General features: G+C 70.2%; 100 protein-coding genes and 1 tRNA gene (1 of these 101 cut by a window edge). 67 read left to right on the plus strand and 34 right to left on the minus strand.

What is annotated here, in order from left to right; translation table 11 throughout:
* Positions 1-184: 184 nt before the first annotated feature.
* A complete protein-coding gene (locus P1K89_RS30190; protein WP_284620263.1) occupies positions 185-895 on the minus strand; it encodes a response regulator transcription factor in 711 nt (236 codons plus the stop codon).
* Between the two features lie 64 nt (positions 896-959).
* On the minus strand, positions 960-3,311 hold the full coding sequence (locus P1K89_RS30195; RefSeq protein WP_284620264.1) for a WD40/YVTN/BNR-like repeat-containing protein: 2,352 nt from the start codon (positions 3,309-3,311) through the stop codon (positions 960-962).
* Positions 3,312-3,436: 125 nt separating this feature from the next.
* Here P1K89_RS30195 and P1K89_RS30200 point away from each other — a divergent pair, with 125 nt between their 5' ends.
* From P1K89_RS30200 to P1K89_RS30230, 7 genes are all read left to right on the plus strand, one after another.
* Positions 3,437-4,378 carry an ATP-binding protein gene (locus P1K89_RS30200; RefSeq protein ID WP_284620265.1) on the plus strand — a complete coding sequence of 314 codons (942 nt, stop codon included), beginning with the start codon at positions 3,437-3,439 and terminating at the stop codon, positions 4,376-4,378.
* Between the two features lie 73 nt (positions 4,379-4,451).
* The gene (locus P1K89_RS30205) at positions 4,452-4,886 is read left to right on the plus strand and encodes an NUDIX domain-containing protein (RefSeq protein ID WP_284620389.1); all 435 of its coding nucleotides are present in this window, start codon (positions 4,452-4,454) and stop codon (positions 4,884-4,886) included.
* Between the two features lie 105 nt (positions 4,887-4,991).
* Positions 4,992-5,888, plus strand: a complete 897-nt coding sequence (locus tag P1K89_RS30210) for an SPFH domain-containing protein (protein ID WP_284620266.1) — start codon at positions 4,992-4,994, stop codon at positions 5,886-5,888.
* 36 nt (positions 5,889-5,924) lie between these two features.
* Positions 5,925-6,134 carry a hypothetical protein gene (locus P1K89_RS30215; protein WP_284620267.1) on the plus strand — a complete coding sequence of 70 codons (210 nt, stop codon included), beginning with the start codon at positions 5,925-5,927 and terminating at the stop codon, positions 6,132-6,134.
* Between the two features lie 16 nt (positions 6,135-6,150).
* Positions 6,151-6,363 carry a type II toxin-antitoxin system antitoxin gene (locus P1K89_RS30220; protein ID WP_284620268.1) on the plus strand — a complete coding sequence of 71 codons (213 nt, stop codon included), beginning with the start codon at positions 6,151-6,153 and terminating at the stop codon, positions 6,361-6,363.
* Positions 6,364-6,371: 8 nt separating this feature from the next.
* The gene (locus tag P1K89_RS30225) at positions 6,372-7,175 is read left to right on the plus strand and encodes an isocitrate lyase/PEP mutase family protein (protein ID WP_284620269.1); all 804 of its coding nucleotides are present in this window, start codon (positions 6,372-6,374) and stop codon (positions 7,173-7,175) included.
* Positions 7,176-7,235: 60 nt separating this feature from the next.
* Positions 7,236-8,804: a glycosyltransferase gene (locus P1K89_RS30230; RefSeq protein WP_284620270.1), complete on the plus strand. Its 1,569-nt coding sequence runs from the start codon at positions 7,236-7,238 to the stop codon at positions 8,802-8,804.
* Here the strand turns inward: P1K89_RS30230 and P1K89_RS30235 are convergent.
* Together P1K89_RS30235 and P1K89_RS30240 are read right to left on the minus strand one after the other, a co-directional pair.
* A complete protein-coding gene (locus P1K89_RS30235) occupies positions 8,698-10,131 on the minus strand; it encodes an SH3 domain-containing protein (protein ID WP_439898058.1) in 1,434 nt (477 codons plus the stop codon). The genes P1K89_RS30230 and P1K89_RS30235 overlap by 107 nt on opposite strands.
* 2 nt (positions 10,132-10,133) lie before the next feature.
* Positions 10,134-11,351 carry an SPFH domain-containing protein gene (locus P1K89_RS30240; protein ID WP_284620272.1) on the minus strand — a complete coding sequence of 406 codons (1,218 nt, stop codon included), beginning with the start codon at positions 11,349-11,351 and terminating at the stop codon, positions 10,134-10,136.
* A gap of 169 nt (positions 11,352-11,520) precedes the next feature.
* Here P1K89_RS30240 and P1K89_RS30245 point away from each other — a divergent pair, with 169 nt between their 5' ends.
* From P1K89_RS30245 to tatC, 9 genes are all read left to right on the plus strand, one after another.
* Positions 11,521-12,234: a response regulator transcription factor gene (locus P1K89_RS30245; RefSeq protein ID WP_284620273.1), complete on the plus strand. Its 714-nt coding sequence runs from the start codon at positions 11,521-11,523 to the stop codon at positions 12,232-12,234.
* Positions 12,231-14,483: a sensor histidine kinase gene (locus P1K89_RS30250; RefSeq protein ID WP_284620274.1), complete on the plus strand. Its 2,253-nt coding sequence runs from the start codon at positions 12,231-12,233 to the stop codon at positions 14,481-14,483. The genes P1K89_RS30245 and P1K89_RS30250 overlap by 4 nt, the downstream gene beginning before the upstream one ends.
* Positions 14,484-14,521: 38 nt before the next feature.
* Positions 14,522-14,917: a phosphoribosyl-AMP cyclohydrolase gene (gene hisI, locus P1K89_RS30255; RefSeq protein ID WP_284620275.1), complete on the plus strand. Its 396-nt coding sequence runs from the start codon at positions 14,522-14,524 to the stop codon at positions 14,915-14,917.
* Positions 14,914-15,285, plus strand: a complete 372-nt coding sequence (locus tag P1K89_RS30260; RefSeq protein ID WP_284620276.1) for a phosphoribosyl-ATP diphosphatase — start codon at positions 14,914-14,916, stop codon at positions 15,283-15,285. Before hisI ends, P1K89_RS30260 begins: the two co-directional genes overlap by 4 nt.
* The gene (locus P1K89_RS30265) at positions 15,282-15,677 is read left to right on the plus strand and encodes a DUF4870 family protein (RefSeq protein ID WP_284620277.1); all 396 of its coding nucleotides are present in this window, start codon (positions 15,282-15,284) and stop codon (positions 15,675-15,677) included. Before P1K89_RS30260 ends, P1K89_RS30265 begins: the two co-directional genes overlap by 4 nt.
* Before the next feature lie 16 nt (positions 15,678-15,693).
* Positions 15,694-16,041, plus strand: coding sequence for a histidine triad nucleotide-binding protein (locus tag P1K89_RS30270; RefSeq protein WP_284620278.1), 348 nt, complete (start codon positions 15,694-15,696; stop codon positions 16,039-16,041).
* A gap of 94 nt (positions 16,042-16,135) precedes the next feature.
* Positions 16,136-16,378 (plus strand): Sec-independent protein translocase subunit TatA, encoded by a 243-nt coding sequence (tatA, locus tag P1K89_RS30275; RefSeq protein ID WP_284620279.1) that lies wholly within the window; start codon positions 16,136-16,138, stop codon positions 16,376-16,378.
* Between the two features lie 25 nt (positions 16,379-16,403).
* Positions 16,404-16,922 carry a Sec-independent protein translocase protein TatB gene (tatB, locus tag P1K89_RS30280; RefSeq protein ID WP_284620280.1) on the plus strand — a complete coding sequence of 173 codons (519 nt, stop codon included), beginning with the start codon at positions 16,404-16,406 and terminating at the stop codon, positions 16,920-16,922.
* Positions 16,923-17,705: a twin-arginine translocase subunit TatC gene (gene tatC, locus P1K89_RS30285; protein ID WP_284620281.1), complete on the plus strand. Its 783-nt coding sequence runs from the start codon at positions 16,923-16,925 to the stop codon at positions 17,703-17,705.
* Between the two features lie 273 nt (positions 17,706-17,978).
* Here tatC and P1K89_RS30290 read toward each other — a convergent pair whose 3' ends face one another.
* Complete coding sequence (locus tag P1K89_RS30290; protein WP_284620282.1) at positions 17,979-19,139, minus strand: S1C family serine protease; 1,161 nt, start codon at positions 19,137-19,139, stop codon at positions 17,979-17,981.
* 42 nt (positions 19,140-19,181) lie between these two features.
* Here P1K89_RS30290 and P1K89_RS30295 point away from each other — a divergent pair, with 42 nt between their 5' ends.
* Entirely contained in the window at positions 19,182-19,931 is a 750-nt protein-coding gene (locus tag P1K89_RS30295; RefSeq protein WP_284620283.1) for a Nif3-like dinuclear metal center hexameric protein, read from the plus strand.
* Positions 19,928-20,947, plus strand: coding sequence for a 4-hydroxythreonine-4-phosphate dehydrogenase PdxA (gene pdxA, locus P1K89_RS30300; protein ID WP_284620284.1), 1,020 nt, complete (start codon positions 19,928-19,930; stop codon positions 20,945-20,947). The genes P1K89_RS30295 and pdxA overlap by 4 nt, the downstream gene beginning before the upstream one ends.
* On the opposite strand, the gene P1K89_RS30305 is transcribed toward pdxA, so the two are convergent.
* The gene (locus P1K89_RS30305; protein ID WP_350082453.1) at positions 20,948-23,368 is read right to left on the minus strand and encodes a DUF1631 family protein; all 2,421 of its coding nucleotides are present in this window, start codon (positions 23,366-23,368) and stop codon (positions 20,948-20,950) included.
* A gap of 106 nt (positions 23,369-23,474) precedes the next feature.
* Complete coding sequence (mscL, locus tag P1K89_RS30310; protein ID WP_284620286.1) at positions 23,475-23,897, minus strand: large conductance mechanosensitive channel protein MscL; 423 nt, start codon at positions 23,895-23,897, stop codon at positions 23,475-23,477.
* 147 nt (positions 23,898-24,044) lie between these two features.
* Between mscL and petA the strand changes: the two genes are divergently transcribed.
* From petA to P1K89_RS30340, 6 genes are all read left to right on the plus strand, one after another.
* Entirely contained in the window at positions 24,045-24,671 is a 627-nt protein-coding gene (gene petA / locus P1K89_RS30315; protein ID WP_284620287.1) for a ubiquinol-cytochrome c reductase iron-sulfur subunit, read from the plus strand.
* Positions 24,672-24,721: 50 nt separating this feature from the next.
* Positions 24,722-26,119: a cytochrome b gene (locus P1K89_RS30320; protein ID WP_284620288.1), complete on the plus strand. Its 1,398-nt coding sequence runs from the start codon at positions 24,722-24,724 to the stop codon at positions 26,117-26,119.
* 20 nt (positions 26,120-26,139) lie between these two features.
* Positions 26,140-26,907 (plus strand): cytochrome c1, encoded by a 768-nt coding sequence (locus P1K89_RS30325; protein ID WP_284620289.1) that lies wholly within the window; start codon positions 26,140-26,142, stop codon positions 26,905-26,907.
* Positions 26,908-27,029: 122 nt separating this feature from the next.
* Complete coding sequence (locus tag P1K89_RS30330; RefSeq protein ID WP_284620290.1) at positions 27,030-27,644, plus strand: glutathione S-transferase N-terminal domain-containing protein; 615 nt, start codon at positions 27,030-27,032, stop codon at positions 27,642-27,644.
* A gap of 14 nt (positions 27,645-27,658) precedes the next feature.
* Positions 27,659-28,213, plus strand: coding sequence for a ClpXP protease specificity-enhancing factor (locus P1K89_RS30335; RefSeq protein WP_284620291.1), 555 nt, complete (start codon positions 27,659-27,661; stop codon positions 28,211-28,213).
* A gap of 58 nt (positions 28,214-28,271) precedes the next feature.
* Positions 28,272-28,347: transfer RNA gene (locus P1K89_RS30340), tRNA-Thr, on the plus strand.
* A 16-nt stretch (positions 28,348-28,363) separates the two neighbouring features.
* On the opposite strand, the gene P1K89_RS30345 is transcribed toward P1K89_RS30340, so the two are convergent.
* Both P1K89_RS30345 and P1K89_RS30350 read right to left on the minus strand, forming a co-directional pair.
* Positions 28,364-29,212 (minus strand): DUF4214 domain-containing protein, encoded by an 849-nt coding sequence (locus tag P1K89_RS30345; protein ID WP_284620292.1) that lies wholly within the window; start codon positions 29,210-29,212, stop codon positions 28,364-28,366.
* A gap of 21 nt (positions 29,213-29,233) precedes the next feature.
* Positions 29,234-29,518: a DciA family protein gene (locus P1K89_RS30350; RefSeq protein ID WP_284620293.1), complete on the minus strand. Its 285-nt coding sequence runs from the start codon at positions 29,516-29,518 to the stop codon at positions 29,234-29,236.
* A gap of 275 nt (positions 29,519-29,793) precedes the next feature.
* Between P1K89_RS30350 and P1K89_RS30355 the strand changes: the two genes are divergently transcribed.
* From P1K89_RS30355 to P1K89_RS30370, 4 genes are all read left to right on the plus strand, one after another.
* Complete coding sequence (locus tag P1K89_RS30355) at positions 29,794-30,750, plus strand: M23 family metallopeptidase (RefSeq protein WP_284620294.1); 957 nt, start codon at positions 29,794-29,796, stop codon at positions 30,748-30,750.
* 205 nt (positions 30,751-30,955) lie between these two features.
* On the plus strand, positions 30,956-33,700 hold the full coding sequence (secA, locus tag P1K89_RS30360; RefSeq protein ID WP_284620295.1) for a preprotein translocase subunit SecA: 2,745 nt from the start codon (positions 30,956-30,958) through the stop codon (positions 33,698-33,700).
* Between the two features lie 275 nt (positions 33,701-33,975).
* Entirely contained in the window at positions 33,976-34,665 is a 690-nt protein-coding gene (locus tag P1K89_RS30365; RefSeq protein WP_284620296.1) for an NF038120 family PEP-CTERM protein, read from the plus strand.
* A 21-nt stretch (positions 34,666-34,686) separates the two neighbouring features.
* A complete protein-coding gene (locus P1K89_RS30370) occupies positions 34,687-37,734 on the plus strand; it encodes a S8 family serine peptidase (RefSeq protein ID WP_284620297.1) in 3,048 nt (1,015 codons plus the stop codon).
* An 85-nt stretch (positions 37,735-37,819) separates the two neighbouring features.
* On the opposite strand, the gene P1K89_RS30375 is transcribed toward P1K89_RS30370, so the two are convergent.
* A complete protein-coding gene (locus P1K89_RS30375) occupies positions 37,820-38,206 on the minus strand; it encodes a hypothetical protein (protein WP_284620298.1) in 387 nt (128 codons plus the stop codon).
* Positions 38,207-38,273: 67 nt separating this feature from the next.
* Here P1K89_RS30375 and argJ point away from each other — a divergent pair, with 67 nt between their 5' ends.
* Positions 38,274-39,503, plus strand: a complete 1,230-nt coding sequence (gene argJ, locus P1K89_RS30380) for a bifunctional glutamate N-acetyltransferase/amino-acid acetyltransferase ArgJ (protein WP_284620299.1) — start codon at positions 38,274-38,276, stop codon at positions 39,501-39,503.
* Between the two features lie 104 nt (positions 39,504-39,607).
* On the opposite strand, the gene P1K89_RS30385 is transcribed toward argJ, so the two are convergent.
* A complete protein-coding gene (locus P1K89_RS30385) occupies positions 39,608-42,247 on the minus strand; it encodes a S8 family serine peptidase (protein WP_284620300.1) in 2,640 nt (879 codons plus the stop codon).
* A 368-nt stretch (positions 42,248-42,615) separates the two neighbouring features.
* On the opposite strand from P1K89_RS30385, the gene P1K89_RS30390 reads away from it, so the two are divergent.
* Both P1K89_RS30390 and P1K89_RS30395 read left to right on the plus strand, forming a co-directional pair.
* On the plus strand, positions 42,616-43,200 hold the full coding sequence (locus P1K89_RS30390; RefSeq protein WP_284620301.1) for a PEP-CTERM sorting domain-containing protein: 585 nt from the start codon (positions 42,616-42,618) through the stop codon (positions 43,198-43,200).
* Positions 43,201-43,424: 224 nt separating this feature from the next.
* Positions 43,425-44,726: an MFS transporter gene (locus P1K89_RS30395; RefSeq protein ID WP_284620302.1), complete on the plus strand. Its 1,302-nt coding sequence runs from the start codon at positions 43,425-43,427 to the stop codon at positions 44,724-44,726.
* Between the two features lie 83 nt (positions 44,727-44,809).
* On the opposite strand, the gene ugpQ is transcribed toward P1K89_RS30395, so the two are convergent.
* The 5 genes from ugpQ to ugpB all read right to left on the minus strand — a co-directional run bounded on the left by ugpQ (position 44,810) and on the right by ugpB (position 49,863).
* The gene (gene ugpQ, locus P1K89_RS30400; protein WP_284620303.1) at positions 44,810-45,550 is read right to left on the minus strand and encodes a glycerophosphodiester phosphodiesterase; all 741 of its coding nucleotides are present in this window, start codon (positions 45,548-45,550) and stop codon (positions 44,810-44,812) included.
* The gene (locus P1K89_RS30405) at positions 45,547-46,614 is read right to left on the minus strand and encodes a sn-glycerol-3-phosphate import ATP-binding protein UgpC (RefSeq protein WP_284620304.1); all 1,068 of its coding nucleotides are present in this window, start codon (positions 46,612-46,614) and stop codon (positions 45,547-45,549) included. The genes ugpQ and P1K89_RS30405 overlap by 4 nt, the downstream gene beginning before the upstream one ends.
* Before the next feature lie 12 nt (positions 46,615-46,626).
* Positions 46,627-47,475 carry a sn-glycerol-3-phosphate ABC transporter permease UgpE gene (gene ugpE, locus P1K89_RS30410; protein WP_284620305.1) on the minus strand — a complete coding sequence of 283 codons (849 nt, stop codon included), beginning with the start codon at positions 47,473-47,475 and terminating at the stop codon, positions 46,627-46,629.
* Positions 47,476-47,496: 21 nt separating this feature from the next.
* Positions 47,497-48,384 carry a sn-glycerol-3-phosphate ABC transporter permease UgpA gene (ugpA, locus tag P1K89_RS30415; protein ID WP_284620306.1) on the minus strand — a complete coding sequence of 296 codons (888 nt, stop codon included), beginning with the start codon at positions 48,382-48,384 and terminating at the stop codon, positions 47,497-47,499.
* Between the two features lie 165 nt (positions 48,385-48,549).
* Positions 48,550-49,863, minus strand: a complete 1,314-nt coding sequence (ugpB, locus tag P1K89_RS30420) for a sn-glycerol-3-phosphate ABC transporter substrate-binding protein UgpB (protein WP_284620307.1) — start codon at positions 49,861-49,863, stop codon at positions 48,550-48,552.
* A gap of 256 nt (positions 49,864-50,119) precedes the next feature.
* Here ugpB and P1K89_RS30425 point away from each other — a divergent pair, with 256 nt between their 5' ends.
* From P1K89_RS30425 to P1K89_RS30490, 14 genes are all read left to right on the plus strand, one after another.
* Positions 50,120-54,067: a DUF3683 domain-containing protein gene (locus tag P1K89_RS30425; RefSeq protein ID WP_284620308.1), complete on the plus strand. Its 3,948-nt coding sequence runs from the start codon at positions 50,120-50,122 to the stop codon at positions 54,065-54,067.
* 144 nt (positions 54,068-54,211) lie between these two features.
* Positions 54,212-54,628, plus strand: a complete 417-nt coding sequence (locus P1K89_RS30430) for a gamma-butyrobetaine hydroxylase family protein (RefSeq protein ID WP_284620309.1) — start codon at positions 54,212-54,214, stop codon at positions 54,626-54,628.
* A 43-nt stretch (positions 54,629-54,671) separates the two neighbouring features.
* Positions 54,672-55,403 carry a bifunctional demethylmenaquinone methyltransferase/2-methoxy-6-polyprenyl-1,4-benzoquinol methylase UbiE gene (gene ubiE, locus P1K89_RS30435; protein ID WP_284620310.1) on the plus strand — a complete coding sequence of 244 codons (732 nt, stop codon included), beginning with the start codon at positions 54,672-54,674 and terminating at the stop codon, positions 55,401-55,403.
* Positions 55,404-55,417: 14 nt separating this feature from the next.
* Entirely contained in the window at positions 55,418-56,458 is a 1,041-nt protein-coding gene (locus P1K89_RS30440) for an EpsD family peptidyl-prolyl cis-trans isomerase (RefSeq protein ID WP_284620311.1), read from the plus strand.
* Positions 56,455-57,369: a polysaccharide export protein EpsE gene (gene epsE / locus P1K89_RS30445; protein WP_284620312.1), complete on the plus strand. Its 915-nt coding sequence runs from the start codon at positions 56,455-56,457 to the stop codon at positions 57,367-57,369. Before P1K89_RS30440 ends, epsE begins: the two co-directional genes overlap by 4 nt.
* Before the next feature lie 24 nt (positions 57,370-57,393).
* Positions 57,394-58,821 (plus strand): chain length determinant protein EpsF, encoded by a 1,428-nt coding sequence (epsF, locus tag P1K89_RS30450; protein WP_284620313.1) that lies wholly within the window; start codon positions 57,394-57,396, stop codon positions 58,819-58,821.
* Positions 58,821-59,819: a polysaccharide biosynthesis tyrosine autokinase gene (locus P1K89_RS30455; protein WP_284620314.1), complete on the plus strand. Its 999-nt coding sequence runs from the start codon at positions 58,821-58,823 to the stop codon at positions 59,817-59,819. Before epsF ends, P1K89_RS30455 begins: the two co-directional genes overlap by 1 nt.
* Positions 59,820-59,874: 55 nt before the next feature.
* Entirely contained in the window at positions 59,875-60,780 is a 906-nt protein-coding gene (xrtB, locus tag P1K89_RS30460; protein WP_284620315.1) for an exosortase B, read from the plus strand.
* Positions 60,781-60,884: 104 nt separating this feature from the next.
* A complete protein-coding gene (gene epsI, locus P1K89_RS30465; protein ID WP_284620316.1) occupies positions 60,885-61,583 on the plus strand; it encodes an exosortase-associated protein EpsI, B-type in 699 nt (232 codons plus the stop codon).
* A 26-nt stretch (positions 61,584-61,609) separates the two neighbouring features.
* Positions 61,610-63,112: a hypothetical protein gene (locus P1K89_RS30470; protein WP_284620317.1), complete on the plus strand. Its 1,503-nt coding sequence runs from the start codon at positions 61,610-61,612 to the stop codon at positions 63,110-63,112.
* Positions 63,109-64,599, plus strand: coding sequence for a hypothetical protein (locus P1K89_RS30475; protein WP_284620318.1), 1,491 nt, complete (start codon positions 63,109-63,111; stop codon positions 64,597-64,599). Before P1K89_RS30470 ends, P1K89_RS30475 begins: the two co-directional genes overlap by 4 nt.
* Positions 64,596-65,054: a serine O-acetyltransferase gene (locus P1K89_RS30480; protein ID WP_284620319.1), complete on the plus strand. Its 459-nt coding sequence runs from the start codon at positions 64,596-64,598 to the stop codon at positions 65,052-65,054. The genes P1K89_RS30475 and P1K89_RS30480 overlap by 4 nt, the downstream gene beginning before the upstream one ends.
* Entirely contained in the window at positions 65,054-66,580 is a 1,527-nt protein-coding gene (locus tag P1K89_RS30485) for a glycosyltransferase family 4 protein (protein ID WP_284620320.1), read from the plus strand. Before P1K89_RS30480 ends, P1K89_RS30485 begins: the two co-directional genes overlap by 1 nt.
* Before the next feature lie 70 nt (positions 66,581-66,650).
* Positions 66,651-67,178: a glycosyltransferase gene (locus P1K89_RS30490; protein WP_284620321.1), complete on the plus strand. Its 528-nt coding sequence runs from the start codon at positions 66,651-66,653 to the stop codon at positions 67,176-67,178.
* 10 nt (positions 67,179-67,188) lie between these two features.
* Here P1K89_RS30490 and P1K89_RS30495 read toward each other — a convergent pair whose 3' ends face one another.
* From P1K89_RS30495 to P1K89_RS30525, 7 genes are all read right to left on the minus strand, one after another.
* Entirely contained in the window at positions 67,189-68,604 is a 1,416-nt protein-coding gene (locus P1K89_RS30495; protein ID WP_284620322.1) for a hypothetical protein, read from the minus strand.
* Positions 68,605-68,959: 355 nt separating this feature from the next.
* A complete protein-coding gene (gene rfbA / locus P1K89_RS30500) occupies positions 68,960-69,847 on the minus strand; it encodes a glucose-1-phosphate thymidylyltransferase RfbA (protein ID WP_284620323.1) in 888 nt (295 codons plus the stop codon).
* 38 nt (positions 69,848-69,885) lie between these two features.
* Positions 69,886-70,944 (minus strand): dTDP-glucose 4,6-dehydratase, encoded by a 1,059-nt coding sequence (gene rfbB / locus P1K89_RS30505; RefSeq protein ID WP_284620324.1) that lies wholly within the window; start codon positions 70,942-70,944, stop codon positions 69,886-69,888.
* A 13-nt stretch (positions 70,945-70,957) separates the two neighbouring features.
* Positions 70,958-72,403, minus strand: a complete 1,446-nt coding sequence (locus P1K89_RS30510) for a mannose-1-phosphate guanylyltransferase/mannose-6-phosphate isomerase (RefSeq protein WP_284620325.1) — start codon at positions 72,401-72,403, stop codon at positions 70,958-70,960.
* Between the two features lie 3 nt (positions 72,404-72,406).
* Positions 72,407-73,420 (minus strand): UDP-glucose 4-epimerase GalE, encoded by a 1,014-nt coding sequence (gene galE, locus P1K89_RS30515; protein WP_284620326.1) that lies wholly within the window; start codon positions 73,418-73,420, stop codon positions 72,407-72,409.
* Positions 73,421-73,439: 19 nt separating this feature from the next.
* Positions 73,440-74,660: a porin family protein gene (locus P1K89_RS30520; protein ID WP_284620327.1), complete on the minus strand. Its 1,221-nt coding sequence runs from the start codon at positions 74,658-74,660 to the stop codon at positions 73,440-73,442.
* A gap of 17 nt (positions 74,661-74,677) precedes the next feature.
* Positions 74,678-76,072, minus strand: a complete 1,395-nt coding sequence (locus P1K89_RS30525) for an undecaprenyl-phosphate glucose phosphotransferase (RefSeq protein WP_284620328.1) — start codon at positions 76,070-76,072, stop codon at positions 74,678-74,680.
* Between the two features lie 126 nt (positions 76,073-76,198).
* On the opposite strand from P1K89_RS30525, the gene P1K89_RS30530 reads away from it, so the two are divergent.
* From P1K89_RS30530 to P1K89_RS30610, 17 genes are all read left to right on the plus strand, one after another.
* Positions 76,199-76,732: a hypothetical protein gene (locus P1K89_RS30530; RefSeq protein WP_284620329.1), complete on the plus strand. Its 534-nt coding sequence runs from the start codon at positions 76,199-76,201 to the stop codon at positions 76,730-76,732.
* A gap of 3 nt (positions 76,733-76,735) precedes the next feature.
* Entirely contained in the window at positions 76,736-78,283 is a 1,548-nt protein-coding gene (ubiB, locus tag P1K89_RS30535) for a ubiquinone biosynthesis regulatory protein kinase UbiB (protein WP_284620330.1), read from the plus strand.
* Positions 78,284-78,384: 101 nt separating this feature from the next.
* Complete coding sequence (locus P1K89_RS30540; protein ID WP_284620331.1) at positions 78,385-79,848, plus strand: high affinity choline transporter 1; 1,464 nt, start codon at positions 78,385-78,387, stop codon at positions 79,846-79,848.
* A gap of 95 nt (positions 79,849-79,943) precedes the next feature.
* Entirely contained in the window at positions 79,944-80,273 is a 330-nt protein-coding gene (locus P1K89_RS30545; protein ID WP_284620332.1) for an FmdB family zinc ribbon protein, read from the plus strand.
* A gap of 52 nt (positions 80,274-80,325) precedes the next feature.
* Positions 80,326-80,994, plus strand: a complete 669-nt coding sequence (locus P1K89_RS30550) for a DUF502 domain-containing protein (RefSeq protein WP_284620333.1) — start codon at positions 80,326-80,328, stop codon at positions 80,992-80,994.
* A 149-nt stretch (positions 80,995-81,143) separates the two neighbouring features.
* Complete coding sequence (gene aspS, locus P1K89_RS30555) at positions 81,144-82,934, plus strand: aspartate--tRNA ligase (protein WP_284620334.1); 1,791 nt, start codon at positions 81,144-81,146, stop codon at positions 82,932-82,934.
* An 86-nt stretch (positions 82,935-83,020) separates the two neighbouring features.
* Positions 83,021-83,245 carry an AbrB/MazE/SpoVT family DNA-binding domain-containing protein gene (locus tag P1K89_RS30560; RefSeq protein ID WP_284620335.1) on the plus strand — a complete coding sequence of 75 codons (225 nt, stop codon included), beginning with the start codon at positions 83,021-83,023 and terminating at the stop codon, positions 83,243-83,245.
* Between the two features lie 6 nt (positions 83,246-83,251).
* A complete protein-coding gene (locus P1K89_RS30565; RefSeq protein WP_284620336.1) occupies positions 83,252-83,647 on the plus strand; it encodes a type II toxin-antitoxin system death-on-curing family toxin in 396 nt (131 codons plus the stop codon).
* Positions 83,648-83,670: 23 nt separating this feature from the next.
* The gene (locus tag P1K89_RS30570; protein WP_284620337.1) at positions 83,671-84,801 is read left to right on the plus strand and encodes a 3-deoxy-7-phosphoheptulonate synthase; all 1,131 of its coding nucleotides are present in this window, start codon (positions 83,671-83,673) and stop codon (positions 84,799-84,801) included.
* A complete protein-coding gene (nudB, locus tag P1K89_RS30575) occupies positions 84,801-85,271 on the plus strand; it encodes a dihydroneopterin triphosphate diphosphatase (RefSeq protein ID WP_284620338.1) in 471 nt (156 codons plus the stop codon). The genes P1K89_RS30570 and nudB overlap by 1 nt, the downstream gene beginning before the upstream one ends.
* A gap of 38 nt (positions 85,272-85,309) precedes the next feature.
* Positions 85,310-86,110, plus strand: a complete 801-nt coding sequence (locus tag P1K89_RS30580; RefSeq protein ID WP_284620339.1) for an endonuclease/exonuclease/phosphatase family protein — start codon at positions 85,310-85,312, stop codon at positions 86,108-86,110.
* Between the two features lie 102 nt (positions 86,111-86,212).
* Complete coding sequence (locus P1K89_RS30585; RefSeq protein WP_284620340.1) at positions 86,213-87,193, plus strand: response regulator; 981 nt, start codon at positions 86,213-86,215, stop codon at positions 87,191-87,193.
* An 18-nt stretch (positions 87,194-87,211) separates the two neighbouring features.
* Positions 87,212-88,159, plus strand: coding sequence for a hypothetical protein (locus tag P1K89_RS30590; protein WP_284620341.1), 948 nt, complete (start codon positions 87,212-87,214; stop codon positions 88,157-88,159).
* Between the two features lie 145 nt (positions 88,160-88,304).
* Positions 88,305-89,615, plus strand: a complete 1,311-nt coding sequence (clsB, locus tag P1K89_RS30595) for a cardiolipin synthase ClsB (RefSeq protein ID WP_284620342.1) — start codon at positions 88,305-88,307, stop codon at positions 89,613-89,615.
* Positions 89,615-90,664, plus strand: a complete 1,050-nt coding sequence (locus P1K89_RS30600; protein ID WP_284620343.1) for a ligase-associated DNA damage response exonuclease — start codon at positions 89,615-89,617, stop codon at positions 90,662-90,664. The genes clsB and P1K89_RS30600 overlap by 1 nt, the downstream gene beginning before the upstream one ends.
* Positions 90,661-92,640: a S9 family peptidase gene (locus P1K89_RS30605; protein WP_284620344.1), complete on the plus strand. Its 1,980-nt coding sequence runs from the start codon at positions 90,661-90,663 to the stop codon at positions 92,638-92,640. The genes P1K89_RS30600 and P1K89_RS30605 overlap by 4 nt, the downstream gene beginning before the upstream one ends.
* Positions 92,641-92,670: 30 nt before the next feature.
* Positions 92,671-94,356: an ATP-dependent DNA ligase gene (locus P1K89_RS30610; protein WP_284620345.1), complete on the plus strand. Its 1,686-nt coding sequence runs from the start codon at positions 92,671-92,673 to the stop codon at positions 94,354-94,356.
* A gap of 7 nt (positions 94,357-94,363) precedes the next feature.
* Here the strand turns inward: P1K89_RS30610 and P1K89_RS30615 are convergent, their stop codons facing one another.
* From P1K89_RS30615 to P1K89_RS30660, 10 genes are all read right to left on the minus strand, one after another.
* Entirely contained in the window at positions 94,364-95,329 is a 966-nt protein-coding gene (locus P1K89_RS30615; protein WP_284620346.1) for a succinylglutamate desuccinylase/aspartoacylase family protein, read from the minus strand.
* 10 nt (positions 95,330-95,339) lie between these two features.
* Positions 95,340-96,005 carry an HAD family hydrolase gene (locus tag P1K89_RS30620; RefSeq protein WP_284620347.1) on the minus strand — a complete coding sequence of 222 codons (666 nt, stop codon included), beginning with the start codon at positions 96,003-96,005 and terminating at the stop codon, positions 95,340-95,342.
* Positions 96,005-97,387, minus strand: coding sequence for an aldehyde dehydrogenase family protein (locus tag P1K89_RS30625; RefSeq protein ID WP_284620348.1), 1,383 nt, complete (start codon positions 97,385-97,387; stop codon positions 96,005-96,007). Before P1K89_RS30625 ends, P1K89_RS30620 begins: the two co-directional genes overlap by 1 nt.
* Complete coding sequence (locus P1K89_RS30630) at positions 97,387-98,190, minus strand: gamma-glutamyl-gamma-aminobutyrate hydrolase family protein (RefSeq protein WP_284620349.1); 804 nt, start codon at positions 98,188-98,190, stop codon at positions 97,387-97,389. Before P1K89_RS30630 ends, P1K89_RS30625 begins: the two co-directional genes overlap by 1 nt.
* A 9-nt stretch (positions 98,191-98,199) precedes the next feature.
* Entirely contained in the window at positions 98,200-99,339 is a 1,140-nt protein-coding gene (locus P1K89_RS30635; protein ID WP_284620350.1) for an iron-containing alcohol dehydrogenase, read from the minus strand.
* Between the two features lie 29 nt (positions 99,340-99,368).
* Complete coding sequence (locus tag P1K89_RS30640; RefSeq protein ID WP_284620351.1) at positions 99,369-100,730, minus strand: glutamine synthetase family protein; 1,362 nt, start codon at positions 100,728-100,730, stop codon at positions 99,369-99,371.
* A gap of 28 nt (positions 100,731-100,758) precedes the next feature.
* On the minus strand, positions 100,759-101,868 hold the full coding sequence (locus P1K89_RS30645) for a 2-aminoethylphosphonate--pyruvate transaminase (RefSeq protein ID WP_284620352.1): 1,110 nt from the start codon (positions 101,866-101,868) through the stop codon (positions 100,759-100,761).
* Between the two features lie 427 nt (positions 101,869-102,295).
* A complete protein-coding gene (locus P1K89_RS30650; RefSeq protein ID WP_284620353.1) occupies positions 102,296-104,014 on the minus strand; it encodes a putative 2-aminoethylphosphonate ABC transporter permease subunit in 1,719 nt (572 codons plus the stop codon).
* Positions 104,011-105,084, minus strand: coding sequence for a putative 2-aminoethylphosphonate ABC transporter ATP-binding protein (locus P1K89_RS30655; protein ID WP_284620354.1), 1,074 nt, complete (start codon positions 105,082-105,084; stop codon positions 104,011-104,013). The genes P1K89_RS30650 and P1K89_RS30655 overlap by 4 nt, the downstream gene beginning before the upstream one ends.
* 1 nt (position 105,085) lies before the next feature.
* Positions 105,086-106,123 carry a putative 2-aminoethylphosphonate ABC transporter substrate-binding protein gene (locus P1K89_RS30660; protein ID WP_284620355.1) on the minus strand — a complete coding sequence of 346 codons (1,038 nt, stop codon included), beginning with the start codon at positions 106,121-106,123 and terminating at the stop codon, positions 105,086-105,088.
* Between the two features lie 241 nt (positions 106,124-106,364).
* Between P1K89_RS30660 and P1K89_RS30665 the strand changes: the two genes are divergently transcribed.
* The 5 genes from P1K89_RS30665 (at position 106,365) to P1K89_RS30685 (ending at position 112,512) form a co-directional block, all read left to right on the plus strand.
* Complete coding sequence (locus P1K89_RS30665) at positions 106,365-107,111, plus strand: phosphonate utilization associated transcriptional regulator (RefSeq protein WP_284620356.1); 747 nt, start codon at positions 106,365-106,367, stop codon at positions 107,109-107,111.
* A complete protein-coding gene (gene phnA / locus P1K89_RS30670; RefSeq protein ID WP_284620357.1) occupies positions 107,104-108,318 on the plus strand; it encodes a phosphonoacetate hydrolase in 1,215 nt (404 codons plus the stop codon). The genes P1K89_RS30665 and phnA overlap by 8 nt, the downstream gene beginning before the upstream one ends.
* Positions 108,319-108,417: 99 nt before the next feature.
* A complete protein-coding gene (gene phnY / locus P1K89_RS30675) occupies positions 108,418-109,848 on the plus strand; it encodes a phosphonoacetaldehyde dehydrogenase (RefSeq protein WP_284620358.1) in 1,431 nt (476 codons plus the stop codon).
* A gap of 43 nt (positions 109,849-109,891) precedes the next feature.
* Entirely contained in the window at positions 109,892-111,649 is a 1,758-nt protein-coding gene (locus tag P1K89_RS30680) for a Na/Pi cotransporter family protein (protein ID WP_284620359.1), read from the plus strand.
* A complete protein-coding gene (locus P1K89_RS30685) occupies positions 111,646-112,512 on the plus strand; it encodes an EamA family transporter (protein ID WP_284620360.1) in 867 nt (288 codons plus the stop codon). The genes P1K89_RS30680 and P1K89_RS30685 overlap by 4 nt, the downstream gene beginning before the upstream one ends.
* A 10-nt stretch (positions 112,513-112,522) precedes the next feature.
* Here the strand turns inward: P1K89_RS30685 and P1K89_RS30690 are convergent, their stop codons facing one another.
* Positions 112,523-113,068, minus strand: the end of a protein-coding gene (locus tag P1K89_RS30690; RefSeq protein ID WP_284620361.1) for an SRPBCC family protein. The gene runs 621 nt beyond the window's last position; only the last 546 of its 1,167 coding nucleotides appear in the window; the start codon falls outside the window, past its right edge; its stop codon occupies positions 112,523-112,525.

A 113,068-nucleotide genomic window follows, 5' to 3' on the forward strand; every position in this document is an offset into this window, starting at 1 on the left:
AGCGGAGTCGGCCCCCCCGGGGCCGACCGCCGGACTCGGCCCGCTGTGCCCGCAGCCCGAGCCGCTCGGGCGCTCCGCTTTCGGAACGTCCAGCGGCTCGACATCGAATGACCGCAACGGGCCGAGACGCGTCAGTCGGCCGCAGTCGGGGCGCACGCCCATCTGCGCGCTGCCGCGGGCCACCTCAACGCCCCGCCGCCTCGGGCTCGAGCAGGTAGCCCAGCCCGCGCACGGTGCGGATCACGAGTCCCGATCCTTCGAGCTTGCGGCGCAGACGGTGGATGTAGACCTCGATCATCCCGGGTGCGGCCGTCCCCTCGCCGGCGGCGCCGCCCCCCGTTCGATCAGCGGCGGCCCAGGCCGCGGTGATCTGCTCCTTCTGCACCACCTTGTTGCGCTGGGACAGCAGCAGGTCCAGCAGTTCCCATTCGCGCGGCGACAGCTCCAGCAACTGGCCATCGATGCTGGCGCGGCGCGCGTCGCGGTCGAACGCGAGGCGGCCCATGTCGGCGGGGGGTGTCGGCGCCGGTTGCGCGCGTGTGCGGCGCAGCAGCGCGCGCAGGCGCGCTTCGAGCTCGGGGAAATCGAAGGGCTTGGTCAGGTAGTCGTCGGCGCCGGCGTTCAAGCCGGCGACGCGGTCGTCCAGCCCGTCCAGCGCGGTCAGCACCAGCACCGGCAGCGCGGGCTTGTCCTTGCGCACGTGCTTCAGCACCGTCAGCCCGTCGACCATCGGCAGCCCGATGTCCAGCACCGCGGCGTCGTAGTCGCGCTTCTGCATCAGGTACTCGGCGACCGCGCCGTTCGGCGCGTGCTCCACACAAAAGCCGGCCTGCTGCAGCTGCGCGGTGAGCGCGTCCGCCAGGATGGCGTCGTCTTCGGCGAGCAGCAGGTTCATGGCCACCAGCTTAACGCCTTGACGGTGGCTTAACGATCCTTGAATACCCCGGTCGAAGCGAACCTCATTGGGGCCAGAGCGTGATGCTGGAGCGACCGACCGACCACCATCGCGCGCCGTCGAAGCTGGTCAGCGTGGACGGGCGTCCGATCGGCGTCCAGGTGGCACCGTGGTCGGCAGACACCAGTTCGCCGTGGTCGCGCGCGTCGGCGGGCATCAGGTGCAGCGCGTCCCGCTCGCACCGCAAGCGCTGGATCACGGCCGGGACAACGATATGGCGCCAGGCCGACGCGGACGCCTCCCGGATCCACAGTTCGCTGGCGCTCTCGCCGTACATCGCGGGGTCCTGCCGGCTGGCGTACAGCGCGCCATTGCACGACAGCGCTGCGCCCGTCCGTTTCACCGGTTCCGGCGCGGCCGTCCAGGTCCGTCCCTGATCGGCGCTCTGCCAGAGTTCGACCTTGCCGGTGAAGCAGCAGACAAGCTCCACGGTTTGCAGCGTCCAGTAGCTGGGCGTGCCGGCCACGGCATTCATCGAGCCGCTGATCGGCGGTGCATTGACGCGCACCCATTCGCGCCCGTCGCGGCTCGTGCGCAGGGCGCCGGTGCTGTCGCCGACGCCGAAACGATCGCCCAGCCAGCCAAGCGCCTGCCCGAACGTGTCACCGGCCAGCCGCAGACTCTCGGTCCAGGTCCGGCCGCCGTCGGTGCTGAGCAGCAGGCTGCGGCGCTCGTCGTTCTGCCAGCGCAGGATCGCCCCGCCGGGGGAGTGCACCCAGGCGGCCCGGCTGTCGGCGTCGGGCACGCTCAGCCACTGCGCGCCGGCGTCGACGCTCATCTCCAGCGATCCCGGCCAGGACCCGCGCAGGCGCGTGTCGGCGCCGGCAGGCCGCCAGTCGCTGCCCGGCGTGATCGGCGCCTCGGCCCAGTGCTGCCCGTTGTCGTCCGATGCGAAGGGCGACTGATCGACCTCCGCATGCCGCACGACGAGCCGGGTGGGCGAGACGCGGACCATGCGGTTGAACGGAATGTTCGCGAGAGGGCGCCATTGGGCCCCCTCCGCGCTCAGGGCCAGCGGCGCCTGGACGCCCGGAGAGGTCAGGCCGCGGGCCACCACCTCGCTGCTGCCGTTCAGCGGGAGCAGCATGGAGATCTGCCAATCGAGCGCGGGCGATTCCGTGCATTGCGTGCCGACGCAGGTGCGCACGACATTCCAGTCGACCAGCGTGTAGGTGCGCGACGGCGGCTCGCCCGTCGGCCAGTCGACGGCACCGAACAGCTCCTGCGTCTCGCTCCACCCGATGCCGTCCGAGGTGACGAGCGTCGGCAGCGGCGTCTCGCAGGGGTGGCTGCAGCGACGCTTCAACCACAGCCGGCCGTCTGCGCTCAGGTCGAGGCCGAAGCCGACCGGCTGCGGAAGCCCGAGCGCCGACCCTTCGACCGCCAGTCCCCAGGTGCGGCCGTCGTCGACGCTGGCCCGCAGGCCGTCCGGGCCCAGTCCCCACAGCCTGCCCTTGAAGCGCTGGGTGGCATATAGCAGCCGCGGCATCGGCTCCCAGGTCCGCGCGCCATCGCGGCTGGCGAAGGTGAGGTCGGTGCTCAGCGCGAACAGCGCCGCCGGGGTTCCTTGCAGCCAATAGAAGCGGCCGCGCACGGCCTGCGGTTCGACGGCGCCGACCCCCTGGACCGTGGGCAGGCCCAACGCAGCCCGGGCACTGCCGGCCGCCAGGGCTGCGCGGATGTCGGTGGGGCGGTCGCGGCGCGCCAACGCGTGCGACAACAGCGGTGCGCTGACGCCCTTGTTCGACAGGTCGTCCTGGAGTCGACCGTTGGCCAGCACCAGCGGGTCGGTGGCCACGGCGCCGGACACGGCAGTCGTGATCGGATGCGCCTCCGTGCCCAGCGTGGCGCCGCCGACGCTGGCGAGCAGGTCCGCATGCGCGGCGGCGATGGCCGGGGCCGAGAGGCGCCGCGCGAAGCCGGCATCCGCGTACAGGCTGCCGGTCGGTTGGCGCAGCGTCCGCGCAACGATCGCATCGCTGAGCGGCGTGACGTTGGCCGTGCCGGCGCCGGCGGCCGCCGACCACAACGTCCTGCCGTCCGAGGACTGGGCTTGCACGAGGCAAGGCAGTGCCGCGCCCGGCAACGTGAGCGCATAGCGGCCCTCTGTGGTCGAGATCGTGCTGCGTTCGCTGCCGTCGGCACAGCTCAGCCGGATCGACGTCTGCGCCCACGCACTGCGCTCGCCCACCCAGCCACTGACGCTCACATCGGGCGCTGGCGGCGGCGGTGGGGGCGGGGCGTCGCCGCCGCCGCCGCCCCCGCAACCGGCCAGCGCGATCACGCCGCAGGCCAGCATCAGGGTTCCGCACCGGCGCAGCATCGCACCGGGCGTCGTATCCGGCACATCGTTCATCGTTCGCTCCCTGGGGTCGGTCTTCTGTTCTGAAGAGCGCGCAGTATCGGCTTCGCGCCGGCGACGGCCTGTGACCGGCGTCACCGCCGCCCGGCCCGACCGGTGACGGCTCGTACACTTTCCCGATGAGCCCGTCCTCCCTCGACAGCCTGGTGCAGCGCGCCGAGCACCTGCTGACCCGCCTCGAAGCCGTCCTGCCGCATCCGCTCGCCGCGCCCGACTGGTCGGCGTCGATCGCCTTCCGCTACCGCAAGCGCGGCGCCTCGGGCTGGCTGCAGCCGGTGGCCAACGTCGCGCGCATCGCGTTGGCCGACCTGAAGGAGGTCGACGGGCAGAAGGAGCGGCTGGTGCGCAATACCGCGCAGTTCGTCGCCGGGCAGCCGGCGAACAACGTGCTGCTGACCGGGGCGCGCGGCACGGGCAAGAGCTCGCTGATCAAGGCCTGCCTGAACGAGTACGCGCCCCAGGGGCTGCGGCTGATCGAGGTGGACAAGGCCGACCTGATCGACCTGCCGGACCTGGTGGACCTGGTCGCCGGCCGTGACGAGCGTTTCGTCATCTTCTGCGACGACCTGAGCTTCGACGAGGGCGAGGCGGGCTACAAGGCGCTGAAGTCGATCCTCGACGGCTCGATCTCCGCAGCCGGCGACAACGTGCTGGTCTACGCGACCAGCAACCGCCGTCACCTGCTGCCCGAGTACATGAAGGAGAACCTCACCTACACCCACACCGACGACGGCGAGGTGCATCCGGGCGAGGTGGTCGAGGAGAAGATCTCGCTGTCCGAGCGCTTCGGGCTGTGGATCAGCTTCTACCCGTTCAGCCAGCCCGAATACCTGGTGATCGTCGCGCAATGGCTGCGTCATTTCGGCGTCAGCGAACCGGCGATCGCCTCGGCGAAGCAGCCCTCGCTGGTGTGGGCACTGGAGCGCGGCTCGCGATCGGGGCGCGTGGCCTACCAGTTCGCGCGCGACTGGGCGGGGCGGGACCACAGCGGCGACGACGCCCCGGCGCCGGCAGCGCGTGACGAGGACGACGCGGCACCCGAGGGACTCGACCGTGTCTGATCCGGTGCGGGCGGCCACCGTCGCCGACGGCTCGGACGATGCCGAGACCGCCGCGCGCCGCGCATCGCGCGCGCTGGTCGACGTCGCGGTCGGCGTGCTCGTCGAACGCGACGACACCGGCGGCGAAGGCCGCTTCCTGCTGACCTCGCGCCCCGAGGGCAAGGTCTACGCCGGCTACTGGGAATTCCCCGGCGGCAAGTTCGAGCCGGGCGAGACGGTGGACGAGGCGCTCCGGCGCGAGCTGCACGAGGAGCTCGGCATCGTCGTCGACGACGTGTTCCCGTGGCGCGAGGAGATCGTCGACTACCCGCACGCGCTGGTGCGGCTGCACTTCTGCAAGGTCTTCCACTGGCACGGCGACTTCGAGATGCGCGAGGGCCAGCAGATGGCCTGGTGCACGCTGCCGGTGAACGTGCAGCCGGTGCTGCCGGGCACCTTCCCGGTGCTGCGCTGGTTCGCCGCCGAGCGCGGCCACGACGGCGCGCTGGACGTCGCCGGCAACGCCTGAGCCGGTCACTGGACTGACTTCGACAGGACCTTCCTGCCGCACTTGACGGCGCATCCCGTTGGCTATTAGAGTGATATCACTTTGAAAGCAGCGAGGAAACAGACCATGGCCAGGCAGGCAGCGCAGGAATCCGGGGCCCGATCGCAGAACGGCTTTCTCAACATCGCGCTCGGGCTGCTGGCGGTGGCCGCGGGCATCTGGCTGGTCGCGGCGCGGCCGGCACCGAGCTCGGTGGGCATCGCGGTGCTGCTGTTCCTGGCCGCCGCGTGGTGCTGGGCCGGGCTGTACATGCTGCAGCCGAACCAGGCGGCGCTGCTGATGTTCTTCGGCAGCTACCGCGGCACCGACCGCTCGGAAGGCCTGCGCTGGGCCAACCCGTTCTATTCGAAGACCAAGCTGAGCGTGCGCGCGCGCAACTTCAACAGCGAGAAGCTGAAGGTCAACGACCTGCGCGGCAACCCGATCGAGATTGCCGCGGCCATCGTCTGGCGCATCGACGACACCGCGCGCGCGGTCTTCGATGTCGAGGACTATGAAGGTTATGTGCTGACGCAGGCCGAGGCCGCGGTGCGCCACCTGGCCTCGCGCTATGCCTACGACAACCTGCAGGTCGACGAACATGGCGAGGCGCTGGCCGCCGAGATCACGCTGCGTTCGGCGACCGACGAGGTCAGCGCCGCGCTGCGCAACGAGCTGGGCGAACGCTTCGCGCAGGCCGGCATCGTGGTGGTCGACGCGAAGCTGACGCACCTGGCCTATGCGCCGGAGATCGCCGGCACCATGCTGCGGCGGCAGCAGGCGGAAGCCGTCGTTGCCGCGCGGACCAAGATCGTGCAGGGCGCGGTCGAGATGGTCGAGCACGCGCTGAAGGGGCTGGAGAGCCGGGGCCTCGTCTCGCTCGACGACGAGCGCAAGGCGGCGATGGTCAGCAACCTGCTGGTCGTGCTGTGCTCGGACCACGACGCGACGCCGGTCGTCAACACCGGCACCCTGTACAACTGAGGTCGTCGGTTCGGTGTTTTCGACAGGGAGGTCGACATGGCGCTTCGTCCCCTGCTGCTGATCTTCTGCGTGCTGCTGCTGGTGCTGGCCGGCGTGCTGGCCTGGCGGGGCGAGCGCGCGCTGGCGGGCTGGCTCGGCAGCGGGGCAGGGCTCGCGCTGCTGATCGTCGCCGCCTTCGGCCGCCGCGGCCTCAATGCCGACCTGCCGCCGGAAGCGAAGGCGCGCTGGCGCTCGCTGGACCTGTAGACGCCGCGATCCGCCGATGGCCAGCCCGGGCAAGAAGTCCTTCCTGCTGCGCATCGATCCGGCGCTGTGGGCCGAGATCGAGCGCCTCGCCGCCGGCGAGCTGCGCAGCGCCAACGCGCAGGTCGAATACCTGCTGCGCGAGGCGCTGCGGGCGCGGCTCGGCGACAAGTCCTCGTCTGCGCTGGGTGAAAACACGACGGCGATACTGCGCCGCACGAAGAACCCATGAGGAGAGCCATGAGCAACAGCACCCCGCAGGACACCCCGCAGGACCAGGCCGGCCGCTTCCGCGCGCTGCACCAGGGCCCCGTCTTCGTCGTTCCGAATCCCTGGGACGCCGGCTCGGCGAAGGCGCTCGAGAAGATCGGCTTCCACGCGCTCGCCACGTCCAGCGGCAATGCCGCGATGGTGCTGGGCCGCCGCGACGGCCAGATCACCCGCGACGAATCGCTGGCCCATGCGAAGGCGATCGTCGAGGCGGTGGACATCCCGGTGGCCGCCGACCTGGAGAACGGCTTCGGTGCCGACCCGGCGCATGTCGCCGAGACGATCCGGCTCGCCGCGGGCGTCGGCCTCGCGGGCGGTTCGATCGAAGACGCTAGCGGCGATCCGGAGCGGCCACTGTATTCGTTCGAGCACGCGGTCGAGCGCATCGCCGCCGCCGCGCAGGCCGCACGCGCGCTGCCGGCGCCCTTCGTGCTGACCGCGCGCTGCGAGAACTTCCTGCGCGGCAATCCCGACCTCGACGACACCATCCGCCGCCTGCAGGCCTTTGCAGCGGCCGGCGCCGACGTGCTGTTCGCGCCCGGCCTGCCGACGCTGGACGCGGTGCGCACGGTGTGCACCGCGCTGGAGGGCAAGCCGGTCAACTTCATGGTCGGCATCAAGGGCAAATCCTTCAGCGTCGCGGAGCTCGAAGCCGCCGGCGTGCGCCGCATCAGCCTGGCCACCTCGCTGTACCGCGCGGCGATGTCGGGCTTCCAGCGCGCGGCGCGCGAGGTGTTCGACGCGGGCACGTTCTCTTACCTCGATACCCTCTAGTCACAGCCTGCAAACGGGCACGGCAGTTGCCGGTGGCGGTTCCGATTCCAGGGGCCGCCCATGTCACTGACCGTCGTGATTCCCGCGCTGAACGAAGAACGCCGCATCGCCGAGGTGGTGCAGGCCGTGCGCGCACAGGCGCCGCAGCTGCCGATCATCGTCATCGACGATGGCTCCGTGGACCGCACCGTGGAGCTGGCGCGCGGCGCCGGCGCGCGCGTGGTGACCAGCTCGATGCTCGGCAAAGGTGCGTCGATGCAGGACGCGCTGGAGCTGGTGCAGACGCCGTGGGTGCTGTTCCTCGACGGCGACCTGACGGGCCTGCGGCCCGACCTGGTGCAGCGCATGACGCAGCCGCTGGCCGATGACACGGCCGATCTCGTGAAGGCGCGCTTCGGCCGCAGCGGCGGTCGCGTCACCGAGCTGACCGCCAAGCCGCTGCTGCGCGCGTTCTTTCCCGAACTGGCCATCTACTCGCAGCCGCTCGGCGGCATCGTCGCCGGCAGCCTGAAGCTGCTGCGTTCGCTGACGCTGGAGGACGACTACGGCGTCGATGTCGGCCTGCTGATCGACGCGCACCTGTGCGGCGCGCGCATCGCCGAGGTCGACATCGGCGAGCTCGCGCACGACAGCCAGCCGCTGGAGCGCCTGAGCCTGATGGCGCAGCAGGTCAGCCGCGCGATCATGCAGCGCGCGAAAGTCTCCAGCCGCTTCTCGTTCGAGCAGTTCCTCGAGCTGGAAGAGCTGGAGCGCCAGTCGCGCGGCACCTTCGAGCGGCTGGCCGAGCGCCTGGCCGATGCCGAGCGCATCGCGCTGCTGTCGATCGACGGGCCCTTGAGCGACCACTCGTTCATGCACGAGCTCGCGCGCCAGACCGGACGCGAGGCGGAACTGACCAAGGCCATCGAGCTGAATGCCCCCGACGGCCCGGGCCAGCGGCAGGCGATCGCGCGCGTCTTCAAGTTCGTGCACCAGCGCGACTTCGAACGCGTGGCGCGCGCGCTGCCGCTGCATGGCGACGCGGTCGAGGCGATCAAGCGCCTGCGGCGCGCCGGCTGGCTGGTCGGCGTGGTCAGCGACGGCTTCTTCGTCTCCACCGACATCGTGCGCCGCCGCGTCTTCGCCGATTTCGCGATGGCCCACTTCATCGCCTTCGGCGCGCAGATCTGCACCGGCCTGGAGCGCCTGAACCCGGCCTTCGTGCACGGGGACCATCCGCAGCCCGACGCGATCGACAAGGCCAACGTGATCCGCCACCTGCGCGACCAGGTGCCGCGTGCGGCGCGCATCGTGATGGTCGGCGCCGGCACGCACGACCGCGCGATGCTGGCGCTGGCGGACCAGGGGATGATCGTCGACAGCCGCCATCCGGCCGCCGACGATGGCCGCTTCGAGCGCTTCAGCAGCCTCGCTGCCGTGGCCGACCGCCTGCTCGCGGGCGACACCGGCCCGGCGCCGTCGCTCGACGGACCGGTGGCCGCGGCCATGGCCGTCGCCGCGGCCTGCGAGCGGCGCGGGCCGGTCAGCGCAGGCTCACCGTCTGACGCTTCCATGCCGGGTCCTGCCAGCGGGCGAACGCCGACAGCAGCTCCGGGGTGCTCGCCTGCTTCTCCATTTGCAGGGTCGTGAGCTTCAGCACCTCGAAGCTGCGCTTGAAACGGCCATCGATCCGGCTCTCGCGCGCCACCAGCAGGCGATCGATGCCCGGGCCCCAGCCGGCGAACTCGACATAACCGAGCTCGGGGCCTTGCGCGGCCGGCGGCAGCACGTCGACCGACCACGTGCCCTGCGTGCGGCGGAACACCCAGAGCTCGCGCCAGCCGTCGAGCGGCTGCACGGCCAGCGTCAAGGCGGCCGCCTGGGTGTTCGCGCGTGCCGATGCGGTCCACACCAGACCGAAGGTGCAGTGGCGGGCGAGCGCGCGGGCCGGCGAGCTGCCGGGCGTCTTCGTGTCGACCAGCACGACGCAGGTCTCGCCCGGCTGGCCGGGTTCGGTTCGCACGGCCAGCCCGCTGGCGGTGGCCGCCGGCACCGGCTCGGCCGCCCACCGCGAGGCGCCCACGCGGATCGCCGCGTCGTTGTAGTCGCGCTGGTCTTCGTCGCTCAGCTCGGCCTTGTCGATCGCGGCCAGCTCGGCGATCGCACGCTGGGCCGCCGCGGCGGCGGCCGGCGCGTCCTCGCGGCGCGCCTGCTGGAAGGCCAGGCTCGCCCACACGCCGGCGCGGCGCAGCCGCAGCTTGTTCTTCGTGGTCTCGGGCAGCTGGACGAAGGCCGATGCATTCACCTGGTCGAGCACGTTCGCGCGCCACTGGTCCAGCGGCAGCCGCTGCACCGGTGACAACGCGGAATCGACGCAGTCGTGGCGCGTCAGCCCCAGCGCCGCGCGCGCGCGCTGCTCGGGGGTCGCGGGCAGAGCAAGCACACGGCGGAAGGCGTCGCCGTCGTAGCAGGGCTGCAGCGCGCCGTCGCGTTCGGTGCCGGCGATCTTCACGCCATAGTGGTTCACGACCTCCAGGTGCGCGGCGACCGTCGCCGACGCCGCCTGCCCCGGCTTCAGCGCCGCGCGGCGCGCCAGCCGGTCGGCCAGCGTGCCGATGATGTCGAAGGGCTCGGCATCGAGCTTCTCGGTCGGCACCGCCTGCAGGTAGGCGGCGGCGTAGCCGATGCCCAGCGCTTCCGCGCCGGGCGTGTCGCGCACGAAGCGCATCACCGCGAGCAGGCCGTCGGCCTCGGCGGGCTTCAGCTCGGTGGTGCGCACCTGGCTTGCACGCACGAAGCCGGCGCGCTCGCGGCGGTGGTCCCAGACCTGCAGGTAGTCCAGCCGGCGGCCGCGCACCTCGAGCGCATCGCCCTGCCACAGCACGGCCTGCTGCGCGGCGGAGTCGCGCGGTGCGGCGCGCAGCGCGGTCTGGTCGGTGGTGACGATGGCCATCGTGGCCAGTGCGGTCAGCAGCATGATCATTGTTCCCCTGCGTTGTCGTCGCTGGCCGTGGCCACGCCCTTCGGCAGCTTGCCGATCAGCGCCGAGCCGATGAAGCTGCCGTCGGACGGCGGCGGCGCGATGATCACCGACACCTTGTCCGAGAGCTTGTCGGCCAGCGTCTTCTGGATCAGCAGCGGGTGCTTGCTGATCAGCGCGCCGTCGCGGGCCATCTGCTCGCTGGCGATCCTGCCGACGCGGTCGAGGCGGTAGCCTTCGGCATCGGCCAGCTTCTGGCGGGATTCGGCTTCGCCCGCGGCTTCGATGCGGCGCGCCTGCGCCGCGCCTTCGGCGGCCCGGATGCGCGACTGCTTCTCGGCTTCGGCCTCGAGCTGGCGCTGCTCGATCTGCTTCTGCTTGAAGGGCAGCACGTGCTTCATCGCCTCTTCCTGCGCCTTCGCGGCGATCACCTGCTCGGTGGCGGCGGCCTGCGCGTTCTTCTCGCGGCGCACGCGCTCGGCCTCGCCTTCGAGCGCGGTCTGCTGCACATGCTTGGCCTTCAGCTCCAGCGTGTAGCGCATCTTCTCGGTCTCCAGCTCCTGCGCGAGCAGCCGGTCCATGCCCTGGCGGTATTCGGTGGGCAGGTCGACCTGGCCCATCTGCACGCTGCGCAGCAGGATGCCGTCGGCGGCCAGCCGCGGCTTCAGCTCGGCTTCGATCTGCGCCTGGATGTCGGCGCGCCTGGCCGAGAAGATCTCGCGCACGGTGTAGCGGGTGAAGGTCTTGTAGATCACGCCCTGCACCGCGGGGCGCACGACCTCGCCGCCGATGTCCTCGGGCAGGCTGCGCGACATCGCGAAGAGGCGGGCCGGGTCGAGCGCATAGCGGATCGTCAGGTCGACGCCCAGCGACAGGCCTTCGACCGACTGGAACGGCGCGTCGCCGTCGGCCTTCGCGCTGTCGAGCGGCCGGTAGACCTGGTCGCGCAGCGAGAAGCGGCGCAGCTCGTGCAGGCCGGGCACGCGCAGCAGCGAGCCTTCGTGGTGCAGGCTCGCGCTGCCGGTGAGCTGGTTGCTGCGCACGACCACCTCGCCGCGCTCCACCGTCTGCAGCGGCGGATTCAGCGCTACCGCGTAGCCGCCGACCGCGATCGCCGCGGTGCCGAGCAGCAGGCCCATGCGGCTGCGCAGGGCCAGGGTGGTGGAACGGAAGGCCCGGGCCATCAACTGGGCGAGGGCATTCAGGCGGGGATTCATCGTGGTGCTCCGGGTGGTGGGTGGGTTGTCGCGCTGGTTGTTCGCGTCGACGGAAGCCATTCTTCGAATCGGCCCCGGAAGCCGATAGCGGCGCGCGGGGCGACTGTCTTCCGGCCCCGGAAGAAAGCTTCACACCGGCTCGCGCGGGGCCGGTCGACAATCCGGCGCCATGAACAGCGGGAATGCGCCGATCGTGGCGCTGATCGAGGACGATGAGCCGACCAGCAACCAGCTCAAGGGCTGGATCGAGGCCGCGCGGCCGGGCCTGCGCATCGAGCAGTGGTTCGACCGCGATGCCGCCGAAGCCGCGCTGGCGCGCACCCGCTACGACCTGGTGGTGCTGGACATCGAGCTCGGCCGCGAGCGCCATGCCGGCGTCGCGCTGATCAACACCATCAACCGGCTGCACCACGGCACGCCGGTGCTGGTGGTGTCGGCGATGCCGGCGGCCATCTACCGCGGCATCATGAAGGCGCTCGACGCCTGGGACTACCTGCAGAAGACGAGCTTCTCCGAGGCCGACTTCATCGACACCGTGCTCGAGATGCTGCGCGCCGTGCGCGACAGGGCGCCGGTCGCCGCGCCGGCGGGCCCCGCCAGCGAGCTGGCGATCGACCCGCTGCGCCAGAGCACGCCGCTGTGGCGTGGCCAGCGCCTGAACCTGCCGCTGACGGCGCAGCGCATCCTCGCGACGCTGTACCAGCGCCGCGGCGAGGTCGTCAGCTACGAGGCGCTGTTCGAGGTGGTCAAGAGCGGCCGCAACCGCGACAACGTGCGCAAGCACGTCAGCACGATCCGCGATGCGCTGCGCGAGATCGAGCCCGGCTTCGACGGCATCGAGAACGTGCCGATGCGCGGCTTCCGCTGGAGCGGCCCGAAGTGAGGTCGTGGCGCCTGCCGCGTGCTGGTCTCGGGGGCTGGCGGCTGCCGCGCGCCGTGCCGCTGCGCCTGCGCATCTTCTTCCGCGCGGTGTTCGCGGGGCTGGCGCTGGCCACGCTGGCGATGGCGGTGGGCGTGCTGGTCGAGGAAAAGCAGCTCGCGCACCGCCACTACCAGGCCGGATTGCAGAAGACCCAGGAGCAGATCGTCGCGCGGCTGCGCCACCCGACCGGCCAGCTGGCGCTGCTGAACCCGCGCATGGACCGGGACAAGCCGGGCGATGTTGGCGGGCCGCTGCGGCCGCTGGTGCTGCCCTTCTCGGCGATCGATTTCGACGACAAGACCAAGGTGCAGCAGGCGGTCGAGATGGCCGGCTGCCTGGTGCAGTACCGCGACGGCGCGACGCTGTGCGTGGCGGTCGGCAACAACCCGTTCGCCGGGGGCTTCATCTACCTGGCGGGCAGCTTCGCCAGCGGCGCGCTGGTGCCGCATCTGCCGGGCGAGCTCGACTTCACGACCTCGCACCGCGTGCGCGTCTCGGTCGCGATGCGCGGCCAGACCTGGCGTTGGGTGGCGCCCTTCGAAGCGCTGGCCGATGGGGCGAACGTCGGCCCGTCCGGCGCGCCGGGATTGCGCGGTCGACTGACCGGTTATGTCGACGGCGTGCCGATCGTGCACGGCACGAAGACCGTGCGCGACTTCCGCGGCTGGTTGTGGCAGGACGGCCGCTGCATCGACGAGCCGGCCGACCCGGCGCGGCACGCGAGCGTAGCGAGCCCATCGGGCCATGCGAGCGCAGCGAGCCCATCGGGCCATGCGAGCGCAGCGAGCCCCTCGGGCCACGCGAGCGCAGCGAGCCCATCGGGTGATTGTGCGAAGCGCTCCTTCTTTTCGATCCGCCTGCCGGTCGAGGTCTTCCGCGACGCGCTGTTCCAGGCCGACCGGGGGCGCATCGTCTGGCCGCCGCCGGACCTGGCGCAGATCCTCGTGCGGCTGCAGGTGCTGGCGCCGGGCGACGGCGCGCCGCTCTTCGACAGCGACAGCGAAGGGGCCGAGCCGCCGTTCGCGCTGGCCGACCTGCGCACGCTGCTGCTGCCGGGCGAGCGCCTGGCGCTCCGCCGCGAGGGGGCCACCGAGGATCTGGTCACGCTGGTCGGCGGCAGTGCGGCCGACGAGGCGCCGCGCGCACGCTGGATCGACGGCCTGGTGCGCCGGCTGCCGGTGGACGGCTACGACGCGCCGCTGCAGCTGCGCGGGGCGATCGCGACGCCGCTGGGCCGCTACCAGCTGGTGCTCGACGGCGACGTGCGCAGCGTCAACCGCACGCTGGCCGCGGTCGCCACGCGGGTGTCGGGTTACGTCGGCGCGATGCTGGCCGCGGTGCTGGTCGCCTGGCTGCTGATCGAGCTGCGCATCATCCGCCGCATCACCGTGCTGACCAAGCGCGCGGCCAGCGTCTCGCAGGGCATGAAGTCGGCCGGCGGGCTGCCGCGCATCGACGTCGCCGACCTGCGCGGCAGCGACGAGCTGGGCGTGCTGGCGGGCGGCCTGCAGGATCTGCTGCAGCGCGTCGACGAGGACCTCAAGCGCGAGCAGATCCGCGCGCAGCAGGAGAAGGACCAGTGGCATGCGGTGGGGCACGAGATCGTCTCGCCGCTGCAGTCGCTGCTGGCGCTGCATGGCGACCCCGACGATCCGAGCCACCGCTACCTGCGCCGCATGCAGCAGGCGGTGCAGGTGCTGTATGGCCAGGCCTCGCCGAGCGAGGCCTTCGAATCGACGACCCTGCAGCTGGCGCCGATCGACCTCGAGACCTTCCTCGGCCATGTGGCGGCGAATGCCGACGCGGTGGGCATCCACCGGCTGCGCTACGAGTCGCCCGGCGCGCGTGTGCTGGTGCGCGCCGACGAGTTCTCGCTGGAGGACGTGGTGACGCACGTGCTGCGCAACGCCGACCGCCACCGCACGCCGGGCAGCACGATCACGCTGCGGCTCGGTTTCGATGAGCGCGAGGCCCGCGTCGAGATCTGGAACGAGGGCGCGCCGATACCCGAGGCGATGCTGGAGAAGATCTTCGAGTACGGCGTGTCCGACCTGGGGGACCAGGCCGGTGACGACGACCGCTCCGGCGAGGGCCACCGCGGCCAGGGCCTCTTCGTCGCGCGCACCTACATGGCGAAGATGGGCGGCACGATCGCCGCGCGCAACGGCGACGGCGGCGTGACCTTCACCTTGCGGCTGCCGCGGGTGTGATGCGGTTCGGCGCCGCGGCGCTGGCCTACACTGACCGCATGGATTGGCTGGCAGAGATCAAGTGGGATGCCGACGGGCTGGTGCCCGTCATCGCGCAGGAAGCGTCCTCGGGCGACGTGCTGATGTTCGCGTTCATGAACCGCGAGGCGCTCGAGCGCACCTCGGCGATCGGCCAGGCGGTGTACTGGAGCCGCTCGCGGCAGAAGCTGTGGCACAAGGGCGAGGAGTCCGGCCACTTCCAGCAGGTGCACGAGATGCGGCTGGACTGCGATGCCGACGTCGTGCTGCTGAAGGTGACGCAGCTCGGCCACGAGCCGGGCATCGCCTGCCACACCGGGCGCCACTCCTGCTTCTTCCGCAAGCTCGACGAGCAGCGCACCTGGCAGACCGTCGAGCCGGTGCTCGAGGACCCCGAACGCATCTACCGGAAATGAACGACCTGACGTCCCAGGACCTGCTCGCCCGCCTGGCCGCGGTGATCGAGTCGCGCAAGCCCGAAGCCGGCGGCGACCCGGACAAGAGCTACGTCGCGCGGCTCTTCGCGAGGGGCCTGGACGCGATGCTGAAGAAGGTCGGCGAAGAGGCCACCGAAACGGTGATGGCCGCCAAGGACGGCGAGCCGCAGAAGGTGGTCTACGAGGTCGCCGACCTGTGGTTCCATTCGATGATCGTGCTGGCCGCCTTCGACCTGAAGCCGGCCGACGTGCTGAACGAGCTCGCGCGCCGCGAAGGCCTGTCGGGGCTCGAGGAATTCGCGCTGCGCCGCGTGCAGCAGCGCGAGCAACAGGAGGATCCCCGATGAACGAACAACCGTCTTCCGCGCTGACCGTCACCGACAGCCAGACCGACCAGTCGCTGCGTACCATCGGCCACATCAGCTACGCGCTGCACGCGATCGTCGCGGTCGGCGCGGTGCTGCCGGGCGCGCAGGGCAGCATCCTGCTGCTGATCGCCGCCTTCATCCTCGACCTGGTGAAGAAGGACGACGCCAAGGGCACCTGGCAGGAATCGCACTTCCGCTGGCGCATCCGCAGCGTGATCTTCAGCGCCATCGCCTACGTCGTGACGATCCCGCTGTGGCTGCTGCTGGTGGTGCCGGGCTGGATCGCGTGGATCGTCATCTCGATCTGGTTCCTCTACCGCGTGATCCGCGGCTGGCTGGCGCTGAACGATCGCCGGCCGATGCCCGTCTGAACTTGCTGCAAACGCCATGAACGCCGACCCCAACTGCATCTTCTGCAAGATCGTCGCGGGCCAGATCCCGTCGAAGAAGGCCTACGAGGACGACGACATCCTCGCCTTCCACGACATCCACCCGTGGGCGCCGGTGCACATCCTGATCATCCCGAAGCGCCACATCGCCAGCATGGTCGACGTCGGCCCGGACGACGCGGCGCTGCTGGGCAAGATGATGGCGATCTCGCCGCGGCTGATGAAGGAGCTCGGCGTTACCAACGGATACCGCCACGTGATCAACACCGGGCGCGACGGCCTGCAGGAGGTGCCGCACGTGCACCTGCACGTCATGGGCGGTCCGCGGCCCTGGTTGAAGGGCTGACGGGCTCCGAGCGTCGAAATTCACGGCTGGCCGTGGAACCGAACTGTCAAATCCGCTCCCCTAGAATCCTCAGATTCGTCTTCAGGAGCGTGTGATGGGATCCTTCAGCATCTGGCACTGGCTGATCGTGCTGGTCGTGGTGGTGCTGATCTTCGGCACCAAGAAGCTCAAGAACATCGGCAGCGACCTCGGTTCGGCCGTCAAGGGCTTCAAGGACGGCGTGCGCGACGGCACGTCCTCGGCCGACGCGGCGACGCCGCCGCAGCAGCAGGTCGGCACGACCCCCAAGGCGGCCGACGCGAACACCGTCGACGTCGAAGCCAAGCACAAGTCCTGATCCATCGGATGCCTGACCGCCGCCGATGATCGACTTCGGTTTCGACAAGCTCGCCCTGATCGGCGCCGTGGCGCTGATCGTCATCGGCCCCGAGAAGCTGCCGCGGGTCGCGCGCACCGTCGGCACCCTGCTCGGCAAGGCACGGCGCTACGTGGCCGACGTCAAGGCGGAGGTGAACCGCTCGATCGAGCTCGAGGAACTGCAGAAGATGAAGTCGCAGTTCGAGTCGGCGGCGCGGGATGTCGAGGCCAGCGTGCACCAGGAGATGAACGCGGCCAGCGCGGCCTTCAACGACGCCACGCGCGAGTTGCAGACCGGCATCGACGGCGCCGATGGCCTGCCTTACAACGGTGATCACGCCGGCGATGCCTTCGCCGCGCCGCTGGCCACCCCGGTGCCGCAGTACAAGCGGCCGAACAAGAAGTGGCGCCTCAAGCGCAGCGCGGTACCGGCCTGGTACAAGCAGCGCAGCGGTGTGCGCACGCGGGCGCAGTCGGGCGCCGCGCGCGTCGCGCGCTTCCGCCCGCCGGCCTTGAAGAAATAGATGAACACCGCGCCCAAAGACGAGCTCGAAGGCACCGAGCAGCCCTTCGTCTCGCACCTCGTCGAGCTGCGCGACCGCCTGGTGAAGGCGCTGATCGCGATCGGCGTCTGCTTCGGCGTGCTGATGTTCTTTCCGGGGCCCGGCGCGCTGTACGACGTGCTGGCGGCCCCGCTGGTCGCCCACCTGCCGAAGGGCGCCACGCTGATCGCGACCAACGTGATCTCCCCGATCCTGGTGCCGCTGAAGATCACGCTGATGGCGGCCCTGCTGGTGGCGCTGCCGGTGGTGCTGTACCAGGTCTGGGCCTTCGTGGCGCCGGGCCTGTATTCGCACGAGAAGCGCATGGTGCTGCCGCTGGTGATCAGCAGCACGATCCTGTTCCTGATCGGCGTGGGCTTCTGCTACTTCATCGTCCTGCCCGGGATGTCGGCGTTCATCCAGTCCTTCGCGCCGTCCAGCATCACGGCGGCCCCGGACATCGAGCAGTACTTCGGCTTCGTGCTGACGCTGTTCCTGGTCTTCGGCATCGCGTTCGAAGTGCCCATCGCGGTGATCGTGCTGGTGCGCATCGGCGTCGTGACGATCGATCAGCTGAAGAAGGTGCGCGGCTACTTCATCGTCGGCGCGTTCATCGTGTCGGCGATCGTCACGCCGCCGGACGTCATCTCGCAGCTGGCGCTGGCGGTGCCGATGTGCCTGCTCTACGAGCTGGGCATCTGGTCCGCACGACTCTTCGTGCGCCACACGCAGGCGCCGGTCGAGCCGGACGAGAAGCAGGCCTGAGGCGAAGCCTCAGGCCGTCGCCGAAGGCGACCGTTGCGCGGCAGCGCAACGAAAGGCGGACGCGCGAAGCGCAAAAGCAGGCCTGAGGCGAAGCCTCAGGCCGTCGCCGAAGGCGACCGTTGCGCGGCAGCGCAACGAAAGGCGGACGCGCGAAGCGCAATAGCAGGCCTGAGGCGAAGCCTCAGGCCGTCGCCGAAGGCGACCGTTGCGCGCCAGTGCAACGAAAGGCGGACGCGCGAAGCGCAGAAGCAGGATTGACGGGCGCCGCGCCGGTCAGCGCCGCGGCTGCGACTGCTTCGGCCGTTGGCCCACCGTCAGCGTGACCTGCAGCGACTGGCTGCCGCGCTGCAGCGCGATGGCCGCCTCGCTGCCGGGCTTCAGCGCCGCGACGCGGTGCAGCAGTTGCGCGGTGTTGGCCACCGGCTGGCCGCCGACGGCGATCACCACGTCGCCCGGGCGCACCCCGCCCTTGCTGGCCGGGCCGTCCTGCAGCACGCCGGTGATCAGCGCGCCTTCGCGGATCGGCAGCTTGAAGTTCTCGGCGAATTCCGGCGTCAGGTCGCGCGGTTCGACGCCGATCCAGCCGCGCGTGACCTGGCCGTCGCGCAGCAGTCCTTCCATCACCTGCTGCGCGACGTCCACCGGAATCGCGAAGCCGATGCCCATGCTGCCGCCCGAGCGCGAGAAGATGGCGGTGTTGATGCCGACGAGGTGGCCGCGCACGTCGACCAGCGCGCCGCCCGAGTTGCCCGGGTTGATCGCCGCATCGGTCTGCACGAAGCTCTCGAAGGTCGACAGCCCCAGCCCCTGGCGGCCGAGCGCACTGACGATGCCCGAGGTCACCGTCTGGCCGACGTTGAAGGGGTTGCCGATCGCCAGCACGACGTCGCCGACCTGCAGCGCGTCGAGCCGGCCCAGCGTGATCGCCGGCAGCTTGTCCAGCGCCACCCGCAGCACCGCGAGGTCGGTCTCGGGATCGGTGCCGACGATCTCGGCGCGCGCCTCGCGGCCGTCCGACAGGCGCACCTCGATGTCGGTGGCGCCTTCGATGACGTGGTTGTTGGTCAGCAGGATGCCTTCGGGCGAGACGATGACGCCGGAGCCGAAGCCGACCTGCTCGGGCACGCGGTCGCCGAAGAAGAAGCGGAAGCTCGGGTCCTGCGCATGCGGGTTGCGGCGTCCCGGCTTGCTGGCGACGACGCTGACCACCGCCGGCGCGGCGGCGCGCGCGGCGCCGGCATAGCCGCTGAAGTTCTCCGTTCCCGGCACCACCGGCGCGGCAGCGGGGGAGGCGGTGCGCAGCGACACGACGCCCGGCAGCGGCCGCGTGCCATCGTTGCGCAGCAGCCATTGCGGCTTCAGCGTGACGACGACGAACAGCACCGCCAGCGCCACGGTCACGGCCTGCGTGAAAATCAACCAGAGTCTGCGCATCGGCGGGGGCTCGAACGACGAGAAAGGGTGAAGGCTAAGCCGATGGTTCAACGTGAGGAACTCGAGCGCCACCTCGCTGCGCTGCTGGCGGTCGACCGCTTCCGGGATTATGGGCCGAACGGGCTGCAGGTCGAGGGTCGCGCCGAGGTGCGCACGCTGGTCTCCGGCGTCACCGCGAGCCGTGCCTTGATCGACGCGGCGATCGCGCGCGGCGCCGACGCGATCCTGGTGCACCACGGCCTGTTCTGGCGCGGCCAGGACGGCCGGCTCGTCGGCTGGCTGCGCGAGCGCGTCGCGCTGCTGATGGCGCACGGCATCAACCTCTTCGCCTACCACCTGCCGCTCGATGCCCATGCCGAGCTCGGCAACAACGCGCAGCTCGGTCTGCAGCTGGGCCTGGTCGCCGACGCGCGCTTCGGCGAGCAGGACCTGGGCTTCATCGGCGAGGCCGCCGGCGTGGCCGATGCGCAGGCCCTGGCGCGGCTGGTCGGCCAGCGCCTGGGCCGCACGCCGACGCTGCTGCCCGGCGATGGCCGTGCGCTGCGCCGTATCGCGTGGTGCACCGGCGGCGCGCAGGGCTACTTCGAAGGCGCGATCGCCGCCGGCGCCGACGCCTACCTGACCGGCGAGATCAGCGAGCCGCAGGCGCACATCGCGCGCGAGACGGGTGTCGCCTTCCTGGCCTGCGGCCACCACGCGACCGAACGCTACGGGGCGCCGGCCCTGGCCGCGCATGTCGCGGCGCAGTTCGGGCTCGAGCACCAGTTCATCGAGATCGACAACCCGGCATGACCGCAGGACCCGCAGCTTTGCTGGCGATCAGCATGGGCGATGCCGCCGGCATCGGCCCGGAGATCATCGTGCGCGCGCTCGCCGGCGGCGACGCGGGCCGCTGCGTCGTGATCGGCGACGTCGGCGTGATGCGGCGCGCGGTGCGCCAGTGCGGGCTGCTGCTCCCGGTGGCGCGACTGGACGAGCCGACCGATCCCACCCCACCCGATTGCGTGCCGGTCTGGCAGCCGCCCGGGCTGCCCGACGGCCTGGCCGATGCCCCGATGGGCGTGGTGCATGCCGCGGCGGGGCGCGCCGCGGCGACCTGCATCGAAGCGGCGGCGGCGCTGGCGCTCGACGGCCGCGCCGCGGCGATCGTGACCGCGCCGATCCACAAGGAAGCGCTCGCCGCGGCCGGCGTGCCGTACCCGGGCCACACCGAGATGCTGCAGGCGCTGGCCGGCGGCCCGCCGGTGCGCATGATGCTGGCCAATCCGCAACTGCGCGTCGTGCTGGTGACGATTCACGTGGCGCTGCGCCGTGCGCTCGAGCTGCTCGATTTCGATGCCGTGCTGTCGACCCTGCGCATCACGCACGCCGCGGCGCGCGCGTGGGGCCTCGCGCGGCCGCGCATCGCGGTCGCCGGCCTCAATCCGCATGCGGGCGAGGGCGGTCTCTTCGGCGACGAGGAGCAGCGTTTCATCGCCCCGGCAGTCGCCGCCGCCGCCGCCGAGGGCATCGATGCACGCGGTCCGTTCGCGCCGGACACGGTGTTCATGCGCGCGCGCCATGCGCCGCCGGACCATCCGGGCGAGTTCGACGTGGTGGTCGCGATGACGCACGACCACGGGCTGATCCCGGTGAAGTACCTCGGCGTCGAGGACGGCGTCAACGTGACGCTGGGCCTGCCCTTCGTGCGCACCAGCCCGGACCACGGCACCGCGTTCGACATCGCCGGCCGCGGCGTGGCGGACGCCGGCAGCCTGCGGGCGGCGATCGGCATGGCGCGTGCACTGTGCGGCGCAGCCGCACGCTGATCAGTTCGGCTTCAGCTTGGCCAGCTGGCGGCGCGCGCGGGCGGTGGCGCGTTCGAGCAGGTAGGCACTTTCGAAGGCCCGCATGCGGCCGGTTTCGCACATGCGGCTGAGCATGCGGTAGGTCATCGACACGGTCTTGCGCTGCTTCGCGCCGTGCGAGAAGACGAAGAAGGTGCGCGCCGCGCTGACATGCTGCAGCTTCACCTTCTGCCAGCTGCCTTCGATGTGCATCTGGTACGCAAAGCCGATCTGCACGTTGTCGGCCAGCGACTTGCCCCGGGTGGGCTCGATGCTGTCCGGCGCCGGCAGGCCGTCGATGTCGAGATCGACCGCGGTGATCTCCGGCTCCGCGCCGAGGTCGATGTCGACCGCGCCGTTCCAGTCGACCGCCGTTTCGTCGACGAGGCCCACCGCCTGCGCTTCAGCGGCGGAGAAGTCGGACTTCGACACCACGTCGACGAGCACCGGCAGCGCCGCGATGTTGACCGCCGGCAGGTCGGCTGTCCTCGGCAGCGGCGTGGCCAACGCGCCGTCGACCTGCTTGGCCAGCAGGTTGTGCTCGAGCGTCGACAGCGCAGCGCCCTTCAGGGACTCGGCATGGGCCGGCAGCAGCTGGGCGAAGAAGTCACGCCGCAGCTCCTCGGTGCAGCGCACGCGGTCGAGGCCGGCGTTGAGGTCCTTCATCAGCTGCGGCAGCATGCGCAGGAAGGCCTGGCGCTGCGCCGGCACGCCCTTGGGCTGCACGCTCATCACCAGCTCGCGGCCGACCTCGCGCATGCGCTTGGCCAGCGCGCTGTCGGCGCCGTCGCTCTGCTCGGCCTGCGCGATCACCCGGCTCCAGGTGCGGCCCAGGAACTCGCGCAGGAAATCCGGCACGGGCAGCGGCTGCAGCGCGCCGTCGAGCTGCTGGGCGAAGCGCTGCTGCACGCGCAGCTCGTCTTCCTTCTTCGCCAGCAGCTCGTCGGCCGCGCCCTGCGCGTGGATCTCGGCCCTGGCCTGCTCGGCGATGAAGGCCTCGAGCTGGTTGAGCTTGTGCTCGTACAGCTCGATCTGGTCGAAGTCGCCTTCGACGACCTCCTGCACCAGCTCGCGCACCCGCACCAGCAGCGCGCGGCCGCTGTCGCCGTCGAAATCGTCGACCGCCGTGCCGAGCGACGCGATGCGGTTGATGAAGCGCCGCACCGGGTGCTTGCGCGACGAGAAGAAGCTGGGATCGCCGAGCGCCGCGCGCAGCACCGGCAGCTGCAGGCGGGCGATCTGGCGCGCCATCTGCGGCGGCACCTTCGGGTCCGACAGGATCTGGTCGAACAGGCTGCCGATGACGTCGATCACCATGTGATCGAGCGCGCCGGTGGCGGCCTGCCTCAGTTCCTCGCGGTGCGCGACGATCATGTTCGGCGCGACCAGCATGCCCAGGCCGGACTGGCCGGGCATGCCGCCGGCGCTGTCGTAGTGACCGTAGCTGCCGGCGCTGCCGGTGTCCGCGCCGGCGCTGAACGACAGGCGTCGCAGCAGCGACATCATCTCGCCGTCGACGCGGCCCATCGGCGTGCCGCGGCCGGCGACATAACCGCCGGTGCCGCTGCCGGTGCTCGGCCCGAAGCCGCTGCCCGGGCCGCCGCGCGGCGACAGCCGGCCCGACGCGGACAGCTCGTGCGTGCGGCTGTCGTGCAGATCGCCGTGCAGGCTGCCCGGCGCGGTGGCGCGGCCGCCGCCGCTGCCATCGTTCGGCGTCGGCCGCACCTGCAGGCCGACCGGCTTGATGCCGGCCGCGCGCAGGTCGGCGACGATCTCCGCGTAGGTCTGCCGCATCAGGTTGGCGAGCGAGCGGCCGACCTCGGACCCCAGCACCTTGCGCGTCTCGGGCCGTTCGGCCACGGCCTCGACGGCGCGGATCATCGCCTGGCCGATCACCTCGGCGCGCAGCGGGTTGCGCTCGTGCTCGGCGCCGCCGAGCTTCAGCAACGTGCCCATGTAGGCATCGAGCTCGCGGATCTCCCATTCGCAGGCATGCGAGATCTCGAGCGCGAAGCGGTCGGCCGAGAGCTGGATCTCGATTTCATGGTCGGATACCAGGCTCAGTGCATCCCAGCTCGTCGGCGTCGGTCCGGCGTTCGGATCGAGCATGCCGGCTTCGCGCGCGACCCGCTGGTCCAGCGTCTCGTTGAAGGTCAGCGCGAAGATGGCCAGCTTGCGGTTGAGCTCGAACTGCGCGCCGAGCAGGCCGTCCCGATGAAACACATTGTTAGAAGACAGCGCGGCGAGGCCGAGGCTGTCGACGGTGCGTTCTGCGGCGGAACGGGCGGCCATGCGCACCCGTTGGACGGCGCTTTCGAGGGCGGCAGGCAGTCGGGCGGGGGCGGTGAATGTCATGAAGGCCGGCAGGCGCGGCGGCTGGCTCGCCGCCGTGGCGCCCGACATGGGCGCTGTCGTCAACGTCCCGAAGTATGCGGCCAAATATCGTGCCCGCGCCGCCCCGGGACTGCGGCGGCGCAAGCTCGGTGCACGCGGCGACGCCGCGCGAGGGTCAGCGCCGGTTCAGCGCGTCGCGGATCTCGCGCAGCAGCACCACGTCCTCGGGCGGCGCGGCCGGTGCCGGCGGCGGCGCCTCGCGCTTGAGCCGGTTGATCTGCTTGACCATCAGGAAGATCACGAAGGCCAGGATCACGAAGTTGATCGACACGGTGACGAAGTTGCCCCACGCGAACACGTTGCCGGCCTTCTGCGCCTCGGCCAGGGCCGCGCCGGGCGGCACGGTGCCCGACAGCACGATGTACTTGTTCGAGAAGTCGATCTGGCCGCCGAGCAGCATGTTGACGATCGGCATGATCAGGTCCTTGACCACCGAGTCGACGATCTTGCCGAACGCCGCGCCGATGATCACGCCGACCGCCAGGTCGACGACGTTGCCCTTCATCGCGAACTCTCTGAACTCGCTGGCGAAACCCATGCTGTGCCCTCCTGTTGCGGCCGGCCAGTATTGCCGACCCATGCCCCGCGTCAACCCGGCAACAGGCCGGGCGGGGCGTGCTGCGCGCTCCGCTAGAATGCCGGGTTGCCCCCAAGTCAACACTTCCAGAAACACTCGAGGAATCCCATGAGCGACAGCCCCGCCAGTGATAGCCCAGTGGAGGGCCCCGTGGATCAGAGCCGTCGCACCTGGGTGGCGATCACCTGCGGTGCAGGCGCCATCGGCGGCGTGGCCGCGGCGGTGCCCTTCGTCAGCACCTTCATGCCCTCCGAGCGCGCGAAGGCCGCCGGCGCCGCCGTCGAAGCCGACATCAGCGCGCTGAAGCCGGGCGAGAAGATGACCGTCGAGTGGCGCGGCAAGCCGGTGTGGATCATCCGCCGCACGAAGGAACAGCTCGAGACGCTGAGGAAGACCGAGTCGCAGGTCGCCGACCCGAAGTCGCTGCGCAACCCGGCCGAACTGACGCCGGCCTACGCCCGCAACGAGTACCGCTCGATCAAGCCGGAGTTCATGGTCGCCGTGGGCATCTGCTCGCACCTGGGCTGCTCGCCGGTCGACAAGCTGACGCCGGGTGCGCAGCCCTCGCTGCCGGACGACTGGCAAGGCGGCTTCCTGTGCCCCTGCCACGGCTCGACCTTCGACCTGGCCGGCCGCGTCTTCAAGAACAAGCCCGCGCCCGACAACCTCGAGGTGCCGCCGCACAAGTACCTGTCGGACACGACGCTGCTGATCGGCGAAGACAACAAGGCCTGATCCGCACTGCGCGCGGATCACGCAAAGCTCAAGAGCACTGAAGGGTCGACATGGCTGAATTCAAGGAAGCACCCGCCGGCGCACCGATCGGCGTGAAGCTCATGACCTGGGTGGACAACCGGTTCCCGGCCACCAAGATGTACAAGGAGCACATGTCGGAGTACTACGCTCCGAAGAACTTCAACACCTGGTACTTCTTCGGCTCGCTGGCGATGCTGGTCCTCGTGATCCAGATCGTCACCGGCATCTTCCTCGTGATGCACTACAAGCCGGACGCGAACACCGCGTTCGCCTCGGTCGAGTACATCATGCGCGACGTGCCCTGGGGCTGGCTGGTGCGCTACCTGCACTCCACCGGCGCCAGCGCGTTCTTCATCGTCGTCTACCTGCACATGTTCCGCGGGCTGATGTACGGCTCGTACCGCAAGCCGCGCGAGCTGGTGTGGCTGTTCGGCTGCGCGATCTTCCTGTGCCTGATGGCCGAGGCCTTCTTCGGTTATCTGCTGCCGTGGGGCCAGATGTCCTACTGGGGCGCGCAGGTCATCGTGAACCTGTTCGCCGCGGTGCCCTTCGTCGGCCCGGACCTGGCGCTGCTGATCCGCGGCGACTACGTCGTCAGCGACGCGACGCTGAACCGCTTCTTCAGCTTCCACGTCATCGCGATCCCGCTGGTGCTGCTGGGCCTGGTGGTCGCGCACATCATCGCGCTGCACGAGGTCGGCTCGAACAACCCGGACGGCATCGAGATCAAGGCCAAGAAGGACCCGAAGACCGGCATCCCGCTCGACGGCATCCCGTTCCATCCGTACTACACGGTGCACGACCTCTTCGGCGTCGGCGTGTTCCTGATGATCTTCTGCGCGATCGTCTTCTTCGGTCCGGAGCTCGGCGGCTACTTCCTCGAGTACAACAACTTCATCCCGGCCGACCCGCTGAAGACGCCGCCGCACATCGCGCCGGTCTGGTACTTCACGCCGTTCTATTCGATGCTGCGCGCGACGACCGACCCGATGGTCAACGTGCTCGCCGTCGTCGTCGGCCTGGCCGGCGTCGTCTCGGCGCTGGCGCTGCCGGGGCGCGGCAAGATCATCGCGGTGGTCGGCGCGGTGATCGGCATCACCCTGCTGAAGTACTTCGACGCGAAGTTCTGGGGCGTGGTCGTGATGGGCGCCGCCGTGATCATCCTGTTCTTCCTGCCCTGGCTGGACCGCAGCCCGGTCAAGTCGATCCGCTATCGCCCGGGCTGGCACAAGGGGCTGTACGGTGTCTTCGTCGTGTTCTTCATCGTGCTGGGTTACCTCGGTATCCAGCCGCCGTCGGACGTCGGCACGCTGATCGCGCAGGCCGGCACGCTGTTCTACTTCGCGTTCTTCCTGCTGATGCCGTGGTGGAGCACGATCGGCATGTTCAAGCCGGTGCCCGACCGCGTCACCTTCACCAAGCATTGATGCAGGAGCGATCGATCATCATGAAAAGAATCCTCGCCTGCCTGCTGGTCCTGCTCGGCTTCGCGCAAGCGGCTTCGGCCAGCGGAGACACCCTGCCGCTGGACCGCTTCCAGAAGGAACGCGTCACCGACATCGCTGCGCTCCAGAACGGCGCCAAGCTGTTCGTCAACTACTGCCTGAACTGCCACGCCGCGGCCTTCATGCGCTTCAACCGCCTGCGCGACATCGGCCTGGCCGACGAGCAGATCAAGAAGAACCTGCTGTTCACGTCCGAGAAGGTCGGCGACCTGATGACGGTGTCGCTGGATCCGAAGCAGGCCAAGGACTGGTTCGGCGCGGTGCCGCCGGACCTGTCGGTGATCGCCCGCTCGCGTGCGTCCGGCGGCGGCTCGGGGGCGGATTACCTCTACACCTACCTGCGCGGCTTCTACAAGGACGATACGCGCCCGACCGGCTGGAACAACACCGTGTTCCCGGCCGTCGGCATGCCGCACGTGCTGTGGGAGCTCGAAGGCGAGAAGCGCGCCGTCTTCGCCGAGGAGAAGGACGCCCACGACCCGAGCAAGACGACGCACGTCTTCAAGGGCTTCGAGACGATCAAGCCCGGCAAGATGACCAAGGCCGAGTACGACCAGGCGATGGGCGACCTCGTCGCCTACATGGTCTGGATGGCCGAGCCGGTGCAGAACCAGCGCGTGCGGCTGGGCGTGTGGGTGCTGATCGCGCTCGCCATCTTCACGCTGATCGCGTGGCGCCTGAACGCCGCGTACTGGAAGGACATCAAGTAAGCCGCTCGAGCCGCTTGGGACCCGCCCCGCGGGTCCCCTTTCGCGCAGTGGTAGCCTAGCGGGCTCCCACTGCGCGCGCCGTTTTCAGAACCCCGCTTTCGCTTCACTGGGAGCCCGCCGCCATGATGGTGCTTTACTCCGGAACCACCTGCCCCTACTCGCACCGCTGCCGCTTCGTGCTGTTCGAGAAGGGCATGGACTTCGAGATCCGCGACGTCGACCTCTTCGCCAAGCCCGAAGACATCGCGCTGATGAACCCGTACAACGAGGTGCCGATCCTCGTCGAGCGCGACCTGATCCTGTACGAGTCGCACATCATCAACGAGTACATCGATGAGCGCTTCCCGCATCCGCAGCTGATGCCGGGCGACCCGGTGGCGCGTGCGCGCGTGCGCCTGTTCCTCTTCAACTTCGAGAAGGAACTGTTCGCCCACGTCAATACGCTCGAGGCCCGCAGCGGCGTCAAGGCCAACGACAAGCAGCTCGAGAAGGCGCGCTCGCAGATCCGCGAGCGGCTGACGCAGCTGGCGCCGATCTTCCTGAAGAACAAGTACATGCTCGGCGACGACTTCTCGATGCTCGACGTCGCGATCGCACCGCTGCTGTGGCGCCTGGACTACTACGGCATCGACCTGTCGAAGAACGCCGCACCGCTGCTGAAGTACGCCGAGCGCATCTTCTCGCGCCCGGCCTACATCGAGGCGCTGACGCCGTCCGAGAAGGTGATGCGCAAGTAAGCTCGCAATCCTCCATGAGCCAACCGCCTGCCGCCGACGACCAGGGCACCTCGACACGGCCCTACCTGATCCGTGCGCTGCACGACTGGTGCACCGACAACGGCTTCACGCCGTACATCGCGGTCTTCGTCGACCGGCAGGTGCAGGTGCCGATGGAGTACGTGAAGAACAACGAGATCGTGCTCAACGTCGGCTTCGAGGCCACCTCGGGGTTGAAGCTCGGCAACGACTTCATCGAGTTCAAGGCGCGCTTCGGGGGCGTGTCGCGCGACATCGTCGTGCCGGTGGACCATGTCGTCGCGATCTACGCGCGCGAGAACGGGCAGGGCATGGCCTTCCCGGTGCCCAGCGAGGGCAGCGGCGCCGCGACGCCCGGGGCCCCGGCGCCCGCGAAGGCCGAGGGGGATGCACCGCAGCGCGGCGGACTGCGCCTGGCCCGCAGCGACGAAGCGGCGGAACCGGCGGCCGAAGCGCCGGCGCCGCGCGCCGGCTGGACCGACGAGCAGCCGCCCGACGGCGCGCCGCCGGCACCCGGTGGCGGCCGGCCTTCGCTCAAGCGCATCAAGTAGCGCCGCCTAGAATCCGCGCTCACGCATCTCGACGCAAGCCCGCCCGGGCCCGTCCAGCGCCGGCTTAGCTCAGTTGGTAGAGCACCCGCCTTGTAAGCGGAAGGTCTTCGGTTCGATTCCGAAAGCCGGCACCAGGCTCCTTGGCCGGCGTCATCCCGCCTCGACGAACTCCAGTCCGCGCTCGGCGAGTCCGGCGAGGTCGATGCGTTGTGCCAGCTCCGTCGTCTGGCTGGCCCACAGCGCGAGCGAGGCCTGATCGGTCTGGCCGCTGTCGAGCAGCGCGGTGTAGTGCTGCAGCTCGGCGGTGCCGGCCTCGTGTCCGGTGACATTGCGGTAGACCAGGCGCACGAAGTCGGCATTCGAGTGCGAGCCGGCGGCCGTCGCGAACAGGGCGCTGTCGACCGCGACGCGTGCGAGCTGCGCGTCGCTGGCGCCGTCGTCCTTCAGCCGCAGGCCGAGGCCGACCAGCGCGGCGTCGTCCATGCCCTGCGGTCCGAACAGCGTGCCGACCAGGCGCGCGACGCTGCCGGCGTGGCCGTCGAGGTCGAGCGCGATGGATCGGTCGTCGAAGCGCAGTCGTTCGATATCCTTCAGCGAGTCGCGGCCGTCGCCGCCGCTGCGCGCATCCTCCACGGTGACGGTGTCTCCGGAGGAGGCCAGCGCAAAGTGCGCGCGTTGGCCGTCGAACACCGCGGTGTCGATGCCGTCATGGCCGTTCAGCACGTCGTTGCCGGCATGGCCTTCGAAGGTGTCGTCGCCGTCGGAGCCCTCGAACCAGTCGATCTCGTTGAACAGGTAGTCGAGCAGGCCGTCCTCGTCCCAGTGGTCGGTCAGCGGGTTGTAGTACGACAGGATGCGCAGCAGGTCCCAGACCACCTCGAGCACCTGCACCGCCTCGTCGAACGAATCGAAGAAGTCGTCCGGCGAGTTCGGCCGGTCGCCATCGAAGAAATCCAGCGACGACAGGTCGAGCGGGTCGAACAACGTCCAGCGGGCCATGGTTCGTCTCTCGATCCGCCGCTATCGCCGCGGCATCACGCGCACGCGGATCGGCCGCGGCGGCGCTCCGTCCTCGGCGAGCCGCGCCTGCAGAGCCGGCAGCAGCTGGCGCAGCTTGGCCGATACCGCCCCGGACTCGACCAGCAGCGCCCAGCCCTCGTCATCGATCGGACCCGGCCGGACCTGGGCCCGCAACCCGGGCGGCAGTAGCGGCGCGATACGCTCGAAACAGGCTTGTGACAGGGCCAGCCGCTGGCCCAGGCGCGCCAGCGCGTCGCAGTTGGCGAGGGCGCGGTCGATCGGCATCGAGGGGGCGGAAGTTGCGCCGGTGCCCGCCCGGCCGCCCGCAGGGCGCTGAGCGCCCCGCGATCCTGCAGGAGATCCTTCGGACCTCCCGGGCCGCGAACGGAGTGGGCTGGGGGCAGACATGAGCTCGCAGTGTAGGGGTCGGCCGCCTTGATCGGGCATGCCCTTTGGCGTAGCCTCGCCCGCCTTCGTGACGCGTTGCGCCGTCCGGACATGCGACGGCGACGACGCGCCGCGGCCTGCAGGCCGCGGACCGAGGAGGAGGACCCTCGTCGATGCAGATCATGATCACCCATGGCAGCGTGGCGCGCACGCGCGTGCTGCATTTCAGCCGCCTTCAGCTGCTGGCGGCCGCCGGTGCGCTCGCCGGCCTGCTGGTGCTGCTGTCGGGCACCGTCTACCACTTCGTCTTCCTGAAGGCCGTGCGCGACGGCTGGCCGCTGGTCAGCCACCTGGTGCGGCCGATCGTCAGCGTGGAGCTCGCGCAGCGCGAGCGCTACATGCGCGACAGCCTCGACGCGATGGCGCAGCGGGTCGGCGAGATGCAGGCCAGGCTGGTGCGCATGGAAGCGCTCGGCGACCGGGTGTCGGGGCTGGCCGGCGTCGATGCGGGTGCGCTGAAGCCGGCCGCTCCGGCGGCCGGTCGCGCGGCCCAGGGCGGCCCCTACCTTCCGATCGCCTCGATCGGCCGCTCGCCGCTGAATGAGCTGACGCAGGCGCTGGCGCAACTGGACGAGCGCACCGAGCTCGGCACCGACCTGCTGACACTGGTCGAGTCGCGCCTGCTCGAGACGCGGCTGCAGACGCTGCTGGTGCCCAGCGTCGCGCCGGTCGACGGACCGGTCGGCTCCGGCTTCGGCGTGCGGCCCGATCCGATCACCGGCCGTGCCGCGCTGCATGCGGGCCTGGACTTCCCCGCCGACACCGGCACGGCGGTCGTCGCCGCGGCGGGCGGGGTCGTGCTGGCCGCCGAGTGGCATGCGCAGTACGGCCAGGTGCTGGAGATCGACCATGGCAGGGGGCTGGTGACGCGCTACGCGCACCTGTCCAAGCTGCATGCGAAGCAGGGCGACCTGGTCCGGCGCGGCCAGCGCATCGCGGACGTCGGCAGCACCGGCCGCTCGACCGGCGCGCACCTGCATTTCGAGGTGCTGGTCGATGGCGCCCCGCAGGACCCGGCGCGTTTCCTGACCGGTTCATCGCCGGCTTTCGGCGTCGCGCAGGCCCGCTGAGTCCGGCCGCCAGCCGCGGCGGCGGCGTGCCGAATGCCGTGCTACCCCGGGTGATAGACTGACAGGCTTTTCCGGCGGGCGCCGCCCGGCGCCAAGCCTGCGACACCCTGGACCCCCTGGAGATCTTGCGGTGAGCCGACCCGCCCCCATGTGAGGCCGGTCCTTCGGCCGCAGCCGCAAGCCCTCCACCACGCCCCACACGCGCATGTTGCCCAAGCTTCTCACGTCGATTTTCGGTAGCCGCAACGACCGGCTGCTCAAGCAGTACCGGCGCGTGGTCGAGAAGATCAACGCGCTGGAGCCGCAGTACGAGAAGCTCGACGACGCCGCGCTGCGCGCGAAGACCGACGAGTTCCGCCAGCGGCTGAACGGCGGCTCGACGCTCGACGACCTGCTGCCCGAGGCCTTCGCCGTCGTGCGCGAGGCTGGCAAGCGCACGCTGAAGATGCGCCACTTCGACGTGCAGCTGATGGGCGGCATGGCGCTGCACGAAGGCAAGATCGCCGAGATGGGCACCGGCGAAGGCAAGACGCTGACCGCCACGCTGCCGGTGTACCTGAACGCGCTGTCCGGCAAGGGCGTGCACGTCGTCACCGTCAACGACTACCTCGCGCGCCGCGATGCCGAGTGGATGAGCCGGCTCTACGGCTTCCTCGGGCTGACCGTCGGCGTCAACGTGCCGGGCATGGACCGCGCCGAGAAGCAGGCCGCCTACAACGCCGACATCACGCACGGCACGAACAACGAGTTCGGCTTCGACTACCTGCGCGACAACATGGTCTACGAAGTGGTCGACCGCGTGCAGCGCGGCCTGAACTTCGCGATCGTCGACGAGGTGGACTCGATCCTGATCGACGAGGCGCGCACGCCGCTGATCATCAGCGGCCAGGCCGAGGACCACACCGAGCTCTACGTGCGCATCAACAGCGTCGTGCCGGCCCTGAAGAAGCAGATCGGCGAGGCCGATCCGCGCACCGGCGAGGGCGTGATCGAGCCGGGCGACTTCACCGTCGACGAGAAGACGCACCAGGTCTACCTGACCGAGGACGGCCACGAGAACGCCGAACGCCTGCTGCGCGAGGCCGGGCTGCTGGTCGAGGGCGCCAGCCTCTACGACGCCGCCAACATCACGCTGATGCACCACGTGTATGCGGCGTTGCGCGCGCATCACCTGTACCACCGCGACCAGCACTACGTGAACCAGAACGGCGAGATCGTCATCGTCGACGAGTTCACCGGGCGCCTGATGACCGGCCGCCGCTGGTCCGACGGCCTGCACCAGGCGGTCGAGGCCAAGGAAGGCGTGGCGATCCAGAGCGAGAACCAGACGCTCGCGTCGATCACCTTCCAGAACTACTTCCGCATGTACGGCAAGCTCGGCGGCATGACCGGCACCGCCGACACCGAGGCCTACGAGTTCCAGGAGATCTACGGCCTCGAGACGATCGTCATTCCGCCGAACCGCCCGCGCATCCGCAAGGACGAGCTCGACCTGATCTACAAGACCGCGAAGGAGAAGTACGACGCGGTGATCGAGGACATCAAGGCCTGCCATGCGAAGGGCCAGCCGACGCTGGTCGGCACGACCTCGATCGAGAATTCCGAGCTGCTGTCGAACCTGCTGAACAAGGCCAAGCTGCCGCACCAGGTGCTCAACGCGAAGCAGCATGCGAAGGAGGCGGAGATCGTCGCGCAGGCCGGCCGCCCGGGCGTGATCACGATCGCGACGAACATGGCCGGCCGCGGCACCGACATCGTGCTCGGCGGCAACGTCGAGAAGCAGGTGCAGTTCATCGAGGCCGACGACTCGATTCCGGCCGACGAGAAGGCACGCCGCATCCAGCAGCTGAAGGACGAATGGCAGGGCCTGCACGAGCAGGTCAAGGCCGCCGGCGGCCTGCGCATCATCGCCACCGAGCGCCACGAGAGCCGGCGCATCGACAACCAGCTGCGCGGCCGTTCCGGCCGCCAGGGCGACCCCGGCCAGTCGCGCTTCTACTTGTCGCTGGAAGACCCGCTGATGCGCATCTTCGCCGGCGACCGCGTGCGCGCGATCATGGACCGGCTGAAGATGCCCGAAGGCGAGGCGATCGAGGCCGGCATCGTCACCCGCTCGATCGAAGGCGCGCAGCGCAAGGTCGAGGCCCGCAACTTCGACATCCGCAAGCAGCTGCTCGAGTACGACGACGTCTCGAACGACCAGCGCAAGGTGATCTACCAGCAGCGCAACGAGATCCTCGAGGCCAGCTCGGTGACCGAGCAGATCGCCAACCTGCGCGCCAGTGCGCTGACCGACGTCGTGCGCACCTATGTGCCGCCGGAAAGCGTCGAGGAGCAGTGGGACCTGGCTGCGCTGGAGAAGACGCTGGCCGAGGAGTGGCAGCTCGAGGTCGCGCTGCGCGAAGAGGTGGCCAAGAGCGATGCCGTGACCGACGAGGACATCGTCGAGAAGGTGGTCGCCGCCGGCCATGCCACCTTCGAGGGCAAGGTGGCGATCGTCGGCACCGAGCAGTTCAACCCGTTCATGCGCATGGTGCTGCTGCAGTCGATCGACACGCACTGGCGCGAACACCTGGCGGCACTGGACTACCTGCGCCAGGGCATCCACCTGCGCGGCTATGCGCAGAAGAATCCGAAGCAGGAATACAAGCGCGAAGCCTTCGAGCTGTTCTCGCAGCTGCTCGACGTCGTGAAGCTGGAAGTCACGCGCGTGCTGCTGACGGTGCGCATCCAGACGCAGGCCCAGGCCGAGGAGGCCGCCGAGGCGATCGAGGACCGCGTCGGCCATCTCGCCAACGTGACCTACACCCATCCGAACGAGGACGGCAGCGTCAGCGAGGAGGCCGATCCGGCGACGATGGTCGCCGAAGTGCCTCGCGTGGGGCGCAACGACCCCTGCCCCTGCGGCAGCGGCAAGAAGTACAAGGCCTGCCACGGCCGTCTTGCCTAGTCAAGCTGGCGCCGGCTGGTACCGCGCGTTACCGATCCTGGGGTTTGCCTGGGGTCGGACGCTGCGTCCCTAACGACCTAGGGATACCGAGGCCCCTTGAACAAGGGGCGCGCTCGGGAATCGATCGCACCTGCACCGGACACTGCGCGCTTGCCTCGGCCGACCACCGTCGGTTGCGGCAAGCATGCCCGGTGGCCGCACCTTTTCGGGACTAGCGTTCCGGAATCCGGGGTCGCGGACCCGCCGGACCCGCAATCAACACACAAGGTCGATCGATGAGGAAATTGGGTCTCGCCGCGCTGGCAGGCGCGGCAATCATGGGCGCGCTGGCAGCGCCGGCCGCCCATGCGGGCGTGGTCACGTTCGATGACGGCGTCGTCGGGTTCTTCGGCGACGGCGACAGCTTCACCAGCGGCGGCTATACGTTCACGCAGGGCGGCGGCAGCTTCGGCGGCGTCGCCGACGGCGGCACGTTCAGCATCTTCGCCAATGCGCCCACCGGCAACAGCACGCAGTTCTACGGTGGTTTCAACGACAGCTCGGTGACGATGACGCGCTCGTCGGGCCAGACGCACTTCAAGCTGTCCGGCCTCGACTTCGGCTTCATCTCGGCCATCGGCGGCATCTACAACCCCGGCGACGAACCCGGGGCGCTGATGGTCAGCGCCCACGGCCTCGACGGCAGCACCTACAGCCTGCTCGCATCCTTCGGCGGGGCCGACGGCAACGGCGAGTTCGGCTTCCAGAGCCTGGTCGGCGGTGACCTGTCGACCTGGGGTTTCGTCGACTCGGTGACCTTCTCCGCCTGCACGTTCGACGGCGCGGGCGGCTGCGCGACGCCGTTCTTCAACCTGAACCAGTTCGCACTCGACAACATCGGCGCGGTTCCGGAGCCCGGCTCCCTCGCGCTCGCCGCGCTGGCCCTCGGTGTCGCCGGCAGCCTGCGCCGCCGCTCGTCGCGCTGAACGTCCAGGAGGAGCACACCCATGAAGAAATCCCATTCCCTGGCCCTGGGCCTGGCGCTGAGCGCGGTGGCCCTGGCCGCCGGCGCCCAGACCGGCGCCCGCAAGAGCTACGTCGTCCAGCTGGTGGACGCGCCCGCCGCGACCTATGACGGCACCGTCAGCGGCCTGAAGGCCACGCGTCCGACGGCCGGCGGCAAGCTCAACGTCAACGCCGCCGACGTGCAGGCCTACCTGAGCTACCTGGCGAACAAGCAGGCCGCCGTGACGGCGACCGTGCCGTCGGCCCCGGTGTTCTACCAGTACGGCGCGGTCTTCAACGGCTTCGCCGCGAAGCTCACCGACGCCGAGCTGCAGAAGCTCGCCGCCAACCCCGGCGTGCGGGCGATCACCGTCGACGAGGCGCGTCCGCTGAATACCAGCTACACGCCGGCCTTCCTCGGCATCAGCGGCCCGAACGGCGTCTGGTCGAAGACCGATGCCAATGGCCGCAACATCAAGGGCGAAGGCGTCATCATCGCCCACGTCGATGGCGGCGTCTGGCCCGAGGACCCGTCGTTCTCCGACAAGGTCGACGCGCAGGGCAAGCCGGTGCCCTCGCACATGCCCGGCACCGTGGTCTACGACCCGCTGCCCGCGGGCCGCTACAAGGGCATCTGCGAGGCCGGCGAAGGCTTCACCGCCGCGAACTGCAACAACAAGCTCGTCGGCGCGCGCCACTTCCGGGCCGGCTGGGATGCCTCCGGCAACGTCATGTACGACACCGAGTACAAGTCGGCGCGTGACGACGGCGGCCATGGCAGCCATACGCTCAGCACCTCGGGCGGCAACGAGGGCGTGACCGGCAGCGTGCAGGGCACGACCATCACCGGCATCTCCGGCATCGCGCCGCGCGCCCGCGTGGCCGCGTACAAGTCCTGCTATTCGCCGAAGGCCGCCGACGGCAGCCGCGGCCAGGGCAGCTGCTTCCCGTCGGACAGCATCGCGGCGATCAACCAGGCGGTGGCCGACGGCGCCGACGTCATCAACTTCTCGATCGGCGGCAGCCAGACCAGTTTCCTCGACGGCGTCGAGGTGGCGTTCTACAACGCCAACGCGGCCGGCGTGTTCGTCGCGGCCTCCGCCGGCAACGCGGGTCCGGCCAACACCGTGGCCCACATCAGTCCGTGGGTCGCGACGGTCGGCAACTCGACGCACGACCGATACACCGTCGCCACCGTCTCGCTGGGTAGCGGCGCAACGTTCAGCGGCCCGTCGTTCCAGACCACCGGCCTGCCGTCCAAGCCGCTGATCGCGTCGACCGACGCCGGCCTGCCGGGCGCCGATGCGACGCAGCTCGCGCGCTGCTACGGCCCGGCCGATGGCGCCGGCTCGCTGCTCGACCCGGCTAAGGTCGCCGGCAAGATCGTCGTCTGCTACCGCGGCGGCAACGTGCTGGTGAACAAGAGCGCCAATGCCAAGGCCGCCGGCGCGGCCGGCATGATCCTGCAGAACATCCCGTCCGGCCCGCTCGCCTCGGCCAACACGGTGTTCAACATCGCCCACTCGGTGCCGACCGTGCACCTGTCGGCCTCGGCCGCCAACGACGTGCTCTCGCATGCCGCCGGCGGCACCGGCACCGCCGCCTTCAGCGGCGGCGTGCAGGTGCCGGGGCTGGTGGCGCCGGTGATGTCGGACAGCTCCTCGCGCGGCCCGAACAAGGCCGATGCCAACGTGCTGAAGCCGGACATCACCGCGCCCGGCTCGGACATCATCGCCGCCTACGCCGACACCACGATCAGCGTCGCCGACCGCAACGCCATCATCGCCGGCACGCTGCGTGGCACGCCGCAGGCCAACATGATCTCGGGCACCTCGATGGCCGCGCCGCACGTGGCCGGCGCTGCCGCGCTGCTGAAGCAAGCCAACCCGACCTGGTCGCCGGCGGCGATCAAGTCGGCGCTGATGACGAGCGCGACGCAGTCGGTGAAGCTGGCCAACGGGGCCGCGGACGCCAACGTCTGGGGTTTCGGCGCCGGCCACCTGAACCCGAACGGCGCGCTGGACACCACGCTGGTCTACGACGCGACGACGGCCGACTTCTTCGCGTACGCGACGAAGGCGATCAACGGCTGGGACCTGAACCTGGCCTCGATCACCCGCGCGAACGTGATCGGCATCGGCACGGTCAAGCGCACGCTGAAGAACACCGGCACCAGCAGCGTGACCTACAACGCCTCCGCGGCGCTGCCCGGCTTCACGGTCGCCGTGGCGCCGTCGTCGCTGACGCTGGCGCCGGGCGCGAGCGCGAGCTACACGGTCACGATGACGCGCAGCGGCGCGCCGCTCGAGGCCTGGCGCTTCGGCCACGTCACCTGGACCGGCGACGGCGGCAAGACGGTCCGCAGCCCGCTGCAGGCCAAGGCGTCGGAATTCGTCGGCCTGACCTCGATCACCGACACCAAGGCGGTCGGCTCGAAGGTGTTCACCGTGGCCACCGGCTACGAGGGCACGATGAACACGACGGCCACCGGCCTCGTGGCGGCGACGGTCAACACCGGCACGTCGGTGAAGAACCAGGCCGACGTCTGCTTCCCGATCAGCGTGCCGGCCGGCGCGCAGATGCTGCGGGTGCAGATGTTCAACAGCGAAGTCGACGGCGGCTCGACCAGCGACATCGACGTGACCGTCTACCGCAACGGCAGCGCCGTCGGCGGCAGCTACTCGGGCACGTCGGACGAGCTGGTCACGCTGGCGAACCCGGCGTCCGGCAACTACACCGCCTGCGTCGAGGCCTATGCCCCGGCCGGCGGCTCGGCGAACTTCAAGCTGAACCACTGGGTCGTCGGCCCGGCCGTCGGCACGCAGACGCTGAAGGCCTTCGGCCCGTCGAAGGTCTACCTCGGCGGCACCGCGTCGATCGGCATCAGCTGGAACGTGCCGGCCGGCCCGCGCTACCTGGGCAACGTGCAGTACCGCCAGACGGCGGGCGGCTCGGTGATCGGCTCGACGACGGTGTTCATCGACACCTCGGCGCCCGCGCCGGCCGGTTCGGCCGTCGCGCCGGTGCTGCGCATCAAGCCGCAGCTGTGAACGGCGGGCCGCCGCGAGGCGGCCCCCTTGCAGAAGTACCAAGGGGCCCGGTGGGCCCCTTTTTCTTGGGTGGAAGACCGCGCGCTCAGCGCACCGCCGCGGCGCCGCCCGGCGCACCGTCTGCGCGCAGGACGCAGCGCCCGGCCGGCAGCGCGCAGCGGGCGCCGGGGTCGGGCACGACTCGGCAGATCGACATCTCGCCGCGCTTGGCGATCTGCTGTTCGCGTTCCTGGCGCTGCTGCTGCACCGCCTGCATCAGCGCGGCTTCGTCGGTGCGCCGGACCGACCAGGCGCGGTACCCCTGCGGACCGCCGCAGGCCAGCGCGCCGATGCCGACGGTGCGGCATTCGGCATCGCCGGTGCAGGCGGCGTCGCCGATCAGCTCGTCGACGGTCGCCGGGGCGCTCGCGCAGGCCACCTGGACCGCGGTGGTCAGGACCAGCACCAGGATGCGGATCGCAGGCAGGGACATGCGGGCCATTCTAGGCAGCGTGCTTCCTACAATGACCGCTTTCCCCTGTCCGCCGAAGGCCGCCGCCATGCCCGTCAACCTCACCGCCCCGAATCCCGCCGACCTGCTGCCGGTGCCCGGTGTCGAGCTCGGCGTGGCGATGGCCGGCGTGCGCAAGGCCAACCGGCGCGACCTCGTCGTGTTCACGCTCGCCGAAGGCAGCGCGGTGGCCGGCGTGTTCACGAAGAACCGCTTCTGCGCGGCGCCGGTGCAGGTCTGCCGCGAGCACCTCGCGATGGGCAGCGCGGTGCGCGCGCTGCTGATCAACACCGGCAATGCGAATGCGGGCACCGGCGCCGACGGGCTCGCGCGGGCGCGGCGCAGCTGCGAAGCGCTGGCCGGACATCTCGGTGTGCAACCGCAGCAGGTGCTGCCGTTCTCCACCGGCGTGATCATGGAGACCCTGCCGGTCGAGCGCATCGAGGCGGGCCTGCCGGCCGCGCTCGCCGCGCGTCAGGCTGCTGGCTGGGCCGAGGCCGCGCAAGGCATCATGACCACCGACACGCTGCCGAAGGCCGCCTCGCGCCAGGTGCAGATCGGCGGCCGCACGGTCACGCTGACCGGCATCAGCAAGGGCGCCGGCATGATCCGGCCGAACATGGCGACGATGCTCGGTTTCGTCGCCACCGACGCGGTGATCGCGCCGGCGCTGTTGCAGCCGCTGGTCACCGAAGCCGCCGACGCGAGTTTCAACCGCATCACGATCGACGGCGACACCTCGACCAACGACTGCTTCATGCTGATCGCGACGCGGCAGGCCGGCCATGCCGAGATCACGTCGCTGGCCTCGGCCGACGCGCAGATCCTGCGCGACGCGCTGGTCTCGCTGGCGCAGCAGCTGGCGCAGGCCATCGTGCGCGACGGCGAGGGCGCGACCAAGTTCATCACCGTGCGCATCGACGGCGGACACGACGAGGCCGAGTGCCGTCGCGCCGCCTACGCGATCGCGCACTCGCCGCTGGTGAAGACCGCGTTCTACGCCAGCGATCCGAACCTCGGCCGCATCCTCGCGGCGGTGGGCTACGCCGGCATCGACGACCTCGACCAGGGGCTGATCGACCTCTATCTCGACGACGTGCACGTCGCGCGCCAGGGCGGCCGGCATCCCGACTACCGCGAGGAAGACGGCCAGCGGGTGATGAAGCAAAGCGAGATCGGCGTGCGCGTTCACCTGCACCGCGGCGCCGCCAGCGCGACGGTGTGGACCTGCGACTTCTCGCACGACTACGTCAGCATCAACGCCGACTATCGTTCATAGTCAGCGGCCACCGGACCGCCGTTCGAGCAGGAGAGAAACGGGCCCCACGGGGCCCGTCGACGTTCGCGCGGCCGCGGGCTTCGCCGCGGCCGTGTTGCCGATGCTCAGGGACGCGCCAGCGTCACCGGCGGCAGCGTGCGCACGTCCAGGTGCGCCGGGTTCGCCGGATCGCCCAGCGGCTTCAGCGCCGCGATGCGGATCAGGTAGGTGCCGTTGGGCTGCGTGCCCATCGACGTGTCGCCGTTCCACGAGAACGAGAAGAAGCCCGACGGCGTGGTATTGCGGCCGAGGAAGGTGTCGTCGCTGATCAGGCCGCGCGACTGCGTGCCCGTCGAGTCGAAGACCTCCACCGTCAGCCGCTGCGCCTGGTGGGCCAGCTGGAACAGCACCCACGGCACGTTGCCGCCGGCCATCGTGTAGCTGCAGCCGCCGGCCGGGCACTTGCTGAAGGTCGTGCCGGTCAGCGTCGCGAGCCACGGGAAGCCGTTGGCGCCCGCGCGCAGCACCTCGGTGGTCTGGTAGTCGCCCTTCAGGCCGCCGTAGGGCACCTGCAGCGGCATGCCCGCGCCTTGCGGCGTCAGCGTGATGTAGCCGCCGTAGAGGCTGCGGTCCGGCAGCGCAGCGTTGGCCGTCACCGTGGCGGTGACGGTGGCCGTGCCCTTGGCCGGCACGACGACGGGGTTGGCGCTGAAGCTCACCGTCGCCGGCGCATCGAAGACGCCGCTCAGCGTCCAGGCGGTCGCGCCGGCCGCGTTCGGTCCGGCCTGCACGCCCGAGACGTGGCCCATCGTGTAGGTCACCGGCGTCGCCGCATCGTTGCGGATCGTCAGCTTCTGCACCTTCGGGCCGGCCTGGCTTTCGCCGGTGGAGAACTTGTTCGGCACGACGAACTGCTGGCTCTGGATCGCGGCGACGATGTCGACCATGCCCGCGCCCTGGCGGAACGAGTGGTCGAGGAAGCCGAGCCCCGGGTTGCCCGACCAGTTCTTCGGCTTCGCGGTGTTCATCATCCGCGTGATCATGTTGATCGGCGGCGGGGCGGTGCGGCCGACGACCGGGCTGGAATTGCCCAGCGCCGCGGTGGGCACCGCCTGCAGGATCAGTGCGGCCGCGCCGGCGATGTGCGGCGAGGACATCGACGTGCCCGACAGCGTGGCCGAGCCGCCCAGCAGCAGCGGGTAGGTGGAGACGATGCCGCCGCCCGGCGCGCCGATGTCGGGCTTGAAGCTCAGGTCGGCGCCGAGGCCGAACGAGCTGAAGCCGGAGATCAGGCCGCCGGTGCCGAACGGGAAGCCGACGTAGTTGCCGGTCCAGGTCAGCTGCGTCGGGCCGGCGGCGATCAGGCCGTTGAGCGTCGCCCCCTGCGCCGCGGTGATCGCGACGACGGGGATCGTGATCGGCGGATCGGCGCCGGTCGGCGGCGCCACTGTCGGATTGATCGCCCCGGCCGCGTTGTTGTAGAGCACGACGCCGGCGGCCCCCGCGTTCTGGGCGTTGAAGGCCTTGTTGTAGAAGCCGCAGGTGCCGCGGCGGATCAGCACGACGGTGCCCGCGAGGCTGCCGGCCGGCAGTGCATTGCAGCCGTCGTTGGCGACCGTCGTATCGCCGGTGCGCGACATCGGCGACGAGCCGCTGCTCGGCGCGGTCGGCGAGCCGGTGGCCTGGTTGAAACCGTAGGGCGTGCCGGCCACGGTGAAGGCGCGCTGCGCGTTGTCGAACGACGCGGTGCCGATCACATGCTCGCCGAGGCCCGGCGCACCGGCGGCGAACAAGGCGTCCGGCGCGGAGCCGCCGGGGCCGTTGTTGCCGATCGAGTTGGCCATCACGACGCCCTTCTTCGCCAGCCGCGAGGCGGCCTGCGCGGTCGGGTACTGCGGCCACTGGGCGCGCGAGCCGATGCTCATGTTGATGACGTTGACGCCATCGAGCAGCGCGCGCTCCATCGCGGCGATCATGATGTCGGCGGTGGTGCTGCCGAAGCAGCCGAAGACGCGGTAGGCCGCCAGCTGGGCGCCCGGGGCCACGCCCTTGATGCCGCCGCCGTTGGCACCGACGATGCCGGCGACGTGAGTGCCGTGGCCACCCGAGGCGTTGGCGCCGGTAGCCGCGCAGTCGCGCGGGTCGCCGTCCGGCACCGGCGCGTTGCTGCCGTCGAAGGCATCGCCGACGAAGTCGTAGCCGGCGTAGATGCGTGCATTCGGGAACGGCGTGGTGCCCAGCGCGCCGGTGCCGCCGAAGGCCGGGTGGTCGACCTCGATGCCCGAATCGATGATGCCGACCTTCACGCCCGCACCCGTGAGCCCGAGCACGTTCTGCGCCGTGGCGGCACCGCTGAGGTTCAGTGCGGCGACGAGGTCGGGCGAGCTCGGCTCGACCACCGGCTGCGGCGCCTGGATCACCTCGACCGGATACAGCGCGCGCACGCCCGTCACCTTCGCAAGCTTCAGACGCTGGTCGGGCGACACCTCGACCGAGAAGCCGTTGAACAGCGTCTCGAAGTTGCGGCGTTGCACGAACTGAACGCCGGCGGCCTGCGCGGCCGCGAGGAACTTGGACTGTTCGGCGCGCACGCTGGTCTGCGTATTGCCGTCGGCGACGGTCTTGCCCGTCAACTCGACGAACCACAGGCGGCTGTTCTCGGCCGCGTCGGCCGGCACGGACTGCGCCAATGCCGGTGTCCCGGACGTCAGCGCGACCAGCACGGCCAGAGCCATGCGCGTGTGAGCAACTTTCGAAACGGGCATCGTCGGCTCCGGTAAGGAACGAAGTCACACATGTTGCCGAACGGGCCGGCGCTGGGATCGGTGCTTTCCCGACGCTCACGCGACGGCGCGACGGCCTTTACCTATGAAGCGCGCGTCCACGATCCCCCGCGAATGCGGGGACCGGTGCACCTTCGCCGACGACATTTCGGTAACAAACAGCGCTCGGCCGTTGCATGCGCATGGGCCGATACCCTGGGCAAACCCTTTGCGGGCAAGCCCTTCCACCGGTTCGCGGGGATTACTGAAGTGCAACACCTGCTGACACACTAGGCTTCTGGGCGGAGGCTGACAGCATCCGGTGATGCCTGGCGCGGCGGACGCTGACCTAACCATTGGAGCAATTGCGCATGGGACTGGAAGCACTCAAGCGATCTGCGATCGGTGCGGCCCTGGCCGCGGCGGCCCTCGCGGCCACGCCGGCCCAGGCCGGCATCGTGGTGGTCGATGTCAGCCTGATCTTCAGCAACGACGCGCTCGGCAGCGCCACCAACGAAGTTCTCTCGGTGGCCATCGGCGCCTGGCAGAACGTCGTCAAGGTGTCCTGGGACGTCGAGCTCTACGCCGACTCGCCGAGCTGGCTGTCGGAGATCTCGGTGGACATCTCCGGCGTCAACGGCAACGGCATCGCGCTGAGCCCCGGCGTCGGTGCCAACGTCTCGGGCGCGCAGGTCTTCGCCGGCAGTTTCGACCTGCTGGCCAATGCCCTCAACTTCCAGGCCGACGCGACGGGCAACCTGCGCCTCGAGTTCTTCGAGTCGTTCGACGATTTCACCAACGCGCCCCCCGACAACTGGGACGGCATCTGGCGCTCGGGCAGCATCACGATCGAAACCATCCCCGAACCGGCCACCTATGGCCTGATGGGCGTGGCCCTGCTGGGCGCGGCGTTCGCGTCGCGGCGCCGCCAGCGCGCGGACGCAGCGACCGCCTGAGCCGCCGCCGGGCCGCCCCAAGGCGGCTGAGGCCTTGCAGACCGCGCCGGTCCTTGCGGACCAGCTGTTCGCCAGGCGAGAACAGTCCGCCGGACTGTTCTCGTCCGGGCTCACCCCCCTTGGGGGGCAGGAGCGAAGCGACGTGGGGGCCTCGAGCCGCGAAGCGGCCACAATCCCCTGACTGCACGCGCCCCCACGAGGGGCCGTCGCGGGAAGGGGACGACTTGCACCACACCAAGACCACGAGCTGGCGAGACGCGCTGCGCACCTGGCTGCTGCCCGCGCCGAACGACCTGCTGCGCGACGGCACCTACCGGCGCCTGTTCTCGTCCATCCTGATCAGCTCGCTCGGCGGGCAGGTCACGATGCTCGCGCTGCCGCTGACCGCGGCGCTGCTGCTCGATGCGACGCCAACGCAGATGGGCTGGCTCACGGCGCTGGAGATCCTGCCCTTCGTGCTGTTCTCGCTGCCGTCGGGCGTCTGGCTCGACCGCGTGCGCAAGCTGCCGGTCTACATCGCCGGCGAGCTGACCATCGGCTGCGCGGTGGCCAGCGTGCCGCTGGCGTGGTGGATGGGCTGGCTGTCGATGGCCTGGCTCTACGTCGTCGGGTTCATGCTCGGCGCGGTCAACACCTCGGCCGGCAGCGCGGCGCAGATCGTGCTGACGCAGGTGGTGCCGCGCGAACGCCTGGTCGAGGCGCACGCGAAGAACGCGCTTGCCAATTCCAGCGCCGAGGTGGTCGGCCCGGGTCTGGCCGGCGCGCTGATCAAGCTGGTGGGCGCGCCGGTGGCGCTGCTGGTCGATGCGACGATGCTGCTGCTGTCGGCCTTCATCCTGCGCGGCGTGAAGGTGCACGAGGTGCGCGAGCCGCATCCCGATCCCGATTTCTGGCGCGACCTGAAGCAGGGCGTGCAGTTCGTGCGCAGCCAGCGCCTGCTGATCGCGCTGGCCACCGCGGTGGGCTGCTGGCAGTTGTGCCACAACGCCGCGCTGGTGGTGCAGATCCTCTACGCGACGCGCGAGCTGGGCCTGGGCGAGAACGCCATCGGCCTGTGCTACGTGGGCCTCGGGCTGGGCACGATCAGCGCCAGCGTCTTGGGCCACCGCATCAGCAAGCGCCTCGGCTCGGGGCCGACGCTGGTGGCGGGCTTCGGCATCTGCGGCGTCGGCTGGCTGCTGCCGGCGCTGATCCCGCCCGGGCCCTGGGGCGTCGCGGCTTTCGCGGCGATGCTGGTGTGCTTCGGCATCGGCGCGGTGCTGGTGTTCATCAACTTCCTGTCGCTGCGGCAGGCGGTCACGCCGGAGCCGCTGCTCGGCCGCATGACCAGCACGATGCGCTGGCTGATCCTGATTCCCGCCGGTCCTGGCGCGCTCTTCGGCGGCTGGCTCGGCGAGCACGCCAGCCTGCGCAGCACGTTGCTGTTCTCGGGGCTGACCGCGCTGCTGCTGGCGCTGCTGGCCTGGCGCAACGACGTGATCCGCAACGTGCGCCAGCTGCCGAAGCCGGCGCAGGCGGCGGTGTAGTCGACCCGCTCAGCCGCCGCCGGGCCGCCCCAAGGCGGCTGACCCCCCTCGGGGGGCAGGAGCGAAGCGACGTGGGGGTCCACTCAGGCGGGTGCGAAGCGGTCGACGGCGTCGGTGATCAGGCCGTCGATGCCCAGGGCCTTCAGGCGCTCGGCCTCGGCCACGTCATTCACCGTGTAGCACAGCGCGCGCAGGCCAGCGTCCCGAAGCTGCGTGCGCAGCACGTCGTCCATCAGCGTGTGCTTGCTGACGACGGCGACGACGCCCAGCGCCTGCGCGACGCCGAACCAGCCGTCCCACAGCGTGTCGAGCAGCAGCGCGCGCGGCAGCGCGGGCGCGGCCGCCTGCGCGGCGGCGAGCGCTTCGGGGCGGAACGAGCTCAGCAGCGGCGGCACCGGCTGGCCGGCCCACAGCCGCGTGGCGTGTTGCGCGACCAGCTCGCCGGTGCGCGCTTCCACGCCCGGCGTCGGCTTGATCTCGATGTTCAGCACGAAGCGGTTGTGCTGCACGTAGGCAGCGATCGCGGCCAGGGTCGGCATCGGCTCGCCGGCATAGGCGCGGCTGTGCCAAGCGCCGGCATCGAGCTGCGACAACGCCTCCCAGCGCCGGTCGCCGGCGTTGCCGGTCGCGGGCGTCGTGCGTTCCAGGGTCGCGTCGTGCAGCAGGAACGGCACCTCGTCGGCCGACAGCTTCACGTCGCACTCGAAGGCGCGGTAGCCATGCTGGGCGCCGAGCCGGAAGGCCGCCAGCGTGTTTTCCGGCGCCAGCTTGCCGGCGCCGCGGTGGGCGATCCACAGCGGGTACGGCCAATCGTCTCTGCTCATGCGCCGACTCGTTGTCCCGTTCCCGCGTCGAACCAGTGCAGGTGCTCGGGCGTGGCGTCCAGGCGCACGGTCTCGCCGAGCGCCGGCGACGGCAGCGTCGCGTCGATGCGCAGCGTGAACAGCGCGTCGCCCAGCCGGCCGTAGATCAGCCGCTCGGCACCGAGCATCTCGACCATCTCGACCTTCATCGGCCAGCGGCCGCTGGGGGTGAGGTCGGTGTGCTCGGGCCGCAGGCCGAGGATCAGCGTGCCGGCGCGCGGCGCGGCCACCGGCAGCGCCAGCTCGGCGTCGCCGACGATGAAGCGCGAGCCGTCGGCCTGGCCGGTGAGCAGGTTCATCGGCGGCGCGCCGATGAAGCCGGCGACGAAGGTGGTCGCGGGCTTCGAGTACACCGACTCGGGTGTGCCGATCTGCTCGATGCGGCCGGCATTCATCACGATCATGCGCTGCGCCAGCGTCATCGCCTCGACCTGGTCGTGGGTGACGAAGAGCGACGTCACACCGAGCTCCCGGTGCAGCTTCTGGATCTCCAGCCGCGTCTGCGCGCGCAGCTTGGCGTCGAGGTTGGACAGCGGCTCGTCGAACAGGAAGGCCTGCGGCTGGCGCACGATCGCGCGGCCCATCGCGACCCGCTGGCGCTGGCCACCCGACAGCTGGCGCGGCGTGCGGTCGAGCAGCGCGGACAGCTCGAGGATCTTCGCCGCCTTGTTGACGCGGGCGTCGATCTCGTCCTTCGGCACGCGCGCGATCTTCAGGCCGTAGGCCATGTTGTCGTACACGCTCATGTGCGGGTACAGCGCGTAGTTCTGGAAGACCATCGCGATGTCGCGATCGGCGGGCTCGACGTCGTTGACCACGCGCGGGCCGATCGAGATCTCGCCCTCGCTGATCTCCTCGAGCCCGGCCACCATGCGCAGCAGCGTGCTCTTGCCGCAGCCCGAGGGCCCCACGATGACGATGAACTCGCCGTCGGCGATGTCGGCCGACACGCCGTGGATCACCTGGTTGGCCTTCGGCCCGCGCCCGTAGCGCTTGATGACGTTGCGAATGGCAATCGCGCCCATCTCTTTTCCTTGTTATTTTTCCGTATCGACCAGGCCCTTGACGAACCACTTCTGCATACCGATGACCACCAGCGCCGGCGGCAGCATCGCCATCAGCGCGGTGGCCATGATCACGTTCCACTCGTTCTGCGCGTCGCCGCCGGAGATCATGCGCTGGATGCCCAGCACCACCGGGTACATGCTCTCGTCGGTCGTCACGAGCAGCGGCCACAGGTACTGGTTCCAGCCGTAGATGAACTGGATCACGAACAGCGCGGCGATCGAGGTCGACGACAGCGGCACCAGCACGTCCTTGAAGAAGCGCATCGGGCCGGCGCCGTCGATGCGCGCGGCCTCGACCAGCTCGTCGGGCACCGTCAGGAAGAACTGCCGGAACAGGAAGGTGGCGGTGGCCGAGGCGATCAGCGGGATCGTCAGGCCGGCGAAGCTGTTGAGCATGCCGAGGTCCGACACCACCTTGTAGGTCGGCGCGATGCGCACTTCCACCGGCAGCATCAGCGTGACGAAGATGGCCCAGAAGAAGACCATGCGGAACGGGAAGCGGAAGTAGACGATCGCGAAGGCCGACAGCAGCGAGATCGCGATCTTGGCGATGGCGATCACCAGCGCGGTGACCAGGCTCACGAACATCATGCGGCCCACCGGGGCCTTGCTGCCGGCCTGCGCGCCGCCGCCCCAGGCGGCGGCGATGCTGTCCCAGAAGTGGCCGCCGGGCAGCAACGGCATGGGCGCCTGCACGATGTCCTGCGCGGTGTGGCTGGTGGCGATGATCGTCAGGTACACCGGGAAGGCGACGATCAGCACCCCGATCAGCAGCACCGCGTGCGAGATGAAGCGCCCGACCTTGTCGCGTTCAACCATGGAAGAGTCCTGCCGGTCGCATCAGTAGTTGACCCGCCGTTCGACGTAGCGGAACTGGATCACCGTGAAGACCACGACGATGACCATCAGCACCACCGACTGCGCCGCCGAGCTGCCCAGGTCCAGGCCCTTGAAGCCGTCGTAGTAGAGCTTGTAGACGAGGATCTCGGTCTCCTTGCCGGGGCCGCCGTGCGTCGACGCGTCGACGATCGCGAAGGTGTCGAGGAACACGTAGACGACGTTGACGACGAGCAGGAAGAAGCTGGTCGGCGACAGCAGCGGGAAGACGATGCTCCAGAAGCGCCGCCACGGCCGCGCGCCATCGATCGCCGCGGCCTCGATCAGCGACTTCGGGATCGACTGCAGCCCGGCCAGGAAGAACAGGAAGTTGTACGAGATCTGCTTCCACACCGCGGCCATCACGATCAGCGCCATCGCCTGCTTGCCGTTGAGCAGGTGGTTCCAGTCGTAGCCCGCCGCGCGCAGGTACCACGCGACGACGCCGATGCTGGGCGCGAACATGAACAGCCACAGCACGCCGGCCACCGCCGGGGCCACCGCATACGGCCAGATCAGCAGCGTCTTGTAGGCGGTGGCGCCCTTGATCACGCGGTCGGCCATCACCGCGAGCAGCAGGCTCAAGGACAGGCCGATGCCGGCCACCAGCACCGAGAAGATCGCGGTGGTCCAGAAGCTCTCGAAGTAGGTGGCGTCGCCGAACAGGCGCTTGAAGTTCTCCAGGCCCACCCACTCGACGCTGGTGCCGAAGGCGTCCTGCTGCTGCAGCGACTGCACCAGCGCCTGGCCCGCGGGCCAGAAGAAGAACACCGCGATGACCGCCACCTGGGGCGCGAGCAGCGCCCAGGGCAGCCAGACCGACCGAAATCGAACGCGTTTTTCGGCGGCCATCAGCCGGCGCCGGGCCGCCCCAAGGCGGCTGAGGCCTTGCAGACCGCGCCGGTCCTTGCGGACCAGCCGTTCGCCAGGCGAGAACAGTCCACCGGACTGTTCTCGTCCGGGCTCACCCCCCTCGGGGGGCAGGAGCGAAGCGACGTGGGGGCTGACATCAGCAGCTCAGCTCTTGTTCGCTTTTTCGAAGCGCTCGAGCAGCTCGTTGCCGCGCTGCATCGCCGCTTCCAGCGCTTCCTTGGGCTGCTTCTTGCCCGACCAGACCTGTTCCATCTCCTCGTCGATCACGGTGCGGATCTGCACCATGTTGCCCAGGCGGATGCCGCGCGACTTGTCGGTGGTCTTGCGGATCATCTGCGTCACCGCGACGTCGGTGCCCGGGTTCTTCTTGTAGAAGCCGCTCTTCTCGGTCAGCTCGAAGGCCGCCTTGGTGATCGGCAGGTAGCCGGTGCGCTGGTGGCTCTTGGCCTGCACCTCGGGGCTCGACAGGTAGTTGAAGAAGGTCGCGACGCCCTTGTACTCGGCCGGCTTCTTGCCCGACATCACCCACAGGCTCGCGCCGCCGATCACCGTGTTCTGCGGTGCGCCGGTCACGTCGGGGTAGTAGGGCAGCGGCGCCATGCCGTAGGCGAACTTGGCGTTCTTCGACACGTTGCCGTAGAGCGCCGACGAGCCGGTGTACATCGCGCATTCGCCCGACGGGAAGGTGGCGTCCGGCGCGTTCGAGCGGCCCTTGTAGACGAACAGGCCCTGCTTGGCCATGTTGGCCAGGTTCTCGATGTGGCGCACGTGCAGCGGGGTGTTGATCGCCAGCCGCGTATCGGTGCCGCCGAAGCCGTTGTTCTTGGTCGCGAACAGCGTGTTGTGCCAGGCCGAGAAGCTCTCCAGCTGCGTCCAGCTCTGCCAGCTGGTGGTGAACGGGCACTTGTGGCCGCTGGCCTTGAGCTTCGCGGCGGCAAGCGCCACCTCGGGCCAGGTGCCCGGGGCCTTCTCGGGATCGAGGCCGGCCGCCTTGAACGCGTCTTTGTTGTAGTAGAAGATCGTCGTCGACGAGTTGAACGGCAGGCTCAGCATCTGACCGTTCGGCGCGGTGTAGTAGCCGGCCACCGCGGGCACGTAGGCCGCCGGGTCGAACTTCAGGCCCGAGTCCTTCATCACCTGCCCGACCGGCACGATGGCGCCTTTGCTGGCCATCATCGTCGCGGTGCCGACCTCGAACACCTGCAGGATGTGCGGCGCGTTGCCGGCACGGAAGGCGGCGATCGCCGCGGTCATCGACTGGTCGTAGGTGCCCTTGAACACCGGCACGACCTTGTAGTCCTTCTGGCTGGCGTTGAACTCGTTGGCGAGGTCGTTGACCCATTCGCCGAGCGCGGCGCCCATCGAGTGCCACCACTGGATCTCGACCTGGGCATGGACGGGCAGGGCAAAGGCGGCCAATGCGGCAGCGACACCAACGAGGCGGATGCGAGTTTTCATGATGAGTCTCCGACGGACACGGCGAGGATGAAGGCCGCGCAGTGTGTTCGAGTTTGATGACAACCCTGTTTCTGTCATAAGCCCGCGCCCCCGGGCACCGGGGGAAACCCGTCGGAACCCGCGGCGACGCGCAAGGTCCGCGAGGCGGCTTCAGGGTTCGCCCGGGGTTGAATGCTGCGCTGCGGTACCATACCGCGCCAGATGCGGCCCCCAGGCCCACTGGACGACAGCAAGCAGCAGCCAGCGCCTGGAACCGATGAACGCACCGCTCGTACTTCCCCCGACGACTGCCGGCGAACAGGACGCCGCCGCGCCGCGCCTGCGCGAGATCCCGTACAACTACACGTCGTTCTCCGACCGCGAGATCGTCATCCGCCTGCTTGGGCCGCGCGCCTGGGAAGTGCTGAACTCGCTGCGCGACGAGCGCCGCACCGGCCGCTCCGCCCGCATGCTGTACGAAGTGCTCGGCGACATCTGGGTCGTGCAGCGCAACCCGTACCTCGAAGACGACCTGCTCGACAACCCGAAACGGCGCCAGCTGCTGATCGATGCGCTGAACCATCGCCTCAACGAGGTCGAGCGCCGCCGCACGCCGGACGTCGATCCCGCGCGCGACGCCAAGGTCGGCGAGCTGGTGGGCGCCGCGCGCATCGCGGTGCAGCAGTTCGCGACGCACTTCTCCACCGTGTGGGACCTGCGCCAGCGTGCGCGCAAGGTGCTGTCGAAGCACACCGCGAAGGACAACATCAAGTTCGACGGCCTGTCGCGCGTGTCGCACGTGACCGATGCGACCGACTGGCGCGTCGAGTATCCGTTCGTCGTGCTGACGCCCGACAACGAGGCCGAGATGGCCGAGCTGGTGCGCGGCTGCGTCGAGCTTGACCTGACGATCATCCCGCGCGGCGGCGGCACCGGCTACACCGGCGGCGCAGTGCCGCTGACCTGGAAGAGCGCGGTGATCAACACCGAGAAGCTCGAGCAGATGACCGAGGTCGAGCTGGTCGACCTGCCCGGCGTCGCGCACCCGGTGGCCACGATCTGGACCGGCGCCGGCGTCGTCACGCAGCGCGTGGCTGATGCGGCCGAACGCGCGGGTTATGTCTTCGCGGTCGACCCGACCTCGGCCGAGGCCTCGTGCATCGGCGGCAACATCGCGATGAACGCCGGCGGCAAGAAGGCCGTGCTGTGGGGCACCGCGCTCGACAACCTCGCCAGCTGGCGCATGGTGACGCCGGAAGCGAAGTGGCTGGAGGTCGTGCGCCAGGACCACAACCTCGGCAAGATCCACGACGCGCCGGTCGCACGCTTCGAGCTGCGCTGGTTCGACGCCACGGGCCAGAAGCTCGAGCGCAAGGAATGGCTGGAGATCCCCGGCTCGGTGTTCCGCAAGGAAGGCCTCGGCAAGGACGTCACCGACAAGTTCCTCGCCGGCCTGCCCGGCATCCAGAAGGAAGGCTGCGACGGCCTGATCACCAGCGCGCGCTGGATCGTGCACCGCATGCCCAAGCATGTGCGCACCGTCTGCCTGGAGTTCTTCGGCAACCCGAAGGAAGCGGTGCCGTCGATCGTCGAGATCAAGAACTTCCTGTTCGAGGACCAGAAGAAGGGCGGGGCGATCCTCGCCGGCCTGGAGCACCTCGACGACCGGTACCTGAAGGCCGTCGGCTACACGACCAAGAGCAAGCGCGGCGCGGCCAGCGGCGCGAACGTGCTGCCGAAGATGGTGCTGATCGGCGACATCGTCGGCGACGACGAGAACGCCGTTGCGCGCGCGGCCAGCGAGGTCGTGCGCATCGCCAACAGCCGCTCGGGCGAAGGCTTTACCGCCGTGTCGGCCGACGCGCGCAAGAAGTTCTGGCTCGACCGCAAGCGCACCGCGGCGATCGCCAAGCACACCAACGCGTTCAAGATCAACGAGGACGTGGTGATCCCGCTCGAGCGCATGGGCGAGTACACGCTGGGCATCGAGCGCATCAACATCGAGCTCAGCCTGCGCAACAAGCTGCAGCTGCTGGAGCGGCTGGAGCAGTTCTTCTCGCGCGGCTCGCTGCCGCTGGGCCGCGCCGACGATGCCGGCGAGATCCCCAGCGCCGAGCTGCTGGAAGACCGCGTGCAGCAGGCGCTGGCGCTGATCCGCGAAGTGCGCGCGCTGTGGCAGCACTGGCTCGACAACCTCGACCGGCCGGCCACCGGTTTCGGCGCGGCCGAGGACAAGCGCAGCTACTTCGAGCAGCTGCAGGACAAGACGCTGCGCGCCAGCTGGAAGCTGCAGGTGCTCAAGCCCCTGCAGGGCCTGTTCGCCGGCGCCGCGTTCACGCCGATCCTGGACGAAGCCAGGCGCATCCACAAGGACGTGCTGCGCGGCCGCACCTGGGTGGCGCTGCACATGCATGCCGGCGACGGCAACGTGCACACCAACATCCCGGTCAACAGCGACAACTACGAGATGCTGCAGACCGCGCACGAGGCGGTCGCGCGCATCATGGCGCTGGCGCGCAGCCTGGGCGGCGTGATCTCGGGCGAGCACGGCATCGGCATCACGAAGCTCGAGTTCCTGACCGAGGAAGAGACGCGCGAGTTCACCGCGTACAAGGCGCGCATCGATCCGGAAGGCCGCTTCAACAAGGGCAAGCTGCTGCGCGGCGCCGCGCTGCGGGCCTTCGGCGACGAGGTGCACCAGGCCGACCTGTCGCATGCCTACACGCCCAGCTTCGGGCTGATGGGCCACGAGTCGCTGATCATGCAGCAGAGCGACATCGGCGCGATCAGCGATTCGATCAAGGACTGCCTGCGCTGCGGCAAGTGCAAGCCGGTGTGCGCGACGCACGTGCCGCGCGCCAACCTGCTGTACAGCCCGCGCAACAAGATCCTCGCGACCTCGCTGCTGGTCGAGGCCTTCCTGTACGAGGAGCAGACGCGCCGTGGCGTCAGCCTGGCGCACTGGGAGGAGTTCGAGGACGTCGCCGACCACTGCACGGTGTGCCACAAGTGCCTGTCGCCGTGCCCGGTGAAGATCGACTTCGGCGACGTGTCGATGAACATGCGCAACCTGCTGCGCAAGATGGGGCAGAAGAGCTTCCGCCCGGCCGCGGCCCTGCAGTCCTTCATGATCGGGACGACGCAGCCGCAGGCGATCCGCATCGCGCATGCGGTCACCAACCTCGGCTTCAAGGCCCAGCGCCTGGGCCATGACGTGCTCAAGGTGATCGCGCGCAAGCAGACCCTGCTGCCGCCGGCGACGGTGGGCACCGCGCCGATCAAGGAGCAGGTGATCCACTTCGTCAACAAGAAGATGCCGGGCGGCCTGCCGAAGAAGACGGCGCGCGCGCTGCTCGACATCGAGGACCGCGACTACGTGCCGATCATCCGCGACCCGCGCACGACGACCAGCGAGACCGAGGCGGTGTTCTATTTCCCGGGCTGCGGCTCGGAGCGCCTGTTCAGCCAGGTCGGCCTCGCGACGCAGGCGATGCTGTGGCATGCCGGCGTGCAGACGGTGCTGCCGCCGGGTTACCTGTGCTGCGGTTATCCGCAGCGCGGTGCGGGACAGTTCGACAAGGCCGAGAAGCTCATCACCGACAACCGCGTGCTGTTCCACCGCGTCGCCAACACGCTGAACTACCTCGACATCAAGACCGTGGTGGTCAGCTGCGGCACCTGCTACGACCAGCTGCAGGGTTATGAATTCGAGAAGATCTTCCCCGGCTGCCGCATCATCGACATCCACGAGTACCTGCTCGAGAAGGGCATCCGGCTCGACGGCACCGGCGGCTACCTGTACCACGACCCCTGCCACAGCCCGCTGAAGCAGCAGGAGCCGATGAAGACGGTGAAGGCGCTGGTCGGCGAGGGCGTGATCAAGAGCGATCGCTGCTGCGGCGAGAGCGGCGGCCTGGCACTGAGCCGGCCCGACATCTCGACGCAGATCCGCTTCCGCAAGGAAGAGGAGATCCGCAAGGGCGAAGCCGCGCTGCGCGAGAAGGGCCTGGTGGGCACGTCCGCGAGCGAGCAGAACGTCAAGATCCTGACCTCCTGCCCGAGCTGCCTGATGGGCCTGTCGCGCTACGGCGAGGATCTTTCCAACGGCCTGCTCGAAGCCGACTACATCGTCGTCGAGATGGCGCGCAAGATCCTCGGCGAGGACTGGATGCCGCAGTACGTTGCGAAGGCCAACGACGGCGGCATCGAACGCGTGCTGGTCTGACGCTGCCGGGCCGGCGCGCGACGGGCAGGGGCCTGTTCGCGCCCGCGCGGGCAAGCCGGATGCCGGGGTGAAGCCCGGCGTAAGCCGGGATGACAGCAGAAATTACACTGCTGGCCCCGGTTTCTACAAGGCAAAGGCGTCGTCATGGCCCGTGCGAGCACCCCCTCTCCACAACCCACCGCGCTGACGCTGCACCAGGCGTCGCGGCTGCTCGAGATCGCCTTCGACGACGGCTCGACCTTCCGCATTCCCTTCGAGCTGCTGCGCGTCTATTCGCCCTCCGCCGAAGTGCAGGGCCACGGCCCGGGCCAGGAAGTGCTGCAGACCGGCAAGCGCGACGTCGACATCGTCGCGATCGAGCCGGTCGGCAACTACGCGGTCAAGCCCGTCTTCAGCGACGGCCACGAGACCGGCCTGTACTCGTGGACCTTCCTGCACCAGATCGGCTCGCAGCAGGACGCTTACTGGCAGCGTTATCTCGATCGCCTCGCCGCGGCCGGCGTCGACCGCGACGCGCCGATGCCGCAGAAGGACGCCGGCGGCGCCTGCGGCCACCACTGATCCCCGCATTTACCCCTTTCCTTCCCCTGCAAGGAGGCCCGTGATGGCCAAGACCCACTTCGGCTACGAAACCGTCGACGAGGCGGACAAGGCGCGCAAGGTGCGCGGCGTGTTCGACTCGGTCGCCAGCCGCTACGACCTGATGAACGACCTGATGTCCGCGGGCATGCACCGCGCGTGGAAGGCCTACACGATCGCCGTCGCGCAGGTGAAGCCGGGCCACCACGTGCTCGACATCGCCGCCGGCACCGGCGACCTGACCCGCGCCTTCGCGCGCCAGGTCGGCCCGCAGGGCCTGGTGGTGCACACCGACATCAACGAGACCATGCTGCGCACCGGCCGCGACCGGCTGATCGACGAAGGCCTCGCGCTGCCGACAGTGGTCTGCGATGCCGAGAAGCTGCCGTTCGGCAACGACCGCTTCGATCGCGTGTCGGTGGCCTTCGGCCTGCGCAACATGACACACAAGGAACAGGCGCTCACCGAGATGGGCCGGGTGCTGAAGCCGGGCGGCCGCCTGCTGGTGCTGGAGTTCTCCAAGGTGGCCGAGCCGCTGCGTAAACCTTACGACTGGTACTCGATGAACGTGCTGCCCTGGCTGGGCACGCTGGTTGCCGGGGATGCGGGGAGCTACCGCTACCTGGCCGAATCGATCCGCATGCACCCAGACCAGCAGACCCTCAAGGCGATGATGAAGACCGCTGGTTTCGGCCATGTCGATGTGCACAACCTGACGGCCGGTGTCGTCGCGTTGCACGTCGGAATCAAGTGCTGATGCGTCGGTGCCGCATGTCCGCCGCCGCTGAATCCTCCGTGCGCCTCGGCGCTGTCGCCTTCGCCGCGTTGATGGCCGTCGCGCTGGCGACGGGCTGCGGCGAGAAGAAGGACCGCGCCTCGCAGACGGCCGCCCGCGTCGATCGCGAGGAGATCACCGTCCACCAGATCAACTATGTGCTGCAGCAGCAGCGCAACCTCCGCCCCGAGCAGGCGGAGGCCGCCAGCCGCCAGGTGCTCGAGCGGCTGGTCGACCAGCAGCTCGCGCTGCAGAAGGCCGAGGAGCTCAAGCTCGACCGCGACCCGCGCGTGGTGCAGCAGCTCGATGCCGCGCGGCGCGAGATCGTGGCGCGCGCCTATGCCGAGAAGATCGGCGAAGCGGCGGCCCGGCCGACGCCCGAAGAGGTCAAGAAGTACTACGAGGACAAGCCGGCGCTGTTCAAGGAACGCCGCATCTACCAGCTGCAGGAGATCGTCATCGAGTCGCGGCCCGAGCAGATCGGCCCGCTGCGCGAGGCGCTGGGGCAGGCCAAGACCACCACCGATTTCATCGAGCACCTGAAGGCCAATGACTACCGCTTCGGCGCCAACCAGGCGGTGCGCGCGGCCGAGCAGTTGCCGCTGCAGAGCCTGGACACGCTGTCGCGCCTGAAGGACGGCCAGGCGGTGCTGACGCAGACGCCCACCGGCGCGACAGTGGTCGTGCTCGCCAGCTCGCGCACCCAGCCCATCGACGAGGACCGCGCGCGCCCGCTGATCGAGCAGTACCTGCTGGCCGACCGCAAGCGCAAGCTGGTCGAAGAGGACCTGAAGGCGATGCGCGCGGCGGCCAAGATCGAATACGTCGGCAAGTTCGCCACGCCTGCTCCGGCGGGCGGCACCGCGGCCTCGGCCGCGATGGCGGCGGAAGCGCCGGCGCCTGCGCCCGCCCTGACCGCGTCCGGCGCGGTCCCGGCGGTGGCGACACCGGCCGCGTCGGCCCAGGTGCTGCCGGCAGCCGCAAGCGGCGGCCTGTCAGACAGCGACATCAGCAAAGGCATGGGGTTGAAGAAATGAAGCGCGTCTCCACCGGCGCCCTGCGAGGCGCCTGCATGCTGTGCATCCTCGCCACTGGCACCGGTGGTGTGCTGGCCGCTCCGGCCACCGTCACCTCCGGCGCCGCGCCGCCGCGCGCGACGGTGACGGCGGCCGCGCCCGCGGCCGTGCCGGCCGCGATGCCCACCGCGACGCTGTCGCCCACCGAGGAGTACCGCCTCGGCGCCGGCGACGTGATCCGCATCAACGTCTACCAGAACCCGGACCTCTCGGTCGAGTCGCGCATCACCGACGGCGGCATCATCAGTTATCCTCTATTGGGCAATGTACGCGTGGGTGGCCAGACGGTGACGGCGGCCGAGAAGCTGCTGGCCGATGGCCTGCGCGCCGGCCAGTTCGTCAAGCAGCCGCAGGTGACGATCTCGGTGATGCAGGTGCGCGGCCACCAGGCCAGCGTGCTCGGCATGGTCAACCGGCCCGGCCGCTATCCGATCGAGCTTGCCAATACGCGGCTGTCGGACCTGCTGGCGCTGGCCGGCGGGCCGGCCGCGGCCGGCGCCGAGACGCTGGTGGTCACCGGCCAGCGCGGTGGGCAGCCGTTCCGCGTCGAGGTCGACGTGCCGACGCTGTTCACGCCCGCCGGGCGTGCGCAGGACATCCTGGTGCAGAACGGCGACACGGTGTGGATCGACCGCCAGCCGCAGGTCTACATCTACGGCGAGGTGCAGCGGCCCGGCCCGATGCGGCTGGAGCGCAACATGACGCTGATGCAGGCGCTGGCCACCGGCGGCGGCCTGACCCCCCGGGGCACCGACCGCGGCATCAAGGTGCACCGCAAGAACGGCGACGGCAAGGTGAGCGTCGTGCAGCCGGGCATGGACTACCGCATGCAGGACGGCGACGTGGTGTTCGTGCGCGAGAGCCTGTTCTGATCCCCTGACTCCGAGAGGCACGACATGACGCCGGCGCAGCTGCTTGCCATCCTCAAAGCCCGGCGCCGCATCGCGTTGTCGGTGTTCGGCCTGTGCGTGGTCGTCGCCGTCGTGCTGAGCCTGGTGCTGCCGAAGCAGTACACCGCGACCGCGTCGGTGGTGGTCGATCCGCGGCCCGATCCGGTCGCCGGCATGGCCGGCGGCCTGATGCCCAGCCTGGCGTTCATCGCCACGCAGGTCGACGTGATCGGCAGCGACCGCGTCGCGTTCCGCGTGATCCGCAACCTCAAGCTCGCCGACAACCCGGCGATCCGCCAGGAGTTCGAGGACGACGCGGACGGTCAGGGCTCGATCGAGGTGTGGCTCGCCAACCTCTTCCACAAGCGGCTGGACGTGCGGCCGTCGCGCGAGTCGAACGTCATCCAGGTGTCGTACACCGCGCAGGACCCGCGCTTCGCGGCCGGCATCGCCAATGCCTTCGTGCAGGCCTACCTCGAGACCGTGCTCGAGCTGCGTGTCGATCCGGCCCGGCAGTACGTCGGCTTCTTCGACACGCGCTCGAAGGAAGCGCGCGCGGCGCTGGAGAAGGCGCAGGCGCAGCTGTCGGCCTACCAGCAGAAGAAGGGCCTGATCGCCACCGACGAGCGGCTCGATGTCGAGAACGCCCGGCTGAACGAGCTGTCGAGCCAGGTCGTGCTGCTGCAGGCGCTGTCGGCGGAGTCGTCGAGCCGCGCGACCCAGGCCCAGGGCGGCGCCGGCGAGCGCATGCAGGAGGTGCTGAACAACAGCCTGATCGCCAGCCTGAAGGCCGACGCGGCGCGCGCCGAGGCGCGGCTGCGCGAGCTGGGCGCGCGCTACGGCGACAAACATCCGCAGCTGGTCGAGGCGCGTGCGAACCTCGGCGAGCTGCGTTCGCGCATCGCCGCCGAGACCGCGCGCGTGACGGCCGGCGTCACCGTCACCAATACCATCAACCGCTCGCGCGAAAGCCAGGTGCGCGCCGAGCTCGAGCAGCAGCGCGAGAAGGTGCTGCGCATGAAGGCGGTGCGCGACGAAGGCCAGGTGCTGGTGCGCGAGGTCGAGAACGCACAGCGGTCGTACGACGCGCTGCTGGCGCGCCTGAACCAGACCAGTCTGGAGAGCCAGACCACGCAGAGCAACGCCAACGTGCTGACGCAGGCGGTGGCGCCGAACGAACATTCGTCGCCGCGGCTGGCGCTGAACACGGCGCTGGCGGTGTGCGTGGGCCTGATGCTGGCGCTGCTGACGGCGGTCGGGCTGGAGTTCATCGACCGGCGCGTGCGTGCACCGGAGGACGCCGGCTGGGCGGTCGAGGCGCCGCTGCTGGGCGTGATGCCGCGACCGCTGGTCACGCCGCGCCTGATCGCCTTCGGACCGACGGTGGGCGACCGGGTTCTGCACCGGCTGACGACGCAGCGCAAGGGGACCTGATGGCCAAGTTCAACGATTCCGTCGCCGTGGCGGACCGCAGCGACGAGGCCGTGCGCGGCGGCGTGCATGCCGAGGCCGCATCGGGCCCGAGCCCCGGCGCGAACGGCACGCGCCATGAACCGCCGCGCTCCAGCGGCAGCCTGCACGACCGCGCCATCGGCGACATCCTGCGCGAGGTCGGCAAGCTCAAGGCCGAGCAGGTCGACGAAGTGCTCGCGCACCAGCGCAGCCATGGCGTGCGCTTCGGCGAATCGGCGATCGCGCTGGGCTATGCCAGCAGCGACGACGTGCTGTTCGCGCTGGCCCAGCAGTTCCACTACCCGTATGCGCCGCAGGAACAGGCCAATGCCTGCCCCGAGCTGGTCGCGCTGAACCGGCCCTTCAGCCACCAGGCGGAGGCCTTCCGTGCGATCCGCAGCCAGCTGATCATGCGCATGGCCGCGCCGCCCGCCACCGGTGCGACCGGCGCCACGCTGCGGCGCGCGCTGGCGGTCGTCAGCCCCGATACCGGCGACGGCAAGACCTTCTTCTCGGCCAACCTCGCGGTGGCGCTGGCGCAGCTGGGCGAACGCACGCTGCTGGTCGATGCCGATCTGCGCGGCCCGCGCCTGCACGAGGTCTTCGGCATGCCCAACAACGCCGGGCTGTCCGGCATCCTGTCCGGCCGCAGCGAGGCGCAGGTGATCCAGCAGGTGGCCGCGGTGCCCTCGCTGTACGTGCTGCCCGTCGGCGTGACGCCGCCGAACCCGCTCGAGCTGGTCGAGCGCCCGGCCTTCGGCCTGTTGATGCGCGAGCTGCTGGCGCGTTTCGACCACGTGGTCGTCGACACGCCGGCGGCAATCTACGGCGCCGACTCCTACGTCATCGCCGCGCGCTGCGGCGCCGCGCTGGTCGTCGCGCGGCGCCACGCGTCGCGCATCGGCGCGCTGCGGGAGCTGTCGGCCGTGCTGTCGGAGAGCCCCGCCCGGCTGGTCGGGGTGGTGCTGAACGAGTTTTGACGCGTTGTCCCCGCGTTGCCCACGCGTTGTCCATCGGCGAGCAGTTGGCGCAGCGATGAACTTCACCGAACGATGGCGTCCGACCGCGCTCGACCCGGCGCTGGCGAGCTACGCGCTGGTCGCCGCGGGGCTCGCGGCGCTGTTCGGCCCGACGGTCTACGATCTGGCGACCACCGTGTGGTCGACCGACGAGCAGGGCCATGGCCCGATCGTGCTCGGCGTCGTGCTGTGGCTGCTGGTGCGCAACTGGCGCGCCATGCTGGCCGTGCGCAGCGGGCCTTCCGCCGCCGGCTGGCCGCTGCTGGCCATCGGCCTTGCCTGCTATCTGCTGGGCCGCTCCCAGCAGATCCTGCTGTTCGAGGTCGGCGCCGTGCTGCCGGTGGTGATCGGCCTCGGGCTGCTGCTGTTCGGCGCGGCGGCGGTGAAGCGGCAGTGGTTCGCGCTGTTCTTCCTGCTGTTCCTGATGCCCCTGCCGGGCCTCGTCGTCGAGACGCTGACGATGCCGATGAAGATGGCCGTGTCGGTGGCCGCCGAGCAGGTGCTGTTCTGGCTCGGCTACCCCATCAGCCGCAGCGGCGTGATCCTGCAGATCGGCCAGTACCAGCTGCTGGTCGCCGATGCCTGCGCCGGGCTGCACACGCTGTTCACGCTGGAGGCGCTGGGGCTGCTGTACCTGAACATCGTGCGGCGGAACTCGGCCGCCCGCAACGTGGTGCTCGCGGTGCTGATCGTGCCGATCTCGTTCGGCGCCAATACGATCCGCGTCATCACGCTGGCGCTGATCACCTACTACTTCGGCGACGAAGCGGGGCAGGGCTTCCTGCATGGCTTCGCCGGCATCGTGCTGTTCGTCAGCGCGCTGCTGCTGATCATCGGCGTCGATTCGCTGCTGCACCTGGGGTTCAAGGTGAAGCGCGAGGAGCCGGTGGCGCCACCGTCTGCAACGGGGGCCGCATCGTGAAGCCCCCCGTCGACGCCGCAGCGGGCCGAGCGCCGGGCCGCCCCAAGCCGGCCCGCGATCCCCTCGGGGGATCGGCCGACGTACTCGTCGGACGAGGGGCCGACATGCCCCCGCCGCTGTCGCGCCGGCGCGCGTTGCTGCTGGGCGGACTGCTGGCCGGCACCGCTGCGCTGGCGCTGCCGCTGAAGCCCGAGCGGCTGCTGGCCGCCGACGTGCCGCGCATCGACCTCGACGCGCTGGTGCCGCGCCGCTTCGGCGCGTGGCGCGTCGACACCTCCCTCGTGCCGCTGCAGCCCAGCCCCGACGTGTTGCAGAAGATCGAGGCGATCTACGACGCGACGCTGGCGCGCACCTACATCGATACCCGCGGCCGGCGCGTGATGCTGTCGATCGCCTACGGCGGCGACCAGACCGGCCGCCTGCGCGCGCATCGGCCCGAGTCGTGCTACTCGGCGCAGGGCTTCGCGGTGCGCAAGCTGCGCGACGAGGTGCTGCACGTCGGCACGCACGCGGTGCCGATGTCCCGGCTGAACGCGAAGCTCGGCACGCGCAGCGAGCCGATCAGCTACTGGATCCGCGTCGGCAGCCGCGCGGTGAGCGGCCAGATCGGCCAGCGCCTCGCGCAACTGCGCTACGGCCTGACGGGCGACGTGCCCGACGGGCTGATCTTCCGCATGTCGTCGATCGAGCGCCAGCCCGAAGTGGCCTTCCAGCTGCACGATGCCTTCGTGGCGGACCTGCTCGGCGTGCTCGACACGGCATCGATCGAGCGGCTGATCGGCCGCCCGTCTGCCGCGGCGTGAGGATGCCGGTGAACACGGACGGCCGCATGCCCAGCGTCCGCGCCTTCCGCGCGAGCGCGCTGCACTACGCGTTCGGGCGCCTGCTCAACGCGGCGCTGTCGCTGTCGATCTTCGTCGCGCTGGCGCGCTGGCTGCCGGCGGCGGACTACGCCGCCTATGTCGTCGCCGTCGCGTTGATGGAGATCCTGCTGGTCGCCGCCAACCTCGGCATGGACTGGGTCACCGCGATCGAGATCCCGAAGCTGGCGCAGCGGGCGCCGACGGGCGTGCTGGCCGGCTTCATCCGGCGCTGCGTCGGCGTGCAGGCCCTGGCGCTGGTGCTGGTGGCGGTGCTGCTGGCGGCGGTGGCTGGCGTTGTGGCGCCGCTGCTCGGCCAACCGCTGCTCGACGGACTGCTGGGCTGGAGCGCGGCCCTGCTGTGCGTCGAGGGCCTGAGCCGCGTGCTGCGCGACCAGGTGCTGTCGAGCCTGCTGCTGCAGTGGGCGTCGCAGGCGGCGCAGACCTTGCGCAACCTCGCGATGCTGGCCGCGCTGGCGCTGCTGGCGGTCAGCGGCGGGCTGCACGTGCGGCAGGTCGTGCAGGCCGAGCTCGCCGCCAGTGCCGGCAGCCTGCTCCTCGGTGCCGCGCTGCTGCTGCGCGAGCTGCGCCGGCGCGCGCGGCAGGACGGGCCGTCGGTGCCGTCGGCGCCGGTGGTGGCTCCTTCGCTGTGGTCGCTGCGCGCTCTGGCGGCGAATGCGTGGATCGCGTCGCTGGCCTCGCTGCTGTGGGGCGGGCAGATGATCGTGCTGATCGTCTCGCGCACGCTGGGCGCGGAAGGGGCGGGCCTCGTGGGCTTCGGCCGCAACCTGGCCGAGCAGGTGCGCAAGCTGATGCCGCTGGAGTTCCTGTTCAACCTGGTGCGCACCTTCCTGGTGACGCGCCATGACACCGAGCGTGATGCGCAGCGCCTGCTCGCGCGCATCGCGCTGTTCGTCAAGGCCAACCTCTTGTTCGTGCTGCCGGTGCTGCTGTGCGCCGTGCTCTACGGCGCCGAGATCGCCGGCCTGGCCAGCGGCGGCCGCTACCGCGAGGCGCACTGGATCGTCGTCGGCTGGCTGTGCTGGGTCGTGGTGTGGTCGCACCACCGCCTGGCCGAGGCGCTGGCGCACCTGCTCGGCCGATCGGCCGAGATCGGCCGCAGCAGCCTGGCGCTGGCGGCGATGCCGCTGGCCTACCTGATGCTGCTGCCGATGGGCGGCCTGCCGGCGCTGTTCGTGCTGCTGGTGCTGACGGAGCTGGCCTACATCGCCGTTGTGATCGGCCGCTCGGCCGGCGCGCTCGGCTACCCGTGGCGCGCGCTGGCGCTGCCGAAGGTGATCGGCGGCTTCCTGCTGGCCTGGCTGGTCGCGCTGGCGCTGCATGAAGGCTGGCCGAGCCTGCCGGCGCTGGCCGGCGTGCTGCTGGCGGTGATGCTGTTCGCCGTGGCCATGCTCGGGCTGCGGCCGCTCAGCGCGCATGAGCGGCGCTGGCTCGTCGGAGACTCGGCATGAGCCCGAACGGCGGCTTCGCCTGGGCCGGCGCGCGCGGCCCCGGCCGCTCGGGTCTCGCGGTGGCGCTGCTCGGCGGCGCCGCGCTGCTGCTCACGCTGCTGTTCGCGTTGATGATCGGCGTCTCGGCCTGGCTGCCGATGCTGCTGCTGATCGCGCTGCCGCTGACCGGGGCGCTGGTGTGGATCGGGCTCGGCGAACCGTCGCCGGCGCTGATGCGTGCCGTGCTGGTGGCCGGGGCGCTGCTGGTGATCTCCGCGCCGGCGCTGATGCAGGCGCGGCTGCCGCTGGGCTATGTGTTCGAGCTGCTGCTGTTCACCTGGCTGGCCGGCGCGCTGGTGCAGGCCCGGCGGGCGATGCGGTCCGACCCGGCGCTGCGCTGGCTCGCGGCGCTGTTCGGCCTCTATCTGCTGCTGTCGATCGCCAGCAGCGTGCTGGGACGCTCCCAGCCGATGGCCGCGGCCTGGCAGTTCCAGTACAACCTGAAGTGGGCGGCCATGTTCCTCGTCGGCATGCTGCTGGTGTGGGACGTGAAGACCGAGCGCGTGCTGCACGGCCTGCTGGCGCTGCTGTGGCTGCCGCTGGCCGCGGCCGCGCTGCTGGAGCTGGCCGCGCCGGGCCTGCACCACCGCCTGTTCGGTCCCTACGTCGACTGGACGCCCAATCCGCTGCTGGGCGGGTTGCCGCGCCTGCGCGGCCCCTTCCTGCATTCGGGCTACCTGGCGCTGACGGCGGCCGCCTTTGCCTGGTGCTGCGTGGTGCTGGCGGTCTCGACGAAGCGCTGGCGCTGGGGCCTGCTCGCGCTGCCCTACCTCGCGCTGCTGCTGGCCAGCGGCCAGCGCCAGGAGTGCGCCGGCTTCGCGCTGGCGCTGGCCGGCCTGGCGGTGCTGACGCTGCGCCGCTACGGCGTGCTGCTGCTGCCGCTGGCGATCGCCGCCATCGCCGTCGCGGCGCTGGTGATGCTGATGCTCGACCATGTCCCGGGGCGCGGCCTGCTCGCGCAATGGGGCTTCGGCCAGCCCTTCGACGTGCTGTCCGAGCGCGCGGTGCTCAGCACCAAGGGCCTCGAGGTCGCGAACCAGTGGTTCCCGCTCGGCGCGGGCCTGGGCACCTACGGCGGCGCCGGCGCCCAGAAGTTCGACCAGTCGCTGTTCCTCGATCTCGGCTTCGCCAGCTACTGGTGGTTCCGCGAAGGCAAGTTCCTGATCGACGTCTACTGGCCCAGCGTGGCCGCCGAATCCGGCTGGTTCGGGGCGGCCGCGCTGATGGCGTGTTACCTGACGCTGCTGGTCGGGCTGCTGCGGCGCCACCTGCGCGATCAGCGTGCCGGGCGCGGCTCGGCGCTGCTGCCGATGGCGTTGGGCGCGCTGGTGATCCTGCTGTCGAACACGCCGACCTCGGCGGTCATCACCGATCCGCGCGGCAGCTTCGTGCTGTGGCTGCTGATCGGCGCCGCATGGCGCTTCAGCCAGGCGAGGGCCGACCGATGATCGCGCTGCGCATCTACCGCGTGGCGCGCTGGCTGTACCTGAAGCGCGTGCCGGTGCTGCCCTACCTGCTGAAGGCGTTCAACCGCATCGCCTTCAACACCGTGCTGCCGCCGAGCGCGCAGATCGGCGCCGGAGTTCTGCTGAGCTACGAGGGGCTGGGCACCGTCGTGCACCGGCGCGCGGTGATCGAGGACGAAGCGGTGATCGGCGCCGGCGTGACGATCGGCGGCCGCTCCGGCAGCCAGCAGGTGCCGGTGATCGGGCGCGGCGCGATGGTCGGCACCGGCGCGAAGGTGCTGGGGCCGGTGCGGATCGGCGCGCACGCATCGATCGGCGCCAACGCGGTGGTCCTGACCGACATCCCGGACTACGCGGTCGCCGTCGGCATCCCGGCGCGCGTCGTGCGCATCAATGCGCCGCACGAGGTGCCGGACTACCGGGAGGGACTGGTGTGATGGGCGAGCGCAGCCATCGCCGCGTCTGGATGGTCGGGCCCGCGCTGCAGGCCCCCGGCGGCATGAGTGCGGTCGCGCAGGCGTACCGCGAGGCCGGGCTCTTCGATCGCTGGGGCGTGCGCTACCTGTCGAGTTACGCTGGGCCCGGCCTGTGGCGCCAGCTCGCGACGATGCTGCCGGCGCTCGCGCGGCTGGCCGGCGCGCTGCTGCTCGGCCGCGTCGCCCTCGTGCACGTGCACAGCGCTTCGCGCGGCAGCTTCTGGCGCAAGTCGGTCTTCTGCGCGGCCGCGCGGCTGGCCGGCGTGCCCTATGTCGTGCACCTGCACAGCGGTGAATTCACGGCCTTCTATCACCGGGAGTGCTCGGCCATCGGGCGGTGCTGGGTGCGACGGGTATTGCGCCAGGCCGCCGCGGTGATCGTGCTGGCGCCGCATTGGGCGCGCGAAGTCGCGGCGATCGAGCCGGCGGCCGCGGTGCGGGTGGTCGCCAACCCGGTGGCGCTGCCGCCGGTCGCGCAGGCAGTGCGGGCGCCCGCGCGGCGGCTGCTGTTCCTCGGCCGGCTGCGGGAGAAGAAAGGCGTGTTCGACCTGCTCGCCGCGCTGCCGGCGCTGCGCGAGCGCCATCCGAGGCTGCGCCTGTGCCTGGCCGGCGATGGTGATCTCGACGCGGTGCGGCGCGCGGCGTCCGCACTGGGCGTGGCCGATGCCGTCGAGCTCCCGGGCTGGATCGACGGCGCCGCCAAGGACGCCGAGCTGCGGCGCGCCGACGTGCTGGTGCTGCCCTCGCATTTCGAGGGCCTGCCGATGTGCGTGCTGGAGGCGATGGCCGCCGGCGTGCCGGTCGTTGCCACGGCGGTCGGCGGCGTGCCGTTCGCGCTGGACGAAGGCCGTTGCGGTGCGCTCGTGCCGCCCGGCGACGTGCCGGCGCTGGCGCAGGCGGTGCTGCGGCTGTTCGACGACGCCGGCCACCGCCGGCAGCTGGCGCAGGCCGCGCGCGAACGCGCCGCGGCGCTGTTCGCCACCGGCGAGGTGCTGCGCCAGGTCGAGGCCACGTGGCGCGATGCGCTGGCGCCGCGACCGATGACCGTGCTGCTGGTCGCTTCCGGCGGCGGGCACTGGGTGCAGCTGACGCGATTGGCGCCGGCCTTCGCCGGCTTCGACCTGGCCTTCGTCACCGTGCAGGCCGACTACGCGGGACAGGTGCCCGCGGGGGCGCGCTTCCATGTCGTGCGCGATGCGACGCGCTGGGACCGCTGGGGACTGCTCGTGCTGGCCTGGCAGCTGCTGCGCATCGTCTGGCGCGAGCGGCCGCAGCTCGTGGTCACGACCGGTGCCGCGCCGGGCTTCATCGCGCTGGCGATCGCGCGGCGCCTGGGCGCGCGCACGATCTGGATCGACAGCATCGCCAACGTCGAGCGGCTGTCCTTGTCGGGCGAGCGCGCCGGGCGGGTGGCGGACGTCTGGTTGACGCAGTGGGAATCGCTGGCCCGGCCGGACGGGCCCGACTGCCGTGGGAGCGTGCTGTGAGCGCCGCCCGGCCGTTCCGAAGGCGCTCGCTCCCCCTCGGGGGGACGGGCCGCAGGCCCAAGGGGGCCAAGTGAGCAGCGCCGTGTTCGCCACCGTCGGCTCGCAGATGCCGTTCGACCGGCTGATCCGCGCGCTCGACGGCTGGGCGGCGCGGCACCCGGCGGTCGGCGTCTTCGCGCAGATCGGCGACAGCCCGCTGCAGCCGCAGCACATCGAGAGCTGCCGCGTGCTGGCGCCGGAGGAGTTCCGCGGCCGGGTCGCCGCCGCGCGGGTGATCGTCGCGCATGCCGGCATGGGCTCGGTGCTCACCGCGCTGGAGTTCGGCAAGCCGCTGGTGCTGCTGCCGCGGCGCGGCGAGCTGCGCGAGACCCGCAACGACCACCAGGTGGCCACCGCGCGCTGGCTGGCGAGCAAGCCCGGCATCGAGGTGGCGCTGGACGAGGCCGAGTTCGACGACGCGCTGGCGCGGGCGCTCGAACGTGGCGCCGGCATGAGTCCGGCGCCGCGCGGGCCGGCGGCGGAAGCGCTGATCGGCTTCCTGTCGCGCTATGCCGACGACCTCGCGCGGGAGCGCGTGGCCGCGCCGATGAGGCGTTAGGGGCCGATGATCAGATCGCGCCGCCGACCAGCATGCGCGCGCGCTTCCACACGGTGATGCGGCTCGTCGGGGAGGGCACGGACTCGGCCATCAGGTAGACGCCGAAGGCCCAGCGGTGCACGTCCGGCAGGTCCTGGATCAGGTTGCGGCCGATGCGTTCGAACAGCAGCTTGCCGTTGATCCACACCTTCAGCTTGCCCGACGAATACGGGTCGCTGCGGTCGTCCAGCACGGCCTGGATGACCATGTTGATCTCCTCGCCGCGCTTGACGTCGGGGATGACCCAGCGCATGTCGTTGCCCCACAGGTTCTGGCGACGCTGGAAGAAGGTCAGCTGCAGGTTGGCGATGTTCGCCGGCGAGGTGTCGATGAAGAAGCCCATCGACGGATGGCCGGGGTCGGCCTTGAGCTGCCACAGCAGCGTCGGGCTGACGGTCGGCTTGGTCAGCGGCCAGGGCTGGGTCGCGGTGCCGAGCTTGAACGACAGGTCCCAGGTCAGCGTGGTGCGGGTGGGCACCGGCCAGCTGTTGACCATCACCCGGCATTTGTCCGGGCTGGCCGGGTCGCCCGACTGGTAGCCGACCGTCAGCAGGCCGTTGGCGTAGTCGATGCGCCGGCCCGGCAGCAGGTTCGACGCCTTCGGCGTCGAGCCGTCCGACACGTTGAGGAAGCTCATCGTGCCGTTGGCGTTCTGGATCGGTGTCTGCAGCGTCAGCGCGTTGGTGCGGTTGGTGGCCGGATTGATGATCGGGCCGACGAAGTCGAAGCCGCGGGCGACGTCGTCGCCGGTGCCGTAGATGCCGAGCTTGACGCGCTTGAGCGCGTCCTTGGTCTGCACGTAGTACGGCGGCTGCGCGGTGAAGACCGACAGGCCGCTCAGGCTGGGCACCGTCGTCGCGACGTTGGCCAGGTCGGCCATGCGGATCGTGACCGTCTGCTGCTGGACGCCGTCGGTCGTCGTGGTCGTCGTGGTGCTGCTCGGCGCGAGCAGCGGCAGGCTGCTGGTGGTCGTCGTGCTGCCGGTCTCGGCGGCCTGCGGTTGCTGCGTCGTGCCGCTCGTGCCGCTCGTGCCGGTGGTGCCCACCGTCGGCTTGCTGACGACGCGCATCGCCTGCCGCATCGGTTCGGCGTCCGGCGCGCCGTCGCCGCCGCCGTCGATCGCCGGGGCGGCCAGCGGGACCGCCGCCAGCGCCTCGATGGTGGCGTCGTTGAACGCTTCGAGCGGCGTCACCGGCGCGACCACGTCGGCGGGCGTGGCCAGCGCGCCGTCGGCGCCGGTGCTCAGGTCGGTGCCGCTGCCCAGCGCGCCGGCCGACAGGGCGGCCTGCCCGGGAGCATCGAGGCGGGTGGAGGCGGCTGTATCGGTGTCGTCACCGCCGCCGCAGGCGGCCAACAGCGCGCAGGCTGCGGCCATCGTGGCCAACATGGGGGTGCGTCGTGCGAATCGCTGGGAGGGATGGGGGCGCGTCATGGTACTGGTCGAGGCAAGGCTCACCCGCAGCCGCTGGTAACAACGGTCGCTGGAAAGCGGAGTTGGTCGAAACGACGGCTGGCGTAGTAGCCGGCAGAAGAGCCGGCGTGACGCGCCCGCGTGGCGCCTGCCGTCGTGGGGCTCGTGGACCGGTGGTTCGCTGCGCGCTGGCTACCGGTCCGCGGTTGGCACGAATTGTTTATTTATTCGTGGGTGAGCGCGCGCTTCACGATGTAAGCACGGACACACGTTGGTAACCAGACGTGTGATGAGTAGCGAGACTTATTTCACGACCTGCCGGGAAGCTGCGTCAGAACGCACGTTCCCGCAGCACCTGCATCAGGTACTGGCCGTAGCCGTTCTTCAACATCGGCTGCGCCTGGGCGGCCAGCTGCTCGGCGGTGATCCAGCCGGCGCGGAAGGCGATTTCCTCCGGGCAGGCCACCTTCAGCCCCTGGCGCTTCTCGAGCGTGGCGATGAACTGGCTGGCCTCGAGCAGGCTGTCGTGCGTGCCGGTGTCGAGCCAGGCGTAGCCGCGGCCCATGATCTCGACCTCCAGCTGGCCCTGCTGCAGGTACTGCGCGTTGACGGTCGTGATCTCCAGCTCGCCGCGCGCCGACGGCTTGATCTGCGCGGCGATGTCGCAGACCTGCTCGTCGTAGAAGTACAGGCCGGTCACCGCGTAGTTGCTCTTCGGCTGCTTGGGCTTTTCCTCGATCGACAGCGCGCGCCGGCCGGCATCGAACTCGACCACGCCGTAGCGCTCGGGATCGTGCACGTGGTAGGCGAAGACGGTGGCGCCGGACTCGGTGGCCGCGGCGCGCAGCAGCAGCGTCTGGAAGTCGTGGCCGTAGAAGATGTTGTCGCCCAGCACCAGCGCGCTCGGGTGGTTGCCGATGAATTCGCGGCCGAGGATGAAGGCCTGCGCCAGCCCGTCGGGGCTGGGCTGCACGCAGTAGCTCAGGTTCAGGCCGAAGCGGCTGCCGTCGCCGAGCAGCGCCTCGAAGCGCGGCGTGTCCTGCGGCGTGCTGATGACCAGGATGTCGCGCATGCCGGCGAGCATCAGCGTCGACAGCGGGTAGTACACCATCGGCTTGTCGTACACCGGCAGCAGCTGCTTGCTCATCGCCAGCGTCGCCGGATGCAGGCGCGTGCCCGACCCGCCCGCGAGGATGATGCCCTTGCGCGTCTTGTTCATCGGTTCCTCCTCGATTCCCTCGCGGTCCGGTCAGGGCGTCAGGCCCCGTACTGCTGCTTCACCCACTCGCGGTAGCCGCCGCTCTGCACGTCGGCCACCCAGTCGGCATGGTCGAGGTACCACTGCACCGTCTTGCGGATGCCGGTGGCGAAGGTCTCGGCGGGGCGCCAGCCGAGCTCGCGCTCGATCTTGCGCGCGTCGATCGCATAGCGGCGGTCGTGGCCGGGGCGGTCGGCGACATGCGTGATCAGCCGCGCGTACGGCCCGGCGGGGTCGGGGCGGAGTTCATCGAGCAGCGCGCAGATCGTCAGCACGATGTCGCGGTTGGCCTGCTCGTTCCAGCCACCGACGTTGTAGGTCTCGCCGATGCGGCCGCTCGCCAGCACGGTGCGGATCGCGCTGCAGTGGTCGCCGACGTAGAGCCAGTCGCGTACCTGCAGCCCGTCGCCGTAGATCGGCAGCGGCTTGCCCGCAAGCGCGTTGACGATCATCAGCGGGATCAGCTTCTCGGGGAAATGGTAGGGCCCGTAGTTGTTGCTGCAGTTGGTCGTCAGCACCGGCAGGCCATAGGTGTGGTGCCAGGCGCGCACCAGGTGGTCGCTGGCCGCCTTGCTGGCCGAATACGGGCTGTTGGGTTCGTAGGTGTGCTGCTCCGTGAACGCCGGCGCGTCGGGCGCGAGGCTGCCGTAGACCTCGTCGGTGGACACATGGTGGAAGCGGAACGCTTCTTTTGCGCCGCCCTCGAGGCCGGCGTAGTGGCCGCGCGCCGCCTCGAGCAGGCCGAAGGTGCCCATCACGTTGGTGCGCATGAACTCGCCCGGGCCGTGGATGCTGCGGTCGACATGGCTCTCGGCCGCGAAGTGCACGATCGCGCGCGGCCGGTGCGAGGCCAGCAGGCCGTCGACCAGCGCGCGGTCGCCGATGTCGCCCTTGACGAAGACATGCCGCGCATCGCCCTGCAGCGAGGCCAGGTTCCGCAGGTTGCCGGCGTAGCTCAGCGCGTCGAGGTTCACGACGGTCTCGTCGCTGCCGGCCAGCCAGTCGAGCACGAAGTTGCTGCCGATGAAGCCGGCGCCGCCGGTGACGAGGATGGTCATGGAGGGTTCGCTTTCAGCTGCGGCCGTACGTGTCTTCGAAGCGCACGATGTCGTCCTCGCCCAGGTAGCTGCCGGACTGCACCTCGATGATCTCGAGCGGCACCTTGCCGGGGTTGGCGAGGCGGTGCACCTGGCCGAGCGGGATGTAGGTGCTCTGGTTCTCGGTCAGCAGGATCACCTTGTCGCCGTTGGTGACCTCGGCGGTGCCCGACACCACGATCCAGTGCTCGGCGCGGTGGTGGTGCTTCTGCAGGCTCAAGGACGCGCCCGGCTTCACCAGGATGCGCTTGACCTGGAAGCGCGGGCCGGCGTCGATCGAGTCGTACCAGCCCCAGGGCCGGTGCACCTTGCGGTGCAGGGCATGTTCGCCGCGCTGCTCGGCGCCGAGCTGCGCGACGATCTGCTTGACCTCCTGGCTGCGCTCGCGGTCGGCCACCAGCACCGCATCGGCCGTCTCGACGACGACGATGTCGGTCAGGCCCACCGCGCTGACCAGGCGGCTCGTCGCATGCACGAGCGTATTGCGCGAGTCCTTGATGATCGCGTCGCCGACGGCGGCATTGCCGGCGCTGTCCTTCGGCAGCACCTGCCACACCGCTTCCCAGGCGCCGAGGTCGTTCCAACCGGCGTCGAGCTCGACCATGCGGATGTCGAAGCCGCTGCCGGGACATTTCTCCATCACCGCGTAGTCGACCGATTCGCTCGGCACCGCGCCGAAGGCGGCCTTGTCGGGCCGCACGAACTGCGCATCGGTGGACCGTGCGTCGAACGACGCGCGGGTCGCCGCCAGGATGTCCGGCCGGAAGGCTTCCAGCGCCGCCAGCCAGGTCGAGGCCTTCAGCACGAACATGCCGGCATTCCAGAAGTAGCCGCCCTCGGCGAGGTAGCCCTCGGCAGTGGCGAGGTCCGGCTTCTCGACGAAGCGCGCGACCTTCGGCGCCTCGCCGGCCGCGGCGCCGGTGGCGACGCGGATGTAGCCGTAGCCGGTTTCTGGCCGGTCGGGCGTGATGCCGAGGATCGCGATGGCCCCCCCGGCGGCCACGCTCACCGCCTGCCGCAGCGCCGCGGCGAAGGCCGCGTCGTCGCCGACGGTCTGGTCCGCCGGCGTCACCACCAGCACCGGGTCGCGGCCAGCGGCGCGGGCCTGCAGCGCGGCCAGCGTCAGGGCCGGCGCGGTGTTGCGGCCGACCGGCTCCAGCAGCAGCGCCGCCGGTTCGGCCTTCAGCTCGCGCAGCTGGTCGAGCACCAGGAAGCGGTGCTCCTCGTTGCCGACCACCAGCGGCGCGCCGACAGCGACTTCGCCGCCGGCCAGCCGCTGCAGCCGCGCCACGGCCTGCTGGAAGAGGCTCGAATTGCCCGACAGCACGAGGAACTGCTTCGGATAACCGGCGCGTGACAGCGGCCACAGGCGGGTGCCGGAGCCGCCGGCCATGATCACGGGTTGGACGTCGACAGACATGAATCAGATGAAGCCGTTCGGGTTGAGAGATTGCCAGCGCCAGCTGTCCTCGCACATGCGTGACAGGTCGTGACGCGCCCGCCAGCCTAGCAGGCTCGCGGCGAGGGACGGATCGGCATAACACGCAGCCACATCGCCGGGCCGCCGCGGCACGATGTCGTAGGGCACCGGCCGGCCACTCGCGCGCTCGTAGGCGCGCACGACGTCCAGCACGCTGTAGCCGCGGCCGGTGCCGAGGTTGACGGTGAACGAGCCGGGCGCGTCGAGCAGCCGCCTCAGCGCCGCCACATGGCCCTCTGCGAGGTCGCTGACGTGGATGTAGTCGCGCACGCCGGTGCCGTCGGGTGTCGGGTAGTCGTTGCCGAAGACCTGCAGCCGCGGCCGGCGGCCGATCGCCACCTGGGCGACATAGGGCATCAGGTTGTTCGGGGTGCCGCGCGGGTCTTCGCCGATGCGTCCGCTGGCATGCGCGCCGACCGGGTTGAAGTAGCGCAGGCAGCCGGTCTGCCACTGCGGGTCCGACGCGCCGAGGTCGGCGAGGATCTGCTCGCCGATCAGCTTGGTCTGGCCGTAGGGATTGGTGGCGGCCAGCGGCGCGTGCTCGGTGATCGGCAGCCGCTCGGGGTCGCCGTACACCGTCGCGCTCGAGCTGAAGACCAGGCGCCTGCAGCCCTGGGCCTGCATCGCGCGGCAGACCGCGAGCAGCCCGCCGAGGTTGTTGGCGTAGTAGTCGAGCGGCTTGGCGGTCGATTCGCCGACCGCCTTGTGGGCGGCGAAGTGCACGACGGCATCGATGCGCCGGCGCGCGAAGAGCGCGTCCATCGCGGCGGCGTCGGCGACATCGAGCTGCTCGAACGCCGGCGCGCGGCCGCCGAGCTCGCGCAGGCGATCGAGCACGATCGCCGAACTGTTGGCGAAGTTGTCGACGCCGACGACGTCGAAGCCCGCGTCCCACAGCGCGAGCCAGGTGTGCGAGGCGATGTAGCCGGTGGCGCCGGTCAGCAGGATGGTGGGCATCGGAGGGGACGAGGAAGCTTCATGGAAGCATCCATTGTCCGAAACATCCGAGGCCGTCGGCCTTGTATGGCGAGCTGCCGATTCCGGCGGCGCTGCGCTGGTCGTGGTTGAGGTCGCAGCCGAGCAGCACGCTGCGCCATGGTGCCCAGCGCAGGCCCAGGGTCGCCAGCGTCGTGCGGTCGCTGCCGTGCGTGACGTCGCTGCCGAAGACGTCGTCGCGCCGGCCGACCAGCGAGCGCCGCAGGTGCACCAGCCCGGCGCTGACGCTGATCTTCGCGCTGAGCGCGTACGCGGCGTCGAAGCGCAGCGAGTTCGTCGTGCGGCTGAAGTCGGAGGTGCCGATGACCAGTTCGTCGGCGAAGGTGATGAAGTTCGAGTCCTGCCCGGTGTCGCGCGCCGCGCGCAGCGTGAACTTCAGCTTGCCCGTGGGTGCCCAGATCGCCTTCAGCGCACCGTTGAAGCCGGTGAAGTTGCGCTCGGTGAAGCGCTCGTATGCGATGCGGCCGCGCGACAGGCGCGCATCGAGGATGGTCAGGCCGCTGGGCACCCAGGTGACGAAGAGGTCGATGTCCTCGCGGTCGAAGCGGTCGCCGGTGTTCGGGTAGCGGCCGTCGGTGCGGCGCAGGCCGATTCCCAGCGTCGTCGCGCCGCCGGGCCGCCAGCGCAGCCCGAGGCTGCCGGTGTCCTGCCGGTAGGCGCGAGCCCGGTAGCGCGGCGACGAGTAGTCGACACGCCGGCCGGTGACGCCGCCCTCGAAGGTCAGGCGCGTGACACCGCCCAGCCGCGCCAGGGCCTCGGCCTGCTCGACCGTCTCGATGTTGCGCTCGAGCCCGCCGCCGGCCTCGGCCGGGTCGAACTTGCGCAGGCTGCGGTTCGAGCTGGCGCCAAGCCGGCCCGACAGGCGGCCGATGGTCTCCCAGTCGAGCATCAGCTTCGCGCCGTGGCTGCGGTTGTTCAGCTGGTCGTTGTTCGAGAAGCGGTTCTCGCTGACGTTGGCCTGGCCGCGCAGCCGCTGGCGGCCGAAATGCAGGTCGGCGCCCGCCAGCAGCGAGCCGCTGGTGAGGGTGTCGGCGCGGCTGCGCACGCTGGCCGGCGTGGCGCCGTCGGGCAGGCGGAACAGGTTGCTGTCGTGGTTGATCGAGAGCGAGGCACCGACCTGGAACGGATGGTCCTGGGCCTGTGCCGGGCCGAGGCCGGCGAACAGGCACGCGACGGCGGCAGCGGCGGCACGGTGCAGCATGGGGTCCTCCCGGAGGTTCAGTAGGCGTTGTCGCGCTTGAAGAACGCGACCTTGATGGTGCGGGCGATGATCTGCAGGTCGAAGCCGAGCGACCAGTTGCGCAGGTACTCCAGGTCGTACTCGACGCGCGACTGCATCTTGTCCACCGTGTCGGTCTCGCCGCGGCAGCCGTTGACCTGCGCCCACCCGGTGATGCCGGGCTTGACCTTGTGGCGCACCATGTAGGCCTTGATCAGCTGGCGGTACAGCTCGTTGTGGGCCACCGCGTGCGGGCGCGGGCCGACGATGCTCATGCGTCCCTGCAGCACGTTGATGAACTGCGGCAGCTCGTCGAGCGAGCTGCGGCGCAGGAAGGCGCCGAAGCGGGTGATGCGCGGGTCTTCCCGCGTCGCCTGCTTGACCACCGGGCCGTTGTCCATCGAGCGCATCGAGCGGAACTTGTAGACGACGATCTCGTCGCCGTCGAGGCCGTTGCGGCGCTGGCGGAAGATCGCCGGGCCGGGCGAGCTGAGCTTGACGCCGATGGCGATCGCCAGCAGCAGCGGCGACACGAGCACCAGGATCACCGTGGCGATCAGGATGTCGCTGAGCCGCTTGACCAGCCGGTGCGTGCCGGTGAACGGCGTCTCGCACAGCCCCACCACCGGCACGCCGTTCATGTCCTGCAGCCGACCCTGGATGATGCTGATGCCGAAGACGTCGGGCACGAAGTAGATCGAGGCCGTCGTGCCCTGCAGCGCCTCCAGCAGCTCGATGATGCGCGGCTGCGATCCGAGCGGCAGCGTGATGTAGGCGTCCTTGATGCCGTGCGCGCTGATGTAGGGCGCGACGTCCTTCAGCGCGCCCAGCCGCAGCGGCGATGCCTCGCGGTCGATGCGGCCGTCGGCGCGGTCGTCGAAATAACCGACGAAGTCCGCGCCCTGGGGGTGGGCGGCGGCCAGCGCGTGGGCCACCTTCACGCCCAGCGCGCCGCCGCCGATGACGATCGCCGGCCGCCGGTTCTGCGGCTTCGCCGCCTGCCAGCGCAGCACGTGCTGGCCGACCAGCACGATCAGCAGGTGGATCGCCGGCGTGAGCGCTGCCCAGGTCAGCAGCACTTCCCAGTCGAAGAGGTGGTAGCTGCGCGTCGCGTAGCCGCCGAGCGCCAGGATCACCAGCAGCGCGGCCCAGCCGCTCGCCAGGTCGACCGCCGCGACGAGCTTGCGCTCGCCGAAGCGGTTGCGGCCGGGGAAGGTCAGCGCGAAGACCAGCAGGCACAGCGTGAGGTCGGAGCGCAGCACCGGCTCGTCGGCCGCGCGCAGGATCGCCAGGTAGACGAGGACCGTCACCAGCGGCTCCAGGAAGGCCGCGACCAGCGAGGTCACCGACTGCGGCGCACTGTAGAAGTTTCGGGTCTGTCGGGCATCGAACATCGGCGCGCGAACGGCAAACGACGCGCCCGCGAGCGGTCATCTGGTACCAATTGCGACGCGCGGGCCATCTAGGTCACCGAGCCTTACAGGCGCGGCTGTCCAGCGCCCCCTGCCTACAATGCCCCGATGTTTCAAGCCCTGCAGGCCCTGCTTGCGCCCGCGCTGATGGAGCGCCTGGTGCTGGTGGTCAACCACGTGCTGTCCGGCGAACCGGCGGCGACCGAGCGGCTGGCGCCGCATGCCGGCCGCGTGCTGCGGCTGGAGCTGGAGGGCTGGCCGCGGCTGCTGCCGACGCCGCCGCGCCTGGTCTTCCGCATCACGCCGGCGGCGCTGATCGAATGGGCCGGGGCGGACGAGGCCCCGGTGGAGGCCGACCTCGTCGTGCGCTCGGACGCGTCGAATCCCGCCGCGATGGCGCTGAAGGCGCTGGCCGGGGAAACCCCGGCGCTGGCCATCGACGGCGACGCGCAGTTCGCCGCCGACATCGACTGGCTGACCCGGAACCTGCGCTGGGATGTCGCCGCCGACCTCGAGCGCGTATTCGGCCCGGTGGTGGCGCACGAGGTCGCGCGGCTGGGCTCGCTGCTCGCGCGCGGGCTGCGCGCCGCGGTGCAGGCCGTTACGCCGGCCGGACCTAACGGGCCAAGCGCGCGACCCTGATTGATGGGCCACTTCTTCCGGCTCGTCTACATCGGCTTCACCGTCCTGCGCTTCGGGCTGGACGAGGTCGCGCTCTCGGGCTTCCGGCAGCGCTGGGTGCGCGCGATGGTGCGGGTGGCGACGGTGGGCCGCCAGCTGCAGGCACCGCGCGGCGAGCGGCTGCGCCGCGCGCTGGAGAAGCTGGGGCCGATCTTCGTCAAGTTCGGTCAGGTGCTGTCGACGCGGCGCGACCTGCTGCCGCGCGACGTCGCCGACGAACTGGCCCTGCTCCAGGACCGCGTGCCGCCGTTTCCGGGCGAGCAGGCGGTGGTGCTGATCGAGCGGGCCTTCGGCCGTCGCATCGAGCAGATCTTCAGGAGCTTCGACACCGAGCCGGTGGCCAGCGCGTCGATCGCGCAGGTGCACTTCGGCGTGCTGCTCGACGGTCGTGAGGTTGCTGTGAAGGTGCTGCGGCCGGGCATGCTGCAGGTCATCGAGCACGACCTGCAGCTGATGCACACGCTGGCGCGCCTGGTCGAGCGGGTGTGGGCCGACGCGAAGCGGCTGAAGCCGCGCGAGGTCGTCGCCGAGTTCGACACCTACCTGCACGACGAGCTCGACCTCGTGCGCGAGGCGGCCAACGCCGCGCAGCTGCGCCGCAACATGCAGGGCCTCGGGCTGGTGATGGTGCCCGAGATGCTGTGGGACCTGTGCACGCCGACGGTGCTGGTGATGGAGCGCATGAACGGCGTGCCGATCAGCCAGGTGCCGCGGCTGCGCGAGGCCGGCGTGGACATCCGCAAGCTCGCGCGCGACGGCGTGACGATCTTCTTCACGCAGGTGTTCCGCGACGGTTTCTTCCACGCCGACATGCACCCGGGGAACATCCAGGTCAGCGTCGATCCGAAGACCTTCGGGCGCTACATCGCGCTCGACTTCGGGATCATCGGCACGCTGACCGAGTGGGACAAGGACTACCTCGCGCAGAACTTCCTGGCCTTCTTCCGCCGCGACTACAAGCGCGTGGCCGAGCTGCACATCGAAAGCGGCTGGGTGCCGCCGGGCACGCGGGTCGATGCGCTGGAGAACGCGATCCGCGCGGTCTGCGAGCCGCATTTCGACCGGCCGCTGAAGGACATCTCGCTGGGCCAGGTGCTGATGCGCCTGTTCCAGACCTCGCGCCGCTTCAACGTCGAGATCCAGCCGCAGCTGGTGCTGCTGCAGAAGACGCTGCTGAACATCGAGGGGCTGGGGCGCCAGCTCGACCCCGAGCTCGACCTGTGGAGCACCGCGAAGCCTTTCCTCGAGCAGTGGATGAACCAGCAGATCGGCTGGGCCGGGCTGACCGAGCGGCTGAAGAACGAAGCGCCACGCTATGCGCAGCTGCTGCCGGAGCTGCCGCGGCTGATCCACGCGGCGCTGGTTCGCCAGCAGGGGTCCGATCCGGCGCAGCTGGCGCTGGTGGCCGAGCTGCGGCGCAGCAACCGCCTGCTCGGCGTCATCGCCGTCGGGGCGATGCTGCTGGTGGCCGCCGTGCTCGGCGTGATGGGCTACCTGCACTGGCCGCGCTGACCGGCGCGGCGCCGAAAACCCCGGCCCGCGTGTAGATAATGCGCGGCGGTCCGCGACTCGCCGGGCCGCTCCCGTGATCTGACGTCGCCGTCCCGGACACCATGAACACCACCCTGATCGTCTTCGTCGTGCTCTACCTGCTGGGCACCCTGGCCCTCGGCGTGTGGGCCGGCACCCGCATCAAGAACACCGCCGACTTCGCCATCGCCGGCCGCCGGCTGCCGCTGATCATGGTGGTCACGACGACCTTCGCGACCTGGTTCGGCGCCGAGACGGTGATGGGCATCCCCGCGAAGTTCGTGCAGGGCGGCCTGGGCTCGATCGTCGAGGACCCGTTCGGCGCCGGCACCTGCCTGATCCTGGTGGGCCTGTTCTTCGCGATGCGGCTGTACAAGCAGAACCTGCTGACGATCGGCGACTTCTACCGCAAGCGCTTTGGCAAGGGCATCGAGGTGTTCTGCTCGGCGGCGATCATCCTCAGCTACCTCGGCTGGGTGGCGGCGCAGATCACCGCGCTGGGCCTGGTGTTCTCGGTGCTGACCAACGGCGCGATGAGCGAGACCGCCGGCATGATCGTCGGCACGCTGGCGGTGCTGATCTACGTCGTTGTCGGCGGCTTCCTGGCGGTGGCCTGGACCGACTTCATCCAGATGATCGTGCTGGTGATCGGCCTGTCGATCATCGCGATCTTCGCGAGCGACCTGGCCGGCGGCGCCGACAAGGTGTTCGCGATGGCCAGCAGCGCCGACCTGTGGAAGTTCTTCCCCGAGCCCAGCTTCAAGGACGTGGCCTTCTTCATCGCCGCCGGCCTGACGATGATGCTGGGCAGCATTCCGCAGCAGGACGTGTTCCAGCGCGTGATGTCCGCCAAGGACGCACCGACCGCGCGCAACGGCGCGGTGATCGGCGGCGTCAGCTACATCCTGTTCGCCTTCGTGCCGATGTTCGTCGTCTCCTGCGCGGTGGTCGTGATGGGCCAGCAGGCGATGGACCTGGCCAAGGACGACTACCAGCGCCTGCTGCCGACCTTCGTGCTGACGAAGATGCCGCTGATCATGCAGATCCTGTTCTTCGGCGCGCTGCTGTCGGCGATCAAGAGCACCTCGTCGGCGACGCTGCTGGCGCCGTCGACCAGCTTCGTCGAGAACATCCTGAAGAACCTGCGCCCGCACATGAGCGACCGCCAGCAGCTGCTGGCGATGCGCTGGAGCATCGTGGTCTTCGCCGCGCTGGTGCTGGCCTACGCGATCGCGATGAAGGGCACGCCGATCTACGACCTGGTGTCCTCGGCCTACCAGGTGACGCTGGTCGGTGCCTTCGTGCCGCTGGTCTTCGGCGTCTACTGGAAGCGGGCGACCACGCAGGGCGCCATCCTGTCCGTCGCCGCCGGCATCGGCGTGTGGATCGTGTTCTTCCCGCAGGTCAGCACGCTCGGCGAGGACTTTCCCGGCCAGCTGGCCGGGCTGCTGGCCGGCATCGTCGGCATGGTGGCGGGCTCGCTGATGCCGCAGTTCCTGCGCAACCGGCATGAGATGCAGCACCACGTCGTGGGCTTGAACGCGTAGGGCTTCACCCCCATCTCCGGGAGCGCCGGCCTCGGTCCACCGTGGACCGAATCCGGCGCCTCTATAATTTTCCGTTTTGCGTCAAGGGTTTAGCCATGCCGATCTACGCCTACCGCTGTGGGGCCTGCGGGCACGCGAAGGACGTGCTGCAGAAGCTTTCCGACCCCGTGCTCAGCACCTGCCCGGCCTGCGGGGCCGAGGCCTTCACCAAGCAGCTCACCGCCGCCGGCTTCCAGCTCAAGGGCTCGGGCTGGTATGCCACCGATTTCCGCGGCGGCCAGGCGCCCGCCGCAGCGGCACCGGCCGCGGGCGACGCCAAGCCGCCCGCCAGTGGTGGCGACAGCAGCAGCCCGGCACCGGCGGCGCCGGCGGCCGCAGCGTCCGCCGGCTCGACGCCGTGCGGCGGTTCGTGCGCCTGCCACTGACGGCGCCGCGCCGATCGCCCGAGTCCCGAGCCGCGTCCCGAAAAGAGCACCCTTGAAGAAATACCTGATCGCCGGACTGCTCGTCTGGATGCCGCTGGCCATCACCCTGTGGGTGCTGCTGTGGCTCTACGGCGCGATGGACGGCATGTTCCTGTGGCTGCTGTCGGGCGTGCAGCGGGCGGTGCCGTCCGGTGTCGCCTATGACGCGCTGCAGAGCCTGCGCGGCATCCCCTTCCTGGGCGTGTTCGTGATGGTCGGCCTGCTGCTGGGCACCGGCATCTTCGCCACCAACATGTTCGGCCAGTGGTGGCTGCGCCAGTGGGACAGCGCGCTCGGCCGCATCCCGATCGTCAAGTCGATCTACAACTCGGTCAAGCAGGTCTCGGACACGCTGTTCTCGAGCGACGGCAACGCCTTCCGCGAGGCGGTGCTGGTGCAGTACCCGCACCAGGGCTCGTGGACCATCGCCTTCGTCACCGGCCGGCCGGGCGGCGAGGTCGCCAGCCACCTGGCCGGCGAGCATGTCAGCCTGTACGTGCCGACGACGCCGAACCCGACCTCCGGCTTCTTCCTGATGATGCCGCGCGCCAACGTCCGGCCGCTGCAGATGAGCGTCGACGAGGCGCTGAAGTACATCATCTCGATGGGTGTGGTGGCCCCGCCGCCGCCCGCGCCCCCGGCCGTGCGGCCGGGGGAGGCCGACCCCAACCGGGTGGGCTGAGCGCCAGGCAGGCGTTCAGCCCGGAGGGTCCTCGCGGGCCCCGTTCCCGCCGAACAACAAGCATTCCCTCGAACGACGACCCAGCCTGCGGCGACCACACCGCCGCCGCCGCCGTTCCCGATCCCGACAGAAATCCAAGGAGTCCTGCCATGAGAACCACCTACTGCGGCCTGGTCAGCGAAGCGCTGATGGGCCAGACCGTCACCTTGATGGGTTGGGCGCACCGCCGCCGCGACCACGGCGGCGTGATCTTCATCGACCTGCGCGACCGCGAGGGCCTGGTGCAGATCGTCTGCGACCCGGATCGCCCGGAGATGTTCAAGACCGCCGAGGGTGTGCGCGGCGAGTTCTGCCTGAAGGTGGTCGGCAAGGTGCGCGCGCGGCCGGCAGGCACCGAGAACGCCAACCTCATCAGCGGCAAGATCGAGGTGCTGGCGTTGGAGCTCGAGGTGCTGAACCCCAGCGTCACGCCGCCGTTCCAGCTCGACGACGAGAACCTGTCGGAGACGGTGCGCCTGACGCACCGCGTGCTCGACCTGCGCCGCCCGGCGATGCAGAAGAACCTGATGCTGCGCTACAAGGTGGCGATCGAGGTGCGCAAGTTCCTCGACGAGCAGGGCTTCATCGACATCGAGACGCCGATGCTGACCAAGAGCACGCCCGAAGGCGCGCGCGACTACCTGGTGCCCAGCCGCGTGCACGACGGCATGTTCTTCGCGTTGCCGCAGTCGCCGCAGCTGTTCAAGCAGCTGCTGATGGTGGCGGGCTTCGACCGCTACTACCAGATCGTCAAGTGCTTCCGCGACGAGGACCTGCGCGCCGACCGCCAGCCCGAGTTCACGCAGATCGACATCGAGACCTCGTTCCTCGCCGAGGAGGAGATCCGCGCGATCACCGAAGGCATGATCCGCACCGTCTTCCGCAAGGTGATGGGCGTGGAGCTGCCGGTGTACGCGCAGATGAGCTACACCGAGGCGATGCACCGCTACGGCTCGGACAAGCCGGACCTGCGCGTCAAGCTCGAGTTCACCGAGCTGACCGACGTGATGAAGGACGTCGACTTCAAGGTCTTCTCGACGCCGGCGACGACGCCGGGCGGCCGCGTCGCGGCGCTGCGCGTGCCCGGCGGCGGCGAGATGAGCCGCGGCGAGATCGATGCCTACACCGAGTTCGTCAAGATCTACGGCGCCAAGGGCCTGGCCTGGGTCAAGGTCAACGACGCCGGCAAGGGCCGCGAGGGCCTGCAGTCGCCGATCGTCAAGAACCTGCACGACGCGGCGATCGCCGAGATCATCGCCCGCACCGGCGCCTGCAACGGCGACCTGATCTTCTTCGGCGCCGACAAGGAGAAGGTGGTCAACGACGCGCTGGGCGCGCTGCGAGTGAAGGTCGGGCACTCGGAGTTCGGGCGCACGCATGGTCTCTTCGAAGACAAGTGGGCGCCGCTGTGGGTGGTCGACTTCCCGATGTTCGAGCACGACGACGAAGCCGATCGTTGGGTCGCTGTGCACCACCCGTTCACCGCGCCCAAGGACGGCCATGAGGACTTCATGACGACCGACCCGGGCAAGTGCGTGGCCAAGGCCTACGACATGGTGCTCAACGGCTGGGAGATCGGCGGCGGTTCGGTGCGTATCCACCGCGCCGACGTGCAGGCCAAGGTGTTCGAGGCGCTGAAGATCGGTCCGGACGAGCAGAAGCTGAAGTTCGGCTTCCTGCTCGACGCGCTGCAGTACGGCGCGCCGCCGCACGGCGGCCTGGCCTTCGGCCTCGACCGCATCGCCACGCTGATGGCCGGCGCCGAGTCGATCCGCGACGTCATCGCCTTCCCGAAGACCCAGCGCGCGCAGTGCCTGCTGACGATGGCGCCGAGCGCGGTCGACGAGAAGCAGCTGCGCGAGCTGCACATCCGCCTGCGCAACCCGACGCCGGCGGCCTGACGGGCGTCGCGCCTCGAACATTCGGGGCTTGTGAGGGCTCCGGCAGAGGTATAACATTTGTTATAACTTTGTGGGAGCCCTTTGTCATGCACGCGCTGAAGCTCACCCAGATCGGCAACTCGGTCGGCGTCATCCTGCCCAAGGAGGTGCTGGCGAAGTTGAAGCTGGAGAAGGGCGACACGCTGTACCTGACGGACAGTCCGGACGGCATGCGCATCACGCCGCATGACCCGGTGTTCGAGGATCAGATGCACGCGGCGCGCGGCATCATGAAGTCGCGGCGAGCGGTTCTACGCGAACTGGCGAAGTAGGCGGCCGTGGCGGCCAACGAAAACTGGGTCTGGATCGACCCGGCGGTGATCCTCGCCGTACACGAGGAACAGCTGGCAGAGCACGGCGGCGCCGCGGGCATTCGCGACGCTGGCATGCTCGAGTCCGCTCTCGCTCGCCCGCGCAATCTGGCGCACTATGGGAAGCCCGATGTCGCAGCGCTCGCCGCTGCCTATGGCTTCGGCCTTGCGCGCAACCACCCGTTCGTCGACGGCAACAAGCGCAGCGCATTCGTCGCTGTCGAGTTGTTCCTATGTCTCAACGGCTTCACGCTGGCCGCAACCGACGCCGACTGCGTGCTGGTCATGCTGCGGCTCGCCTCAGGCGACCTCGACGAACCTACCTTCGCCGCCTGGCTGCGCGAGCGCGTCGCCGCGCGCTGATGTCCAAACTTCGGAGAACTCGTATGCCAGCCCTCGACGACTTCCGCCACGACCACGAAGCCGGGGTGCGCGTTTCGGACAGCGCCGGCGAGACGCTGGACACCACGCGCATCGACGACGTGCGCATCGCCGCGGTGCGCGCGCTGGTATCGCCCGCGGTGCTGCTGGAGGAGCTGCCGGTGACGCCGGCGGTCGAGGCGCTGGTCGAGACCACGCGCGAGGCGATCGGACGCGTGCTGCACGGCCGCGATGACCGGCTGGTGGTGGTGGTCGGCCCGTGCTCGATCCACGACCATGCGCAGGCGATGGACTACGCCCGGCGGCTGAAGCCGCTGGCCGACGAGCTCGGCGACGATCTGATCGTCGTGATGCGCGTGTACTTCGAGAAGCCGCGCACGACGGTCGGCTGGAAGGGCTACATCAACGATCCGCGCCTGGACGGCAGCTTCCGCATCAACGAAGGCCTGCGCCTCGCGCGCCAGCTGCTGCTGCAGATCAGCGCGCTCGGGCTGCCGGCGGGCACCGAGTTCCTCGACCTGCTGACGCCGCAGTACCAGTCCGACCTGATCGCCTGGGGCGCGATCGGCGCGCGCACCACCGAGAGCCAGAGCCACCGGCAGCTCGCGTCGGGCCTGTCCTGCCCGGTCGGCTTCAAGAACGGCACCGACGGCAGCGTGCAGGTCGCGGCCGACGCGGTGCTGGCGTCGGCCGCGCCGCATTCGTTCATGGGCATGACCAAGATGGGCGTCGCGGCGATCTTCGAGACCCGCGGCAACCCCGACGGCCACATCATCCTGCGCGGCGGCAAGCAGCCGAACTACGCGGCGGCCGATGTCGAGGCCGCCTGCGCGGTGCTGCGCAAGGCGAAGCTGCGCGAGCAGGTGATGATCGACTGCTCGCATGCCAACTCGGCCAAGCAGCACCGGCGCCAGATCGACGTCGCGCGCGACATCGCCGCGCAGATCGCCGCCGGCGAACAGCGCATCATGGGCGTGATGGTCGAGAGCCACCTCGCCGAAGGCCGCCAGGACCTGAAGCCGGGCGTGGCGCTGCAGCCGGGGATCTCGATCACCGATGCCTGCATCGGCTGGGACGACACGGTGCCGGTGCTGCGCAGCCTGGCGCAGGCGGTGAAGCAGCGGCGCGCCGGCTGATGGCCGGCCGGCCCTTCAAGATTCCCGAGAGCGTGCTGGTGGTCATCCACACGCCGGCGCGCGAGGTGCTGCTGATCGAGCGTGCCGACCAGCCCGGCTACTGGCAGAGCGTCACCGGCTCGAAGGACCGCGCCGACGAGGCGCTAATCGAGACCTGCGTGCGCGAGGTCGAGGAGGAAACCGGCCTGGTGATCGGCTCGCCGGGCCTGCCGCTTGCCGCCTTGCGCGACTGGCAATTCTCGAACCTCTACGAGATCTATCCGGTATGGCGTCACCGTTACGCCCCGGGCGTGACCCACAACACCGAGCACGTCTTCGGCCTGACGGTGCCGGCGCCCTGCATCGTGCGGCTAAATCCGCGCGAACACTTGCAGCAGGCCTGGCTGCCGTGGCGCGAAGCGGCCGATCGCTGCTTCTCCCCGTCCAACGCCGAGGCGATACTGCAGCTGCCCCGGTTCCTGCCAAGCTGAGCCCGGGGCGTGGCCCGCAGATTGCTGCAAGAGAACCGATGAGAGCCCGGCACTTCAGCCCGTCCCGCTTCGCACCGCCGAGCACGCAGTTCACCAGCCACACGCTGCGCGTGGCGACCTACAACATCCACAAGGGCGTTCGCGGTGTCGTCGGCAAGCGCCTGGAGATCCACAACCTGGGTCTCGGCATCGAGGCGCTCGATGCCGACCTGGTGTGCCTGCAGGAGGTGCGCCTGTTCCACCAGCGCGACGCGATGCGCTTCGAACGCACGCTGCTCGGCTGGCCCGATGGCGGGCAGGCCGATTTCCTGGCACCGGAGGGCTACGACGTCGCCTACCGCACCAATGCGATCACCAAGCACGGCGAGCATGGCAACGCGCTGCTCGCGCGCTGGCCGCTGGGCGAGGTCTACCACCACGACGTCAGCGACCACCGCTTCGAGCAGCGCGGCCTGCTGCACGTGCCGGTACTGTGGCAGGGCATCGAGGTGCACGTGATCGTCGCCCACTTCGGGCTGATCCACTCCAGCCGCGTGCGCCAGGTCGACCGCCTGGCGCAGTACCTGGCCGCCCAGGTGCCGGGCGAAGCGCATGTGCTCGTCGCCGGCGACTTCAACGACTGGGGCGAACGCCTCGATGCGCCGATGCATCAGCGCGGACTGCATCGCGCGCGAACCGGCATTCCTGCACGGACCTTCCCGTCGCGCGTGCCCTTGTTCACGCTCGACCGCATCTACACCCGCGGCTTCAAGTGCGTTTCGACGCATGTGCCGCGCGGGCCGGCCTGGGCGCGCATGTCCGATCACCTGCCGCTGGTGGTCGAGCTCACGCCGGATTGAAGTTTCCCTACAGCGGGTCGATAACCGCTGCATGCCGGGCTGCCGCATGCAGCCTGGCGCCCAGCCATGCTGCCCGGCGGCCTGGCCCCGAGGGAGCCCGCATTGAACGCATCCAGCACGCCGTATCGATTCATGGTCGTCGACGACAGTCGCGCGATCCAGGCCATCGTTGCGCGCCTGATCGAGGAATGCGGCTACCCGGCCACCGAGATCCGCCGCGCGGCCGACGGTGAAGAAGCGCTGAGCCTGCTGCCGAGCTTCACGCCGCAGCTGCTGATCACCGACTGGCACATGCCGCGTGTCTCCGGCATGGAACTGCTGCAGACGCTGCGCCAGCTCGGCCAGACGCATGTGAAGGTCGGCTTCGTGACCACCGAGTCGCGTCCGGCGATGATCGAGCAGGCCCGCACCAACGGGGCGGCCTTCGTCGTCAACAAGCCGTTCCGCGACAACGAACTGATCGACCACATCCGCGCGGTCGTGCCGTACAACGGCCCGAAGCCGCAGCGGGCGCCCGCAGTCGCGCCGGCGAAGCCCGCGGCCGCTGCACCGGCAGCCGCACCCGAAGCCGCGCCAGCACCGCCGGCGGCCGCTGCACCGTCCGAGCGGCCCCTGCGGGTCGACCATGCCCAGGGCCTGGTCGAGCACACGCTGGGCGGCCAGGCCTTCAGCCTGAAGCCGCATGAGGCGATGGAGCCCGGCGCGCTGGGCCCGAACAACCTGCTGGGCCTGTACTCGGCGCCCGGTCGCCCGGCGGCGGCCGTCGGCGTGCTCGACGTCAACAGCGTCTGCCTGGTCGGCGGTGGCGCCGCGCGGCTGCCGGTGTCCGACATCACCGCGGCGCAGCTGGCGGCCGAGCCGCAGGAGACGATGGTCGCGCAGGCCACCACCTTCCTGCGCGCCGCGGGCATGATGCTGCAGGTCGACAACGCCCCGGAGGGTTGCACGCTGGCGCGTTCGATGCTGGTGCCCGCGGGCTTCCCGAAGCTGGTCGAACTGCTCGAGCGCGGCGGCGAGCGCTGCGACTACCTGCTGTCGATCCCCGGTCTCGGCGAAGGCCGCATGACCTTCATGGCGCTCTGATCGCGCCGAAGTACCGCCATGGACCTCGTCAACCTCGCCGTCGCGGTTGTCTTCGTCAGCAACGCGATCATCCTGATCCTGCTGGTGTACATGCTCGTGCGCATCCTCGGCCAGACCGAGCAGACGCGCGAGATGATGGTCAGCGCCTCGCGCGAGCTCAACGACTCGGCGCGTGTCGTGCGCGATGCCGGCTACAAGATCGTCGACGCGCTGCGCGGCGGCTTCGGTGGCGGCGCACCGGCCGAGCGGGCGGTGCAGGCCGTGATCCCGACGCCGGTGGCCGGCATCGAGCTGCTCGACAAGCTCAACCAGATGATGGAAGAGATGCAGGCCGCGCCGAGCACCGAGAGCACCGAGAAGGCGCTGGTCGACATCCGCAAGATGATGGAGGGCCTGAAAGGGCTCGACGCGTCCAAGCTCGGCGAGTGGCAGCGCAGGCACCAGGCCGATCTGGAAAGCATCGTCGCGCAGCGCGACAAGCTGGTGTCCGAGAGCGAGACCATGCGTCGCCGGCTCAACGAGGCGCACCGCATCATCGTCGAGCTGCGCGCGGCCAACAAGATCGCCGAGGAGAAGGGCCACACCGTCGAGGCGCTGCGCGGCGAGGTCGCCAAGCACCAGCAGATCATCGAGCGCGCGCGGGAGCGGGTGCGCGTGGCCGAGCTCAAGGCCGAGGCGCTGGCCGCCGACGTCGAGCAGCTGGCCGCCGCGAACCCCGGCGGTGCCGCCGACAACGAGGCGCTGAAGGAAGCGCGCCGCAAGCTCGCCGAGGTGTCCGCGGAGCGCGACGAACACGCCACCGAGCTCGACAACCTGAAGCACGCGATGCAGCGCACGCTGGTCGAGAAGGAATTCATCGAGGAGCATTTCCTGCGCCTCGACGGCTCGCGCAGCGTGCTGCAGGCCGCCGCCCGGGCGCAGGACGCCGAGGCCGCCGACGAGGTGCTGGACGCGCAGCCGGCCTGAGCGCGGCTTCGTCGCGGCGCCCGCTCGGGCACGCACGACACCGCCCGACACCGCCAGGACGGCGCTTCGGTCCAGAATCGGCCCCACGCGCCGCCCGCCCACGTTCCCTTGACCCAGGCTCTGAAGGCGGCGCGCCCAGCCGCCGATGCCGCCTGTCGACCACCGCCGCCGCTATCCCGGCCTGCCGCCGGGCACGCTGCTGCGCCCGTCGCTGGCCACGCGCGCGGCGCTGACCGGTGGCAACCGGGTGCGCCTGCTCGCCGGCGGCGACGAGCTGTTCCCGGCGATGTGCGCGGCGATCGCGCAGGCCCGGCGGCAGGTCTGGCTGGCGACCTACATCTTCCATGACGACGACGCGGCCCGCTGTGTGGCCGGCGCGCTGGCCGACGCCGCGCGCCGCGGCGTGTGGGTCGGCGTGGTCGTCGACGGCTTCGGCTCCAAGGCGACGCTGCCCGCGCTGCGCGAGCTGCTGCTGCCGGCCGGCGTGCAGCTGGTGGTCTTCCGGCCGGTCGACCGCTGGTGGCGCCTGCTGCAGCCCGGCCAGCTGCGCCGGCTGCACCAGAAGCTGTGCGTGATCGACGGCCAGTGGGCTTTCGTCGGCGGCATCAACGTCATCGACGACCGCAACGACCTGAACCACGGCTTCGGCGACGCGCCGCGGCTGGATTTCGCGACCGAGGTGCAGGGGCCGCTGGTCGATTCGATCGAGCAGACCGCGCGCGCGATGTGGAGCCGCGCGGCGCTGGGCACCGACTGGAAGGACGAGCTGTTGACGCTGGCCCGCAGCGCCGAGCCGGTGGCACGCGCCCGGCGCATGGCCTCGCGGCTGCGCATCCTGAAGCCGGGCACACCGCATGGCGCGGCGCTGGCCGAGCTGCCGCCGGTGCGCGCGGCCTTCGTCGTGCGCGACAACCTTCGCCAGCGCCGCGCGATCGAACATGCCTACATCGATGCGATCAACCGCGCACGCCAGCGCGTCGAGATCATCTGCGCGTACTTCTATCCGGGCCGTCCGTTCCGCAAGGCGCTGAAGCACGCGGCCGAGCGCGGCGTGCAGGTGCGCCTGCTGCTGCAGGGCAAGCCGGACTACCGCTTCGCGGCGCTGGCCGCGCAGGTGCTGTACGGCGAGCTGCTCGATGCCGGCGTGCGCGTCTTCGAGTACACGCCGGCCTTCCTGCATGCCAAGGTCGCGGTGGTCGACGACGACTGGGCGACCGTCGGCTCGAGCAACATCGATCCGCTGTCGCTGCTGCTGAACCTGGAAGCCAACGTGATCATCCGCGACCTGCACTTCACCGGCGAGCTCGCGCTGCGCTTCGAATCGGCGGTGCTGGCCTCGCGCGAGGTCACGCAGCCGCCGGCCGGCCCGGGCTGGTGGGGCACGCTGCGGCGCGGCTTCGTCGCCTGGACCGCCTACTGGTTCCTGCGCCTGGCGGGCATCAGCGGGAAATACTGATGCCCGCGGACGACCTCGTCGTCGAGCGGCCCGAAGGCCTGTACTGCCCCCCCGGCGACTTCTTCATCGACCCCTGGCGGCCGGTCGATCGCGCGGTGATCACCCATGCGCACGGCGACCACGCGCGGCCCGGCCATGCCCACGTGCTGGCGACGGCGATCAGCGACGGCGTGCTGCGCGCGCGGCTGGGCGCCGACCTGCCGCTGCAGGGCCTGGACTACGGCGAGGTGGTCGAGCACCGCGGCGTGCGCATCAGCCTGCACCCGGCCGGCCACGTGCTCGGCTCGGCGCAGGTGCGGCTGCAGCACCGCGGCGTGACCTGGGTGGTGTCCGGCGACTACTACGCCAGCGCCCACGACGAAAGCAACCCCACCTGCCCGCCGTTCGAGCCGATCGCCTGCGACTGCTTCGTCACCGAATCGACCTTCGGCCTGCCGGTCTACCGCTGGCAGCCGCAGGCCGGGGTCTTCGCCGAGATCGACGCCTGGTGGCGTGCCAATGCCGCTGCCGGCCGCGCGAGCCTGCTGATGGGCTATGCCTTCGGCAAGGCGCAGCGGCTGCTGGCCGGTGTCGATGCGTCGATCGGACCGATCCTCGTGCATGGCGCGGTCGAGACGCTGAATGAGGCCTACCGCCAGGCCGGCGTGGCGTTGCCGCCGACGACGGTCGCGGTGAACCTGGCCGCACGGCGTGTGCCGCCGGGCGCGCTGGTGATCGCGCCGCCGTCGGTGCATGCGAGCGCCTGGGCGCGGCGCTTCGGCGACTTCAGCGATGCCTTCGCCAGCGGCTGGATGCAGCTGCGCGGGGCGCGGCGGCGGCAGGGCGTGGACCGCGGCTTCGTGCTGTCCGACCATGCCGACTGGCCCGGGCTGCAGCGCGCGATCCGCGCCACCGGCGCCGAACGCGTGATCGTGACCCATGGGGCCGAGGCGGTGATGGTGCGTTGGCTGCGCGAGCAAGGCTTCGATGCCGGGGCTTTCCATACCGAGTACGGCGACGAGCGAACGCCAGAATCGCCGCTCGCCGACGTTCCCGGAGATGACGCGTGAGCCCTCGGTCACTGTGGATCCTGCGGCGCCTGGCCGCCTGCCTCATCGGACTGATCGCCGCCGTGCCGGCGTCGGCGCAGGACGATGCGGCGCCGGCCTACCGCGGCCTCGGCGCCGCCTCGGTGGCGCCCGAGGTGCTGGCGCGCTTCCGGCCGCCGCCGCTGCCGGCGGACATCTCGCGGCGCATCCAGCGCCTGCTCGACCTGCGGCCGCCGGGCCTCGGCGTGCCGTCGCCCGATGGCCGGCGCCTGTACTTCGGCTGGCGCGTCACCGGTGTCGACCAGGTGTGGCGCCTCGACGGCCCCGAGCGCTTCCCGCAGCAGCTCACCGCCGGCGAAGAGCGCACCGAGGTGGCCGCGGTGTCGCCCGACGGCCGCTGGCTGGCGCTGCAGCGCGACCGGCAGGGTGAGGAGAACCCCGGCTTCTACCTGCAGTCCGCCGAAGGCGGCCCGCTGCGCGAGGTGCAGCACAAGGCCGGCGTGCAGACCGCCTTCCAGCACTTCTCGCCCGACGGCCGCCATGCCTACTACGTGGCCAACGACGTGCGCCGTGATTCCTACGCCGTCTACCGCCACGACATCGCGGCCGCGCGCAGCGAGCGCCTCCACGACGGCCAGGGCTTCTGGCGCGTCGCCGACGTCGCACCGGGCCGCCTGCTGCTGGTGAAGGCCACCGGCTCGCGCGGCCGCGAGTGGTGGCTGTTCGACGAAGCCAGCGCCCGCCTGACGCCGCTGCTCGGCCAGGGCGAATACGCCGACTACCTGATGCGCTTCGGTGCGCAACCCGACCGCTACATCGTCGCCACCTCCAAGCCGAGCGGCTTCACTCGTGTCTACCAGTGGCTTCCCGGCCAGGCGCTGGCGCCGGTGGACGTGCCCGGCGGCGAGCGCTGGGACATCGAGAACCTGATGCTCGACCCGGCGCGCAGGCGCCTGTACCTGACGATCAACGAGGCCGGCTACAGGCGGGTGCAGGTCCTCGACGCGACGAGCTTCGCGCCGTTGCCGCTGCCGTGGCCGGCCGGGCTCGATCACCAGGTGGTGGGCGCGGCCAGCGCCGACGGCGAATACGTGGTGCTCGGCCTCGCGGCACCCGACCGCCCGCGCGAGACCGCGCTGTGGAACTGGCGCGACCGCACGCTGGTGCGCTGGACACTGCCGTCGACGCCGGAGGCCGAGACGCGCCAGTTCGCGGCCGCGTCCCTCGAGAGTTATCCCGCACGCGACGGCACGCCGATCCCGATGTTCGTCCGGCGCTCGGCGCGCTGCGCCGATGCCGCGGCGCCGCCATGCCCGGTGATCGTGCACTTCCACGGCGGGCCGGAAAGCCAGTCGCGGCCGGGCTTCTCGCCGATCTGGCAGCTCTTCGTCGACGCCGGCTTCGTGATCGCCGAGCCCAACGTGCGCGGCTCGTCGGGCTACGGCCGTGCCTGGCTCGATGCCGACAACGGCGCGAAGCGCCTGCAGGTGATCGGCGACATCGAGGACGCCGCACGCCACCTGCGCCGCGTGGGGACGCGCAACGGTGCGGCGCCGCGCATCGGCGTCTACGGCGGCAGCTACGGCGGTTACGCGGCGCTGATGGCGATGACGCGCTTCGCCGGCGCCTACGACGCGGGTGTCTCCAACGTCGGCATCGCCAACCTGCTGAGCTTCCTCGAGAACACCGCGCCGTACCGGCGTGCGCTGCGGGTCACCGAGTACGGCGACCCGGTGGCCGACCGCGAGGCGCTGATCCAGCTGTCGCCGACGACGTGGGTGCAGCAGCTGAAGGCGCCGCTGATGATCGTGCAGGGTGCCAACGACCCGCGCGTGCCGGTGGGCGAGGCACTGCAGATGCACGAGGTCGCGCGCCAGCGCGGCGTGCCGCTGGAGCTGATGATCTTCGCCGACGAGGGGCATGGCGCGTCCTCGCGCGCGAACCAGGCGCTGCAATGGGGGCACGTGCTGCGCTTCTTCCAGCAGCACCTGCAGTGACCCCGGGCACGTCGATCGCTCGCTGAGCCCGTGCAACGCTTCGCCCGCCTGTACGCCGAGCTCGATGCCAGCACGTCGACCGACGCCAAGGTGGCGGCACTGGTGCGCTACCTGGCCGAGGCGCCGCCGGCCGACGCCGCGTGGGGCGTCTACTTCCTGGCCGGCGGCAAGCCGCGGCAGACCGTGCCGACCGCGCTGCTTCGCGCGACTGCGCTGGCGCTGGCGGAGATTCCCGAGTGGCTGTTCGAGGAGAGCTACCAGGCCGTCGGCGACCTCGCCGAGACGATCGCGCTGGTGCTGCCGCCGCCGGTGCGCCGCAGCGAGCTCGGTCTCGCCGCCTGGCTGGAGCAGCGCCTGCTGCCGCTGCGCGGCGCGGCGCCGGAGCGCACGGCCGCCGCGCTGCGCGACTGGTTGTACGAGCTGGCGCCGGACGAGCGCTTCCTGCTGGTCAAGCTGATCGGCGGCGGCTTTCGCGTCGGCGTCAGCAAATTGCTGGTGCAGCGTGCACTGGCCCGGCATGCGGGGCTCGATGCCAAGCTGGTCGCGCAGCGCATGATGGGCTACACCGACGCGCGCAGCGCGCCGAGTGCGGCACGGCTGGGCGCGCTGCTGGCGGCCGAGGCCCAGCCGATGCTCGACGCCGGCCAGCCGTACCCGTTCTTCCTGGCCCATGCGCTGCAGGCGCCGCCGGAGTCGCTCGGCGACGTGCACGAATGGTTGGCCGAGTGGAAGTACGACGGCATCCGCGCGCAACTGGTGCGCCGCGCCGGGCAGGTGTGGATCTGGTCGCGCGGCGAAGAGCTGGTGACCGAGCGCTTCCCCGAGGTGGTCGCGCAGGCCGGCCACCTGCCCGACGGCACCGTGCTCGACGGCGAGCTGCTGGTGTGGCCGACCGGGGCCGAGGTGCCGTCGCCGTTCCAGCTGCTGCAGCAGCGCATCGGCCGCAAGAGCCTGGGCAGGAAGGTGCTCGCCGAGGCGCCCGTCGACTTCATCGCCTACGACCTGCTGGAGCAGGACCATGCGGACCTTCGTTCGCGGCCGCAGCACGAGCGCCGCGCACGGCTCGAAGCACTGCTGTCCGCGACACCGATTCACCTATCGCATATTGTGAGCGGCCCTGATTGGCCGTCGCTCGCCGCGCAGCGGGCCACCAGCCGCGCGCGCGGCGTCGAAGGCCTGATGCTGAAGCACCGCGACGCTGCGTACGGCAGCGGCCGCACCAAGTCCGAGGGCGTCTGGTGGAAGTGGAAGATCGACCCGATGACGGTCGACGGCGTGCTGGTCTACGCCCAGGCCGGCCACGGCCGCCGCGCCAGCGTCTACACCGACTACACCTTCGCGGTGTGGAACCGCGCGCCGCGCGATGCGGCCGAAGCCGATGCGGTGGTCGAGGCGATCGCCCGCCGGGCGCCCGCGGACCCGGACGGCCTGCAGCTGGTCGCCTTCACGAAGGCCTACTCGGGCCTCACCGACGAGGAGTTCCGCCGCGTCGATGCCCGCATCCGCGCGACCACGCTGGAGAAGTTCGGCCCGGTGCGCAGCGTGAAGCCGACGCTGGTCTTCGAGCTCGGCTTCGAAGGCCTCCAGCGCAGCCCGCGCCACAAGAGCGGCATCGCGCTGCGCTTCCCGCGCATGGTGCGCATCCGCGACGACAAGCCGCTGCACGAGGCGGACACGCTGCAGGCCCTGCTGGCGCTGCTCGGCGAGGGAGCTTGACAGCTGCTCAGCGCGTCAGGCGAGGGTGGGGTTGCGCCAGGTAGAACCACTCGGCACCGGGTTCGGCATTCGGGTTCGGGAACAGGATGCAGCCGTCGAACGGGGCGGTGATCGCCGCGCCGTCGTGGCGACGGGCAATGAGCTCGCCGGCCGCGACGCGGTCGAAGCTGGTCCACGGCTTCACGAAGGCATCGGCGGCATGCAGGCGGTCGACCACGTCGGCGAGGTGCAGCCCCTCGAAGCGCTGCGCGGGCGGCGGGTCGGGCGCGTCGATCAGCCGCAGGTGGGCGAGGGCATTGACGATCGCGCGATGGCCGACGTCCGGGGCCCGCGGATCGTCGTGCTGCCCGCACTCCAGCGTCAGCGCGCAGCCGCCGACCGAGCGCATGTACTCGGTGGTGCCGATGCCGTAGCGCGGGTCGAGGTCCAGCGTCAGTTCCGGCCGCGCCGCCAGCAGCGTCCGGCGGCGCGCGACGCCGCGGGCATAGGTGTCGAGCCAGCCGTCCACCGCGCGCCCGACGCCCAGTCGCAGCGCCAGCGCTTCTTCGCGCGCGGCCTGGCTGAACGGCTCCAGCGGGCCGTCGTTGTCGGTCGGCCCGACCAGCACGAAGGGCACGCCGGGCGACTGGAACGAGTGCAGGTCCAGCAGCACCTCGTGCTGCGCGAGCAGCGGGCACAGCCAGTTCGCGACATGGTCCTCGTACTCGCGCGGGGCGTCGGTCGGGCCGAGCTTGCGGTTGAGGTTGCGGTCGCCCGCGCGGCGGCCGAGTTGGTAGGCCAGCGGATTGCTCACCGGCACGAAGGTCAGCGCACCGCGCGCGAGCTTCAACCGCCCGCCATCGAGGTCGGCGATCACCCGCTCGATCGCCCGAGTGCCGCAGGTCTCGTTGCCGTGCACCGCGCCCAGCACGATCAGCCGCGGGCCGGGCTCGATGGCGGCATAGGCGACGGACTTGAACGGCGCAGCGTCCATCGCGGCAGGCTCAGTGCATCAGCGAGATCACCGGCCAGCCGCGGGCCGTCGCTTCGGCCTGCAGCCGCGGATCGGGATCGACGGCCACCGCATGCTTCACGGCCGACATCAGCGGCAGGTCGTTGATCGAGTCGCTGTACAGCGTCGAGCGGCATTCGTCGAGCCGGATCTGCCGCTCGGCCAGCCAGGCCTGCAGGCGCGCGACCTTGCCCTCGCGCATGTTCAGCGTGCCGGCCGGGCGGCCCGAGAAGCCGTCGCCCAGCCGCTCGCACTCGGTGGCGATCAGGTGCGGCAGGCCGAGGTGCGCGGCGGTCAGCTCGGTGATGAAGCGGTTGGTGGCCGTCGTCATCACCAGCAGCTCGCCGGCCTCGGCATGGCGCTGCACCAGCGCGCGGGCGGCGGGCTTGATGCGCGGCGCCACCACCTCGTCGAGGAAGACGCGGCGCAGCGGCTGCCACGCATCGAGGCTGCGGCCGGCGAGCGTCGACACGTAGAAGGCGCAGAAGTCCTGCGCGCTGACGGTGCCGGCGCGGTAGTCGCGATCCATCGCCGCGTTGCGCGCGCCGAAGTCGTCACGGTCGAGCACGCCGCGGTCCATCAGGAACTCGCACCACAGCACGTCGCTGTCGCCATCGAGCAGCGTGTGGTCGAGGTCGAACAGCGTCAGCGCGACCATCAGCCGGGGCTGCGCAGGTGCCAGGCCTTGGGCCGCGTGAAGGCCTGGATGCCGTAGCTCGACAGGGTCAGGCCGACGCCCGAGTCGCCGACACCGGACCACGGCAGCCGCGGGCTCACCCGGTCGCAGCAGTTCCAGTAGACGCTGCCGGCATTCACCTGCGAGAGCAAGGTGCGCGCGGCCGCCTCGTCGCGGGTGTAGACACCGGCGGTCAGGCCGTAGCGCGTGTCGTTCATCAGCCTCACGGCCTCGTCGTCGCCGCTCACCTTCTGGATGCCGATCACCGGGCCGAAGCTCTCCTCGCGCATCAGGTCCATCGTGTGGTTGACGTGGGTGAACACGGTCGGCGGGAAGTGGTTGCCGGGCCCGGCACCGCGCCGTCCGCCGCAGTGCAGGGTCGCGCCCTTGGCCAACGCATCGGCGACCTGGGCGTCGAGCACGTCGAGCTGCGGTGCGCGGGTGATCGCGCCGATGTAGGTCGACGGGTCCTTCACGTCGCCCTGCTTGAAGGTGTCGACGGTGGCGAGGAAGTGCTCGACGAAGGCATCGTGGATGGCTTCGTGCACGTAGATGCGCTCGACCGAGCAGCAGCTCTGGCCGGTGTTGTACATCGCGCCGTCGGCCAGGCTCTCGGCTGCTGCCTTCGCATCGGCATCGGCGCGCACGTAGGTCGGGTCCTTGCCGCCGAGCTCGAGCTGCAGCCTGATCAGGCGCCCCGAGACGGCCGCCGCGATGCGCTGGCCGGTGGCGTGGCTGCCGGTGAAGAACACGCCGTCGATGCGCTGCGCCAGCAGTGCCGCGCCGACGTCGCCCGCGCCGACGAGGCACTGCAGCACGTCGGCCGGCACGCCGGCCGCATGCAGCAGCCGCGTGATGTGCTGCCCCGTCAGCGTGGCGTACTCGCTCGGCTTGTAGAGCACCGCATTGCCGGTCAGCAGCGCCGGCACCAGCACGTTGCAGCCGACGAAGTACGGGTAGTTCCAGGCCGAGATGTTGGCGATGACGCCGAGCGGCACATGCGAGATCTGCTCGTGCATGCCGCCGCCGTCGAAGACATGCTCGTCGCGGATCGCGCCCTCGGCCTGCTCGAGGAAGAAGTCCAGCCGCGGCAGCAGGCCGTTGAGCTCGTTGCGCGCCTGTGCGATCGGCTTGCCGACCTCGTCGGTCAAGGTCGCGGCCAGCGTCTCGAGCTGGTCGACGATGCCGGCCCGAAAGCGCTGGATCATGGCCAGCTTGTCGGCGATCGGCACACGGGCCCAGGCTGGCTGCGCGGCGCGCGCAGCCGTGGCTTTCGCGGCCACCGACGCGGCATCGTCGGCCGGCAGCTCGGCGATCGGGGCGCCGGTGGCGGGGTTGAAGATCTTCAGCAGGGGCTTGCTCATCATCGGTCTCCTCGAACGGCACGCGCGGCCGCGAGAAAGTGCTTCAGCATCGGCCCGTCGTCGAAATGCGCCGGGTCGTCGGGATCGTGGAACTCGGGATGCCATTGCACGCCGGCGACATAACCGGGGCCGTCGCGTCGGATCGCCTCGATCATGCCGTCCCCGGGGCAGCGGGCCTCGATGACGAAGCCGGGCGCGAGGTCCTTGATGCCCTGGTGGTGGATGCTGTTGACCGTCGCGTGCGGCTGTTCGGGATAGAGGCCGGCCAGCACGGTGCCGGGCACGAAGGACACGTCGTGGAAGTGGCGCTCGTAGCGGCCGCTCTCGCGGTGCGATTGCGACTCGGGGCGCAGACTCGGGATGTCCTGCCACAGCGTGCCGCCGTAGGCGACGTTGATCAGCTGCAGCCCGCGGCAGATGCCGAACACCGGCTTGCCGGCGTCGACGAAGGCGCGGATCAGCGCCATCTCGTAGCGGTCGCGCACACGGTCACCGCTCCATTCAGGCGATAGCGCGGCCTGGCCGTAGGACTCCGGCGCGACGTCGTTGCCGCCCTGCAGCACGAGGCCGTCGAGCGCCTGGGCATAGTGCGGCAGGTCGATGTCCGAGCGCTTGACGAGGCTGTCGCGGTCGACCGCAGGCACCATCACTGGCATCGCACCGCCGGCGCACAGCCAGTGGGCGACGGACTGCTCGAGGTAGTGCAGCGTCTTGGTCCAGACGCCGCTTTCCGAGATGCCAGGCGTGCCGGGGTAGTAGATGCGCGCCGAGACGCCGATCAGCAGGGGCCGGTCCGGGTCCATCGTTCGCGCCTACATCGCCGCGCGGAAGAAGCGCTCGTAGTCGGCTTCGGTGGCCGGCCGCGGGTTGGTCTGGCCGGTGAAGTCCTTCGCCGCCAGCGGCACCAGCTGCGGAATGTGCGCGAGCGTCACGCCGCGTGCGGCCAGGCCGCCATCGATGCCGATGTCGCGCTTCAGGGCCTTCAGCCAGCCGACGAAGGAAAGGCCGCCGGTCTTCAGGCCGACCACGTGCGCCATCTCGTCGAACTTGCCCGGCACCGCCTCGTGGTTCCAGGCCAGCACCGTGTCGATCATCAGCGCGTTCGCCAGGCCATGGTGCAGGTCGCAGACGGCGCCCAGCGCGTGGGCGCAGGCGTGCACCGAGCCCAGGTCCTTCTGGAAGGCGATGGCGCCCATCATCGAGCTCATCAGCATGTCGGCGCGGGCTTGCAGGTTCGCGGGCTCGCGCACCGCGGTGGCCAGCGACCGTGCGCCGATGCGCAGGCCTTCCAGCGCGATGCCGTCGCACAGCGGGTGGTAGGCCGGCGACAGGTAGCTCTCGATGTTGTGCGTCAGCGCGTCCATGCCGGTCGCCGCGGTGATCGCGGCGGGCAGCGCCAGCGTCAGCTCCGGGTCGGCGAACACCGCCTTCGCGAGGATCTTCGGGCTGAAGACGGTGCGCTTGTGGTGGGTGTCGTTCTCGGACACCACCGCCGAGCGGCCGACCTCGCTGCCGGTGCCGGCGGTCGTCGGCAGCGCGATGAAGTGCGGCAGCTCGTGCACGATGGGCCGCACCTGCGGGTGGTCCCAGACGTACTCGAGGATGTCGCCCTCGTGCGTGGCCGCCAGGCCCACGACCTTCGCGACGTCCAGCGCCGCGCCGCCGCCGAAGCCGATCACGCAGTCGGCCTCGTGCGCGCGGTACGCGTCGGCGCCGGCCATCACCTGCGCGCAGGTGGGGTTGCCGTGCACGCCGTCGTAGACGCCGGCGACCAGCCCGGCGATGTCCAGCAGCCCCTTGAACTCGGCCAGCAGCGGCAGCTGCGCGAGCGCGCGATCGGTGACGATCAGCGGCCGTTCGAGTCCGCGCGCGCGCAGGTGTTCGGCGACGAGCTTGCGCGCGCCGGGCCCGAAGTGGATCGGGGTTGGGAAGTTGAATTGACTGATGCTCATGATCGGTTCGTCGCGGCGCCTGATGCGCTTCAGATGATCTCGAAGTAGCGCTTCAACTCCCAGTCGGTCACCGCATCCTGCCACTGGCGGTGCTCCCATTCGCGCGTCGCGGCGAAGTGGTCGACGAAGGTGTCGCCGAACCAGTCGCGGGCGATCTGCGATTCCTTGAAGTTGTGCGTCGCGCGGATCAGCGAACGCGGCGCGCGCGGGATGTGCTCGGCCCCCTGGTTGGTGCCGGTGATCGGGGGCGTCGTCAGCTTCAGGCCCTGCTCGATGCCGTGCAGGCCGGCGGCGATCACCGCGGCCATCGCGAGGTAGGGGTTCACGTCGGCGCCGGGGCAGCGCGTTTCCAGCCGGGTCGACTTGGGCGAGCCCGCGATCACCCGAAAGCTTGCTGTGCGGTTGTCGATGCCCCAGGTCGGCTTGACCGGCGCCCAGAAGCCGTCGACCAGGCGCTTGTAGCTGTTGATCGTCGGCCAGAACATCGGCGCGAACTCCATCAGGCAGGCCACCTGGCCGGCAAGGTAGCTCTCGAACAGCGGGCTCATGCCCCGGGGATCGGTCGGCGAATGGAAGAGGTTGCTCTTGCCGTCCGACAGGCTCTGGTGGATGTGGCCCGAGCAGCCCGGGTACTGCGCGCTCCACTTGGCCATGAAGCTGGGCATGATGCCGAAGCGCTTGCCGATCTCCTTGGCGCCGGTCTTGAACAGGATGGCGCGGTCGGCCGCTTCGAGCGCGCCGCTGAAGGCGATCGCCACCTCATAGACGCCGGGGCCGGTCTCCGTGTGCAGGCCTTCGATCGGCACGCTGAACGCGGCCATCTCGTCCATCAGCGCGTTGAAGAAGCCGCGGTTGTCGGCCATGCGCAGCAACGAGTAGCCGAACATGCCGGGCGTCAGGTTCTCGGGGCCGACGCCCTTCTTCGCCGCCCAGCTCTGCGGCGTCTCGGCGAAGTTGAACCACTCGAACTCCATGCCGGCCATCGGCTTGACGCCGAGCTTGTCGGCGCGGCGCAGCACGCGCTTCAGGATCTGGCGTGGGCACACCGGGTAGGGCGAGCCGTCGTTGTTGACGAAGTCGGCGAGGAAGAAAGGCACCTTGTCGTCCCACGGCACCTGGCGCAAGGTGGACAGGTCGATGCGCGCCTGCGCGTCCGGGAAGCCGTGCTGCCAGCCGGTGACGTGCGTGTTGTCGTAGCACTGGTCGCCGGTGTCCCAGCCGAAGACGACGTCGCAGAAGCCGAAGCCGGTTTCGGCCGCGCCGAAGAACTTGTCGCGGTGCAGGTACTTGCCGCGCAGCACGCCGTCGATGTCGCTGACCGCGACCTTCACCTTGCCGGTGCCCGACTGGCGGATCGCGGTCAGGGCCGGGTGGTCTTTTTTCGTCACCATGCGCTTGCTGTCTCCTCGTGGAATGCGTTCAATCGTGCGCTCGAATGCCGAGCTCTTCGAGCGTCTCGGCGACGGCGTTCACGGCCTGCCGGATCTCGTTGCGACCGATCGCGCCGATGCAGCCGACGCGGAAGGTCTCGATCTCCGTGAGCTTGCCAGGATAGAGGATGAAGCCGCGCGCCTTCGCGGCCGCGTAGAAGCGCTTGAAATCGTAGGCCGGGTGCGATGGCGCATGGAAGGTGACGATGATCGGCGCCTGGATCGCGGGGTCGAGGAAGGGCACCAGGCCCAGGCGCTGCATGCCGTCGACCAGCGTGCGGTAGTTGTCGGTGTAGCGCGCCAGTCGTGCCGGTTGGCCGCCTTCGTCGACGAACTGCTGCACGGCCTCGGCCAGCGCGACGACCACGTGCGTCGGCGGCGTGAAGCGCCACTGGCCGGTCTTCTCCATGTACTGGTGCTGGTCGAAGAGGTCCATCGCCAGGCTCTGGCTGTTGCCCGCGCATCGCTCAAGCACGGTCTTGCGCAGGAAGACGAAGCCCATGCCCGGCACGCCCTCGAGGCACTTGCCGCTGGCGGCGATCAGCGCATCGAAGGTGATCTCGCGGGCATCGATCGGCAGCGCGCCGAAGCTCGACATCGCATCGACGATCAGGCCCTTGCCGCGCCGCGCGCAGACCGCGGCCACCTCGGCCAGCGGGTTCAGCACGCCGGTGCCGGTCTCGCAGTGGATCAGGATCACGTGGGTGACCGAGGCATCGGTCTCGAGCTTCGCCTCGAGCGCGGCCGGCGACACCGGCTCCTGCTCGCCGAAGGGCAGCACGCTCAGGCGGCGGCCCATCAGCTGCGTCAGTTTCGCGGCGCGCTTGCAGTAGGCGCCGTTGTCGAGCACCAGCACGTGGCCGTCGCGCGGCACGACGGTCGCGACCGCGGCTTCGACGCTGAAGGTGCCGCTGCCCTGCAAGGGCACGACGGTGTGCGTGTCGTGGCCGTGCACGATGTCCAGCAGCCGCTGGCGCAACTGCGCGGTGACGGCATTGAAGTCCGCATCCCACGAGCCCCAGTCCTTCAGCATCGCGAGCTTGGTGCGCAGGGTCGTCGTCAGCGGCCCGGGGGTCAGCAGGATGCGGTCGCGGTCCATGTCATTTGCTCCGTGATGCGAGGCACGCCGATGAGGTTCGTGGAAGTGCTTGCAGGCGCGGGGGGCCTCTTGCGGTCAATGCATGCGGACACCGAGCGGGCCAAGGCCACTGGGTGCCCGGCTCCGCTCATGTCCCCCGGGCCGTGCGCCGCCGATACGCCTCGCTCAATCACCGGCCGGCCCTCCTCCTTGACTTCGCTACGCCGGGCACCCAGCGCCCTTGGCCAAAGCGACACCGTGGCATGCGACGGTCTGCCAGGGCGGTGCGGATCAGGACGGCGGGGCGCTCTGTGGAGCGAAGTCAAGGAGGAGGGCCGGCCGGAATTCAGCCTGGACGTCATGGCGCAGCCCGGCCCGGGGGACATGAGCGGAACAGAGCGCCCCGCCGGCCTGATCATGTGCGGTGAAAGCACGCGCAGTCCCATGCTCATCCCTTCCACGCCTGTGTACGCCGATCGACCCACCAGCCGAGCGCCATGAACAGCAGCGTCGCGACGGTGTTCGCCGCGGCGATGAGGATCGCCATCGCCGCCGCGGCGCCGATCTCGCCCGCTTCGTCGAGGTTCAGGATCGCGATCGACGCCACCTTGGTCTCGGGCGAATAGAGGAACACGACGGCCGAGATCGTCGTCATCGCGTTGATGAAGAAATAACGCGCAATGTCCACGAGGGCCGGCGTGCAGATCGGCAGCGTCACGCGCCAGAAGGTCTTGAAGAAGGGCACCTTCAGCGAGGCCGACACCGACTCGAACTCCGGGTCCAGCGCCTTCAGCGCCGTCACCGCGGTGAGGTGGCCGGTGGTGTAGAAGTGAACGATGGTGCAGACGGTCAGGAGGGTGAGCGTGTGGTACAGCCCGCCCAGCGGATTGTTCGGCGCGTTGAAGAAGAAGATGTAGCCCAGGCCCAGCACGAGGCCGGGCACGGCCATCGGCAGCAGGGCCATCAGTCGCACCACGCTGCGCAGCGGCTTCGCGCCCTGCGTCTTCTCCAGCAGGTAGGCGCCGCCGAAGACCAGCAGCGTGCCGACCGTGGCGGTGCCCGTGGCCATCACCAGGCTGTTGACGAAGGCCTCGCCGACCTCGGCGTCGACCAACCCCATCGTGTAGTGGCGCCAGCTCGGCGTGAGGTTGTAGGGCCAGAAGCTGGCGAAGGAGGCGAAGACCGCCATGCCCAGCATCGCGAGGATCAGCGCGCACACCGCCCAGCAGTAGGCCGACATGACCGCGTCGAACAGCGGCGCGCGTTTCGGACGATAGGGCACGGCGCGTGCGCTGAGCATCGCGGTCTGCTTGCGCGACACCCAGTGGTCGACGCCGAAGGTCAGCACCGCCGGCGCCAGCAGCAGCAGCGCGACGACCGCGCCCTTCGGGAAGTCCTGCTGGCCGATCACCAGCTTGAAGACATCGGTGGCCAGCACGTTGAAATTGCCGCCGATGACCTTGGGGATGCCGAAGTCGGTGATGACCAGCGTGAAGGTCACCAGCGTGGCCGAGATCAGCCCGTACTTCGCACCCGGCAAGGTGATGGTGAGGAACTTGCGGCGCGCGGTAGTGCCCAGCGCATCGGCGGCTTCATAGAGCCGCGCATCGGCCGCCGCGAGCGCCGTGATCAGGATCATCAGCGCATGCGGGAATACCGCGAAGGTCTCGGCCAGCACGATGCCGGGCGCGCCGTAGATCTGCTCGATGCCGAAACGGGTCAGCCACGCCTTCAGCACGCCCTGGTTGCCGAACCAGTAGATCAGCGAGATCGCGGCCAGCAGCGATGGCGCCAGCAGCGGCACCAGCGTGATCGTGCGCACCAGCGCCTTGAAGCGCATGCGGCTGCGCGTCAGCGCGTAGGCGAAGCAGAACGCCGTCGGAATCACGACGAGGCAGACGACGCCGGACACCCACAGGCTGTTCCACAGCGACTCCAGCAGCGCCGGCGTCTGCGCGTAGGCGATGAAGTTCGCGAGGCCGACATAGCGGCCCTGCGTATCCTCGATCGCCTTCATCAGGATCGCGCCGAGCGGCGAGGCCAGGAAGGCCAGCAGCACCGCGGCCACCAGCACCATGCCCGCATGCGCGATGCGTTCGGTCCAGTGGATCTTCAGCCGCACCGGTGCGGAAGGACCCAGCGGCACCGAGGCGGCGACGGTGTTCATGCAAAGACGCGCATGCGCTCCGGCAGCAGCTTCAGCGGCAGCCGGCTGCCGACCTCCAGCTGCGCCTCGGCCAGGTAGTTCAGCGACAGGTACACGGTGAGCTTCTGCGCGCCCAGCGTGGGGCTGGTGACGCGCACCAGGCAGTACGGCCCCATGAACTCGATCTTGTCGATCTGCGCGTCGAAGACGTTGTCATCGCCTGCGGCGATCGGCCGCGCCAGCACGTCCTCCGGCCGCAGGTAGATGCGCAGCTCGCGGCCCTGCGGATGACCGTTCAAGGCGCCGGGCTCGCAGTGGAACAGCTGCTCGCCGACGCGCAGCGCGTTGCCCTCTCGCACCGCCGGCAGCGCATTGATGCGGCCGACGAAGTCGGCGACGAAGAGCGTGGCCGGGTCGCGGTAGACATCGAGCGCCGAGCCGACCTGCTCGATCGCGCCCTGGTTCATCACGACGATGCGGTCGGCGACCGCGAAGGCTTCCTCCTGGTCGTGCGTCACCATGATGGTGGTCACGCCGAGCTTGCGCTGCAGGCTGCGGATCTCCTGCCGCAGCTTCACCCGGACGATCGCGTCCAGCGCCGACAGCGGCTCGTCCAGCAGCAGCAGGCCGGGCGACGTGGCCAGCGCGCGCGCCAGCGCGATGCGCTGCTGCTGGCCGCCCGACAGCTGCGCCGGGTACTTGCCTTCGCTGCCCGGCAGGCCGACGAGCTGCAGCAGCTCGGCCACACGCGCTTTCGCCTCGGCCTTCGGCACCTTGCGGTTGACGAGGCCGTAGGCCACGTTGTCGGCGATCGTCAGGTTCGGGAACAGCGCGTAGGACTGGAAGACGATGCCGTAGTCGCGCTCGGCCGGCGGCAGTCGCGAGATGTCGCGGCCGGCCAGCGTGATGCGGCCCGCGGTCTGCTCCTCGAGCCCCGCGATGATGCGCAGCAGCGTCGTCTTGCCGCAGCCCGAGGGGCCGAGGAAGCAGACGAACTCCCCCTGCGCGATCTGCAGATCGATGCGGTCGAGCGCGACGAAGCCCGCGAACTCCTTGCGGATGCCCGACAGCTCGAGGAACGAAGCCGTCACGTCAACGTTTCTCGACTTTCGAGTTGTAGCGCTTGGTCCACTCGGCGAGCACGCGCTCGCGGTTGTCGGCCACGGTCGAGAAGTCCATCTTCACCAGGCGCGCCTCGTAGTCCTTCGGCACGTTGGCCAGCGGTGCGGCGACGCCCGGCTGCGCGGTGATCGCGAAGTTCTTGCCGTACAGCAGCATCGCGTCCTTGCTCGACGCCCAGTCGGCCAGCTTCTTGGCCGCGTCGAGCTTCTTCGTGCCCTTGTGGATCGCGAAGGCCTCGAGGTCCCAGCCCAGGCCTTCCTTCGGGAACACCAGGTCGATCGGTGCGCCCTTGGCCTTGTTGCTGTTGGCGCGGTACTCGAACGAGATGCCGACGACGTACTCGCCCGACGCGGCCATGTTGCAGGGCTTGGAGCCGGAGTGCGTGTACTGCGCGATGTTCTCGTGCAGGCCGTCCATGTACTTCCAGCCGCCGCCCTTGCCGTTGTCGTCGCCCCAGAGCGTGAGCCACGCGGTGACGTCGAAGAAGCCGGTGCCCGACGATGCGGGGCTGGGCATCACGATCTGGCCCTTGTAGGCGGGCTTCAGCAGGTCCTTCCAGGTCTCGGGCTTCGGGATGTTCTTCTTCTGCGCCTCGACCGTGTTGAAGCAGATCGTCGCGCCCCACACGTCCATGCCGAACCAGGCCGGCGGGTTCTTCTTGTCCCGGTACTGGCTCATGATCGCGTCGTGGTTCAGCGGCTTGTAGGGCTCGAGCATGCCGTTCTTGTCCAGCAGCGCGAGGCTCGACGCCGCGACGCCCATCACCGCATCGGCTTGCGGGTTGCCTTTCTCGGCCAGCAGCTTGGCGGTGACCACCCCGGTGGAATCGCGCACCCAGCGCAGCTCGATGTCCGGATGCACCTTGTTGAAGCCTTCCTGGTAAGCCTTCAGCTGGTCGGTCTCCAGTGCGGTGTAGACGAGCAGCTGGGTCTTCTGCGCCGCCGCGGGCAGGGCCAGCGCGAGCAGCGCGGCGGCGGAGAACCAGGAAACGGACGCCGGGATTCGCATGAACTTCTCCTGATGGCCGCTGTGGGCCGCCGTTGTGGCCGGGGGAAAACGCGAGAGCTTGGGCTGCCGGGGTGACCACCTGATGACGCGAAGGGCTTCGCGCCGGCGTCCGCCGACCGTGGCGCAATCTATCGCCCGGCTTCAAAGTGTGTCAACGGTATTTTGCTGATTGTTGACAATCTACGATGCGGGTCGTCCAATGGCGCGCCATGGACCGTCCCGCGCCCCCGTCGATCGAGCGATGAAGCGTGCCGCACACCCGACGATCGCGCTGCTGCAATCGAGCTCGCTCACCACGGTCGTGCAGCAGGAGATCGAGCGCCGCATCCTGCAGGGCGAGCTCGCCCCCGGCGCGAAATTGATCGAGGCCGAGCTCGCCGCCGGCCTGGGAGTTTCCCGGGGTCCCGTGCGCGAAGCCTTCCGCATGCTCGAAGAAGCGGGCCTGGTGCGCCAGGAGAAGAACCGCGGCGTCTTCGTGCGCAACATCCCGCTCGACGAAGCGATCGAGATCTACGACCTGCGCGCGATGATGGACGAAGCGGTCGGTCGGGCGCTGGCCACGGCGATCACGCCCGAGCAGCTGAAGCAGGTGCGCTCGATGGTCGACGGCATGGAGAAGGCGGTGAAGGCCGGCGACGCCGACACCTACCACCTGCTGAACCTCGACTTCCACGACAAGCTGGTGGAGTTCACCGGCAACCGCAAGCTCACCGCGATCTACCGCCGGCTGATCAACGAGCTGTCGCTGTTCCGGCGCATGAACCTCGCCGACGCGAAGCTGCTGCCGATCTCGGCCGGCGAGCACCGCGCGATCGTCAAGGCCATCGCCTCGGGCGACCCGGAGCAGGCCGGCCGCGCGATGCGCGACCACGTGATGGTCAGCAAGGACCGCACGGTGAAGAACAACACGCCGCAGGTGCCGCATGCGGCCCCCGGCGCCTGGCCGCCCTCGCGGGCGGCCAACAGGAAGGACCTGTCCAATGCCTGAAGTCAACGGCCGTTCGTATGCGTTGCCGAAGGCGCCGACGGTGATCGTCTGCGTCGACGGCTGCGAGCCCGACTACATCGCGCAGGCGGTGGCCGGCGGCCACGCGCCGTGGTTCCGGCGCACACTGGCCGAAGGCACCGCGCTGATCGCCGACTGCGTGGTGCCGAGCTTCACGAACCCGAACAACCTGTCCATCGTCACCGGCGTGCCGCCGTCGGTGCACGGCATCTGCGGCAACTACCTGTTCGACGTCGCCAGCGGCCGCGAGGTGATGATGAACGACCCCGAATGGCTGCGTGCGCCGACCATCCTCGCCGCGCTGGCCGATGCGGGACGATCGTGCGCGGTGGTCACCGCGAAGGACAAGCTGCGCCGCCTGCTCGGCCACGGCATGCGCGGCATCTGCTTTTCGTCGGAGAAGGCCGATGTCGCGACGGTCGCCGAGCACGGCATCGCCGGTGTGCTGGCGCTGGTCGACCGGCCGGTGCCCGATGTCTATAGCGCCGCGCTGTCGGAATTCGTCTTCGCCGCCGGCGTCGCGCTGATGCGCACGCGCCGGCCCGACGTGATGTACCTGTCGACCACCGACTACATCCAGCACAAGCATGCGCCCGGCACCGCGGAGGCCAACGCCTTCTACGCGATGATGGACAGCCACCTCGCGGCGCTGGAGGCGATGGGCTGCGTGATCGCGCTCACCGCCGACCACGGCATGAACGCCAAGACCTGGCTCGACGGGTCGCCCGACGTGATCTACCTGCAGGACCGGCTCGACACCTGGATCGGCGCCGGCCGCGCCCGCACCATCCTGCCGATCACCGACCCCTACGTCGTGCACCACGGCGCGCTGGGCTCCTTCGCGACGATCTACCTGCCGGCCGATACCCTCGCCGACGCGGCGTCGCGCATCCGCGCGCTGCGCGGCATCGAACGGGTGCTGACCCGCGACGAAGCCGCCGCGGCCTTCGAGCTGCCGCCCGACCGCATCGGCGACCTCGTGGTCGTCTCCGAGCGCTCGACGGTCATCGGCACCTCGGCCGCGAAGCACGACTTGAGCGCGCTGGAAGTGCCGCTGCGCTCGCACGGCGGCGTGTCCGAGCAGCGGGTGCCGCTGATCCTGAACCGCCGCATCGAGGGGCTGGACGAAACGCGCCGCTGGCGCAACTTCGACGCCTTTCACCTCGCCTTGAATCACGCCCAGACATGACCCACCCCCGTAGCGACTTCGTCGCCTCCCCCTCAAGGGGGCGGCCCCAGCGGACCGGCAGAGCCGGATCCGCGGCGCCCGCTTGAACGGAGCAACTTCGTGAAGCTAGAAGCACTTCGCATCGCCGGCGAGAAGATCGGCGCCGACCGCGGCGGCGAACGCTGCATCGAGGTGCGCAATCCCTTCACGCGCGCGCTGGTCGGCACCGTGCCGAAGGCGTCGCTCGACGAGGTGCGCGACGCCTTCGAGATCGCGCGCGGCTACCGCGCCCGGCTGTCGCGCTTCGAGCGCGCCAACATCCTGAACCGCGCCGCCGCCGCGGTGCGTGCGCGCACCGCCGAGATCGCCGCGCTGATCACCGCGGAGAGCGGGCTGTCGCTGAAGGACAGCCACTACGAGGCCGGCCGGGTCGCCGACGTGCTGATGTTCGGCGCCAGCGAGTGCCTGAAGGACGACGGCCAGACCTTTTCCTGCGACATCACGCCGCATGGCCGCGCACGCCGGGTGCATACGCAGCGCGAGCCGCTGCTCGGCGTGATCACCGCGATCACGCCGTTCAACCACCCGATGAACCAGGTGGCCCACAAGGTGGTGCCGTCGGTGGCGACGAACAACCGCATGGTGCTCAAGCCCAGCGAGAAGGTGCCGCTGTCGGCCCTGCTGTTCGCCGACATCCTGTACGAAGCCGGCCTGCCGCCGCCGATGCTGAGCGTGCTGACCGGCGATCCGCGCGAGATCGCCGACGAGTTGCTGACACACCCGGCCGTCGACCTCGTCACCTTCACCGGCGGCGTGGCGATCGGCAAGAGCATCGCCTCGAAGGTCGGCTACCGGCGCGTCGTGCTCGAGCTTGGCGGCAACGACCCGATCATCGTGATGGATGATGCCGACCTCGACGAGGCCTCGACGCTCGCGGTGCAGGGCTCGTACAAGAACTCGGGCCAGCGCTGCACGGCCGTCAAGCGCATGCTGGTGCACGAAGCGGTGGCCGCGCGCTTCACCGACCTCGTCGTCGACAAGACCCGGGCCTGGCGTTACGGCGACCCGAGCGACGAGAAGACGGACATGGGCACGGTGATCGACGAGGCCGCCGCCAAGCTCTTCGAAGCGCGCGTCGACGAAGCGATCGCGCAGGGCGCGCGGCTGCTCGCCGGCCACCGCCGCGACGGGGCCTTGTACGCGCCGACGGTGATCGACCAGGTCGATCCGGCGATGACCGTCGTGCGCGAGGAAACCTTCGGCCCGGTGTCGCCGATCATCCCGTTCGCATCGGTGGACGAGGCGATCCGCATCTCCAACGGCACCGCCTACGGGCTGTCGTCGTCGCTGTGCACCAACCGGCTCGACGTGATCCGGCGCTTCGTCGACGCGCTGCAGGTCGGCACCGTCAACGTGCGCGAGGTGCCTGGCTACCGGCTGGAGCTGACGCCCTTCGGCGGCATCAAGGATTCGGGCCTGGGCTACAAGGAAGGCGTGCAGGAAGCGATGAAGAGTTTCACCAACCTGAAGACGTATTCGCTGCCGTGGTAAACACCGGGAATGAAGAACCGGCCCGCCCGCGCGTCGCGCTGACATGAGCCACCTGCTGCACCTGCTCGCGGCGATCTCCCTGCTGGTCTGGGGGACGCAGATCGTGCGCACCGGCATCCTGCGCGTGTTCGGCGAGAACCTGCGCCACCTGCTGACGGTCAGCATGGGCAATCGCTTCAACGCGGTGGTGGCGGGCATCGGTGTCACCAGCCTCGTGCAGTCGAGCACGGCGACCTGTCTCATCGTCTCCTCGTTCCTCGGGCGCAACCTCGTGCCGCTGGCCGCGGCGCTGGCGGTGATGCTGGGCGCCGACATGGGCACCAGCCTCATGGCTGTTGCCTTCTCCTTCGATTTCTCGTGGCTGTCGCCCTTCCTGATCTTCGTCGGCGTGCTGATGTTCACGACGCGCGAGAAGACCACGGCCGGGCGGCTCGGCCGCGTCGCGATCGGCCTGGGCCTGATGCTGATGTCGCTGCAGCTGATCGGCGAGACGACGCGGCCGCTGACCGAGTCGCCCCCGGTGCGCGCGCTGCTGATCGCGCTGCCGAACGAGATCCTGCTCGACATCTTCGTCGGCGCGCTGCTGACGGTGCTGTCGTACTCCAGCCTCGCGATCGTGCTGCTGACGGCGACGCTCGCCTCGTCGGGCATCATCCCGCCCCCGGTCGCGCTCGGCCTCGTGCTGGGCGCCAACCTCGGCAGCGGCCTGCTCGCGGTGCTCACGACCGCGCGCGCACCGGTCGCCGAGCGCCGGCTGCCGCTGGGCAACCTGCTGTTCAAGGCGGTGGGCTGCCTGATCGCGATGCCGCTGATGCCCGAGGTGCTGAAGCACCTGCCGCAATGGATCCCGTCGCCGCACCAGCAGGTCGTGCTCTTCCACTTCGGCTTCAACGTGATGCTGGCGATCGTCTTCATCGGCCTGACGCCGCTGATCGCGCGCCAGCTCGAACGGCTGCTGACCGCGCCGCGCGTGACCGACAGCGGCCGGCCGCGCCACCTCGACCGGTCGGCCCTGCAGACACCGTCGCTGGCGATCAGCTGCGCCGCACGCGAGGCGCTGCACCAGGCCGACGTCGTCGAGACCATGCTGCGCGGCATCCTGCCGGTGCTGCGCGAGAACGACCTCGAGCTGGCCGAGCGCCTGCGCGAGATGGACGACACGGTCGACGAGCTCTACACCGAGATCAAGCTGTACCTGACGCAGATCTCGCGCGAGTCGCTGTCCGAGCGCGAGAGCCGGCGCTGGACCGACATCGTGTCCTTCACGATCAACATGGAGCAGATCGGCGACATCATCGAGCGCGTGCTGCAGGACATCGAGGACAAGAAGATCCGCAAGGACCGCCGCTTCTCCGATGCCGGCATGGCCGAGATCTGCCACCTGCACGAACGGCTGCTGGCCAACCTGCGCCTGGGCATGAGCGTGTTCCTCGACGGCCACGTGCGCGACGCGAGCCGGCTGCTGGAGGAGAAGGCGCGCTTCCGCGACCTCGAGCATGAATACGCCGCCTCGCACATCGCGCGCCTGCAGGACAACACCGCGCACAGCATCGAGACCAGCTCGCTGCACCTGGATCTGATCAGCGACCTGAAGCGCATCAACTCGCACATCTGCTCGATCGCCTACCCGATCCTCGAGTCGGCCGGTGCGCTGTCGCCGACGCGCATCCGCCACTCGGTGCTCGCCCCCTTCGACGGCGACGAGGCGACGCCCGAGGAGAGCGCCGAGGACACCATCGCCCGCCGCTCGATCGCCGCGGCGCGGCCGCGCATCGGCGCGGGGCGCACCGCCGGCCGATGACCTGGGGCCTCGTCGCGGCCGTGCTCCTCGGGGCATTGCTGCACGCGGGCTGGAACGCGCTGGTCAAGTCCAGCGGCGACAAGCCGCTCGATACCGCGCTGGTGCACTTCCTCGGCGCGGTCGTCGCGCTGCCGCTGCTGCTGATCGCCGGCCCGCCACCGGCGAGCGCCTGGCCGTTCATCGCCGCGTCGCTGGTGATCCACATCGGCTACTACATCGCGCTGGCCGGCGCCTACCAGCACGGCGAGCTCGGGCTGACGTATCCGATCATGCGCGGCTTCGCACCGCTGCTGGTGGCGCTGGGCAGCGGCTTCGTGCTGGGCGAAGCGCCGAGCCCGGTGGCCTGGGCCGGCATCATCGGCATCACCGCGGGGGTCGCGCTGGTCGGCCTCGCGCATCCGGGCGAGACGCTGCACCACCACAAGGCGCTGGCCTATGCCTTCGCCAACGCGGCGATCATCGCGGTCTACACCTTCGTCGACGGCAAGGGCGTGCGCCACACCGTCGAGCACGGCTTCGGCGCCGCGAGCTACGTGCTGATGCTGTTCGTGCTCGACGGCCTGCCGTATCCGGCGCTGGTGTGGTTCCGGCGCGATGCCGCCGGCCGCCGCGCGATGGTGGCCTACGCGCGCAGACGCTGGCCGCTGGCCGCGCTCGGCGGCAGCGCGTCGATCGGCTCGTACGCGATCGCGCTGTGGGCGATGACGCGCGCACCGGTGGCCTCGGTGGCCGCGCTGCGCGAGACCTCGGTGCTGTTCGCCGCGCTGCTCGGCACCTGGCTGCTGAAGGAGCGCTTCGGCGGCCAGCGGGCGATCGGCACGCTGGTGATCGTCGGTGGCGTGATGGCGCTGCGGCTGGGCTGACGCCGGTCGGTCAGCAGCGCTGCCCGCGCGACCGCGCCTCGAAGCGCTGCTTCAGTTGCGCCAGCGACAGCGCAGATTCGCGCTCGACCCGACGGCGGCCGACGAGGCGGTTGTAGAGCCCCATCCAGAAGCCCGGCAGCCGGTAGACGAGGCGGCGCTCGAAGCGTGTGCGGCCGCCGGGCAGCGCGTCGACGAGGTAGGTCACCTGCAGCCACAGGCGATGGCTGCCATGCGCTTCGGCCTGCCAGTGCGCGCCGGCCGCATGCGCGAGCACCTGCCAGACGAGGTGGCCGCTGCGGCCGCCGGCGTGGATGTCCTCCTCGAAGCGCGCACCGGCGTGCAGCGGGCCGGGGGCACCGTCGATGCGCAGCGACGACGGATGCCATTCGGGCCAGTGCGCCGGCGTGCCGGCGTAGGCCAGCACCTCGGCCGGCGTGCCGTGGATCTCGACCTCGTGAACCATGGTCGTCGCGCCGGCGGCGCGCGGGGATTCGTCGGGATACGGTTCCCAGTGCAGCGTGCCGAGCAGCCAGTCCATCAGCGGGAACACGATGTT

The sequence above is a fragment of the Aquabacterium humicola genome, assembly GCF_030167915.1.
Taxonomy (GTDB): Bacteria; Pseudomonadota; Gammaproteobacteria; order Burkholderiales; family Burkholderiaceae_C; genus Pseudaquabacterium; species Pseudaquabacterium humicola.

What these genes read in the sequence shown, in the direction of transcription:
- P1K89_RS30620 (WP_284620347.1), bottom strand. Translation starts at nt 96,005, where the DNA reads ATGGTCGCGCTGACGCTGTTCGACCTCGACCACACGCTGCTCGATGGC.
- P1K89_RS30430 (WP_284620309.1), top strand. Translation starts at nt 54,212, where the DNA reads ATGGCCCGTGCGAGCACCCCCTCTCCACAACCCACCGCGCTGACGCTG.
- P1K89_RS30385 (WP_284620300.1), bottom strand. Translation starts at nt 42,247, where the DNA reads ATGCCCGTTTCGAAAGTTGCTCACACGCGCATGGCTCTGGCCGTGCTG.
- nudB (WP_284620338.1), top strand. Translation starts at nt 84,801, where the DNA reads ATGGCCGGCCGGCCCTTCAAGATTCCCGAGAGCGTGCTGGTGGTCATC.
- P1K89_RS30375 (WP_284620298.1), bottom strand. Translation starts at nt 38,206, where the DNA reads ATGTCCCTGCCTGCGATCCGCATCCTGGTGCTGGTCCTGACCACCGCG.
- P1K89_RS30685 (WP_284620360.1), top strand. Translation starts at nt 111,646, where the DNA reads ATGACCTGGGGCCTCGTCGCGGCCGTGCTCCTCGGGGCATTGCTGCAC.
- galE (WP_284620326.1), bottom strand. Translation starts at nt 73,420, where the DNA reads ATGCCCACCATCCTGCTGACCGGCGCCACCGGCTACATCGCCTCGCAC.
- P1K89_RS30295 (WP_284620283.1), top strand. Translation starts at nt 19,182, where the DNA reads ATGGTTCAACGTGAGGAACTCGAGCGCCACCTCGCTGCGCTGCTGGCG.
- secA (WP_284620295.1), top strand. Translation starts at nt 30,956, where the DNA reads ATGTTGCCCAAGCTTCTCACGTCGATTTTCGGTAGCCGCAACGACCGG.
- P1K89_RS30405 (WP_284620304.1), bottom strand. Translation starts at nt 46,614, where the DNA reads ATGGGCGCGATTGCCATTCGCAACGTCATCAAGCGCTACGGGCGCGGG.
- P1K89_RS30335 (WP_284620291.1), top strand. Translation starts at nt 27,659, where the DNA reads ATGAGCCAACCGCCTGCCGCCGACGACCAGGGCACCTCGACACGGCCC.
- P1K89_RS30475 (WP_284620318.1), top strand. Translation starts at nt 63,109, where the DNA reads ATGAGCCCGAACGGCGGCTTCGCCTGGGCCGGCGCGCGCGGCCCCGGC.
- P1K89_RS30630 (WP_284620349.1), bottom strand. Translation starts at nt 98,190, where the DNA reads ATGGACCCGGACCGGCCCCTGCTGATCGGCGTCTCGGCGCGCATCTAC.
- P1K89_RS30560 (WP_284620335.1), top strand. Translation starts at nt 83,021, where the DNA reads ATGCACGCGCTGAAGCTCACCCAGATCGGCAACTCGGTCGGCGTCATC.
- P1K89_RS30625 (WP_284620348.1), bottom strand. Translation starts at nt 97,387, where the DNA reads ATGAGCAAGCCCCTGCTGAAGATCTTCAACCCCGCCACCGGCGCCCCG.
- P1K89_RS30330 (WP_284620290.1), top strand. Translation starts at nt 27,030, where the DNA reads ATGATGGTGCTTTACTCCGGAACCACCTGCCCCTACTCGCACCGCTGC.
- P1K89_RS30320 (WP_284620288.1), top strand. Translation starts at nt 24,722, where the DNA reads ATGGCTGAATTCAAGGAAGCACCCGCCGGCGCACCGATCGGCGTGAAG.
- P1K89_RS30640 (WP_284620351.1), bottom strand. Translation starts at nt 100,730, where the DNA reads ATGGTGACGAAAAAAGACCACCCGGCCCTGACCGCGATCCGCCAGTCG.
- P1K89_RS30525 (WP_284620328.1), bottom strand. Translation starts at nt 76,072, where the DNA reads ATGTTCGATGCCCGACAGACCCGAAACTTCTACAGTGCGCCGCAGTCG.
- P1K89_RS30600 (WP_284620343.1), top strand. Translation starts at nt 89,615, where the DNA reads ATGCCCGCGGACGACCTCGTCGTCGAGCGGCCCGAAGGCCTGTACTGC.
- P1K89_RS30545 (WP_284620332.1), top strand. Translation starts at nt 79,944, where the DNA reads ATGCCGATCTACGCCTACCGCTGTGGGGCCTGCGGGCACGCGAAGGAC.
- P1K89_RS30345 (WP_284620292.1), bottom strand. Translation starts at nt 29,212, where the DNA reads ATGGCCCGCTGGACGTTGTTCGACCCGCTCGACCTGTCGTCGCTGGAT.
- P1K89_RS30455 (WP_284620314.1), top strand. Translation starts at nt 58,821, where the DNA reads ATGGCCAAGTTCAACGATTCCGTCGCCGTGGCGGACCGCAGCGACGAG.
- P1K89_RS30680 (WP_284620359.1), top strand. Translation starts at nt 109,892, where the DNA reads ATGAGCCACCTGCTGCACCTGCTCGCGGCGATCTCCCTGCTGGTCTGG.
- P1K89_RS30190 (WP_284620263.1), bottom strand. Translation starts at nt 895, where the DNA reads ATGAACCTGCTGCTCGCCGAAGACGACGCCATCCTGGCGGACGCGCTC.
- P1K89_RS30370 (WP_284620297.1), top strand. Translation starts at nt 34,687, where the DNA reads ATGAAGAAATCCCATTCCCTGGCCCTGGGCCTGGCGCTGAGCGCGGTG.
- ugpE (WP_284620305.1), bottom strand. Translation starts at nt 47,475, where the DNA reads ATGGTTGAACGCGACAAGGTCGGGCGCTTCATCTCGCACGCGGTGCTG.
- tatC (WP_284620281.1), top strand. Translation starts at nt 16,923, where the DNA reads ATGAACACCGCGCCCAAAGACGAGCTCGAAGGCACCGAGCAGCCCTTC.
- P1K89_RS30440 (WP_284620311.1), top strand. Translation starts at nt 55,418, where the DNA reads ATGTCCGCCGCCGCTGAATCCTCCGTGCGCCTCGGCGCTGTCGCCTTC.
- P1K89_RS30225 (WP_284620269.1), top strand. Translation starts at nt 6,372, where the DNA reads ATGAGCAACAGCACCCCGCAGGACACCCCGCAGGACCAGGCCGGCCGC.
- ubiB (WP_284620330.1), top strand. Translation starts at nt 76,736, where the DNA reads ATGGGCCACTTCTTCCGGCTCGTCTACATCGGCTTCACCGTCCTGCGC.
- P1K89_RS30240 (WP_284620272.1), bottom strand. Translation starts at nt 11,351, where the DNA reads ATGAATCCCCGCCTGAATGCCCTCGCCCAGTTGATGGCCCGGGCCTTC.
- rfbB (WP_284620324.1), bottom strand. Translation starts at nt 70,944, where the DNA reads ATGACCATCCTCGTCACCGGCGGCGCCGGCTTCATCGGCAGCAACTTC.
- P1K89_RS30200 (WP_284620265.1), top strand. Translation starts at nt 3,437, where the DNA reads ATGAGCCCGTCCTCCCTCGACAGCCTGGTGCAGCGCGCCGAGCACCTG.
- P1K89_RS30495 (WP_284620322.1), bottom strand. Translation starts at nt 68,604, where the DNA reads ATGTTGGCCACGATGGCCGCAGCCTGCGCGCTGTTGGCCGCCTGCGGC.
- P1K89_RS30290 (WP_284620282.1), bottom strand. Translation starts at nt 19,139, where the DNA reads ATGCGCAGACTCTGGTTGATTTTCACGCAGGCCGTGACCGTGGCGCTG.
- P1K89_RS30470 (WP_284620317.1), top strand. Translation starts at nt 61,610, where the DNA reads ATGCCCAGCGTCCGCGCCTTCCGCGCGAGCGCGCTGCACTACGCGTTC.
- P1K89_RS30230 (WP_284620270.1), top strand. Translation starts at nt 7,236, where the DNA reads ATGTCACTGACCGTCGTGATTCCCGCGCTGAACGAAGAACGCCGCATC.
- P1K89_RS30645 (WP_284620352.1), bottom strand. Translation starts at nt 101,868, where the DNA reads ATGGACCGCGACCGCATCCTGCTGACCCCCGGGCCGCTGACGACGACC.
- P1K89_RS30195 (WP_284620264.1), bottom strand. Translation starts at nt 3,311, where the DNA reads ATGAACGATGTGCCGGATACGACGCCCGGTGCGATGCTGCGCCGGTGC.
- rfbA (WP_284620323.1), bottom strand. Translation starts at nt 69,847, where the DNA reads ATGAACAAGACGCGCAAGGGCATCATCCTCGCGGGCGGGTCGGGCACG.
- P1K89_RS30570 (WP_284620337.1), top strand. Translation starts at nt 83,671, where the DNA reads ATGCCAGCCCTCGACGACTTCCGCCACGACCACGAAGCCGGGGTGCGC.
- P1K89_RS30235 (WP_439898058.1), bottom strand. Translation starts at nt 10,131, where the DNA reads ATGCTGCTGACCGCACTGGCCACGATGGCCATCGTCACCACCGACCAG.
- P1K89_RS30520 (WP_284620327.1), bottom strand. Translation starts at nt 74,660, where the DNA reads ATGCTGCACCGTGCCGCCGCTGCCGCCGTCGCGTGCCTGTTCGCCGGC.
- P1K89_RS30270 (WP_284620278.1), top strand. Translation starts at nt 15,694, where the DNA reads ATGAACGCCGACCCCAACTGCATCTTCTGCAAGATCGTCGCGGGCCAG.
- P1K89_RS30220 (WP_284620268.1), top strand. Translation starts at nt 6,151, where the DNA reads ATGGCCAGCCCGGGCAAGAAGTCCTTCCTGCTGCGCATCGATCCGGCG.
- P1K89_RS30510 (WP_284620325.1), bottom strand. Translation starts at nt 72,403, where the DNA reads ATGTCTGTCGACGTCCAACCCGTGATCATGGCCGGCGGCTCCGGCACC.
- hisI (WP_284620275.1), top strand. Translation starts at nt 14,522, where the DNA reads ATGGATTGGCTGGCAGAGATCAAGTGGGATGCCGACGGGCTGGTGCCC.
- epsE (WP_284620312.1), top strand. Translation starts at nt 56,455, where the DNA reads ATGAAGCGCGTCTCCACCGGCGCCCTGCGAGGCGCCTGCATGCTGTGC.
- clsB (WP_284620342.1), top strand. Translation starts at nt 88,305, where the DNA reads ATGCCGCCTGTCGACCACCGCCGCCGCTATCCCGGCCTGCCGCCGGGC.
- ugpB (WP_284620307.1), bottom strand. Translation starts at nt 49,863, where the DNA reads ATGAAAACTCGCATCCGCCTCGTTGGTGTCGCTGCCGCATTGGCCGCC.
- P1K89_RS30305 (WP_350082453.1), bottom strand. Translation starts at nt 23,368, where the DNA reads ATGTCGGGCGCCACGGCGGCGAGCCAGCCGCCGCGCCTGCCGGCCTTC.
- pdxA (WP_284620284.1), top strand. Translation starts at nt 19,928, where the DNA reads ATGACCGCAGGACCCGCAGCTTTGCTGGCGATCAGCATGGGCGATGCC.
- P1K89_RS30590 (WP_284620341.1), top strand. Translation starts at nt 87,212, where the DNA reads ATGGACCTCGTCAACCTCGCCGTCGCGGTTGTCTTCGTCAGCAACGCG.
- P1K89_RS30210 (WP_284620266.1), top strand. Translation starts at nt 4,992, where the DNA reads ATGGCCAGGCAGGCAGCGCAGGAATCCGGGGCCCGATCGCAGAACGGC.
- P1K89_RS30480 (WP_284620319.1), top strand. Translation starts at nt 64,596, where the DNA reads ATGATCGCGCTGCGCATCTACCGCGTGGCGCGCTGGCTGTACCTGAAG.
- P1K89_RS30365 (WP_284620296.1), top strand. Translation starts at nt 33,976, where the DNA reads ATGAGGAAATTGGGTCTCGCCGCGCTGGCAGGCGCGGCAATCATGGGC.
- epsI (WP_284620316.1), top strand. Translation starts at nt 60,885, where the DNA reads ATGCCCCCGCCGCTGTCGCGCCGGCGCGCGTTGCTGCTGGGCGGACTG.
- argJ (WP_284620299.1), top strand. Translation starts at nt 38,274, where the DNA reads ATGCCCGTCAACCTCACCGCCCCGAATCCCGCCGACCTGCTGCCGGTG.
- phnA (WP_284620357.1), top strand. Translation starts at nt 107,104, where the DNA reads ATGCCTGAAGTCAACGGCCGTTCGTATGCGTTGCCGAAGGCGCCGACG.
- P1K89_RS30635 (WP_284620350.1), bottom strand. Translation starts at nt 99,339, where the DNA reads ATGAGCATCAGTCAATTCAACTTCCCAACCCCGATCCACTTCGGGCCC.
- tatB (WP_284620280.1), top strand. Translation starts at nt 16,404, where the DNA reads ATGATCGACTTCGGTTTCGACAAGCTCGCCCTGATCGGCGCCGTGGCG.
- tatA (WP_284620279.1), top strand. Translation starts at nt 16,136, where the DNA reads ATGGGATCCTTCAGCATCTGGCACTGGCTGATCGTGCTGGTCGTGGTG.
- P1K89_RS30530 (WP_284620329.1), top strand. Translation starts at nt 76,199, where the DNA reads ATGTTTCAAGCCCTGCAGGCCCTGCTTGCGCCCGCGCTGATGGAGCGC.
- P1K89_RS30580 (WP_284620339.1), top strand. Translation starts at nt 85,310, where the DNA reads ATGAGAGCCCGGCACTTCAGCCCGTCCCGCTTCGCACCGCCGAGCACG.
- P1K89_RS30540 (WP_284620331.1), top strand. Translation starts at nt 78,385, where the DNA reads ATGAACACCACCCTGATCGTCTTCGTCGTGCTCTACCTGCTGGGCACC.
- P1K89_RS30260 (WP_284620276.1), top strand. Translation starts at nt 14,914, where the DNA reads ATGAACGACCTGACGTCCCAGGACCTGCTCGCCCGCCTGGCCGCGGTG.
- P1K89_RS30390 (WP_284620301.1), top strand. Translation starts at nt 42,616, where the DNA reads ATGGGACTGGAAGCACTCAAGCGATCTGCGATCGGTGCGGCCCTGGCC.
- P1K89_RS30245 (WP_284620273.1), top strand. Translation starts at nt 11,521, where the DNA reads ATGAACAGCGGGAATGCGCCGATCGTGGCGCTGATCGAGGACGATGAG.
- P1K89_RS30615 (WP_284620346.1), bottom strand. Translation starts at nt 95,329, where the DNA reads ATGGACGCTGCGCCGTTCAAGTCCGTCGCCTATGCCGCCATCGAGCCC.
- P1K89_RS30325 (WP_284620289.1), top strand. Translation starts at nt 26,140, where the DNA reads ATGAAAAGAATCCTCGCCTGCCTGCTGGTCCTGCTCGGCTTCGCGCAA.
- petA (WP_284620287.1), top strand. Translation starts at nt 24,045, where the DNA reads ATGAGCGACAGCCCCGCCAGTGATAGCCCAGTGGAGGGCCCCGTGGAT.
- P1K89_RS30660 (WP_284620355.1), bottom strand. Translation starts at nt 106,123, where the DNA reads ATGCGAATCCCGGCGTCCGTTTCCTGGTTCTCCGCCGCCGCGCTGCTC.
- ubiE (WP_284620310.1), top strand. Translation starts at nt 54,672, where the DNA reads ATGGCCAAGACCCACTTCGGCTACGAAACCGTCGACGAGGCGGACAAG.
- xrtB (WP_284620315.1), top strand. Translation starts at nt 59,875, where the DNA reads ATGAACTTCACCGAACGATGGCGTCCGACCGCGCTCGACCCGGCGCTG.
- aspS (WP_284620334.1), top strand. Translation starts at nt 81,144, where the DNA reads ATGAGAACCACCTACTGCGGCCTGGTCAGCGAAGCGCTGATGGGCCAG.
- P1K89_RS30355 (WP_284620294.1), top strand. Translation starts at nt 29,794, where the DNA reads ATGCAGATCATGATCACCCATGGCAGCGTGGCGCGCACGCGCGTGCTG.
- ugpQ (WP_284620303.1), bottom strand. Translation starts at nt 45,550, where the DNA reads ATGAGCAGAGACGATTGGCCGTACCCGCTGTGGATCGCCCACCGCGGC.
- mscL (WP_284620286.1), bottom strand. Translation starts at nt 23,897, where the DNA reads ATGGGTTTCGCCAGCGAGTTCAGAGAGTTCGCGATGAAGGGCAACGTC.
- P1K89_RS30425 (WP_284620308.1), top strand. Translation starts at nt 50,120, where the DNA reads ATGAACGCACCGCTCGTACTTCCCCCGACGACTGCCGGCGAACAGGAC.
- P1K89_RS30265 (WP_284620277.1), top strand. Translation starts at nt 15,282, where the DNA reads ATGAACGAACAACCGTCTTCCGCGCTGACCGTCACCGACAGCCAGACC.
- P1K89_RS30650 (WP_284620353.1), bottom strand. Translation starts at nt 104,014, where the DNA reads ATGAACACCGTCGCCGCCTCGGTGCCGCTGGGTCCTTCCGCACCGGTG.
- P1K89_RS30485 (WP_284620320.1), top strand. Translation starts at nt 65,054, where the DNA reads ATGGGCGAGCGCAGCCATCGCCGCGTCTGGATGGTCGGGCCCGCGCTG.
- ugpA (WP_284620306.1), bottom strand. Translation starts at nt 48,384, where the DNA reads ATGGCCGCCGAAAAACGCGTTCGATTTCGGTCGGTCTGGCTGCCCTGG.
- P1K89_RS30665 (WP_284620356.1), top strand. Translation starts at nt 106,365, where the DNA reads ATGAAGCGTGCCGCACACCCGACGATCGCGCTGCTGCAATCGAGCTCG.
- epsF (WP_284620313.1), top strand. Translation starts at nt 57,394, where the DNA reads ATGACGCCGGCGCAGCTGCTTGCCATCCTCAAAGCCCGGCGCCGCATC.
- P1K89_RS30215 (WP_284620267.1), top strand. Translation starts at nt 5,925, where the DNA reads ATGGCGCTTCGTCCCCTGCTGCTGATCTTCTGCGTGCTGCTGCTGGTG.
- P1K89_RS30350 (WP_284620293.1), bottom strand. Translation starts at nt 29,518, where the DNA reads ATGCCGATCGACCGCGCCCTCGCCAACTGCGACGCGCTGGCGCGCCTG.